Source organism: Vibrio japonicus (genome assembly GCF_024582835.1).
GTDB classification, from domain to species: Bacteria; Pseudomonadota; Gammaproteobacteria; order Enterobacterales; family Vibrionaceae; genus Vibrio; species Vibrio japonicus.
Genome location: NZ_CP102097.1, coordinates 115,343 through 230,685 on the forward strand (window position 1 = coordinate 115,343; position 115,343 = coordinate 230,685).

The following is a 115,343-nucleotide window of genomic DNA, read 5'->3' on the forward strand; positions in this document are numbered from 1 at the left end:
CGTAGTAGTTCCAGTACAAGCTGTTTTCACGTAGCAAGCTGAAGGTAACGCTCAACGAACGGCCGTCCATGTAACCTTTGGCATCGTTTTGCAGCGTAATTGCATCAATAATAGTGTCATTAATGTATGCACCCACTTCGCCTGGCTGAGAAAAGTCCAGTAACGTTGTAAAGAAGGTTGCGCTCTTAATACGCTTTTTCATTCGCTTAGCAGCATAGTAAGCGATCGTACTCGCGAGAACAGTACCACCAATGCAGTAACCTGCAGCGTTTATCTGGTCTTTCCCTGTGATCGACTCAATCGCCGCGACAGCTTTTACGACACCTTCTGTCACGTAGTCGCCAAACTCTACATTTCGCTGCTCTACGCCTGGGTTGCGCCACGAGATCATAAATACAGAATGACCTTGTTCAAGCAACCAACGAACCATAGAGTTCTTTTCTCGTAGATCGAGAATGTAGTACTTATTGATAAATGGCGGAACAATCAGTAATGGAACTGCATTGACTTTTTCAGTCATCGGACGATATTGAATCAGTTCGAACAGTTCGTTCTGATACACCACATCACCCGCTGTATTTGCAATATCTTCACCAACACGGAAAGCGTTGTTGTTTGTCATACGGATCTTAAGGATATCGGCGCTTGACTCAATATCTTCGCGTAGCTGATCCATACCCGCTAACAGGTTTTGCCCATTCTGCTCTATCGTTAGCTTAAGCAGCTCTGGGTTAGTTGCGATAAAGTTACTTGGAGAAAGCGCGTTGATTGCCTGACGTGAGAAGAAACTGAGGCGTTCTTTGCTCTTTTCATCCAAGCCTTCAATACTATCAATCGTTTGTAGATACGTTTGGCTAAACAATAAATAGGATTGCTTAATGAAATTGTAAAAGACGTCTTGCTGCCACTCTTGATTTGAGAAACGCTTATCACCACGCTCAGGCTCAACAACCCCTTCCGGGTTACTCGCGAGCGTTACGTTTTGCCAAATCTCAAGTTGCTTCTGCCACCACTCCATTTGGATCTGCAGCATCATTGTTGGTTGATTTGCTGCACTTTCAATAAGTTTTGCAGTATCTTCCAAATTGATTTCTTGCATCGCCTTGTTGAGAGGTGAGTTTACGGCTGCCCTGTTTATTTCGAAATTTTCCCACCACTTTTGATTGGATTCTTGGAGCTTCACAAGGTAGTCCGAAAAGAAGTGTTGATACATAGCATTACTCCTAAAATCGGAAAAAAGCCGCCTTGCGGCGGCATTAAGAACAGTGTTAAGCCGGATTCACTGTTTTAAGGTTTTCCGAAGTCAGTTGCTCGATGTCATCTTTAAACTCTTTAGCGATAGACTGAAGCTTGTTGCTGTCGTCAACCATTTGCTGAGATAGCTTTGAAAGAACGTTCAGTTGCTGGCCGTTGAATGCAGTTAGTGACGTCACATCTTTGATTTCACTTGCTGCTTTCATTTGTGCTAGACCCAATTCGCTGTATGTGCGAACTGCATTTAGCTGAAGCTCAGTGATAACTTCTAAATTCTTAGTAACAAGTTTGTTGAACTTCACGTACGGTGCCATAGTTTTTTCAGTTTGATCTGAGAACGTTTTGAAAAAGTCTGTATACATTGGTAGTACTCCTAGGTTAATTCCATTTAAAATGGCCAATTCGTTTAACTTGCCTAAATTTATTAAGCAATAGATTTAATAACAACTGCAGTTCCCATGCCGCCGCCCACACAAAGTGATGCCACGCCATATTTACCGTTAGAACGATTAAGTTCGTGGATAAGTGAAACCAGAATTCGGTTGCCTGATGCACCCAGTGGGTGACCTAATGCAATTGCACCGCCGTTCACGTTGGCTTTGTCTTGAATAGACTCTACCGAGACATTGTGCTCGTCAGCCAAAGAATGGATAACACCCAGCGCCTGCGCTGCAAATGCTTCATTCAATTCGTATACGTCGATATCACCAGTGGTTAGCTCTGCTTTATCTAGTGCGCGCGTCACTGCTTCAACAGGACCAAGGCCCATGATTTCAGGCGCAAGACCAGACTGAGCGTAGCTAACGATTTCCGCTAGTGGTTCTAAACCGTACTGCTCTACTGCTGACTCGCTCGCGACGATGATAGCACTTGCGCCATCGTTGATACCTGACGCATTACCTGCTGTCACTGTGCCTTCGCGATCAAATGCTGGGCGCAGTTTTTGAAGTCCGCTTAGTGATGCATTCGCTTTTGGATATTCATCCGTGTCGAATACGATCGTTTCTCTACGCTGTTGCACTTCAACCGGAACAATCTCGTCTTTAAACTTGCCTGCTTCGATTGCAGCAACCGCTTTCATTTGGCTAGACAGTGCGTACTCGTCTTGCTGCTCACGTGAAATACCTACCTGACGTGCTACATTCTCAGCAGTCACACCCATGTGGTATTGATTAAACACGTCTGTCAAACCATCATTGATTAACAGATCTGTCAAATTCATGTTGCCCATCTTGTGGCCATCACGAACTGAACTAGGTACAGTGAATGGAATTTGAGACATCACTTCAACACCCGCAGCAACAACAACCGAAGCGTCGCCTGAACGAATGTGGCTCACTGCATCCATCACAGTTTTCATGCCGCTACCACACACCATATTCAGTGTGTAAGCCGGTACTGTGTCAGGAATGCCAGCATAGATTGATGCTTGACGGCCAATGCTCATACCCTGTGCTGCGCCAACTACGTTACCAACGATAACTTCATCCACTAGCTCTGGGTTTACTTTGCTCTGCTCCAATGCCGCTTTAATCGCAACCGCACCAAGATTACCTGCAGAGATACCTTTCAGTGTTCCACCGAATGCGCCGATAGGTGTACGCTTCGCTGCTACAATAAATACTTTTTCCATGATCCCAACCCTTATTGCATGTATAAGCCGCCGTTGATATTCAGAGTTTCGCCAGTGATGTAAGCACCCGCGTCACTCGCTAAGAAAGAAACTGACTGAGCAATTTCTTCAGGCGTAGCCAAACGTTTTAGAGGGATCTGAGCCTTGATAGAGTCAAGCACTTCTGGCTTCATTTGCTCTACCATTGGAGTACCAGTGTAGCCTGGTGCAACGACATTCACTGTCACACCGCTACGAGCACCTTCTGCTGCTAATGCTTTAGAGAAACCAATCATGCCTGCTTTTGCTGCTGAGTAATTCGCTTGACCAAACTGGCCTTTCACGCCGTTCACTGAAGAGATGTTGATCACTCGGCCGTTACCTTTTTCGCACATTGCCGCGAATAGAGGCTGTGTAACGTTAAACACGCTGTTAAGGTTCGTGTCGATAACGTCTTTCCATGCTTGAGCATTCATTTTCTTGAACAAGCCATCGCGAGTAATACCAGCGTTATTTACTACTACATCAATCGTTCCTTCTTCTTCAAGAAGCTTTTCTAGGCGCTCGGCACATTGCTCGCTATCCGTAACATCAAGTTCGAACAGACGTACTTGGTCTTCGGTAAAACCTTTTTCGTTAAACCATTCCAATGCACATTCGTATTTACCAGTGAAATACGTTGCGATTACACGATACCCATCGTTAACTAATTGAGAAGAAATTGCAGAACCAATTCCGCCTTTTGATCCAGTGATCAAAGCGAGCTTTTTCATCAAGAGACTCCATTCTTTACAGCAAGTAAAATTATTTTTGGAAAGGTAAATAACCCAACCAAGACTAACAAGTTTTTTATTCGGCTTAATGCCTCTTTCTAATTACCTAAGCTAAACTCAATTTGTTACAGTTCAATTATTATTTAATATTTCGCACATAAAGTTGAACTAAGTCTCACAAAGCATGAAATGTTATGCGTATGTTAACAACTCCTAAGTCATTGATTTAAAATTACATTCCATTGATAATAACTTCAAAGTAATTGCATAAGCTGTTGTTTTTTATTCGGTATTTTGTCCTGATTGGCAATTTCATAGTATTTGGACACTATACTCTACAAGGGATTACTAGCTAAAACGGCCGTTGAAAGACGTATCAAAAACTATTCCCATTCATATTTTTATCTATATTTATTTTTATAAATTTGACGGCAAAGGCTTTATCAAAAAATTAATTACACAAAACAACATCTTTTATTGTTGTTTTATGTAGTTAATATAATTCTAATAAAAATCAAGTAGACAGCATGTTAATTCTAGCAACAAAGATTTCATTTTAGTGTTGACTGAATCGCTCCTGTTTCTCTGGAATAATCAACTATGGCTGTTAACGTCTTTATTGCTTTGACGCTAATTACTTTGAGGCTAATTGCTTTCACGTAAATTGCTTTAGAGCTATTCAGATACATACCGATTTCGCAAACTGATTTTCCGCGCCTAATTGACCCACTGCCAAAACGCACGCAACCATCTTGTTAGCTGGTAAAAATTCCGGACTTCATTACTGTCCAACTACACAATAAAACGGACAGAAAACACATAATGCACTATGTTAGAGGTGAAACTATCTATCATTTCTGGTAGAAATACCGGGTCGTGAGTAATTGATAAGTAAAATGTCAGAAAGAAAACAAGGCCGCCGAAGCGCACAAAGTGCCGAACAAACAAAATGTGAGATTATGAGGGTCGCAACTGAGCTTTTTTGTGAGCTGGGTTATGAGCGTGTCTCACTGCGTAATATTAGTGAAAAAGTGGGCGTTTCCCACAGCTTAATACGCCACCATTTTGGCAGTAAGGAAAAAATTTGGTACGCAATCAGCGATGATCTGCATAACTATATGGAGACTTATCTCCGTACCGTTATTGACAATATCCCTGCAAACGCGACCCCAAGCATCAAGCTGTACTCCTTTTCTGTTCGCTTGTTGGCGCATATGTTGATCTTTAAACAGCCGATACAGCTCATTGCTGATGCTGTCCGCCAAGAAGAAGCGCTCATTGACTACTTTATTGGCACAGCGGGTGAAATTGAGGCCATCGTAAACGGTATTGCCGATGAATATAATAACGACCATCCCGATACTCCGATAAAGATCTGGGAAATAAAATGGCAAATGCTTATGTTTGCTCACGGCGCGGCAAGCCTTGGCCCTTTTATGATGGAAACTTGGTCAGAAGAAACAGACGACTATCAACGCTGCCTGCTTAATCACTGGCAGATGTTTAATAGCATTATGGCTGCTCGCTTTAACGTGCCTCACTCAGATATATTATCGCCTGAGAAGGTAAAAGATTTGGTTTATCCCATGCCTTGCCATGAAGAGTGTCAGTCTTAATCCAACCTACTACTGAACGAACAAAAAAAGCGGACTTCCTGGTTGAAGTCCGCTTTTCGTTTAGGTTAAGTCTAGCTTACGTTCTAAATTGGCCCATTTCCCGATTAAGTTCACTGACTTGCTGGTGAACTTGCTCAGAGACAGACGCCGAGACGGCCGATATTTCAGCTACACCTTCAATGGATTGGTTAACTTGCGACATTAACGCGTGAATTTCTTGCGTTGCATTCGATTGCACCTGCGCAGAACTCAGCAGCTCTTGCATTTGCACATCCAAAAGCTCGATTTGTTCCGCCGTTGCTTTCACCGTATCGGATGCCTGTGTGGTATGAGTAGCGCCTTCCTGTGCCAGGTTTTTGCTTTTTTCTATCTCATTCACGACCGCTGCGGTCGAAGACTGGATCGCGCTGATGATAGAATTGATCTCTGATGTCGATTCCGTAGTTCGTGTTGCCAACATTCTCACTTCATCTGCAACCACAGCAAAGCCACGACCATATTCGCCAGCTCTTGCCGCCTCTATCGCGGCATTGAGTGCGAGTAAGTTCGTCTGTTCTGCCAAACCTTCGATAACTTCAGTCACTCGACCAATTGAATCACTCTCTTTACGCAGCGCATAAACTTCTTGTGCTGCGTTTTCTATGGTTTGGTGGATGTTAGCGACGGTTTGCTGGTTCTGCTCCAAAGCGTGCGTACCAACCGTAAGTTGATCTTTCGATTCTGACAAATTCGCGACTGATTTTTTTGCCTGATTCGCCGTCTCTTCTGCCGACAAGCTCACTTCCGATACTTGCTCACTCACGCGAGAAATCGTGGATTTTTGCGCTTCGACTTGCTTTGCGGCGTCGGCATTCGACTGTTGTAACGCCGTCATACTGTCTGTCACAGTTTGTGCTTTGCTCGTCACGTCACTGACGATACTCGACAAGGCATCATTCATTTTATTTATTGAGTCAGTAAGGCTGGTTAGCTCATCGTTTCCTTCAACCAACAAATGCGGCTGAGAAACATCGCCCGACGCAATCAACTCTGCGCGCTTAGAGACGGTTTTTACTCTACGTCCTAAGTTTCGTCCCATATAGGTCGCGACCGAGATGGAAACAACAAGAATGATTAAAGCCGAAGCCATTAATAACGTTATCACTGAGGTTACAGAACTAAAAATGCCTGCGCCACTCTGATCTGCTTGTGTTTGCTGTACCGTAATCAGAGCTTCAAGACGTTCATCTAACGCATCAAGAGCCGGTATAAGGTCGTTCGCCATTTTTTGATTGGACACATTCCAGCCAGAAGTTTTGCGTAGTTCAATAATCTGCTGAGCCAAAGGGAAATAGAGTTGCTGCATCTCTTTAAACAGCGCCCATAGCCCTGAACTACTTTCTGACATCAGTGACGTCTTCGAGTCGATTTCAGCGACAAATCTTGCATGAGCCTTTAAGAAGCCGTGGTATTTATCGAGATACTCTTGTTTGCCATACTGCAAAAAGTCGCGCATTGATGACAACGCATTCGCAAGCGATGTATAGCTATCTGCATACAGTCGGAAAAGACGTTTTCGTTCATCCCCGTCTTTATTCCCCGCCTCGTCATCAATCAAACCCTGTAGCTGGTCCAGCGCCACTTCAGCAATCGGTGCGGCTTCGTTTAAGAATAACGAATGTGCTGGCATGTTTTCATCAGTATGACTGAGCTCAGAAATCTCTATAATCGAGCTTTTGACGACTTGCCACTCAGAACTGACCTGTTGATAAGTAGACGGCTCTAACAAGGTCTCTAGCTTCGGTAACGACTCGTCCGTATTCGAAATAATGGTCTTTAGCTTGTCTAACTGAGCACTTCCCACTTTTTCATCGCGACCAAGTAGCATGTAAGCGCGCAGTGTCGACACTGAAGCTTGAAGCGATTGCTGAATCGAGCGTCCTGTATCAACCGTAGGCAGATCGGATTCCAATAAAGACGTGGTATGCTGTTCAACAACATTCACGCTGCGGTAAATAAATAGTGCTGCTACGATAAAAAGTACTGCAAGCGACAGAAAACTCAGCTGTAACTTCCCTGATATCGTGAGTTTCATCCTAATAACTCCCCCCAATTCACGTCCAACCAATATAACTTCTTTGTTACATCTTTGAAACAATTACTATTGATAAATTGATCTTTAGGTTGTTCATTTGATTGGGGAAAGTAGATTTAGGTCATAAACCCTAAATCATGAAACGGGTTCTGAACGCATTGTGAAATCATTGAACGGTGAGATCATTGAATAAGGGGCTTAAAGACAAGCATTCTGGCGTCATACATTGCAAAATGCTTCGATAGGGTGAGTTTTCTAGGAATTCTCGTATGTTTTGCCCAGCGTGACTGACAAACGCTGAATTATGACGAAACGCCACATAGTCCAATGCAACATGCAGGTACAATACCGCGATAGTCGTCTGACTTGAACTCTCATTAAGTGCTGATGTAAGTTCATTTTCCAAGCGAGTTAAACAGCGGATAACGCCTTCGTCCCCCCTTCCAATCAACGCATTATCATTGGCTGTAAACCGAGATAACGCGACGGTTCTAAACGATAGCTCCATAAGGGTTTTTGCTAAGCCCATCAAATAGATATCACGTGGTCGCTTGGCACTAGCAAGTGATACTCCTTTAGGTTGATAGGTTTCTATCAAGTACTGGCAAATACACAAACTTTCTACCAATGCAGTACCATCATCCAATTCCAACACAGGAATCGTGCAAAAAGGATTCACTTGCTTAAGTTTTTCGGGTGATTGCCATGGATCGACCCACTCTAGTTTCAACTGTTCGGGTTTTGCTAACGCTGCGGTTGCCAAGACAACTCTCGAGAAAGGTGATGTATCATTTAAAAACAACTTCATTCGTTTATTCCTTTGCCTGAAGTAATGCGTTTTCGTACGTTGATTTAAGCTTCGATTTTGGCGAAAGCGCAATAAGACTCGCCGCAATCAATAATGCCCCGGCACTGACTGCAAATAAGTAGTAGTAAGAGTCCAGCACTGGCGCATAATGTGCCATCCCATATCCCACTACCCCTTGAGAAACAGCAAACGCCAACGTCGCCGCTCCCCACGACTTTGTATGCAGCTCGTACCCCACAGATTCGAGTACGTATATCGACACAAGTGACACTGTGCCTGGCGTAAAAATGCCCACAAGCAACGAAGAAACCACCAATGCAATAGGATGATGAGTCACCATGGGCAGTGCTACTCCAACGCCTTTAAACAAAAATGAAGCAATGAGAGCGCGACGCACCCCAAAACGATCGCCCATGAATCCGGCTAAAACAGGACCGAGTATCGCCCCCACACCAAAACTTGCCCAAAGAAGACCACCAGCAACGAACGGCATTTCCAGCTCTCTAACAATGAAATCTACCCAAAACATGGTGTGTGGAAGATAGCCAATCGCATCCAGACTGTAAGCGACTAAGATTAAGGCTAATGTTGTTCGTTGGGGGTTAGATAAATTATGAAAAGAGCCAGCAACAACACCTGCGCTCTCATTCACTAGCTCAGTGCGCCATGCATTCCAAGTTAAACACGTCGCCGCAAGTGCAATAGCACCAATACCAAGCCATGCAGATAGAACACTGTGAAAAATGAGCAGCGGCACTAACGTTCCCGAAAGAAGCACGCCCAGACCAATACCTGAAAAGATGACACCGCTGATTTTGTTTTTTATAGCCGGGCTATGCATCCTAACTATCATCGGCGGTGCGAGTATGACTAACATTGCACCCGATGTGCCGGCTAATGTCCGCAAAAGGTAAAACCATTCAATAGGCACACTTTCGATTGCACATCCCAAGTAGCTAAAACTGCAAATCAGCATTGCCACTCTGATCATCTGCCCTGGGGAATAATAGCGGATGAGCAGGCTAATTACTGGAACACCGAAGATGTAACCAATTAAGGTTGCAGCGCCTAAGTAAGATGCTTCACTTTCAGAAAACCAACCCGCTTGAATGAGCGCAGGCATCAAAGCGATATAGGCAAAACGACCAATTCCATTTCCTATTAGCGTTGCCCCAAGCCCGGCAAGGCTGTAGCGGTTAAATATGTCGTTTTGGCTCATATCGCTTTCTAATTACAACGGACTATCGGTACAATAGACTGACATATTACTCAACCTATTGCATTTGAACTTTAGTCTCGTTACGTATTGTAGGGGCAGAGATATGAAAGCAACTTATGCACAATGCAACTCGCCATTAATCAATGAATTTTGCTCAGTAAAGTGCTTCCAAAGTTTTGACATTGTGGGCGTCATTTCTTCAGTCGAAAAACGATACAATTTAATTTTAGCGGGTAAGGCTGGTATGGATTCCGAGAACCGCGTCAAGCGCTGCTCTTCTAGCTCTTCTTGGACAAAGCCGGCAGGAAGCCAAACAACGCCATGACCTGATAGCGCCATTGACTTCAATGAATGCGTCACCGCATTTTCATAGACAATTTTAAAGTTACACTTACTCTGTCCCAATGAACCATGTTTTTCCAATACCTGGGCAAAGAACGTGCTGGATGGGTAATTCAACAACGGGACACTGGCATTTTTAACATCTTTATAAAGTGGTGAACCATCTTCTTTTGTTGCCACAACAGGAATCAAGCAATCCGTGCCGATCGTGACTGATTCAACCTCTGGGTTCGGTATGTAAAGGCGAGTACCTTTGAATGACAAACCGATTAAGAAATCAGAACGGTTATCGATAAAAGACTGTACAGAATCATGCAAGTTCTTTGGACAAACACACACGGTTGCCGTTTTAAACGCATCGGCATTATTGTTAATCATTCGATTTACCACATATTCAGAAAGAGAGTGCTGGGTGTGGAACGTGATCGTTGTTTCATTATTGTTAACTTGCTTCACAGTTTCCAAACGCGCAAATTCGATCTGCTGTTTTAAATCATTAGCATGCTTTAGGAAACGAAAGCCCGCTTTTGTGAATGTCGCTGGGTAAGTATTTCGGTTGACCAAATCCACGCCCACCCACTCTTCTAATAACTTGATTCTTCTACCAAAAGCAGGCTGAGTTACATTTCTTGCTTTCGCCGCCTTGGCAAAGCTACCGTACTGAGAGAGGTACAAAAAATCCTCTATCCATTTTAAATCCATTTTATCTTCCCGGGCATCCCGCTACGTTTTAATTACAACTATTTAAAAAAATACTAACAAGGGTGTTAAAAAAAAGCATTATCTTTCGACCCATGTCAAACGCTAATGTGACTGCAGTGTTAAACATATCACTTACATTACATTAACAGGAGACTTGAAATGCATTTAGCACGTTATCCACGATTGAATTTTGCGCATTTAGATACGCCGTTAGAACTGATGGAAAACCTTTCCAAAGCACTGGGTGGTCCGAACATCTGGATTAAACGAGATGATTGCACCGGTCTAGCTGGCGGCGGTAACAAAACGCGTAAACTAGAATTTTTGATGGCCGACGCAGTAGAAAAAGGCGCAGACACCATCATTACTCAAGGTGCCACTCAGTCTAACCACGCTCGCCAAACGGCTGCTATCGCGACCAAACTAAACATGGATTGCTACATTCTGCTAGAAGATCGTACTGGCAGTGACGATCCTGATTACAAGTTCAACGGCAACGTCATGCTAGACCAGCTATTTAACGCAAAGTTATCTAAGTACCCTGGTGGAACCGATATGAACGCTGCGATGGAAGATGTCGCCGCGACACTTCGAGCCGAAGGCAAAAATCCATACATCATCCCTGGTGGCGGTTCTAACCATATCGGCGCACTTGGTTACGTAAATTGCGCGTTAGAGATCCTCAAACAAAGCAATGATCAAAACCTAAAAATCGACCATGTCGTTCACGCAACAGGAAGTGCTGGCACTCAAGCAGGTCTAGTTACAGGCTTTGCGATGACAAATAGCCAGATTCCAGTATTAGGAGTGGGCGTTCGAGTCGATAAACCAACTCAAGAAGGCAACGTATTCAAACTGGCTCAACGTACGGCAGAGCACTTAGGTGCGAAAGATGCGGTATCACGTGAAGATGTGGTCGCCAACTGTGACTACGTCGGTGAAGGCTATGGTATTCCAGCCCCTTCTACTATCGAAGCTATCAATCTGTTTTCTACTTACGAAGGCATCCTGCTTGACCCGGTTTATTCAGGTAAAGGAGCAGCAGGCCTAATTGATCTAATTCGTAAAGGGCATTTCAAGAAAGGCGAAAACATTGTGTTTGTTCACACAGGTGGTGCACAAGCTCTGTTTGGCTACCGCGACAGCTTCGATTTTGCCAATTACGAATAAGCACTGAGGTAGAAGAAAGTCATGGCCAATATCCTAAGTAACAATTCACATATTGAGCAACTAGCAAGCATCAAAAATACCTATACACCGGGAATTTTAATCTCAGTTCTTGTTGGTTTAGCTGCGCTTTATCTATCCAACAATTATGGTGCTCCTGCAATGTTAATGGCTCTGTTATTGGGTATGGCCTTTAACTTTCTTAGTGTTGAGGCTGCGTATGCTAAAGGACTGGAGTTTACCGCCAAAACGGTACTGAGAATCGGCGTTGCCCTGCTCGGCGTGCGGATCACACTGGGTGACATTACGTCACTTGGTGTCACCCCCATCATCACAGTGTGCGCGGCGGTGGGATCCACCATTGCATTTGGTATTTTTCTTGCGAAAAGAATGGGATTTAATACTCACTTTGGCTTGCTCACAGGTGGCTCTGTGGCTATCTGTGGCGCTTCTGCGGCTATGGCCATCAGTGCCATCTTGCCACAAAGCGAAGAAACAAAGCGCAATACCTTATTCACTGTCATCGCGGTGACTACTCTCAGCACACTTGCCATGGTAGTTTACCCACTGATCGCTTTGGCACTTGATCTTAATACAGCCGAGACTGGGTTCTTCTTAGGGGGTACCATCCATGACGTTGCTCAGGTTGTCGGCGCAGGTTACAGCGTATCGGAAGAAGCTGGTAACTTAAGTACTTTCGTTAAATTGTTACGTGTAGCGACCCTTGTACCAGTAGTATTGATCGCATCCTTTTTCTTAATGAAGCAGAGTGCATCACGTCAAGGAAACAAAGTGCAACTGCCCTTTTTCCTCATTGGGTTTGTATTGATTTTTATTGTGAACAGCACTGGGGTTATCCCTGCCGTTCAACTTGAACTGCTCACTGCCTTATCGTCGAAATTGCTTTTATTCGCTGTCGCGGCATTAGGGGTGCGCACTTCGCTCAAAGACGTATTAACGGTCGGTATTAAACCTATCTTACTCGTTGTTATGGAAACGCTATTTATCGCCGCAGTTATTTTGCTGTGTATCTTCTTCACTCGATAAAATATCAAGGAAATAAAATGGAATTTATTAAAAAAGCCAACAAAAAAGACGACGTTGCTGATAACGATTTAGAAACACGTGCCATTGTTGAAGGCATGCTTAAAAGAATTGAGCAAGAAGGTGAACAAGCCGTCGCTGAGTACGCTGAAAAATTCGACAATTGGACTTCGGAGTTTGTTTTATCGAATGAGAAGCTGCAGCAACTGATCGACTCTGTGCCTCAAAGTGTCAAAGATGACATCGACTTTGCTCATAAACAGATTAAGCGTTTTGCGAATGCGCAACGTAACAGCTTAACTGAGTTCTCTATCGAAACAGAAGAAGGCGTGACACTGGGGCAAAAAGTGCTACCTGTGCAAGCGGCTGGTTGCTACGTCCCTGGTGGTCGATACGCCCACGCAGCTTCAGCTCTAATGAGTGTCGCGACTGCCAAAGCGGCCGGTGTTCCCAACATTATCGCTTGTTCACCTCCGCGTGGTGATAGCATTAATCCAGCTGTTGCTTATGCAATGCACGTCGCAGGCGCGGATATCATTCTAGAAATGGGCGGTGTCCATGCGATTGCAACAATGGCGAATGGCCTGTTTGGCACACCCAAAGTCGACATCATTGTGGGCCCAGGTAACGCCTATGTCGCAGAAGCCAAACGCGCCCTATTCGGCCCAGTTGGGATTGATGTTTTTGCTGGCCCGACGGAATCGGCCATCATCGCAGATAAATACGCAGACCCAATGACGATTGCCGTTGATTTAGTTTCTCAAGCTGAGCACGGAATCAACTCACCCGTTTGGCTATTTACCACGTCACGTGAAATCGGTGAAGAAGTGCTGGCGATCATGCCGTCGGTCATTGCCGACATGCCAAACGCAGATGTCTGTGAAGCATCATGGCGTGACTACGGAGAAATCATTTTCTGCGAAGACAAAGTAGAGCTTGCAAAAGTCAGCGATGAATACGCGTGTGAACACCTACAAGTCATGACGGAAGATTTAGAATGGTGGAAAAACACCCTCAATAACTACGGCTCACTTTTCCTCGGCGAAGGCAGTACAGTGACTCATGGCGATAAATGCTCTGGCACAAACCATATTCTGCCGACCAAATGCGCAGCTCGCTACAGCGGTGGTCTTAACGTTCAAAAATTCATGAAAGTGTTGACTTACCAACAAATCAGCAACGACGCAAACCTGATTTTCAGTGCTGCAGGTTCTCGTATTTCACGCACCGAAGGCATGGAAGGTCACGCTCGCGCTTGTGATTGGCGACTACGTAAATACTTCCCAGAGATGGATTGGGATTTTGAAGTTTACAACCAGAAGTCGTACACATCTGAGGAAGTTTAGATGGAAAAGTTCACCAAATCCTTCACTCAACAAGCCCCTATCCCCGAGGAAGGGATCGCGCTTGCCGTAGAGGTGATGCGTACTGGTCGCTTGCATCGATATAACGTTGAGTCGGGTGAGAAAAGTACAACTGATCAACTTGAACTCGCCTTTGCTGACTACATGGGTGTAGAGAATTGCTTGGCTTGCGCATCATGCGGATATGCCTTACATATCGCGATGCGCAGCGTCGGGGTGAGTCACGGTGACAAAGTGTTGTGTAACGCTTTCACATTAGCCCCTGTACCGGGCGCAATTCACAACACAGGTGCTACTCCAGTACTGGTTGAGATTGATGAAAACCTGTGTATCGACCTAGACGATCTTGAAGACAAAGCGAGCCAAAGTGGCGCTAAGTTCTTACTGCTCTCGCATATGCGTGGCCATATAGCAGATATGGATAAAGTGATCGATATTTGTCACCGCTACGACCTAACGCTGATTGAAGACTGCGCTCATACCATGGGGGCAAAGTGGAATGGCAAACTTAGCGGCAGCTTCGGCGATGTCGCGTGCTTTAGTACCCAAACCTATAAGCATATGAACTCTGGTGAGGGTGGCTTACTGGTGACACCGCATAAGAAGATCATGGCGAAAGCAATCATCTACTCAGGTTCATATATGCTCTATGACCGTCATCATGCGGCTCCAGAGAAGAGCGAGTTTGATGATGTTCGCCTGCAAACGCCTAACTACAGTGGTCGTATGGATAATCTGCGCGCTGCGACGTTACTACCACAACTGGCTAAGTTAGACGACGACTGCAAAGCGTGGAATCTACGCCATGACATTGTTGCTGAAGTACTCACAACCAGTGACAAGATCAGGTTAACTGAACGCCCAGAAAAAGAGCAATTTGTTGCCAGCTCCATTCAATTTAGCGTACCTACTTTGAGCTCGGAGCAATGTCTTTCACTGGTAGAGCGATGCGCGATGCGCGGTGTGGTAATCAAGTGGTTTGGCAGCAGCAACCCTGAAAGTTACACCAGCAAATATGACAGCTGGGCCTATTTGGATGATGAAGCACAGCTTGTAAACACGGATCGCGTCCTCTCTACCCTACTGGATATGCGTCTTCCGCTGACGTTTAGCGAAGACGATTGCAGCTTAATTGCCAAAATCATCGTACAAGAAGTAGAGGCGACTTATGAGTAACCATCTGACTCCGGGCGTTATCGGTGGTATGGGGCCAGAAGCCACGATTGATTTGATGTACCGCGTGTTTGAACAAACACCGGCTACAGACGACAGTGGACACATTCGATTGCTAGTAGACAACAACCCTAAAGTGCCATCGCGCATCAAGGCCATCATCGAAGGCACTGGCGAAAGCCCTGCTCCGTGCATGGTCAAAATGGCACAGGGTCTTGTGAACCAAGGGGCTGACTTTTTGGTCATCCCTTGTAATACCGCCCATTACTACTATCAAGAGGTCGCGAGCTCTGTCAATGTCCCTGTGATCAATTTGCTCGATATTACCGCCGAGACAATGCGTGCACTTGGCTACGAAAAAGTCGGCTTACTGGGTTCCACTGCCCTTCAGATAACCGACATTTATGGACCAGTGTTTAACAAACATGGTCTGATCCCAGTATATCCGGATCAACATCATCAGGATGATTTGATGGCGCTCATCAAAGCGATCAAAGCCAAATCATTCACTACTGCTGATCTGAAAACTCTGAATGAGTTACAACATCACATGATGAGTAAAGGCGTGGATTGCCTTGCACTCGTCTGTACAGAGCTTTCCGTGATTAAAGACAAAATAGAATGTGACGTAGCTGTATTTGATGCAGTAGACATTCTATCCAAGGAAATCATTGAACGCGCACAACACACTAAACCCAATCTTTGAAGGAACGAAACCATGAAGAAGACGATTATCTTAAGTACTGCAATGCTTTTATCGTTGTCAGCCCATGCCGCAAAATGGAATATTGCGATTGGTGATGGTGCGGGCTCAACACAAGAGATCATTGCTCAGAAGTTTTCTGACATTCTTGCCGAAGAGACCAAAGGCAAAATCGAAACCGCCCTGTTTGTGAATGGCCAATTAGGCTCCGAACAAGCCACCGTCAACGATGTCTCTATGGGGCTACTTGATATGTCTGTTGTGGGTAGCTCTAACCTTGCCGCCCTATCCCCTGCTATTGGACTTTTCACCTATCCGTACATGTTTCACAACATTGAAGATGCAAAAAAGGCATTAGAGAGTGATGTCACAAAAAAAATTGAAGAAGATGTACTGAAACAAGCCAATGTACGCATAGTTTCTTGGACTTACTCTGGCTTTCGTCGCTTAACTAATTCAGAACGTCCAGTCACAAAACTCGAAGATCTTCAAGGCCTGTCTGTGCGCGTACCTAAAAGTAGAGTGATTTTAGACACCTATAAATCACTTGGCATTGGCGCAACACCAATCGCATGGAGCGAGACATTTGCCGCGCTGCAACAAGGTGTAGTTGATGGGCAAGAAACGCCTTATGCCGCGATTCAATCGATGAAATTTGGTGAAATTCAGAAATACCTAACGGAAACGCACTACCTATTCCAAATCGAGCCAGTACTGATGTCTGAGAGCCTATATCAAGCTCAGTCAGATGACGTAAAACGTGCTATTGATAAAGCTGGTGATGAAGCAGAGCTATATAGCTACGAGTACTTAATCAAGGCCGAAGACAAAATCAAACAAGATTTGGTTACCAATTACGGTATGAAGATCAGCAAACTTGAAGATGAACAAAAGTGGATCGACAAGCTGCAAAAGGAAGTATGGCCAAAATACTTTGATGAAGTCGGTGGCAAAGCACGCGTCAATGAGCTTTTGGAAGCGATGGGCCGTGACACTCTATAAACAAAACTAGCCAATGTGGGGAGTGATCCCCACATTGTTTCTACAGGGAAGTAGTATGTTTAAAAATATCATTGATAATTTCGAAAACTACATTTGCCGAATCTTACTCGTGGCATTTACCTCCATCCTATTTATGCAAATCATTGCAAGGGAGATATTTGACCATTCCATCAGCTGGAGTGAAGAGTCGGCAGTTTACTTATTCGTTTGGTTTGTCTTTTTTGGTGCCAGCAGAGCCATTCGCATCGAAGCGCACAATAGAATTGACTTCCAATATAAATACTTACCTAAAAAAGTAGTGGCTATTTTCAAAATATTAGCCGAGCTATCCTGGCTGCTATTTAACCTTTATTTCTTCTATTTATGCTACGACTTTGTGTTCAATAAAATGAATTTATATTGGAAGTCACAGACTCTGGGGATCCCAATGAAAATGATCTACATGATTATGCCCATTGCCTTCCTGTTAATGACGCTCAGACACATTCAGATCAACCTAAAAAAGATTATCCAACGCTGCACCACTAGTAGCTGTATCAAAAACAACCAAGCCAAGGAGATGATATGATCCCTTTAAGCATCACATTCGTTCTTTTTGCGACGTTTTTCTTACTGTTGATTATCGGCTCACCTATCGCTGTGGCATTAGGTGGGGCATCGATTCTCTCTTATCTTCAGCTTGATCAAAACCCAATTAAATTGGTTCAGCTTGGCTTTAATGCGATTGGCTCCTTTCCACTTATGGCGATCCCTGCGTTCATTTTTGCGGGTGCTATTATGGAAGCGGCTGGCATTTCAAAACGCCTTGTGCACATTGCAGAAACTTTATCGGGCTCGTTCACTGGTGGTATTGGTGCATCGACGGTTGTGGCTTGTATCTTCTTTGGCGCGATATCGGGCTCTGGTCCAGCAACGACAGCAGCGGTAGGTATGCTGATGATCCCGGCAATGATTAAGCATGGGTACGGCAAAGATTACTCAGCTGCAGTAACCGCAGCTTCGGGTGGTTTAGGCATTATCATTCCACCGTCTATCCCTATGGTCATCTTTGGTATTTCCGCCATGGGTATTGCTCCACCGTTTGAAGCTGTTGCGGAATTTGGTCAGTTCCAATCCATATCCATCAGTAAAATGTTTGTCGCTGGTGTAATCCCAGGCCTAATCATGTCACTCAGTATTCTTATTTACAATTACGTCTATTGTAAGCGTTCGAATATAGCTCGCTCTAACCATGACTGGTCTTTTAAAGAATCGATTCAAGCTTGTCGCGATGGAATATGGTCTCTTAGTGCACCCGTTGTTATTTTGGGCGGTATTTATACGGGATTATTTACACCGACTGAATCAGCTATTGTGACAATTTTTTATGTGCTGTTTGTCGGGGTATTTATTCATAAAGAGCTTACGTGGAAAGAATTTACCAAATGCATTGATTCCACCGCTTGGTTATCCGGCCGCATCATGCTGATATTGCTAACCGCCACCGCATTTGGTCGCTTATTAGTAGAAAACCAAATTCCAGTGGTCATTGTCGATGCGTTAACCGCACTCACAACCAACCCTTACCTGATTTGGTTGCTGATTATTGGCATTCTGTTGTTTGTTGGCATGTTTATGGAAACCCTAGCCGCAATTATGATTTTGACGCCAGTGTTGCTGCCCGTCACTTACACACTTGGTATTGACCCGGTGCACTTCGGCGTCGTGATGATTTGCGCGCTTTCCATCGGCTTTTCAACACCGCCGCTTGGTGAAAACTTATTTGTCGCGTCGGCCATTGCGGAAACCCCGTTCGAGAAAATTACAGCAAAAGTCACTCCAATCGTTTTCATTGCTGTGTTAGCTGTTATCATCATCGCGTTTATACCGCAAATTTCACTCTGGTTACCTAGCTTGTTCTACTAACCAGCATAAAAATTGAGGTGCTGTACTTTAAAAGTGCAGTGCCTTTTTGTTTCCTACTGCTCGTTTTGAAGGTAATAAGAGCAATGCATAATTTCTCTGCTTCAGTGAAGAAATACACTGATGCCATGTCAGGGCAAACCAAAGGCGTCATCGCGTCTATTCTTTGTTCGTTATTGTTTGCGCTTATTCCAGCGTACGTACAGCTACAGCCTTCGCTTGCGCCAGGCAACGTTTCTGGTGCTGGAAGCCACTGGCTAGCGGTACAGCGAATACTCTGGAGCACAGTGCTGTTCGTGATATTGCTGGTAGTTTCGAAGAGACTTCACCTACTAAGGCTGGCACTAAGTCATTGGAAAAAGTGGCCAAGGTATGCCCTGTCTGCGCTTTTAGTTGCGCCGCAATATTGGTTGTTTGTCTGGGCACCAGCCAACGGAGAGACGCTATCGCTTGCTTTAGGTTATTTTACAATGCCGATCATCATGGTGTTGGTTGGCCGATTCGTTTACCGAGAAACCTTGTCGTTTTTCCAGAAGTGGGCGTGTTATTTCGCGGTTGCAGGAACGCTGTATGCCTGCGTGCTTGCAGATGGGATATCTTGGGTCGTACTCGTGGTCGCGTTAGGCTACCCAGTGTATTTTATGCACCGAAAAACAATACCATTGGCGACCGATGTGGGTTTAACGGTTGACCACCTATTTATATTCCCATTCGCCTTGTTAGCGATGTTCTTTTTGTACCCGACTGATTACTTTTTCTCTCTGCCTGCTGGTGATTATGCTTACTACATTGGCTTTGGTCTCCTCGCCGTCACCCCTACGCTTCTTTATCTATACGCCTATTCCAAACTCACAGTGTCGATGTTTGGTTTACTTGGCTATGTAGAACCCACACTTATCTTCCTAGTCGGATTACTCATTGGGGATACTATCTCATCGCAAGAGATACCCACTTACCTCTTTATCATTTGTGCGCTGCTCGCCTTAGTGTTAGATGGCATCAAACGGTTTCGGTAGATCAAACAGCGATTCTCACCAAGCACACAGCTCAATATCAGCTAAATTTGTTTTAGTAACGTAACAAGGTAACGGCTGTGAACAACATTCATCTGATTAACGGCGACATCACAAAAGCTAACGTCGATGCCATCGTCAACGCGGCGAACCCCACATTGTTGGGCGGTGGCGGTGTAGATGGCGCTATTCATCGCGCCGCTGGGCCAGAACTTCTTAAAGAGTGTTATGGATTGGAAGAAACGGATGGAGTGCGGTGCCCTTTTGGTAAGGCTCGTATCACTACGGCGGGCCAACTGCATGCCAGATTCGTCATCCACACCGTAGGGCCGATATATAATCAATTTTCAGATCCAAAATCCATATTGGAATCTGCGTACACTCACTCTCTCGACTTAGCACTTGAAAATGGGTGTGAAACGGTCGCATTGCCCGCTATATCTTGTGGGGTCTATGGCTATCCACCAGAGGAAGCGGCAGAGATTGCCCTTTCAGTTTGCGCGCGCGAAAAGTACCAGTCACTAACCATGACATTTTATCTTTTTGGAGATGAGATGCTGCGTATTTGGCAGTTGGCGACAAAATCATAGCGACCGATCATTTTAAGCTCGCGTAGTAAGCTGCCACATTTGCAATATCTTCATCGCTTAACATAGAAGCTTGAGCTTGCATAACCGCTGCCAAGCCCCCAGTGCGTTCTTTGTTCTTATAGGCTTTGATAGACGATACTAAGTACTGCTCGTTTTGCCCCTTTAGGTGTGGGTATCCGGGAATGAGAGCGATGCCATCAATACTATGACAAGCGGCACAAATTGACGCTTTTGCCTTACCTGCTTCAATATCAGCGGCCATCGCCGACGTACTCATTAGGCCTACAGCTAACACTGCACCCATTAGTTTATTTTGCATTCCATTACCTCTCGTGTGTTCCCATACAAGCCAGACAACCACTAATACGCTCAATAGCGATGTCATGTCTGGCGATTTATATTGGATAGGATTTTGACTTTAAATTTAAAGATAGTCCCTAGCCTACACAAAACTCACAACTTGAAACAATTATGTGAACATATGCAACATTCAGATCATTAATATAACCCATTCTGTTTAACATTGATTTAAATCAAAAGCAGAGCGTTAACAAAGCTCTAGGCTAGTTGCATCTCTACCATGACTTGTTTCACAAAATATCGTGTTGTAGTTGCAGATAAACACTAGAACGAGGGAACACTTATGCAAAGGATTTTTACGCGAGTTCTAGTGTGTCAGGTGCTGGCACTCCTTTTTGTTAGTTTCAATAGCTACGCATTATTTGTCAGCCCGCCCAAAGACCCCATCCCCCTCATACAGCAGGTATTTCCTGACCTAACTTCGATCTCAGACAAACAAGGTGAACCGTTAGTCAGAACCATTAAAAAAGATGACAATATCATTGCTTACGCCTTTGAAACCAATGACATTGCTAGCATTCCCGCCTATTCCGGCGAGCCAGTTAACACGCTCGTTATTATCGATCCTAAAGGTCAGTACTTGGCGTCAAAGGTACTAGAACATCACGAGCCCATTATTTTGGCAGGCATACCTGAAAGCAAACTTTGGGAGTTCAGTGACCAGTATGTAGGTTTATCTGTTAAAGACCGAATTAAAGTGGGCGGTAAACAGAATGCGAGCTATGTGCCCATCGATGGTTTATCGGGCGCGACGGTAACCGTGATGGTGATGAATGTTGCCATTACCAAGGCCGCGACGAAAGTTGCCGAATCACTCGGCATCTTGAAACCAAGCAGCAATGTCATTCAACCCAAATCCACGATTAAACATGACGTTTTTGCTCAGAAAAACTGGCTTGAGCTAACTGGAGATGGCTCTATTCGTAAACTCTTGGTTCGCAAAGGAGCGGTGCAAGAAGCGTTCAACGATACTGAAGCGGAGAATGTAGATCGCGTTAAAGATAACGAAGTTGACCAAACATTTGCAGAAATCTATTACGCTTTGGCAGATATCCCGACTATCGGCAAGAACTTGTTTGGCGAGCAAGAGTATCAATGGCTAACCAAAGACTTAAAACCCGATGAGCATTTAATCGCGATTTTTGGTAATGGCTACTCCTATAAAGGCTCTGGTTATGTTCGTGGCGGTATTTTCGATCGCCTGCAAGTACATCAAAACGAAAACGAGATTTCTTTTAGAGACTTAGACCACAGCCGTATCCTCGATCTTCGTATTGCTGGCGCACCTAAGTTTCATGAAATGTCTGTCTTTAAAGTGCAAGCCCACCACGAGTTTGACCCCGGTGCTAGTTGGCAAGTGGAGTTACTTGTGCGACGCCAGCTAGGGGCAATTGATAGTGTCTTTACGAGCTTTAAGGGGGAGTATGACCCACTACCTGAATACGTTGACACACCTGAACCAATTATTATCGAGCCAGAACTGTCGTTAACCCAACAAGTCTGGGATGAGAGCAAAGTCAAAGTTATCATTCTGCTCGCACTTATCACAACTCTCATACTCATGCTGTTTTTCCAAGATATATTGGTCAAGCATCCAACCTTTATGCATCGTTTTCGCCATGGTTTCTTGGTGATTACGGTTGTGTTCATCGGCTGGTTATGGGGTGGACAGCTCTCCGTCGTGAACGTCTTTACTTTCCTAAACGCACTCATGACCCAGTTCTCTTGGGACTTGTTCTTACTAGACCCGATGATATTTATTCTATGGTGCGCAGCCGCTGTCACCATTGTTATGTGGGGACGCGCAGTTTACTGCGGTTGGCTATGTCCATTTGGAGCACTTCAAGAACTTATCAACCAAAGTGCCAGATACTTTAAAATACCTCAGTTTGAGCTTCCGTGGGCAGTACATGAGCGACTATGGGCTATCAAGTATCTAATATTGCTTGGCTTGTTTGCACTGTCTTTAGACTCACTTGCCCTCGCGGAACAATTTGCAGAAATTGAACCATTTAAGACGACATTCTTGCTGAAATTCGATCGTGAATGGCCATTTATCTTATGGGCGGTGTTCTTACTTGCGCTCAACCTTTTCAATCGCAAAACTTTCTGCCGCTATTTATGTCCGTTGGGTGCTGCACTTTCTGTGTCTAATAATATCCGTCTATTCAACTGGCTTAAACGTCGCCCTGAATGCGGTTCACCTTGCAAAATCTGCGCGAAAGAATGTGAAATCCAAGCGATTCACCCCAACGGTGAAATCAACATGCGCGAATGTCACTACTGCCTAGATTGCCAAATCACCTATTCCAACGAAAGCAAATGCCCACCCTTGAAAAAGCAGGCTTATAAAAAACAGAAACAGAGACATGCTGATATCCCAGTAACCGAAATCCCTTAAGTTGCGAGGTACCGTAGCACTCGCTGCGGGCATCTACATGTATCAGCCCTACACATAATAAATTGGAGACTTAACATGAGCGATGACGACAAATACCTCAATGAAGACAATTTGCCGGTCAATGCCGACCGACGAAAGTTTTTTGGAACCAGCGCAGCAATTGGATTGGGTGTCGTCACCGCCCCAATGTCTGCCGCAATGTTTGCTTCGATGGCGAAAGCTCAAGCAGCAGAAGCCGGAAACAGTCCATATGTTGAGCCCGGTGAAATGGACGAATACTATGGGTTTTGGAGTGGTGGTCACTCCGGTGAGGTGCGTATTCTCGGTATCCCTTCTATGCGCGAACTTATGCGTATTCCTGTTTTCAACACCGACAGTGCAACTGGTTGGGGTTTTACCGACGAAAGTAAACGTATAAAAGGAGATAGCGCACATATCATGTCTGGTGACTCACACCACCCTCATATGAGTATGACCGATGGTCGCTACAACGGTAAATATGTCTTTATCAACGATAAAGCTAACTCGCGCGTTGCTCGTATTCGTTGTGATGTTATGAGAGTGGACAAAATGATCACGATTCCTAACGTTCAAGCGATTCATGGTCTTCGCGTACAAAAAGTCCCTGAAACTAAGTACGTTATTTGTAACAGTGAATTTGAGATCCCAATGAATAACGATGGTAAAGCGACATTGGAAGATGCCAGCACTTACCGTTCTCTATTCAATGTGATTGACGCCGAAAAAATGGAAGTGGCATTCCAAGTCATGGTTGATGGTAACCTCGATAATACGGATGCCGACTACGACGGAAAATACTTTGCGTCAACCTGTTATAACTCCGAAATGGGCATGAACTTAGGCGAAATGATCACAGCAGAACGCGATCACGTGGTTGTTTTCAGTCTTGCTCGTTGTGAAGAAGCGTTAAAAGCAGGTAAGTTCAAAACATACAACGGTAATGAGGTACCTGTACTTGATGGCCGTAAAGGCTCTGACCTCACTCGCTACATTCCCGTGCCTAAATCACCACATGGCATGAACACCTCACCAGATGGTAAGTACTTTGTTGCCAACGGCAAACTGTCGCCAACGGTATCTGTTATTGCTACCGCTAAACTGGATGACTTGTTCAACGACAAAATTCAACCAAGAGACACCATCGTTGCCGAACCTGAGCTAGGGCTTGGTCCACTGCACACCGCTTTTGATAATCGCGGTTTTGCTTACACGACCTTGTTCCTTGATAGCCAAATTGCTAAGTGGAGCTTAGAAGAAGCAGTAAAAGCGTACAATGGTGAGAAAGTTAACTACATCAAACAGAAAATTGATGTGCACTATCAACCAGGGCACAACAGTACGTCGAGTGGCGAAACACGTGATGCGGATGGTAAGTGGCTTGTTTCACTCTGTAAGTTTTCCAAAGACCGCTTCTTACCTGTAGGTCCACTAAGAGCTGAAAACGACCAACTTATCGATATTTCTGGTGATGAAATGAAACTGGTCCACGATGGACCGACATTTGCTGAACCTCATGACGGAACGATTATCCACCGCAGCAAAGTAAAACCAAGCAAGATCTGGTCTCGCGATGATCCTATCTTCGCGGAAACGGTAGAAATGGCGAAACGCGATGGTGTTAACGTTATGACGGATAATAAAGTGATTCGAGACGGTAATAAGGTTCGTGTCTATATGACGTCAGTCGCGCCGACTTTTGGTATGAACGAGTTCAAAGTCAAACTGGGCGATACAGTGACGGTGGTCGTGACGAACCTTGATACCATCGAAGATGTAACCCATGGGTTCTGTATGACGAATCATGGTGTGCAAATGGAAATCAGTCCTCAGCAAACCGCGTCAATTACCTTCGTTGCTGATAAACCTGGCGTTCAGTGGTACTACTGTAACTGGTTCTGCCATGCGCTTCATATGGAAATGCGAGGCCGAATGCTAGTGGAGGCGTAATTCGCGTTTCATCCAGCTCCCTCTTTTACGGAGGGAGCTACCTTGTATTTTTGACTACGTGAGGATGAATTCATTGAAACATACTTCTTGGCTGCTCATCGTTACTCTCATCTATCACGGTTATGCGTTTTCCGCAGTAACAGCAGTACATCCAAATGATGATTTACAGAAAATACTCAATCTTGCCGAGCAAGGTGACACCATTGTTCTAGATCAAGGGCGTTATAACGGAAACTTTACGGTTTCTACCGCGTTAACTCTGACCAGTACGAGTGGCGCGACGATTGATGCAGGCGGAAAAGGCAACGCGATCACACTGACGCACTCAGGTATCGAGATTTCAAACCTAAACATCGTGAACTGGGGACGAAACCTCACTGACCAAAATGCTGGGATCTATTCGGACAAGGCGGTACAGGACCTGACCATTACCCGTAATCACCTTGAAGGTGATGGCTTTGGTTTGTGGATTCAAAGAGCTCAAAACATCACGATCAGTGACAACGTGGTGGTGGGTAACCCTTCACTTCGTTCCGCCGACAGAGGCAATGGCATACAGCTGTCTACCGTCAAAAATGCCCACGTAAGCAATAACACCATTTCACAAACTCGTGATGGACTTTACGTCATCTCTAGCCAGCAATCCGAGTTACGTAATAACACGATGCACGACCTCAGATACGGCATCCATTATATGTATTCTCATAGTAATCGTGTCATTGGTAATCTTGCTTACAATACTCGCGCTGGGTACGCCTTAATGAGCTCTAAGCAGCTTTCCGTTTTGGGCAACATCAGCCGAAACAATGAAGATTATGGCATGCTGATGAACTTCATTACGAACTCAACCATCAGTTACAACCAAATCAAAAACATATGGACCAAACCTGAAAACAAAGTCGTAGGACGTGAAGGAAAAGGGTTATTCGTCTACAACTCTGGCTATAACGAAATCAGCTACAACACCATTGATACCGCGGAGATAGGTATCCACCTTACTGCGGGATCGGAAAACGTAAAAGTAAGCGGTAACAGCTTCATAAACAATCCGGTACAAGTTAAATATGTCTCTACTCAAGCACAAGAATGGAGCATAGAAGGTAGAGGAAACTATTGGAATAACTACCTTGGCTGGGATTTAAACAATGACGCGTTAGGCGATACGCCTTTCGAACCGAATGATGGCATTGATAAAGTGGTCTGGAAATACCCCGAAGCTAAAGTCCTGCTCGACAGCCCCGCCATACTTTTGCTGCGCTGGATACAAAAGCAATTTCCAGTCCTAAAACCGTCTGGTGTTAAAGATTCTTTTCCTCTGATGTCTCCTTTAGACATTTCGGCAGAACTAGAGCAGCTCTCCGCTCCTGCCCCATTACAAACACAAGAGAGTCATTTATGAGTACAGCCATCGTTCAGCTCACTAACGTTAGCAAACATTATAAGTCTCTCCATGCGGTTGATGACCTGAGCTTCTCGATTCAACCAGGAGAAGTACTAGGGCTATTTGGTCATAATGGCGCCGGTAAAACCACGACTATGAAGCTGATTCTTGGCGTCATTGAAGCTTCAGAAGGAACCGTGAGCGTTTTTGGTTCCAACCCATCCACAAAACAAGCGTGGCAAAGCCGGAAGCAGATTGGCTACCTTCCAGAAAATGTGAGTTTCTATGAACAGCTCACCGGATTAGAGGTTCTCACCTACTTTGCTCGCTTAAAATCGGCACCGAAAGCTCAGGTGAAGCAATTACTGACACAAGTGGGATTGGCCGACGCGTTGAATCGGCAAGTCAAAACCTATTCCAAAGGGATGAGGCAACGTTTAGGTCTTGCTCAAGCCTTTTTGGGCGACCCAAAATTGCTACTGCTCGATGAACCAACCGTCGGCCTTGACCCGATTGCCACTCAAGAGTTTTACCAAAGCGTTGACTCGCTCAAGCAAGGCGGTGCTAGTGTTCTTCTCTGTTCTCACGTGCTTCCCGGGGTTGAGCAACACATCGACCGAGCAATGATTCTGTCCAAAGGCAAAGCCATCACCATTGGAACGCTCGAAGAACTAAGAAAGCAAGCAAAGCTGCCAACCAAAATCAAAGCGACTGGTCTCAACGGTGCAATTCAGGCCAACACAATCTTATCGTCTTTTGCCACTTCGACTAATCAGCTCTCCGTACCAAACGAAGACAAAATGAAGGTGCTAAGAGAGCTACTTGCTTATGAGTCACTGAACGATTTGCAAATGGAGCCTGCAAATCTAGAACAGATTTATCAACACTTTCTCCATTTACCCAGCGAAGATCCGAAGTCAAAGGAGCTCAAATCATGAACCCAATTTTTGCTGTTGCGCTTAAAGAGTTTCAAGATGGCCTGAGAAACCGCTGGTTTGTCTCTATTACTTTGATCTTTGCGCTGTTATCTATCGGCATTAGCTACTATGGCAGTGTCGCGTCAGGCCAATTGACCACTCCATCCCTGTCGACCACGATTGCGAGTCTATCCAGCTTGTCCGTGTTCATCATTCCGCTCATCGCACTTTTACTGTGCTACGACAGTTTTGTTGGGGAACAGGAATCAGGAACACTACTGCTTCTTATGACCTACCCAATTAGCCACGCCCAACTGCTACTGGGTAAGTTTATTGGTCAAGGGAGCATTATCACGTTATCGACCATGCTGGGCTTTGGTGCGGCAGGCGTACTACTCAGTGTCACTACAACACACCAATCCATAGCCAGTGCCTTTATCCTCTTTATTGTCACCTCAAGTCTCTTGGGGCTTTGCTTTATTGCATTGGCCTATCTAATCAGTTTGCTGGTGTCGGAGAAATCCAAAGCAGCGGGAGCCGCATTATTAACTTGGCTGTTCTTCGTGTTGATATTCGATCTCGTATTGCTTGGCGTTTTAGTGGGAGGGTATGAAATCCTCGATCAAAAAATATTGGTTCAGATCATGATGCTGAATCCCGCTGATCTTTTCCGACTCATTAACCTTGCTGCGCTCAACCACAGTGATGTCAATGGGGTATTGGCTGTTGCTATAAACAGCAGTCTGTCTACGTCAAGTTTAATCATTGTTATGCTTGTATGGATTACGCTGCCTCTCGGCATTTCTCTATTGGTTTTCCGACAAAAACACCTCTAAGTCACCACATAAGGATTACGTAATATGAACACCGCTAAAAGTATCTTTGTCGCCTTGCTCTCGCTATTTGTATTTGGGTGTGGAGAAGTAGAACAGCAGCAGATGGTCAAACAGGCGCAAGCCATAGAAAGTGCAGATGAATGTCATCTTTGCGGAATGGTCATTAAAAACTACCCTGGTCCCAAAGGGCAGGCATTTCAAAAAGGCGAAGATAATACGGTCCGTTTTTGCTCGACGAGAGATTTGCTTAGCTACATTTTACAACCTGAGAATCAAAGGCAAATAGAGCAGATATTTGTTCACGATATGAGTAAAACGCCATGGCAAAAGCCAGAAGACGAGTACTTTATCGATGGTAAAGAAGCTTGGTATGTGATTGGTTCAAGTCAAAAAGGCGCGATGGGGAAAACACTCGCCACTTTTAGTAAAGAAAGTGACGCACACGCGTTTAGTCAGGAGTTTGGAGGCAAGGTGTATCAATTTGGTGATATTACTATTGATATTCTATAGCTGACGAATTCAGATAATTAGACAAATCGATCAGACTACTGGCACTCGAAAACGTTGCGTTTTTCCTAAACGAAAACTAACGTTGATGACCCTGATTTAACCATGTAACTCAAAATCTTCTACCGCGAAGTCAATCAAAGCTCTAACCTTCCGAGGCACGACATTTCCTGTCAGGTACACGGCACTAATGGGTTGTGTTGGAGCTTTGTAATTGGCAAGTAGTTTAATCAATCGCCCCTTTTCAATGTCTTCCTGTAGAACAAAGTCCGGACAAAGAGCGATACCACGTCCATCAATCGCCCAATCCTTAGCAATTCTTGCGCTGTTTACCATAAGGTTACGCGAAGGCGTAAATGTTGTTTGCCCTTGCTCATCCATAAAGACCCACTTCCCGTAACCTCTTCGGTTGGTATCAATCACACAGATATGATGGTGGAGATCTTCCAGTGTTTTTGGTGTGCCTTTCTCTGCCAAATATTCAGGGGAAGCAACTAGAAAGCTGGTGATTTCCCCGAGCTTACGGGCTTTGAGAGTGGCAACATCAGGGAGGCCAATTCTAAATGCGAGGTCGAATCCATCGGTAGCAAGGTCGACAAAGGAGTCCGTAAGGCGAAGATCGATGGAAAGTCCGGGATGGCGCTCGGAAAAGCGGCTTAGAAAACCGGTAATGTATATTTCACCGAAAGTGACTGGTGCGGAGATGCGTAGCAAGCCGGTTAATCCTTTCGATTCTTCAGATACAGAACCCAACATATCATCAAACTCGTCCAGAAGTACCGAGGCACGCATTAGCAATTCTTGCCCAGTTGGCGTTAATCCAACCTGTCGAGTCGTTCTTTGTAACAGCCGCGCGCCTATGCGCTCTTCCAACTGAGCAACGTATTTTGAAGTTAAGCGGTTTGAAACGCCAAGTCGTTCAGCGGCCTCTGTAAAAGAGCCTGTCTGCGCCGTAGCCACAAAGGCCTTTAATCCATCTATTAAATCCATTGCCTGCCTCGACGATTTGGAACATTAAGAGGACTGTTATTCTACATCATCGCCATTGTATTGAAAGTAGCGAAAAACTGAGTTTGCTGATACCAAACGCGGTAAATTGTGAGCATCGGGTAAAGAAATGATAAATAGCCATTTATCAACACAGTGCTGATAAATGGCCTAGCTCTTAAATTTCGCTTACTGACTTAACGAGCTTACTAATGTGAGCGGGAACCAGAGGACGAATACCTGCTGGGTTGAGATCTTTAATTGAGTAGTATCCCGCTATGATGTGGTCGATACTGACTGTGTCTGACACGCCAGGAAGCCTATATATCCTCTCCATGTAAGCCGACAGGTTCGGATAGTTAGCAATCTGTTTGTAACTAGTCTTGAACAAACCGTAATACGCGGCATCAAAGCGAATCAAGGTCACAAAGGTTCGTACATCAGTTTCTGTTAAGCGATCACCCAGTAGGTAATCCTGCCCATCCAGTCTTTCCTCAAGCTCGTCGAGCATCGCGAAAACGCCGTTTGCCGCTTCTTCATAGGCTTCTTGAGATTTTGTAAACCCGGCCTTATAAACACCATTATTTAAGTCTTCATAAATACGAGCATTTAGGCTTTCAATGTTTGATGCCAACTCCTTTGGATACAGTCTGACACCGGATGGCACAAGGTGCTCAAATGCGGTATCCAACATTCGCAAAATATCTGCGCTTTCATTGTTAACCATGACATTCTGCTTGGTATCCCACAAGACTGGAACGGTTGCGCGGCCAGTGTAATCCGCTTTCGCACGGGTATAAATCTCATGCAAATAACCGGAATTAAATAGTGGGTCGTTGTCAGCGCCCGGATAGCCGCCAAAACGCCATCCCTGAGTGGTGAGTACCGGGTTCACTACTGTGACCGATATCATCTCTTCCAACCCCTTAAGCTTTCTAGCCATCAGAGTTCGAGAAGCCCACGGACAAATCAACGCCACATAAAGGCGGTAACGTCCGGGCTCAGCTTTAAAACCACCAACTCCTGTAGGACCAGCACTGCCGTCCGGAGTAATCCAGTTACGTATTTCGGATATCTGGCGGACAAAGCGCCCTTTCTCATCACTGCTTTGCAGAGCTTTCCAGTCCTCTGTCCATTTTCCATCAACTAACATAATTGTACCTTCAAAGTTCAGAAGCCATGAAATACGAATGAGCGCATTAGTCCTGCTCCAAGGTCTATCCCTTCAATCGTAGTCACAAGTTCATTTTTACCATCTGAAGCCCCTGCTATAAACAGTGCAGGAGCAAGATGCCGCCAAGCAGCATCTATATATTTCAAGCAATCTCAGCGGGGGGTTATGCGTACTGGCCTAATAGCTTATTGATTACCGGTATTTTTAGCGCATAAACGCCACTCCCCAACAAACCAATAGCGATTTGTACTAAAGTCCAGAATAGTGGGTATTCCCAGCCACCACCGGCATTTGAAAATCCCCAACCATTTCCAGAATGGGCCCAGAAAGCGCCAAGTAAGACTGGGATTAAAGCAGCGGAAACAACACGTGTCGCAACCCCAAGTACTAATGCCAGACCGCCAAGTAGCTCAGCAACAATGGTCAAGTAGGCAATAATCGGAGGTAGTCCGAGACTTTCGAAAAAGCCCACTGTGCCAGGGATGGTAAACACAAATACTTTTGTCAGCCCATGAGCCAAAAATAGCAATCCGGATGTCACTCTTAGTAAGAATGCAGCGTAAGGGGCGGTGTTTGAATCAGTCATGATAGTGTCCTCATATTTGTTCTGTCAGCTTCGGGTAACTAGGCTGAATCGCCACACCCGTTTGGTATGAGGAAAGTATGCGCGTACAGCTCTATCAACACAATGACGAATATATGGAATGATAATCAACAAAACGTTCCAAATGACGGCATATGGTAGAACTAGGCATGACTAAAACGTGGGCGTATAGATAAAACCCGCACTCAATAATGGTCATTGAGTTCACAAATAAGATCGATATTAGCTTTTTCGAATGGGATGAGAGTTACTTGTCTTGGCGAGAGTTTAAAGTGTTGGGGACGGTATTAAATGAATGAGGGCGACATACACCCTCATTCAAATAGAAACAGTTTTATTACAATACCTTAGATAAGAATTTCTTTAGCCTCGGGTTGGTTGGATTATCAAAAAATCGCTCCGGGGTGTCCGACACTAATAGCTCACCATCTTCCATAAACAACACTCTATCTGCCACTTCTTTTGCGAAGCCCATTTCATGTGTCACGACAACCATCGTCATACCATCCTTTGCTAGGTCTTTCATAACATCCAGTACCTCGCCGACCATCTCGGGATCGAGCGCGGAGGTAGGCTCATCAAACAACATGATATTTGGCTTCATCGCAAGTGCACGCGCGATTGCTACACGTTGCTGCTGACCGCCAGACAAATGATTGGGGTAATTATCCATCCTCTCCGAAAGGCCAACCTTGTAAAGTAAATCTTTAGCCTCTGCCTCTACTGATTTAGCGTCTCGTTTAGAGACTTTAAGTGGCGCAAGCATCACATTCCCTAAGGCCGTTTTATGCGGAAACAGATTAAAACCTTGGAAGACCATACCAACATCTGCACGCAGCTTATTGATATCCGTCGCTTTGTCATACATGTTAATGCCATCCACGATAATAGAACCGCTATTTATCGTCTCTAGCTGATTAATCGTTCTAAGGAAAGTTGATTTACCAGAACCCGATGGGCCGACAATAACAATTACCTCTCCTTTTTCAACGTCTACTGATACATCCTTCAGAGCGTGACAGCCATTAGGGTAAATTTTGTTGACTTTTTTTGCTGAAATAATGTGTTCCATTAATGACTCCAATTAATCACTTGCTGCCAGTTTCTTTTCTAACATTTGTATTGCCCAAGACAATGCGCTGGTTAAAAGTAAATAAAGAGCCGCTACCGTAAACCACACTTCAAAAGGAGCGAAGCTGCCACTGACCACTTCTCTTCCCGCTTTGGTGAGGTCGGTAATAGAGATAACAGAAACTAAAGATGAATCTTTGATCAGGTTGATAAACTGCCCAGCTAAAGGAGGTAATGTTTGCTTAAACGCTTGTGGCAAAATTACATAAATCATCGCTTTGGGGTAGTTCATACCTAATGAACGTGCTGCTTCCATTTGTCCTTTAGGGATAGATTGAATACCGGAGCGCACGATTTCAGCGACATATGCGGCAGTAAACACCGAAAGAGCAATAACACCAGCAGTAAAACGCTCTAGATCAAGCACAGTACCAATAAAGAAGTAAACAATAAAAATTTGTACTAAGAGAGGGGTTCCGCGAATGACCTCTATGTAGACGATAGATAGCTTTTTTAGCGCTGGGTTACTCGATATTCGCATTAAACCTATCACTAAGCCCAACACTAAAGCGATTATCAGAGACCAAATAGAAATTTCGATCGTGGTAAAAACGCCCTCTAGAATAGGTCCAGTACGCCACTCTTTTACTGTCGCCAACGTGTCACCTTCAAAAATAAGGTCACCCTCGTAGACATCAACCGATTTATAGCTCCCTAGCTGAAGGACAACATCACCGTTGATATTTTCGAGCGCAAGTTGGTTATTCTCATCGAGTATTATATTGCCATCTACAGGAGCCTTAATTGATGAGGCGGCGTTAGTAGCGATGTAAGGAATGACACGTTCCCAATTCCAGTTGTAATCAATTCGCTTTCCTGAGAGATATACGAGGCCGCAAATTGATAGCAAAACAAGAACAAAAACAGCATTCCATAAAAAGGATTTAAGATTATTTTGCATGTTATTCCGAAAATTACTTTTGAACAAACTTGGTAGGATGTATGGGGTAAGGTACAAGTTAGCTTCAGAAGCCTAGTTATATTGCTTAGCAATAATTCAACTCTGAAGCTAACCCACGCACCTAAAAATGAAAGTGAGGTTATTTAACCTGCTTTAACCATTTATCGTCGTTAAACCACTTTTCATAAATGCGATCATAAGTGCCATCGCCTTTAATTTGACGTAAGTAGTTATTTAGGAAGTTGATGGTGTCGAGGTTACCTTGAGGTACGGCCCAACCAAGAGGTTCGTAAGTAAACGGTTCAGACAAGTGTAGTAACTGGCCTTTATTTTCTGCAGTGTAGATTGAGTTGTACGGGAAATCATAGACAAAGGCATCCACCTTCCCATTCGCCACCTCAAGTACTGCTTCTGATTGTGTTTCGTATAAATTTGTTTTTGCTTTTGGTAGATAGCGCTTAACCGCTTGCTCGCCAGTTGTCCCAAGCTTGGTTGCAACAACATAATCAGGACTATTAAGGTCACGGTAACTAGACACTTTTCCTTCGTGTTTAGGATCGACAAGAATTGATTGACCGATGACCACATATGGATCTGCGAAGTTGACCTGAGTATTTCGCATTGCTGTGATGGTCATCCCCCCCATAATCATGTGACATTTGCCCGTTAGAAGTGTAGGAATAATGCCATCCCAAGCGGTATTTACGGGTACAAATTTAACACCCATAGCGCGCGCCATTTGCTTCCCTAAGTCGATATCAAACCCGATATACTGACCGTCTTTTGCTGTCATCTCAAACGGCATATAACCGGAATCAAAACAGACTTTCAACTCTCCGGTGTTTTTGATGTCGTCCAAAATTGGGTCAGCCATCGCTGTAGTTGACACAGTTAACCCTAGTGCAGCAAGACAAAATAACTTTTTCATGGATATTCCTTTATCGTTTGTTGAAGCTTTTTTATACACGACCAGAAAATAAAAAACCATAGAATGTAATAATTTAATCAGTATAAGCTTAAAAATCTGCGTTAAGCCAAAATAAATACATAAAAACAACAAGGGGATTATTATAAACACGCAGTGGCTGGAAAACGTTTAACGTTATCTAAATCAATAAACAAAACGCGAATCTACGTAAAGGCTTACGCAATCAATGATGACGTTGATATAACACAAAATACCTAAACAGTTTTATTAAACGGATTATGGTAGGTTCAGATTGCCGTTTTGTGATTTAAATATTCGGAGAGGTCTTTAATAGCGAAAACTACCGCCAAACGTTTGGTATGCTGCTGTATTACCCACTGATAACTTGGTAGATTGAGAACCAAAAACAGATAAACAGATACGAAAAAACACGCAGTTAAGCGCTTTATTTTAAACAATTAGGAAGTTCAGATTATGATAAGAAGAATTGGAGCGTACTGCGGGAATCGAACCCGCATCATCAGCTTGGAAGGCTGAGGTAATAGCCATTATACGAAGTACGCTATGTCGTGTGGACCTGAGCTAATATGCCAGATCTGACTGAAAAGAAAAGTCTTTTTTTCAAAAAAACACTCAATCGGTCACTCTTCCATCAAATCGAACATATTAAGCTCAATGTGAGGTTGCTTCTGTGTGAATCGGTAGGTTGGATTTGACTAAAAACTCCATTTTATATTTGCAAACAACAAGGTAGCGGGCGTGGTTCCAAACAGGCTACGGCTTGTACCATCAAAACGCTGAATGATGGTCAGTAACTGCCAGTCATTCGCGAGTGAATAGTGGTTCGACAACCCCAAAAAATACGAATTATCGTCGTAGTAAACCGTTGAAACGCTCATACGGCTGAGCGGCGTGAGATCAAACCCCAATTCCAAATAACCGGTATGATGCGTAAAGCTCAGCGTTTTCGCGTTCAACGGTAAACTCAGATAGCGTCGCGCGCTTTGCGTTTCTTCAGGTTTTTCGATATATAGCCACGCTGCTCGTAGTAGCCAGTTGTTTTCGCCTGAAAAACTGTAATCACTTTCAAGGCTTAATACCGTGTTGTCGTTGAGCGTTATGCCTTGATAGCTGTCACGACGTGGCTTAAACCAGGTCACTTCACCTCTAATCCCCGCTCCATGCCAATCCGTCGCAAACCCCGCGCCAAGCACATTGTCCAGCGCGTTTTTTCCACCAATAACTTGGTAATCCCAGCCACTGTCATTTCCGTAATATCGAACGGTGTAGTCGTTTAGCACTTGGCTAGTATCCGGGCTAAAAATCACCTCCACCCCATCGGCAAAACCGAGTGAGTGACCAAGCATAATTGCATCACTGCCCGCACGCTCTTCATAGTCAACGTCGTAAATGGAATAAGCGTTAAACAAATCATTCGGATTCCAAACGGTATTCATGGACCAGTTAATACGAAACCGCCCAACTCTGGCATTCCAGTCATCTTTGTGCCAATCCATAAACAAGCGGTCAAACTGACTATTGACGATCACAGAATCTTGTTCAATCACGTTTTTGCTTAGATCCCAATACCCTGTATCTAGGCTGACAAGTTGTTCATACATGGGAATATCTAAGCTATCCCCTGCGAGAGCACGATTTCGCAGACCGGCATTAAACGCAAAGTGATTAGCAAAGCGGTACTCAAAGTTAAATCGCTGGTGAATCAGGTGGTCGATAGCATTGCTCGAGTTATCAGGATTCGAATAAGTCAGCATGTATTTAACGTAACCATCGAGATCCCAGTTTTTCTCGGGTTCTAGCCCAGGTATTTGCGCCGCACTAGGGTGAGACAAGCACATCACACCAACAGCGAGCCAAAGCGTTCTGGAACGTTTAGTCATTCCCCACAACCTCAAGTGGAACTTTATCTTGAGCGCTGCACCAGTCTTGCTTGAGCTTGCCATCTTCAAACACAATCACGCGCCTTGCTCTTTTGATCACTCTTGGATCGTGGGTGGAGAAGATAAACGTCGTGCCTTCCTGTTCATTAAGCCTTTGCATAATGTCGAGAAGCTCTGCGGTACTTTTTGCATCTAGGTTGGCGGTCGGTTCGTCGGCCATTACAAAACGCGGATTTGGTGCAAGAGCCCGTGCCACTGCCACTCTTTGCTGCTGCCCACCCGACATTTTGCTCGGAACTTTGTCTTTCTGTTCCATCAGGCCGACCTGCTTTAACAGATCCAGCGCTCTACGTTTGCATTCTTGCTCACTATGCCCTTGTAACTGCATCACAAATTCAACGTTTTCCAACGCGGTGAGTACTGGCAGCAAACTGTAGTCTTGAAAGATAAAACCAATGTGATCACGCCTAAACGCGATAAGCTCTTTTTCTGATAAGGCACAAATATCACAGCCATCAATAAACACAGATCCCGAACTTGGTTGGTCAATTCCTCCAATCAAGTTCAGTAAGGTGGTCTTACCCGAACCTGACGGCCCCATCACCGCGACAAATTCACCCTGCTCGATAACAAGATCAACATTCTGCACAGCATGAACGGGGAACTCCGTCTCTGGATTGTAGGTTTTGCACAAGCGGCTTAGTCTGATCGTCATTATTTTTTCTCCGCCATCGCGTCCACAGGACGTTGCTTTAAAATCTGCCGCGCGGGATAGATGGCAGCGAGTACACTCGCGACAAATACGGTCAAAAACGTGATCTGATATTCGCGGTACGACACTCTGGGATACAACACCGTATCTATCCCATACGCCCCTAGCCCATCAGACATGCTCGCTAAGGACATTCCGTAATGATGTAATACGGCAATGAGCGTGGCACTGGCCGCCAATCCTAACAGTGCCCCCGTCGCGCCTAACATGGTGGTTTCTAACATAATCAAGGTGAACACTTTATGTTTTTGCATTCCGACCGCCATCAGTACGCCGAACTCTTGAGTGCGCTCGAACACCGACATCAACATGATATTGATGATCCCAAACATCATCGCGACCACAAAAATCACTAAGATGATCCTGTTACTCACGTGCATAGTATTCATCATGGTCGCAAGCATGGGCTGGATCTGCTTCCAGTCTCTTACGAGCACGGGGGCACTGTTCGCCACCTTATCTGTGACTTGGTGAATGTCTTGTTTCGCTTGGATAAGATCGGAGCCGTCGTTGAACAAAATGGCTATCTCATGCACGCCCTGCATCGAAGCGGTTTTTTGCAAATCCGATTTGCGAACAAAAACGTTACCTTCATCAAACTGTGTCGATGGCGTTGAAAATATCCCCTTAACCCGATACGCCGCCCCAACGACCTGCCCAGCAGCATCCGTAAACGTGAGTACGACTTTCGAGCCCACTTTCAACCGAAGACGCTCTGCGAGTTTCTGGGAAACCAATATCGGGTTGCGCCCTTCTCTGTCGAGAAACTCCCCGTCACTGATCTTCGTACTTAGCGGTGTTAAGCGCGCTTCATCGTCAATGTTAATGCCATTAATCCGTACGCCACGATTGCTGCGAGCAGAGGCAACCATACCCACGGCAATAAATCGAGCAGAGACCGTTTGCACGTTTGGCAGAGTTCGTAACAGTTCAGCTAAATGCTCTCCGTTGGGTATTTCCTCCACGATATCGGGGTTACTCACATATTTGGGGTTATGCAGTTGAATATGGCTGGTTTGCCAACGGATCGCATTGCTCAACATGCTATCGACAAAGCCCGTCATAAATCCCATCATCGCGGTCACACCGAGCAGACCAAACACCACCGCGCCTAAAATGATGGACGTGCGTAGCTTGTTTCGCCACAGATTGCGCCACGCTAACTTAACGAGCATAGCCGCCTCCTTTCAGCGCACGTGCCACATTCAACTTTGAAATGCGCCAAATGGGGTAAATCAAGCAAAGCAACATGATGATTAATACGGTGATGATTTGATTGACGACCAATTGGCCATCAATCAACACGGGTAAAATCGGCTCAAAGCCAGAATCACGCATGAGTTGCGCGGCATCTCCGGTAAATTCGATTGGATTGAAATAGAAATAAGCCAAAACGGGAGTGGATAAAATTAATCCTAGAATCACCCCTGCGCAGGCAATAAAGAGTGACTCCAATAACACTAGATTGGCCAGTTTTATCCGCAGCATGCCTGTCGCGAGCATCACGGCAAACTCGCGCTGGCGTTCAAGCGTCATCATCAAAATCGTCGCGAACAACCCAAAGCCTACAATGCCGTAAAGCACATAAACCAAAAAGATACCGCTGGTTTTATCCATTAAGATCTGCTGCGCCAGTTCTGGCGAGAGCGCTTGCCAGTCTTTCACTACCACATCCGGCTCGTAAAACATTTTTAGATGTGCGACCTCTTCATCCAGTTGCTTGAGATCCGCAATATCGAGCACCCAATTGGTCACTAAACCTTGGGTAGAATACAACTGCTGGGCAGCCATCAAGGGCATATATACCAACTGATTGTCCAATTGCTGAAGTGGAAAATGCAGAATGCCCATCACTTGAAACAGACCAGCAGCAGTTTGGCCGCGATATCCCTGACCATACAATACCAACTCGTCCCCGACACTTAGCTGCAAATATTGGGCTAGGCTTTCACCGACTAATACCGCTTTGTCAGAGCCGCGAAGGAATTCCCCAGCGCTCAATTTTGCGCTGATGTTCGAGTAAGCGTCTTCTCTTTCTGGCTCCACGCCAAGCACCATCACCCCTTTTGAGCGATCTCCCGAGGCGGCGAGTGCCACAGATTCTATACGAGGTAACGCTCGCGTCACTCTAGCAATCTCGAACGCGGGTTGTATAAATCCTTGGGATTGAGGCAGCACATCATCAATGCTGTTGGAGGTGTAAAAATCTGGATGCTGAAGCTGTATAAGACCGGTGTAAAACCGAGCGGCATTTTCAATATTGGCGTTGTAACTTCCCTCTTGGAAACTTCGGGTTAATAAAGAGAGAAATAAAGCCAGCGCCAATGCCGATGACGTCAGCACCGTGCGCCGCTTTTGTCGCCACAGATTTCGCCACGCCAACCTAATTAGCATCTCGCTATTCTCGCAAAGATTTCATTTGGCTAAGAGAAAAAAACTCGCTATCAATGTTGAAATTGAACTGCGCACGGTGCGTGGTGAACACGGTTTTTTGTCCGGGTTTATCGACTGGGGCCATTTCCATTCGCGTCGGAAGCATTCGTCCTCCTAATTTTTGAATATCGAACGTCTGCAACACGTTAATCAAATCTTCGAACTCGTCGTAGAACTCCACTTTTCGTTGGAGGTAGGTACTTTGAGAGATCCATAACGTCACTCGGCTCCACACCACAGGCGCTTCCGGTTTGGCAATCGCATCAATCACCCAGACGGGTTCGCCATCAAAAACATCATCACGGATCAAACGGTGTTGGTAATCGACCACGATTGAAGATTGGTTAATCAGATCATCATTCGTAAAGTCAGACCCCATCCAAGATTGGCTCAACATCGAAGGGGCAATTTTAATTACGCGTTCAATACTTGGCACCCAATTCCACATTTCTCGGCCACGTTTTAAAGACGCACTGCCTTTGTCTTTCGCGGGGGCAGTGACCAAAACCAGAGAGAGTTCTGTCCCTTTCGTCCAACTTTTCATACTCATAGAGCGTGTCCAGGTGGGCCGGACTATCTCCATAGTGGCTTCGCTGTAACTTGAATCCCCGCGCATTGCTTTGTCCGATGCCGCAACAACATCACTTGCATTAATAGAGGTGGCAGCAGTTGTCGAAACAGACAAGCCAGCCAGTAAAAAAAGAAAGGAAAATCGTGTGGCGAATGAACGCATCTCGCCTCCGCTTTGGAGTGGAACACTTCATTTAATATAGCAAGCTAAGTGAATGTATAGATGAGAGTTTGTTCAAATAATAATATTTGGAGGCAGTACCCGCCTGCTGGAATGAAAAAAGCCTCCGTAAAAACGAAGGCTTGAATAAGGCATTGAGATTAGATGTGTGTCGCTGACACGCAAGCGATTTCCTAGAGCGATCAATCCATTCATAAAATGCAATATGCCACTCGTTTCAACCACTATAAAGTTCTGTCTTTTTTCACTATTTCATCATGGAAAACTGTGCATTTTACATACAAACAGTTTCATTAGCCGTTTAAATCAGCAAAACATCCAATAACACTAAAAATAATTTCATGGAACTTAAAACCAAACAATAAAAATTAAACAGTATTTTATTTTGTTTTATTGGCAAAATTACAGTCAAACAAAGAACTGTTTTCTGGATCAAATTTTCCGACAAAAATATTGCGCGTTTAAAAATAAAATGAAAAATAGAAAATTGTTACCAAGATGTAACAAAACACAACATTTGATAAACAACATTCATAAAAACTTTTTTTTCACAGGCAGGAAAAGCATGAAAAAGTGTATTTCGCTTGCTCTTTTGGCAAGCACTTTTGCAAGCAGCGCTTCAGCTTCAAATTTGGATGAAGCAATCAACGAAACCATTGCACCTATCGTCAACCCTTTTGTAGGAATGATCTTCTCGACTATTCCGTTCCCTTTTACTGACGTTCAGGTGCCATGGATTGTTCTCTGGCTAGTTGTAGCCGCATCATTTTTCACATTCTATCTAGGCTTTATCAACATTCGTGGATTTAAACACGCAATCCAACTGGTATCGGGTAAGTTCTCAGATCCGAAAGCCAAAGAAGAAGGCGAAGTATCTCACTTCCAAGCATTAACCACTGCCCTTTCAGGCACGGTCGGTTTGGGTAACATCGCGGGTGTCGCAGTCGCGGTATCAATCGGTGGTGCAGGTGCAACATTCTGGATGATTTTGGCTGGCCTTTTAGGCATGTCGAGTAAATTTGTAGAGTGTGCACTAGGTGTTAAATACCGTAACACTAACCCAGATGGATCCGTTTCAGGTGGTCCTATGTACTACCTGAGCAAAGGTCTTGCTAAGCGTGGAAACGCGGCATTTGGACGCACTTTAGCTGTACTGTTTGCAGTATTTGCGATTGGTGGCTCTCTGGGTGGCGGCAACATGTTCCAGGCAAACCAAGCGTTCAAACAAGTGGTTAGTGTGACTGGTGGCGATGCGTCTTTCTTTGCGGATAAAGGCTGGCTATTCGGTATTATTCTTGCCGTTGTTGTGGGTATCGTCATCATCGGTGGCATTAAATCCATCGCGAAAGTGACAGAGAAAGTGGTTCCTTTCATGGCAGCCATTTACGTCGGTGCCGCGTTAGTTGTTCTACTGATTAACTTTGACCGTATTGATGATGCGTTTGGCGCCATCTTCAATGGTGCATTTACTGGTGAAGGTATTGCCGGTGGTGTCATTGGTGTTCTTATTCAAGGCTTTAAACGTGCCGCTTTCTCGAATGAAGCAGGTGTTGGTTCTGCCGCAATTGCGCACGCAGCAGTAAAAACCAAAGAGCCAATGTCCGAAGGTTTTGTCTCTCTACTAGAACCGTTCATTGATACTGTTGTTATCTGTACTATGACGGCGCTTGTTATCATCATCACTGGATATTTGGACACAGACACAGGTCTTGCTGGTGTTGAGCTGACTTCTGCGGCTTTTGGTAGCGCAATCGGCTGGTTCCCATACGTGCTTTCTGTCGCTGTTGTATTGTTTGCCTTCTCAACCATGATCTCTTGGTCGTACTACGGTCTAAAAGCTTGGACATACCTATTTGGCGAAAGCAAAACGGCTGAATTTATCTACAAAGTGAAGTTCTGTGTCTTCGTAGTGATTGGTGCGGCAATGAACCTAGGCCCAGTGATCGATTTCTCAGACGCGATGATCTTCGCAATGGCACTGGTCAATATTGTTGGTCTATACATTCTTGTCCCTGAAGTTAAACGTGACCTAGCGGATTACCTAGAACGCTTTAACGCAGGCAAAGTGTACAAAGTTCAGCAAGAACCACGCTTAGTTGAACAGCCAGAATAAAGGCATACTCTCCCAAACAGCAGGCGTCGGTCTGCTGTTTTTGTATCTTCAATCCCCCCACTTTGCCTTGGTTATGCCCCTAACGACGAGATAAAAAAACCGCGCTATTAAAGCGCGGTATCTTGGGCTTGCTAGGGTCTGCTTATCTTTCGTGGTTAATTTTTGTTCGAAAGGCCAACAGACCCTAATAACAGGGATAGTTCTTTTATAATTTATCGTTAAGTTTTGCTTTTAGCTTCAGGCGCATGGCGTGAAGAACAGGCTCAGTGTAACCATTAGGTTGAGCGCAGCCTTCAAACACCAACTGGCAAGCCGCAGAGAACGCAATACTTTGCTCAAAGTTAGGTGCCATATTGATGTAATTTGGGTCACCTGCGTTTTGCTCATCAACCACTGCTGCCATACGTTGCATGGTATTCATCACCTGACGCTCATCACAGATCCCATGACGAATCCAGTTGGCAATGTGCTGGCTAGAAATACGCAATGTTGCTCGGTCTTCCATCAAGCCAACATCATTGATATCGGGTACTTTAGAACACCCTACCCCTTGGTCAATCCATCGCACCACATAGCCAAGAATCCCTTGAGTGTTGTTATCCAGTTCACTTTGAATCTCTTCAGGTGATAACTTCTGATTACCTAATAATGGAATCGTCAAAATATCATCGACGTTAGCGCGCATGCGTTCACGAAGTTCTTTTTGGCGGCTTTGGACATTCACTTGATGATAATGCAATGCATGCAGCGTCGCGGCAGTTGGTGAAGGCACCCACGCCGTGTTTGCTCCCGCCTGTGGATGGCTAATTTTTGCAGCCATCATTTTTGCCATATTATCCGGCTCTGGCCACATGCCTTTACCAATTTGCGCCTTACCTTGCAGACCGCAAGCCAAGCCAAGATCAACGTTTTGGTCTTCGTATGCGCCAATCCATGTCATGGTTTTAAGCTGTGCTTTAGGTGCAAACGGGCCAGCTTCCATACTTGTATGAATTTCATCTCCCGTTCGGTCTAAGAATCCGGTATTGATAAACACAACTCGGTCTTTTACCGCACGGATACACTCTTTCAAGTTAACAGAGGTACGACGCTCCTCATCCATAATGCCGACTTTGATCGTGTATCTCTCTAAACCCAGCGCATCTTCTATGCGGCCAAACAGTTCATTGGTAAACGCAACTTCTTCAGGCCCATGCATCTTAGGTTTTACGATATTGATGCTTTTCGCCGTCGAGTTCTGAAACGGGCTATTGCCTTTTAAATCATGCAGGGCAATTAACGAAGTGATCATGCCATCCATAATTCCTTCTGGCACTTCATTCCCATCAGCGTCGATAATCGCCGGGTTAGTCATTAAGTGACCGACATTACGAATAAACAGCATACTGCGGCCTTTTAACGCAATTTCTCCACCCGATACGCTGGTGTAATGGCGATCCGGATTAAGGCGACGTACTAGAGTTTTACCGTTCTTTTCGAGAGACTCTTCCAGATCACCCTGCATCAACCCCAACCAGTTTCGATAAGCCAGTGTCTTGTCTTCACCGTCCACCGCAGCGACAGAGTCTTCGCAGTCCATGATCGTGGTTAACGCGGCTTCCACCAGCACATCTTTGATACCAGCGCTATCTACTTTGCCAATAGGCGCAGTAGGATCAATTTGAATCTCAATATGTAAGTTATTGTTCTTTAATAGAATGCATGATGGGGCATTGGCATCACCCTGAAATCCAATGAACTGATCACTGGCGACAAGTGTCACTTCCTCACCATTGGCGAGCGTTGCAATTAAGGTATTACCAACGCTGACATTGCTGATGCTGTATTGCGTCACTTCTTTGTGAGAGGCACCATGCAACGGGGCAGCTTCATCAAGAAACGCTCGCGCATACGCCACGACTTTTTCGCCACGTATTGGGTTAAAGCTTCCCCCTTTCTCTGCGCCATCGCTTTCACTAATGACATCGGTTCCGTACAGAGCGTCGTACAAGCTTCCCCAACGTGCATTCGCTGCATTCAAAGCAAAACGAGCATTCATGATAGGCACAACCAGTTGCGGCCCCGCTTGAGTCGCAATTTCTGGTTCAACGCTAGCCGTGGTCACTTCGAAGTCTTCGCCTTCAGGTACTAGGTAACCGATTTCTTGCAAAAACTGCTTATATTCTGCCGCATCAATTGCTTGACCCGCTCTTTCTTGGTGCCAAACATCGATTTGATGTTGAAGGTCATCACGCTTGGTTAATAACGCGCGATTTTTAGGAGCAAGATCCTTAAGGATAGATTCAAAAGAGCGCCAAAAGTCTTCAGCTCGAATGTCCGTTCCAGGGATCGCCTGCTCATTAACAAATTGGTAGAGGGTGCTATCAATGTTCAAGCTGCCCTGTTGAATACGATCGCTCATAAACTCTCTCTAAAATTAAACAATGACTACTAAATAAACTTACGTAACAGACAAAAATTTAGCTAATTTATGCCGTTTATACTCGACATAAACAAAATAAATACCCTATTTTACTCTGTCACGCCACTCTCAATCTCGTTGGCAACGCTCTTAATCAGACGCCGTATCCACTGATGATCAGGGTTACTTTGGACTATTGGACTCCATGCCATCTTCACTTCAAACGGCTCAATCGCAAATGGCGCTGGCTTAATGAGCAACCTAGGATTATTGCGTTGCAACTGAGCGGCTTTGGTCGGAATGGTAAGAATCAAGTTCTTCTGCTGAGCAAATAAAATGGCCGATAAGTAGTGACGGGTGAACACCGTAATGTTGCGGGTTTTGCCAATCTTCATTAATGCGTCATCGATCCAGCCGAGTTTTCGCGACTGATTAGGGTTAATCCCCACGCCCGTCCCCATCCCTGTTTTACTGACCCAAATATGCTGCGCCTGAAGATAGGAAGACAGATCGAACTTATCTGCGATGGGGTTATCACAGCGGAAAAGACACGAGAAGCCGTCGTGCCATAAGCTCATCTGGTGAAATGACTGCGGAATGTCATCGAATCGGTTGATGATAATATCAACGTTCCCTTGCTCTACATCTTGATAACTAACGTCACTGGGCGTCAAGATGTCCAAGCGGATCTTGGGCGCTATCTCATTTAAGCGTTTTAGTAGTGGCTGAATCAATGTCGATTCCGCATAGTCACTCGCCATAATTCTAAACAATCGCTCACTGTCTTCCGCGTTGAACTCAGTGCTTGGTTGAAGTGCCTTTTCTACGTTAGCTAATATATTTCGAATCGTGGGCTGAAGCTTGATCGCCCGCTCTGTCGGCACCATTCCTTCACTCGTTCTGACCAGCAACGGGTCTTCAAACAGATCACGCAATCGACGCAATCCATTACTCATCGCAGGTTGAGTAATGCCCAGTTGATTGGCCGCTTTAGTGACATTGCGTTCTCGCAACAACATATCTAAATACACTAGTAAATTAAGGTCTACTCGAGCAATATTCATAAAAAAAATACCGAATATAATAACTATAAATTAACAAAATCATCACACATATGGCTATTATTTGTCCACAACAAAAAGAAAACGGTTCATCCAATTTGGAGCATGAAGTACCTGATAGATGACCCGCAATTTAACCAATACGATCCAACGTGAAACTAAGGAACAGTTATGTCGCAAATTACTCAAGATATTGAGAAGATCGAAATTGCAAAACGCGCTGCTGGTGCTCCATGGGATGCCATTGATGCTGAATCTGCGGCTCGCATGCGTGCTCAAAACAAATTCAAAACAGGTCTAGATATCGCGCAATACACTGCAGATATCATGCGTGCTGATATGGCTGCCTATGACAAAGACAGCGCTAACTACACGCAATCTTTAGGTTGCTGGCATGGTTTCATCGGCCAACAAAAAATGATTTCGATTAAGAAGCATTTTGGTGGCAACACAGATCGCCGTTACCTATACCTTTCAGGTTGGATGGTTGCTGCACTTCGCTCTGACTTCGGCCCTCTGCCTGATCAGTCAATGCATGAGAAAACCTCAGTACCTGCGCTAATTGAAGAACTTTACACCTTCCTTCGCCAAGCAGATGCACGTGAACTAGGTGGACTGTTCCGCCAACTCGATGCAGCACGCGAAGCGGGTGACGTAGCGCTTCAAGAGCAAATTCAAGATCAAATCGATAACCATCAAACGCACGTTGTGCCAATTGTTGCCGATATTGATGCAGGTTTTGGTAACGCAGAAGCCACTTACCTGCTGGCGAAGAAAATGATTGAAGCGGGCGCTTGTTGTCTACAGATCGAAAACCAAGTAGCCGATGAAAAACAGTGTGGCCACCAAGACGGTAAAGTAACCGTACCGCACGCTGATTTCCACGCCAAGCTACGCGCACTGCGTTATGCATTCCTAGAGCTAGGTATCGACAACGGTATCATCGTTGCGCGTACTGACTCACAAGGCGCAGGTCTAACCAAAGAAATCGCCGTAGTGAAAGAGCCAGGTGACCAAGGTGATATCTACAACTCTTACTTAGACGTTGAAGAGATCGATGTGGCTGACATGAAGCAAGGCGACGTGTGTTTCAACCGCGACGGCAAACTGGTACGTCCTAAGCGTCTACCTTCAGGTCTGTATCAATTCCGTGAAGGTACTGGTGAAGAACGCTGTGTATTTGACTGTATTGAAGCCATTAATGCAGGTGCTGACCTACTATGGATTGAGACCGAGAAGCCACACATTGGTCAAATTAAAGAGATGATGGATGGCGTACGCAAAGTTCACCCGAACGCGAAACTGGTTTACAACAACTCACCATCTTTCAACTGGACACTCAACTTCCGTCAGCAAGCTTATGACGCAATGGTTGAAGCAGGTGAAGATGTATCGGCATACGACCGCGCGAACCTAATGAGTGCTGAGTATGATGAGACTGAACTAGCGAAGCGCGCTGATGACAAAATCCGCACCTTCCAAGCAGACGCAGCACGTGAAGCGGGTATCTTCCACCACCTAATCACGCTACCAACGTACCATACTGCTGCACTGTCTACCGACAACTTAGCGAAAGAGTACTTCGGTGAACAAGGCATGCTGGGCTACGTTAAGAACGTTCAACGCCAAGAAATCCGCCAAGGTATCGCGTGTGTTAAACACCAGAACATGTCAGGTTCAGACATCGGTGATGACCACAAAGAGTACTTCGCAGGTGAAAACGCTCTTAAAGCGGCTGGTGAGCTAAACACTTCTCATCAGTTCGACTAAGAGACCCTAGCCTCTAGAGAGTGAGATTGCGACCCAAGACGCAGTCTCGCTCTCTACTTCTTTTAGACTGACCATATTGATGTTTGTTGAGGATGCCTATGACTTCTGTTCCTACCTATCTACAAGATGCGACCGAATTACTTTCTAAAGATGGCTTTGCAATCGGTGATGTTTGGTATCACGGCACTTCCTCTGCACTGCTCTCTTCTATTCAAGGCCAAGGGCTCAAACGCTCTGGCGACAAAGCCCTCAATCAAGTAGCCCAAAGTACCATGGCGACCATCGGCAATCACTATAGCGAATCTATCGAGCCGGTATTTTTAACCCAAAGTAAACAGCTCGCCTACTACTGGGCACAGCAGACCGTTCGAGAGCGCAGTGTTCGTTTTGACGGGAACGAAGAGCCGATTGTTTTGGCGGTGAACTTATCTGAGCAGCAGCGTGACAAAGTGAAACCCGATGTCGGTGCAATGAGCTTATTGATGATGAGTGTTGGTGAACAGTTTATGGCACATTTGGCTAAGATTTATCAAGATTGCAACCTCGATGGCCCCGATATTGACCTTCGCAGTGCCGATAGAATGGACTACCTTAACAAATTGGGCATGGCTTATATCGACCAAGACATTAGCCGCGCCTGCGTCGATGTTGTCTCTGAAGACTAATACCGAATTCCTAACCAGCACAGCGCCCCTCCCCCTTCGATAGTCGCACTCAAATAAGAATAGTCACCGGCTTAATAGACTTTAGCGAGCTAGATTTTGACCAAACCCAGCTTATCCGAACTGCATGGCTTAGCACACCAACCCTAAGCCATTTCTGTCCAACGATGTTTCGACTCAAGTGCTATGGGATAAAAGTTTTTTGGCATGGCATTTCAATTACTGTAAATTAAATTACTGTAATTTTTTTTACAGTAATTTAATTTACACTAAAGACCTCATGCTCTATTCTATTGCTAATACGTGAAAGCAAAAGTAGAAAGCAATGAAAAAATTTTATAACCGTCAGAAGGAATTAAAAGCTCTACAAATGGTTTCTGGGCAGATAGTAGAAACAAAGGGGCAACTTAGCGTAATGGTTGGGAGAAGACGTGTAGGTAAAACCCGTCTTTTAAACGAAGCTTTTCACCAAGAAAAGACCAAATTCCTTTACCTTTTCATAAGTCGAAAGAGTGAAAGCTCCTTAGTGGCTGAATTCTCAGAAATCATCAATAGTGAGCTCGGTATTAAGTTTTTCCAGCCCCAATCACTGCGAGATATCATTGAGTTCTTGTTGGATTATACAAAGCAAAAACCTCTGACAATCATCATTGACGAATTTCAAGATATCGATATCGTCAACCCTGCTCTATTCTCCGATATTCAAAATTTATGGGATGCAAACAAGAGAGACTCGATGATGCACCTAGTGTGCAGTGGCTCCCTCTACAGCATGATGACGAAGATTTTCAAAGGCAAAGACGAACCTCTATTCAATCGCGATGATAGATTCTTTAAAATTCAACCTTTGCAGCCCTCTTATCTTGCAGAGGTAATGAAAGATCACGATCAATTTGATGCTGAAAACATGCTTCGATGGTGGTGCCTATCTGGCGGGATACCAAAATACCTTGAGTGGTTAACCCGATTTTCTGCTGAGAACGATGACCTGTTTGAGGCGGTAATCTCCGAATTTTCACCACTAATAAAAGAAGGAACTCATCGACTCGTTGAAGATTTTGGCTCAGAACATCGAATTTACTTCGATATTCTTGGTGCTATATCAAAAGGCAATACAAGCCGTGCTCGAATTGAAAACTTCTTAGATATGAGTGTCGGTGTTCATCTGGAAAAGCTTGATGAAGTTTTTGATGTTATTACCAAGAAGCGCCCGATTAGTTCTAAAGAGAACTCACGAGATATTCGTTACTCCATTTCCGATCCGTTTCTAAACTTCTGGTTTCGATTCATCCATGCCAACAAAAGTGCTGTTGAGATGGAGAACTACGAATACATCCGAAGATATATTGAGCGAGACTTTACCGTTTACTCTGGTCTGGAATTAGAGAGCCTGTTCGTCGCGATATTGGTTGAATCAAAGCAATTTGGCAAGATTGGTGGATACTGGGATGCAAAAGGTCACAATGAGATCGATATAGTGGCTATTAATGACTTAGATAAGAAAATACTCATTGCCGAAGTAAAGAGACAGCAAAAACGTTACAGTGAGGCAAAATTAATAGAGAAATCCCACTGCCTTTTGAAAAAGTTAAATCTAAGAGGTTATGACATTGAATATCGTGGATTTTCATTGGATAACTTAGTTGAAACAATGAAAGAGTATCAAGCGTAATCAACACCTATGTGCTTGCGAACTCTTTCGCTGTACTCTCGCGATGAACATAAGATCACAAAGGCATTACGATTGACGATTTCACCGACATTGTGATGCGCACCACTAGTATTTGACACTGAGTTAAGTGATTTCCCATACAAAAGCCCCGCTAAGGCTAGCAGGGCTAAAAACTTTCATTGATAAACATTGATTTATTATAAAGCGAAGCTAAAACCTAGGTTATAGTCATCGCCATTTTTTGCAGTGAACTCTTTCTCTTCACTGCATGCGATAGAGTTCCCTTGTCTGTCACTGCGAATTAGGCTCAACCAGTGACGAACGCCTGAAGCGTAGCACTTCTCTGTTTGGCTGAATGTCGTGCAGGTTTCTAATTGGATATCTTTAATATCAACAAGCTCTAGGTTTCCGGTTCCTTTGCGCTTGCCTATTGTTACTTCTACATGGGTGCCGCTCTCATCACGAAATAGAATCGCTTGTGGTGCACATTTTTCACCCGCGTAAGCGACAAAATGCTTGGCTCTTTTTAGCCCAACATGCTCACCATTTTTGAAGTAAGCTTGTACGTGGCGATAATCAATTTCGTAGCTTACAACATCTTCATGCGAGCCGCGTTCTAGCGGGAACAGCGTATCAAGCAGCTGTTTTGCCATCTTCTGTTTTTCTAACTGCTCATCCGCTTTTACCATTTCCACGGCAAAGACAGCTTCAGCGATAAAGGTAGATTGGTTTTTATGTATTTCAGTTTTATCGATTGTCAGCATGTTCATAGTCTTTCCCTCTGCGGCATTGGCGTCTTGTTAGAGTCACTTTCCTAAACGATTATTTAAATTTGTTGACGAGTTGTTCTGTGTATGACAGTTAGATTAATCAATTATTCACAACAATTTCACAAAAGAAATTTCACAATGTGAATTTTACAAAACCACCCTGTCAAAAAACGCTGATCGTTTCCCTCTCTGTTAGACAAAAAATGACACAATCTCAGCCAATTTATCTCGCAAATCAATGTTCTGATATCATTTCTACCGATAGTATGAATCACTAATCCTTAACAATCTCATCGCCTAAACCTGGTGCTTTTCTCCATCTTCTTGCCAAGTGTAAGATTTACTTTACTTGGCTTCATACCGTGAATTAAGCGAATTTTAACATTTTGGTTACACTTACCTTTAAGGGTGATGGCTGAAATGGTTCTCTGATTAAAGGGGAATTTGTAGTGTAAAACTGCAATACCGAAGTAAACCACAGCAGGTTGTTTTAGCTTTCAATAACAAGATGTATGGAATTTAAATATCTATCTTGGCTTATAGAGATCGAAACATGGTCAATAAGTCATGTTTTGTCTCTCAATGGTGCGATCCACTAAAGAGGGGCAATAGAGGAGATTTTTATGAATGCGCAATCATTGCCTATGATCCGTTTTATCAATCATTTAGGGGAAACGGTACAGCAACTACCTTCATGGGCAGATAATGAAACCCTGGTAACATTTTATAGGGACATGGTACTCAGCCGCACTTATGACAATAAAGCGGTTGCACTTCAACGTACAGGTAAGCTTGGTACATACCCATCTCATTTAGGTGCGGAAGCTTTTGGTATTGGGATTGGCCATGCATTGCATGCAAGCGATGTGTTGATTCCCTACTATCGTGACATGCCTGCAATGTGGGTGCGTGGTATTCCGATGGAGAAGAATTTGCAATATTGGGGCGGCGATGAACGAGGCAGTGATTTTTCGCCTGCTGAAGGCATTGAGTGTCACGATTTACCGTTCTGTGTTCCTATTGCGACACAATGTACCCACGCAGTTGGCGTGGCCGCCGCTTTAAAAATGGAAGGACGTCATAAAGCGGCGTTAGTCACATGTGGTGATGGTGCCACATCGAAAGGCGATTTTCTCGAAGCGATAAACTGCGCCGGAGCGTGGAATGTGCCTTTAGTTTTCGTTATCAACAACAACCAATGGGCGATCTCTGTTCCTCGTGCTTTGCAATGCGCTGCGGATTTTCTATCAGAAAAAGCGAAAGGTGCGGGTATTAGAGGCATGACGGTGGATGGCAACGATGCGGTTGCTGTGCATGATTGTGTCTTAGCGGCATTGGATAAGGCGCGCAAAGGCAAAGGCCCAACCCTTATAGAAGCGGTCAGCTATCGTTTGAGTGACCACACCACCGCTGATGACGCAAGCCGTTATCGTAGTGAAGAAGAGTTAAATCGCGCTTGGCAATATGAGCCTATACAGCGGCTAAAAACGTACCTTATCAATATCAACGCTTGGTCTGAAGAACAGGAACAAGCGTGGTTACAAGAGTGCAAACACATGGTCGAATCGGCCGTCGAGAATTACACCAACCTTGTCCCACAAGCGCCCGAGAGCGCATTTGATTATTTGTATGAATCCGCGCCGACAGAGCTCAATGCGCAACGCGATGAATTCATTCACAAAGTGATGCGAATGCAAGGAGGTCATCATGGCTGAAATGACTCTCGTTGAGGCGGTCAATCTTGCGCTTCACCACGAAATGGCCCATGACCAGAGCGTCATTGTTCTGGGCGAGGATGTCGGCGATAACGGCGGCGTTTTCCGTGCAACGGTCGGCCTAAAAGAAAAGTTTGGCCTGCGCAGAGTAATCGACACTCCCCTCGCAGAAGCGTTGATTGGGGGTATTACCGTGGGCATGGCAACACAAGGACTAAGACCTGTCGCCGAATTTCAATTCCAAGGGTTTGTATTCCCTGCTTTAGAACATGTGATGTGTCACGCGGCACGAATGAGAAACCGAACCCGAGGTCGTCTGACTTGCCCTGCCGTCTTTCGAGCCCCCTTTGGCGGCGGTATTCACGCGCCAGAGCATCATTCAGAAAGTGTCGAAGCCCTATTTGCTCACATACCCGGTTTGAAAGTGGTGATCCCATCGTCACCTCAACGGGCATATGGTCTACTGCTCGCCTCTATTCGTAGCAATGATCCCATCATGTTCTTCGAGCCAAAACGTATATACCGCACGGTCAAATCTAATGTTATTGATAATGGTGAAGCACTGCCACTTGATACCTGCTTTACTCTACGTAAAGGACGAGATATTACCCTTGTTACATGGGGTGCGTGTGTCGTTGAGTCACTACAAGCAGCTAACGAACTATCAAGCCAAGGGATTTCGGTAGAAGTCATCGATCTAGCATCAATTAAACCCATTGATATGAACACCATTATTAAGTCTTTGGAGAAAACCGGAAGGCTACTCGTGGTGCATGAAGCCAGCCGCACTTGTGGGGTCGGCGCAGAAATTTTGGCGAGAGTGTCAGAAAGCGCAATGTGTATACTTAAAGCACCACCAAAGCGTGTCACAGGGATGGATACCATAATGCCTTATTACCGTAATGAAGATTACTTCATGATTCAGGAACAAGACATCATACAAGCTGCGCGAGAGCTGGTGGAGGGATGGAAATGAAACGTTTTTTATTGCCTGACCTTGGAGAAGGGTTAGCAGAATCAGAGATTGTCGAGTGGCACGTTCAAGTCGGCGATCAAGTCGAGTTAGACCAAGTTGTACTCACCGTCGAAACCGCTAAAGCCGTTGTCGAAGTCCCCTCGCCTTGCAGCGGTAAAGTCATCAGTCGCCACGGTGAAGAAGGCGATGTCGTCAACATCGGCGCATTGCTGCTCGAAATTGAAGAGGTGAACGAAAACGCCTCTGCCAGTTCAAACCAAGCGGAACCGATGAAACAAAACGCCGATGCTGCGACTGTAGTCGGGAATGTATCGCACCAGACTCACCAAGTGAATGTGGATGACTTTTGGATTGGTGGCGCGAATAACCACATGGAGCAATCTCCAGTTACCGCCATGCCATCGGCTCGCCTTCTGGCTAAGAAACTTGGGGTGAATTTGGACAAAGTAGACGGGACTGGCCCGAATGGATTGATTATCGACAACGATATTTACCATGAAGCTGGCCGACAGCAACCGGGCACAGAGTTACTCAAAGGTGCACGAAGAACCATGGCAGCGACCATGACGGAATCTCACCACGCTGTGGCCGCCGTTACCATTACTGAAGAAGCGAGTTTAGCCAACTGGAGTAGTGATGAAGACATTTCTGCCCGACTAATCAAAGCCGTCGTTTATGCCTGTAAACAAGAGCCCGCCCTGAACGCATGGTTCGATGCCGACACCATGACTCGCTGTGTACACAGAAACGTCAATATTGGTATCGCCGTCGATAGTGAACATGGCTTATATGTTCCTGTTTTAAAAAATGCGGATGACTTTTCAACCGAGGGTGTGCGTCGCTGGTTAGATGAAACCGTTGAAGGCATCCGAACCCGTAAAATAGGGCGAGAGCAACTCCAGAATGCCACGATCACACTGTCGAATTTTGGTGCCATTGCCGGCATCTATGCGACGCCCGTAGTGTCACCGCCTCAGGTCGCGATTGTGGGCGCAGGACGAATCATTGAAAAAGTGGTGATGAAAGACGGTCAACCTATCACAATCAAAGCAATGCCACTCTCTATTACCTTTGACCACAGAGCCTGCACTGGGGGCGAAGCGGCAAGATTCACCAAAAAACTCGTATGGCACTTAGAAAGCCGTTATCAGGTGTAAATATCCATTGCATCAATCAATAAGCAAGTGGGAATACGCAAGTGGGTCATGAACAATGGCCCACTTAATTTTTTGAAATGATCACTTTTGCCATTACACGTTATCGATGAGTTCCGGTAATAGAGCAAACAGATCCCCTACTAGCCCATAATCGGCAACATCAAAAATCGGCGCATCGGGATCGTTGTTGATTGCCACAATGACTTTTGACTCCTTCATCCCAGCGATATGTTGAATCGCGCCCGAAATGCCCACTGCAATATAAAGATCCGGTGCCACCACTTTGCCTGTCTGCCCTACCTGAAGATCATTGGAAACAAACCCGGCATCCACTGCCGCTCGCGATGCACCAATCGCTCCACCCAATTTATCTGCCAACTTTTCCACTAATGCAAAATTGTCTTTACTCCCCAGCCCTCTGCCTCCAGATACAACGACCTTAGCGGAGGTGAGCTCTGGCCGCTCCGTTTTTGTCATTTCCTGACTGACAAATTCTGTCGCAGAAGGAGCAGCATCAAATTGGAGCATTGTCACTGAAGCGGTGGGCTCATCTGACGGCTGCATTTTATCAAACGCCGTTTCACGTATCGTCATAATGATCACCTTGTCACTTGACGTCACCCGTGCGAGTGCATTGCCTGCGTATATTGGGCGAACAACCGTATCAGGCGCTTCAATTTTGGTGATATCAGACAGCTGACCCACATCGAGTAACGCAGATACTCTCGGCATCAAATCCTTACCGAAAGTGGTAGCCGCAGACAGAATATGCGAGTAGCCATGGCTTGCCTTTACCACAACAGGCGCCAAACACTCGCTTAAAGGGTGAGCGAAACATACATCGTCAGCGACCATAATTTGGTTCACGATAGGAAATCGACGTAACTGTTCCACAACGTTTTGGCATTGATTCCCCACTACCAATACATCAACAGGACAATTTTCGCACAGTGTCGATATCTGCTCGGCTGCCGTTAACACTGACAAAGTGCCCCCACTACATTGAACACCATCATGCTGGGAGATTACCAAAACTTTTGCTGTCGTAAGATGACTCATACATCCACTCCATTAACCGAGCGCCCTCAGCGCCAACTTCACTCACTAGTGTTGGGCTTAAGCACGTTAATTCCCGCTTAGTAAAGTTTAGGTTAACTGAACTATTATTTATTGAGACAAGGTGGACAACAGGTGAGATAAGGCATGGAAAGAGAAACAATGGAGTTTGACATTGTCGTTGTCGGCGCTGGCCCTGCTGGATTATCCGCTGCTTGTCGACTTGGTCAACTTAGTCGGTCGAATGGACTGGATCTCAATATTTGCGTGATTGAGAAAGGCGCACAAGTCGGCGCGCATATTTTATCCGGAGCCGTATTCGAGCCAAAAGCACTAGACGAGCTTTTCCCAGACTGGCAAGACGCCCCACCACCCATGACTCCTGTGAGTGACGAATCGCTCATTTACCTAACAACCAAACACAATCACTGTCGCGTTCCTAAACATCTTGCTCCTAAAACCCTGTTTGGCAAAAATCCCAATTACGTCATTAGCTTGGGGCAACTCTGCATTTGGTTAGCGGATCAAGCCGAGCAACTTGGCGTTGAGATCTTTCCCGGCTTTGCCGCAAAAAGCATCCATTACGACAATGAAGGCAACGTCTGTGGCATTGTGACGTCCGATTTAGGCCTTGATAAAGAAGGCAAACCAAAAAGCAGCTTTGAGCCAGGCATTATTCTCAAAGCCCGATATACCGTATTTGCAGAAGGGGCAAGAGGCCATTTAGGTTGCGAACTGATCAGTAAATTCAAACTGAACAAAGGTAAACAACCCCAACACTATGCGTTGGGCATTAAAGAGTTGTGGCAACTACCGGAAAACGATCCAAGACATAAACCCGGTACGGTTATCCACGGCTTGGGCTGGCCACTCAGTGAGAGCAACACCAATGGCGGGAGCTTTCTTTATCACCTCGACAACCACCAAATTGCGGTCGGTATTATTGTCGATCTCAATTACAGCAACCCCTACCTTGATCCCTTTGAAGAGTTTCAACGCCTAAAACACCACCCTGCTATGTCCAAATATTTAGAGGGCGGTGAGCGACTTTGTTTTGGTGCAAGAGCGTTAGCCAAAGGTGGATTGTTTTCACTCCCCAAACAGCAGTTTCCCGGCGGCTTATTAATCGGATGTGATGCAGGCACGCTAGACAACGCCAAAATTAAAGGGTGTCACACCGCTATGAAATCAGGTCTGATAGCGGCTGAAGCGATTGCCCTAGAATTCGCAAAAGACAATCCTGAGCTTGAAGTAAACTACCAAACGCATTTTGAGCAGTCCTGGCTGTATGACGAACTGAGTCGAGCCCGAAATTTCAACGGCGCCATTCACAAACACGGCCCTATTCTTGGTGGTGCACTTGCCATCATTGAACAGAACATTTGGCCATGTATCACACGTAAGCCTGTACCTTGGAACATCAAAGATCCACAAGCTGACTACGTGGCTTTGAAAGATAAGTACACTTGCACAAAAATTCACTACCCTAAGCCCGATAAAAAGCTGAGTTTTGATAGACCTTCATCGGTGTATTTATCCGGTACAAAACACGAAGAAAATCAGCCTAATCACTTACATATCTCCAGCTACAGGATTGCTATTGCTAACCATTTACCCATGTTTGATGAACCGAGCCAGCGGTATTGTCCGGCTGGTGTGTATGAAATTGTTGAGAAAGATGGCAACAAACAACTGCACATTAACCCCACTAACTGCCTTCACTGTAAAACGTGCGACATAAAAGACCCATCAAATAACATCACTTGGGTTCCCCCCGAAGGTGGTGGTGGGCCAGATTACAGAAACATGTAAGAACCTGATTTTCGTGGTTAAACGCTACGGTAAAAGTGCAATACACCATTTTGTTAATCTATCCGTCTTATAGCTTCGTTACCGGACGTCAAACCCTTATTAGCAAAGGGGTTGTACACAGTCTGTTAACAATTGGAAATATTTTTGTGTTCTGATTGAAAAAGAGATTCCAATCACACTTATATTGGTTATAATTCGCGCCCATTGCGTTTTCTGTTGATAAACGCAAACTTAATTTTAATGTATTGACTATTAACCACGCCTCTTCTTAGAGGAAAACTGGGAAAAAAAATGAGCAAGATTGATAAAGCTATGCGTATCCTGCTAGCGGGATTCTGTATCAACCTTTGTCTTGGCATCCTGTATGCTTGGAGTGTATTTAACAAGGCACTAGTCACTGAATCTGGCTGGAGTGCTGCTGAAGCATCTGCGCCTTACGCAACTGCAACTATCACCTTCTCTATCTGTCTTCTAGTTGCGGGTATCCTACAAGACCGTATGGGTCCTCGTATGATCCTTATCTTAGGTACGGTTCTTACTGGCCTTGGTATGATTGCCTCTGGTTTTGTCGATTCACCGCTTATGCTAAACATTACATTCGGTGTGATTACTGGTGCTGGTATCGGCTTTGGTTACGCGTGTCTGTCACCGTCTGCGATGAAATGGTTCCACTCGTCTAAAAAAGGCATGGTAAACGGTCTTATCGCCGCTGGCTTCGGTCTTGCCGCTATCTACCTTGCGCCACTGACTGCTGCTCTTATCGACAGCATGGGCATCCAAACTAGCTTCTTAGTACTTGGTGTAGGTATTTTGGCTATCGCAGTACCACTTGCAGCGACGATCAACAACCCACCAGCGGGCTACACGCCAGCAGAACCAAAAGTAAAAGCTGGCCAAGCACCAAAAGCGGTAAAGATTTCTGAAGATCTAAGCTGGAAAGCGATGCTGAAAACGCCTCAGTTCTACTCATTGTGGATCATGTACGCGTTTGCCGCTTCTGTTGGTCTTATGATCATCGGTAACATCACCACGATCGCAAGCGTTCAGGCTAGCCTGCCAAACGCGGTATACCTAGCATCTATCCTTGCAGTATTTAACTCAGGCGGTCGTGTTGCTGCGGGTATGCTTGCAGACAAGATTGGTGGCGTGCGCACTCTACTGTTAGCGTTCATACTACAAGGCGCAAACATGGCTCTGTTCGCAACGTTCGATACAGAATTCACGCTTATCATCGGTACAGCTATCGCAGCGGTTGGTTACGGTACGCTACTAGCGGTATTCCCAACACTAACAGCAGAATTCTACGGCCTGAAAAACTACGGTACTAACTACGGCGTTCTATACACGGCCTGGGGTATTGGTGGTGCTATCGGTGCCGCGGTTGTTGGCTTCTCTATGACAAACGGCGACGGCTACAACCTAGCGTACACGGTTTCAGCAGTTATGATGGCAGTGTGTATTACACTTGCAATCATCACTAAGCCAATTTCTGAAGCAAAAGTTGCGCAGCTTAAAAACGCTTAATCGATTGAATTAAGTACTGAAAGGCTTACTCTTATGGGTAAGCCTTTTTTGTATGTGTACAACATGGATAATCCCGTCACTCTCGCGCCCGATTACTATTTAGATAATTTTGTTAAACTGATTTCTCACGCTCAGCATTGGTACTCTGATCTACTCGAATGCAGCGAACATGAATGGATCACTCATTTTAATCAGTTAGATAGACCTTCTCAGTGCTTGTTGGTACGACTATACAGTCGCCGTGGGTGCTGGTTTCGTTCAGACAAAATAAACTACGCTGAAATCCCCGACATACCCTCTCGTCTAGATACATTGGTCAAATACGATTTTATCGCCATTAACCCGATACTTGATACCCATGGGCTTGCGTCTAGCTTGCTGACAAAACCAGAGCTATGTGCGCTATTTCCTCAGGTCAATAAGTCGCTTCGAAAAGAGCAATTCATCGCCTCGATACCAAATACGCCGTTTTCAGACTTCAACAAAATCGGCTTTGAGGTTATTCATCTCAAATCCGATTACATGATTGATTTGTTACTGACTCTGTTTTTTGCCAATACACATCAAGACTTAAGCCAGTTTGTATTGGATGAACTGGGGTTAAACCAGTTTGAGAAATATGAACTAAGCAAAGAACGTCGCTTCTTCAGTTCGCGTATTGAGATTGAGCAACTACTGAGTTTAAGTTCTCTCGCCGAAGAATATTCTTTGGCAGACAGACAATGCCTCTCGACATTAACTAGCCTCTCCGAACGTATTCCAGACCCAGTGCCACACGCCTATATTGAACGTAAGCGTCAGCACATGATTAATGACATTGCACGAGACTTTGAGCGATTAAGCGCGTACGACAAAGCTTTGGGTTTATTCAGGCAAACACAATTACCGCCGAGTCGAGAGCGTCAAGCACGAATTCTTGCTAAGCTTGACGAAGACAAACTCTTTAGTGACGTTGTCACGGGCATGCTAACCCAACCTGAAAATGCAGCAGAGTTAGAAGTCGCGACCAAACTGGAACAGAGAGTAAAGCGTAAACGTGGCTTGAAAGTTCCGCGCGCCTCAAAACCTAAATGTCATGAATGCCGGCTGGAACTCGATCTTTCACAACAACGCGTAGAATTGGCAGTAAAAGCGCATTTTGAAAAGAATGGCTGGAATGTGTTTTACGTTGAAAACCACTTCCTCAATGGTTTACTCGGCCTCGCGTTTTGGGAACTGTTTTTTGCTCCAGTCGAAGGCGCGTTTATCAATGCGTATCAATATAAGCCTTTAGATCTATACCACGCTGATTTCCTCAGTAAGCGTCAGAAGACGTATGACAAGGCCGTTGAAACGATATCGGCTCAGGGACTGCTCCATCTTAAGCAACGTTATGAAGAAAAATTGAACATCAGTAATCCTTTTATTCACTGGCCAAGCTTTGCGCCTGAACTGATTGATCATGCCGAAACCGCAATCCCTACCGACACCTTACTCTCTCTTTTTGAAGTGCAGTTCAGCGATCTCAAGCTCTACCGGAATGGAATGCCTGATTTAATCGCATTTAAAGATAATGAATACCGCTGGATAGAGGTCAAAGGCCCTGGCGATAAACTCCAAGACAATCAATGGCGCTGGATAAAAGAGTTCGATCGCCTTGGTGTCCCATTTTCTGTCTGTTATGTAAACCAATAGACTGGTCAATGAGGGTTTTCAGCGATTTTGAATGGTGTTTTATTTGCTAAACTCGTATTCTTCTGCTGCAATTTTCTGAACATAATCAATCAAATCAATATCCAGATGAAACTACAAAAACTTTTGTTACTGGTGATCGTAACACTGTTCGCTGGCTGTGCCACATACGCTGGGCTTAACTACAATCAACTCTTTGGAGAGGCGCAGGTTAGAGAGCGCCGCGTCCACATAGACTCATCACATGGCGATTTCTTCTTAAAGGAGGTAAAACCCATCATCGACAAGCGATGTGTGGTCTGTCACGCCTGTTATGATGCGCCATGTCAACTGAAACTCTCTTCGGTAGAAGGGATTGATCGAGGCGCAAGTACTCAGCTTGTCTACGAAGGAACTCGCCTGACGGCAGCGAAACCCACTCGCCTGTTTGAGGATGCAGAGACAACACAGCAGTGGCGTGACTTGGGCTTTCATCCTGTCCTTAACGAACGCTCCCAAAACGCGACAGCGAACATCGAAGCGGGCTTAATCGCCAGAATGTTGATGCAAAAAGAGTCGCACCCTCTTCCGCAACAAGATCAGCTAGAAGGATTTGATTTCGCGATTGATCGCAGTCAGGTTTGCCCGACTATTGAAGAATACAGTCAATACGAGAAAAAATACCCTACTTGGGGGATGCCTTACGGAATGCCAAACCTAGATGGCAAAGAGTACTCCACCTTAATCAATTGGCTGAATGACGGCGCTCTCATGAACGATCCCGTGCCACTTACCCAGAAGCAGCAAGATTTGGTCGAGACGTATGAAAAGTTACTCAACAAAGACTCGTTGAAAGTCCAATTAGCCGCACGTTATATCTACGAACATCTGTTCTTATCACACCTATATTTTTCAGATCTGAATGAACGCCAGCCACGCTTTTTTAGTCTGGTACGCTCTGCAACACCGCCAGGACTGCCTGTTAAACGTATTGCCACCCGTCGCCCTTACGATGATCCGGGAGTTGATCGCGTGTACTACCGCTTGATTCCTGAACAAGGCACCATCGTCGATAAAACTCATATGCCTTTTGCACTCAACAAGCAGCGTATTACTAACTGGAAGCAGTGGTTTATTGACGCGCCATACACCGTATCTCAACTGCCGGGTTATGCGCCTGAAATCGCAGCTAACCCAATGACCGCCTTTATCGACATGCCAGTAAAAGCGCGCTTTAAGTTTATGCTCGACAACTCACAGAACACGATTAACGCCTTTATCAAAGGGCCAGTTTGCCGTGGTCAGCTCGCACTTAATGTCATCAATGACCGTTTTTGGGTGTTCTTCATTGACCCTGAAAAATCGGATATCCCTGAGATCAACGAGTTTTATCGCTCTCAAGCGAACAACCTGAAACTGCCAAGCGAACTGGAAAGCAACACCCTACCGATGACCAACTGGGTCGCGTATTCCAGACAGCAGGCCAAATATTTAGAAGAGAAGTCTGAGTTTGTTAACCGCTGGTTTAAAGACGGTCGTTACCTAACCACCGATGTGATTTGGACAGGTGACGGTCACAACCCCAATGCTGCGCTAACTGTATTTAGACACTTTGACAGCGCCACTGTTGTCCAAGGTTTGGTCGGCGAGCCACCAAAAACAGCATGGATTATGGATTATGCGTTGATTGAGCGTATCCATTACCTTCTTGTGGCTGGCTTCGATGTCTACGGCAATTTTGGCCACCAGCTGATCACTCGCATGTTTATGGACTTTCTAAGACTTGAAGGGGAAAGTAACTTTGTTGCCCTGCTCCCACTCAACATTCGACATCAAGAACAATCTAGTTGGTATCGTGAACAAAGCCCGCAGCTGAGTGACTTTTTACAGCGTAACGTTAATCCGTTTAACCAACCGACGAACGTTCCGTATTACACGGACGATCCAAAATCAGAGCTCTATGCGAAGTTAAAAACACTGCTGGCTCCCGTGCTGAGTAACCGATATGACATTGAGCAAACTGGTTTTTCTTCAAAAAACGAAAATCTTCTTCGCTCAATAAACACGATCAAAGGCAAAGGGTTAGCGTACTTACCTCAAATTACGATGCTTATGATTGAGTCTAATTCTGGTCAAAAACAGCTTTTTACCTTGTTGCAGAATAGCGCACATACCAACATCTCGAGCTTATTTGACGAAGAAAGCAATCGAGATCCAGAAAATGACGATTTAACACTGGTTCGCGGAGTGCTTGGTAGTTACCCAGCGGCTTACCTTTCTTTGAAGGAGTCTCAGATCCCGCAACTGGTTGAGATGATTAAAAATGTGTATACGGAAGAAGATTACGTCAAATTGCTTGATGCGTTTGCGATTCGTCGCAGCTCGAGTGAGTTTTGGCCGTTTAGCGATCAGGTTCATCAGTGGTACAAACAGTCATATCCTATCGAATTTGGATTGCTGGACTATAATCGTTTTGAGAATAGGTAGAACTGTTTAACCGCGCTTGCTCATATTAAGGAGGTTTACGATGGGAATTCAAGACAGCATTCGTTTACTGGAGCAGCAAATCTATGTTGCATGTTCAGAAGGCGATTATGACACCGTTCAAATGCTAGAGCATCAGCTAGAGAGGTTAAGAACCAAAGCCGAACATCCATTTGATGAAGACCCATATGCTCCTGAAGGAAAATTCTTCCCTGAAGACGAGTGGTACTAAAGAAAACGCCCCACAATATCCTGCGGGGCGTTTTTCTATCAACCTTTTATCGGCGCTTGAATGAATCTTTATCGATAGCGTGTTTTCGCATTCGTAAATAGAGCTTTTTACGCGGAACCTGTAGATAATCCGCTGCATCCGTAACCCGCCCTGAATGAAGAAACAACGCATCTTCGATAACGCCCTTTTCGTAATCATCAACGAGTTCATCCAAAGGCAACTGTAATTCAGCCTGAGTGTAGAGTTTCTCTTTCCCTGTCAGTTTCACAATCCCAACGGCGTACAATTCTGCGACGTTACGTAACTCGCGCACGTTGCCAGGCCACTGATGCGAACGCAATACCGATAAGTAGCTCGATTCCACTTTAGGCACGACTTTACCCAGTTTCTTGCAGCTCAACTTCAAGAAATAATGGAACAACACCGCGACATCATCCGGCCTTTGACGCAGAGGCGGCACTTCAATGACACCTTGATTTAAAACGTAATAAAGCTCAGGGGTTAGGTTTTCTTGAGCAATAAGCTGTTCTGGTTCTTGGCTGAAAACCGCGATGACACGCACAGGTCGATTATTGCGTTCTTGTTCAATGAGCCATTGTGCAAACAAGCGTTGGCATGGCTCACTCAAGCGTTCTACATTGTCGAGAATCAACGTATTTGCTACCAGATTATCGAGTTCCGTAGCCAATTGCTCTGGCGTTAAGCTGAGTTCAGAGTTGAGTATTTGGCACTGCGTGGCTTCCCCACCCTCAGACATAGCATGGATAAGATTCGCGACAAGATGGCGACCACACCCCGACTCACCCCATACTACAACATGATTTTTCAGCAATGCGAATTGAGAGACGCAATGGCGAATTTGGTCTAACTGGGCAGACTTACCAACCAACGCGTTATCAATGCTGGATACCATCGCACGTTTTTGCTCCACAAATGCCGCGCGAATATCGAGATGCGATTTGACCATTTCGAGCAATTGAGCCGGATTAATTGGCTTTTCCACAAATTCACACGCGCCTTTCTTTACTGCCTCGACCGCCATCGGAATATCTCCGTGTCCGGTAATCACAATCACAGGAATCCGCTCATCAATCTGTTTGATCTTTTCCAGCAGTTGCAAACCGTGAATCTGCGGCATGTACATGTCGAGCAAGACCACACCCGGCCAATCGGTCGATAGGTGTTGACACGCTTGCGTCGGATCGGAAATGGCTTTCGCGGTTAGGCCCGCAATGTCCATTAAATGCTTATACGAGTCCAACACGTCTTGGTCATCATCCACCAAGAGCACGGAAAATTTATGATTTTGCATACGGCAGTTCCAAAATAACTAATGCACCTTTCTTCGTACTGGACGCAAGATAAATATGCCCAGCGTACTTCTCCATTAATGATTGGCTGATGGTTAAACCCAGCCCTAAACCGACTTCTTTCGTTGTTGTAAATGGAGTAAACAACTTCTCAACAATATGAGCATCGAACCCTTTCCCGGTATCTTCAATCGCTACGACATGGTGTGTTTGTGTTGAGTAAAGCGGGAAAATCGTGATTTTTCGTTCACCGCCGTTAAATTCCGTAATCGCATCGCAGCTATTTACCATCAAATTAATCAATACTTGTTCAATCGCGACTCCGTTACCGAATACCGCAATGCTCTCATCAATTTGATTGTCAATTTCAATCATTTGGCGCTTTGCTTTCGTGCTCACTATGGTCATCGCCTGCTCGACCAGGTTTTTCAGCAATAGCTCGGTTGATGAGTGCTCTGAATCTGACTTTTTAGCGAAGCTTCTTAAGCTGCTGATGATTTTGCTCATACGTAGCGATAAGCTTTCAACTTGGTCAATAGACTTGGTCACTGCGGCCACATTGCCTGTTTCACAGGAAAGTTTAGCGCTGTAAAGATACGTCGACATCGCGTTCAAGGGTTGATTCAGTTCATGCGCTAGACTGGTCATGGTTTGTCCCACTACCGCCATTTTCGCCGCTTGGATCAACTCACCTTGCGTTTTCTTTAGGTGCAATTCGGCTCGCTCTCGCACGTTGATCTCTTCACACAGCATCTCGTTCTTTTCAACCAAATCTCTTGTTTTCTCCGCAACTCGTCGCTCCAGTTCTCTGGCTGTTAACGCTTGTTCGGTAACATCGGTGATGGTCACAATGATCTTATTGAGCTGACCATGTGAAAAGAGATGGAAATCAAAATGCAGGTAGCATTGAGGTTGACCAACAACGCAAAGCGTAATTTCATCGCAACCCTCTTTGAACAGGGCGCCGCTACGATTGAATACTCGAGCCAATATTGGCTGGCTTTCACGTTCAAACGATTGCCAAATCAGTTTTTGTTCCACTTCACCTTGCATCGCAAGCAGTCTTCGCGCACTGATGTTTGCCGATTCCACATAGCCCGCTAAATCGCACGTCAATAAGCTTGCAGAGGTATTATTGATCAAACTGACCGCATTCGTTCTTTGTATCTCTTTAACGCTTTCACCGTATTCAATCAGCTTTTCGCTCAAACGACTGATTTCATCATCACCGTCGACTAAGATCGGATGGCTGAGATCGCCTTTGGTGATCGCATCAATACTGTTACTGATGGCGGTTAAGCGAGCAACGATTCGTCGGTTGATAAAGTAGTACGTCAAAAATAACGACATCAGAATAGAGACACTAAAACAAACGATCAAAATATGGTTCCCGTACGAAACCAAACCCGCCGTCTCTTTTTTCACATCGACAAATGTGTTGTCTGCACGCTTGACCACTTGGGCAATCTGGTTGTGGATCTCACTAAGCTGATTATCAATTTGCTCTTGTAATTCCAGTATCCTTTGGTTTAGCGCCACTTTATCTAAGGCTTGGAGATAAAACACCCCTTGCGGCAATAACAGCACTTCTAACTCTTCAATGAGCTGCTGATAGGCAATTGCCGATCGCAACGAAAAGACTGGCTGACTGCTTTTAATCAGTTCATCCAATTTGTATTGGACAACCTTTGTCGCGTTATGTACCTGCGCGAGTTGATCCGCTTCCATCACATCGCCTGTCATCTCAAAGACATCAGACTCCACATCAAGAACGTGCTGAACGATTCGCAGATGTTCAAGCGCCTGCGTACGCTCTTCACCGTCTTCATCGCGACTAATCAACCAATGTAACTCCTGACGAATTGGCGTTAATTCAGCGCGAATATCCTGATGCAACCAGTTAATTTGCTCTTTAAGTTTGTTGATCTTACGCGTTTGCTCGACGCGTTGCTGTACAAGATGGCTGTAGTTGGATAGCGTCTGTTCTAGTTTGAAATAAAGATCAGACAAGGCCGCCGCCTCTTCGTCATCTAAGGGATTTGTCTGAACTTCCGTTAGTGCACGTTTGACCGCGGCCAGTTGCTCCGAAAGCTCAACCACAAGATTGTCGATTTCTACGCGGTTGGTTAATGTGGGCAACAATTGAACCCGGTGACGTATTTCACTGCTTCGGCTTTCGAGCAAATAGCTGGTGTTGTACTTAGGAACGCTATTTTCTAACAGCTCGCTAACCTGACCGTCCAAACGACTCCACGTCAACCATGCTACCGCACTCACTACGGTTAAAAGAATCGTCGTACCAGTAAACGCAAGGATCAGCTTCGCACCGATTGTGCTCCACTTCTTCATTTATCTAACTCTCGTTGCAGTTGGCGAAACTCAAGTTCAACTTCTTGTAGATTCTTCTCAAACGCGACACCAAATCGATAACTAAACTCAGCGAGCATGGCAACTTCTAATCCTTCTGAGTCTGGGCTTCCTTCGGTGGCTTTCGCGACACTACTACCGAGTTGTTCAATTTGCGCCTCACTAAACGGCATCGAGAATAGCTTGTTGATCAACGCATCAATCTTTTTTATTTGTTCCGGGTTATTCCGATGTTTCGTTTTGCTGCGAGACAAGCTCACCCATACATCTTGCAGTTCTGGCAAACGTTTTGTAATCGCCTCATCAAAAATCAGATTGACCATTTTCTCTCGCTTCATCAGCTGATCTAGGTCTAACGAGGGTACTTGAGCGCTAAGCAAGGAATCGTCGCTAATCGAATGTTTGGCGAAGTTCGATGCCAACATTTCATTTTGAATTTTGTCTGACAGCAACAGCTTGATAAATTGCTGAGCCATTTCGTTCACGCCCGGTTTATTCAAAATAGCCACGTAGGTTGGCATTAACGTGAAATCTTGATCGTAACCAAAACCAACGTGTTGGTATCTTTGGGGTAAAACAAGCGCGTAGCTATCAATCGTTGGGCCAATACCAAACTGCCCTTTCGCCACATAATCGCTGACGCCAAAACTTCGCGAAGAAATGGTGCCAAGGTTTGCACCGACATTGAAGATGATGGACCAGCCTTTATCCCACCCATAACGAGCCAGAATACTTTCAACCATCATTTGAGTCGTCCCTGAGCGACTTGGTGTGCTCATGGTAATGTGGCCATAATAAGCCGGAGACGTTAAATCAATAAACTTGGTTGGCGTTTCAAGGCCGTTGGCTTTTAAGTAATCACGGTTCCAAACCAAACCCGCACCAGAGTAACCGACACTCACGACTTTATTTTGGTTCGGCAGGACAAACGGACTGAGCCAATCTGGCATCTCTGCGCCGAACGAATTGCTGGAAAGCAACTGGTGCTGCTCTAGATATTTCATCACATACGGAGAAGAGCTCAATACAACATCGATATCTTCGATATAGCTTTTGTTAAGCAGTTGGCTGACAGACTGAGTGCGGCGGTAAACTAACGAGGTATCGACAGTTGGATACTGCGTTTTGTATTCCGATATCAGCTCGGCCAAAGGCTCTCCAGAAAAAGTGGTCAGGATAACTAACCCGTCTTTTTCTGCTTTTACTGGCGTAGAAAAACACGTTAAGCAGACAGCTGCTACCGTTAACTTTTTACCGATGCTATTCAAGTCCAAACTACCAAATCCCTTAAAAATGTGCGTCAATTCAAAATCTCATCATTAGACACTAAATTCGTGTTTGTCAGTTTTGTGTCAGAGCTGACGCAATTCCTCAAATTGATAAGCATAATTTTATCAATTTTATCCCCCCTGACACTGTGAAATGTGGCAATTTTAACTCACTGGTTTGACTTGTTTGAGTCAGTTTTGCCTCAAAACCCCATTTTTGAAGTTCTTTCGCTCTGTTTGCATGATGCTCCCGACAACTCATTTACCTTCACAATCTTCGGAGTGAAACAATTATGTTTAATTTCTTCAAAACACGTCCGGACTTACCTCTGTCCGATGGATCAAAAGAGGCTATGCAGTCCAGATTTAAACGCTACCAATGGCAAGTGTTCTTAGGTCTGGTTTTTGGTTACGCAGTATTCTACGTAGTACGTATGAGTTTGGGTGTCGTTAAGAAACCTATGCTTGATGCTGGCATCGTAACTATCGAAGAACTGGGGATCATGGGCTCTGCGTTCTTCTTCACCTACGCGATAGGTAAATTCTCGAACGGCTTCCTTTCTGACTATGCCAACATCGGCCGCTTTATGTCGTTTTCACTGTTACTTTCTGGTGCAACGGCAATCCTAATGGGCCTTAACACTGCTGGTTTATTCTTCGTTCTACTTTGGGGTTTGAACGGTTGGTTCCAGTCTGTGGGTTCAGCGCCATCATGTGTGTCTCTGTTCCAGTGGTTCTCACCAAAACAACGTGGTAGTCGTTACTCTGTTTGGGGTGGTTCACGTAACATCGGTGAAGGTATCACTTGGATCCTAACTGCGACTCTAGTGAGCTACCTAGGCTGGCGTGCAGGTTTCATCGGTGCAGGTATTGCGGCTATCGCAGCAGCACTATGCATGTTCTTTGCTCTTAAAGACCGTCCACAAACTTACGGTCTACCAGATGCAGCAACTGCGTTTGACGAAGAGCCAGAAATCAAGAAGCAAAACGATCCAAAAGAAACGCGTCGTGCACAGCTATTCATCCTTAAGCAACCTGCGGTATGGCTAATCGCTGCGGCGTGTGCTGCGATGTACGTATCTCGCTATGCGATGTCTTCTTGGGCAGTTCTATACTTACAAGAGTCAAAAGGTTACTCGCTAATTGACGCTGGTTTCGCAATGTCAACTTACCCTATCGCGGGTCTAGCAGGTGCGATTCTATCAGGTATCGTTTCTGACAAGATCTTTAACGCTAACCGTCACATCCCTACGCTACTTTACGGTATCGCAAACATCGCTGGTATGTGTCTAATGTTCTTCGGTCCAGACAACCGCGTAGTTGACGCTGTGGCTCTAGGTCTGATTGGTTTCGCTATCGGTGGTCTAGTGGTATTCCTAGCAGGTCTAACCGCTTGTGACCTAATGCCTAAGAACGCGGTAGGTGCGGTGAAAGGCTTCATCGGTCTGTTCTCTTACCTAGCAGCATCGGCACAGGAAGTGATCTCTGCATCTCTAATCACTATCACTGAGGTTGACGGCGTATCACACTACGACTTCTCTCAAGCACAGTACTTCTGGCTAGCGGCTAGTGTGGTATCTCTACTACTTGCGCTAACAGTATGGAACGCGAAGAAAGTGGTTGATATCGACGAACCAAAAGCTGAGCTAAAAGAAAGCACTGCTAACTAATAACACTGGGGGCTTCGGCGGCTCCCTTTGTTGACAATTTCTCCTAGCGTTAGCTATCTCCCCCCTTGCTCCACAAGGTAATTTTAGGGATTTTGACCTACCTTCGGGTAGGTCCTTTTTTTGCCAACACTCAGCTAGATCGTTTAATCCTCTCCCAATTTCAGTTAAAGTTGACACCCATCTTGGCGTGGCGCTTTACAAAGCATTTTTAAACGCTATCATTCCATCGCAATCGATTGCCCCACTAATTGTGTGCCATTTTTGAGGATTATATGCTGTCTGATATTGAGATTTGCCGCGCTTCTACACTACTCCCTATTTCTGAGGTCGCTCTACGAGCTGGATTACAAAACTCTGAATTTCACAGTCAGGGTGAACATAAAGCAAAAGTGTCTTTAAAAAGCCTCAATCGGTTACAGTCAAACCCAACCGGAAAATTAATCCTTGTCACGGCAATGACTCCGACGCCGCTAGGGGAAGGCAAAACCGTCACAACTATTGGCCTTGCCCAAGGATTAGCTAAGCTCCAGCGTTCTGTCATGGCGTGTATCAGACAACCGTCCATGGGGCCCGTGTTTGGCGTAAAAGGCGGTGCTGCGGGTGGTGGTTATTCTCAAGTTGCACCCATGGAAGAGCTAAACCTTCATCTGACCGGCGACATTCATGCAGTTACAGCAGCACACAACTTGGCTGCCGCCGCAATCGATGCCCGTATCTACCACGAACAACGCCATGGCTATGATGATTTTGAACAGCGTAGTGGATTAACCGCTCTGCGTATCGATCCCATGCGCGTAGTTTGGAAGCGCGTAATGGATCACAATGATCGCGCACTTCGCATGGTAACGGTTGGTCGCAACGAAGCAGATAAAACCATCAACGGCTATGAGCGCGAAGATGGCTTCGATATCTCTGCGGCGTCTGAGTTAATGGCCATCCTCGCCCTTGCGACAGACTTAAAAGATCTCAGAGCAAGACTCGGGCGTATCGTGGTCGCCTATAACCTTGATGGTAATCCGGTAACGACGGAAGATTTACAAGTCGCTGGCGCAATGGCCGTCACTATGAAAGACACCATTGAGCCAACACTGATGCAAACCTTGGAAGGTGTGCCGACACTTATCCACGCTGGCCCATTCGCAAACATTGCCCACGGTAACTCATCCATCATCGCTGATAACATCGCAACAAAACTGAGTGAGTACACCGTGACCGAAGGTGGCTTTGGCTCTGATATGGGATTTGAAAAAGCCTGTAATATCAAAGCTCAAGTATCCGGAAAAGCGCCTGACTGCGCTGTTATTGTCGCGACCTTACGTGGCTTAAAAGCAAACTCGGGCTTGTATGACCTAAAACCCGGCCAGCCTATCCCTAAGTCGTTGTTTGAAAACGATTCAGAAGCATTAGTAGCTGGATTCGAAAACCTAAAATGGCATATTAACAACGTCAATAAATATGGCATTCCGGCTGTTGTAGCGATCAATCGCTTCCCGCAAGACAGCGGAGAGGAACTTCTCCAACTCAAGGCCATGATTGAAGCCTTGCCGAACAATGTAGACGTCGCGATTAGTGAAGGATTCGCCAAAGGTGGAAACGGAACGGTTGAGCTTGCAGAGAAAGTGATCAAACAGACTCAGTCAAACGCCACATTCAAACCTCTTTATTCCTTTGAGCAAACAACGGAAGAAAAACTCATGGCGGTGGCAGAAGCGGGCTATGGGGCTTCGAACGTTGTGCTGAGTGATAAAGCGAAACAACAACTTGAAGCGCTTAAAAAGCATGGATTCGATAATCTAGCCGTTTGCTTAGCCAAAACACCACTGTCCATTTCAACCGATGGTTCAGTCAAAGGCGCACCAAGCCACTTCGATGTCCCGATTCGCGAGCTTAAACTGTGTGCAGGTGCTGGGTTTATCTATGCACTATGCGGCAATGTAATGACCATGCCAGGGTTACCAGATAAGCCAGCCTTCATGAATTTAGACTTGGATGAAAATGGAAATATTGTTGGCCTAAGCTGATTTCCGACTCTTATCACCTTCAAAAAGGCTTAGATTCTGCTCTAAGCCTTTATTTTTTAAGTGCGATTAGGCTCAATCCACGAAATCTCATCGAAGATCATGTACCATTGAAGAACAACTCAGCTAACACTGGAATTCTTCATGGAAGCAGAACTATTGGAAATTAAAAACTTCCTAGCCCAACATCCACCCTTTGACGAACTCGAAGAGGACGTCCTCAACTTCGTCACTCGCCACGTTGAAATCTCCTACTTTCGTCAAGATACCCCCATCATTCACTTTGGTGACGAAATTCATGACCTGTATATGGTGCGAAGCGGTGTAGTCGAAGTGTACCGACGTAAAGGTGAGCTTTATAACCGCTTGGATGAAGGCGCTGTCTTTGGCCAAATGGGTCTGCTGACGAACAACAAAGTGCGTTTTCCGGTTAAAGCGATAAGAGACACCCTAGTTTACTGCATTCCAGAAGCCGTGTTTCAAGAGCTCTATGAAAAGCACGAATCCTTCGCTGACTTTGTGGAAGTTCAAGACAATGCGAGGCTTCGTCAGGCGGTATCGAACACGCACGATCAAAACGACCTCACTTCATCCAAAGTGAGTACCTTGCTCACGCGTGATGCACCATTTATCAACCAAACTGAAACCATCCAAAATGCAGCCATCAAAATGGCAGACGAAGCCGTCTCGGCTCTACTAGTTCTTGATCCCGACATTCTCGAAGATAACGAGGAAGATCTATCTCCACTCGTCGGAATCATCACCGACCGGGATCTATGTACTCGTGTACTTGCTCAAGGTTTGGACTCTAGCGAAGAAGTCTCGAGCGTAATGTCTACAGACTTAATTTCTCTCGATCACAATGCCTATGTCCACGAAGTCATGTTGACCATGCTACGATACAACGTGCATCACCTACCCGTTCTAAAAGATAAGAAGCCAATCGGCATAATTGAAGCGACGGACATTGTGCGCTATGAATCTCAGAACTCCTTATTATTGGTCAGCAGCATATTCCAGCAGCAATCGATTGAAGATCTTGCCGCCGTCTCAGAGCAAGTGAAAACCAGTTTTGTGCGACTGGTCAACGAAGATGCCAACTCACACATGGTGGGCAGTGCCATGTCAGTCATCGGCCGAAGCTTTAAACAACGAATTATCGAATTGGCTGAAGAAGAGCTCGGTGAGCCGCCAATCCCGTATTGTTTCCTTGCACTTGGCTCTATGGGACGCGATGAGCAATTGCTCGTGACGGATCAGGATAACGCTATCATCCTCGATAATACCTTTGTTAAGGAAGAACACGATGCCTACTTTGCCGAGCTGGCGAAACGCGTGTGTGATGGACTGGACAAATGCGGTTATCGCTATTGTACAGGCGACATCATGGCGACCAATGAAATGTGGCGTATGACTCGAAGTGAATGGGAAGAGTGTTTTGCAGATTGGATTGATGATCCAAACCCGAAAGCCTTACTCAACGCGTCAATTTTTTTCGATTTGGACGGGGTTTATGGCCGCTTAAAATGGGCAGAGCACCTTAACGGCTTTATTGTCAGACGTGCGCGTAAAAACAATCGCTTCCTCGCTTGCCTCGCACGCAATGCGCTAAATAGAACGCCACCGCTAGGGTTCTTTAAAAGTTTCGTAATGGAGAAAGATGGTCAGCATAAAAATTCGATCAATCTAAAACGACGCGGCACCGCGCCTTTAGCCGATTTGATCCGCGTTCATGCTCTCGCGGTTGGCTCACGCTCAAAGAACTCTTTCGAGCGATTGGATGATATTCAGGAAGCGGGTATTTTGCCAAAGGGTAAAGCCGAAGACTTGCGCGATGCGCTTGAATTTATCTCGATGGTTCGTATTCGCCACCAAGCGTCTGACGTAGAAAATGAAATGGAACCAGACAACAACATTGAGCCAGAAAACTTATCAGACTTTGAGCGACGAAACCTGAAAGATGCGTTCCAGATCCTCAGCAATGGACAAAACTTTCTAAAATTCCGTTATCAGGCCAGCCAAAAATTTAAGTGAGGCAATCATGTTCAATAAATTGATGAGCGCACCAAGTATAGACTGGCCAGCCAAGTTTAAACGTAAGTCGGAAAATGCTCGGGACGAACGCTTAAAAACGTACTTCAGCCAAGACTTACCAGTGGCGACAACCCCTTTGGAAGACATAACGTTTTTGGCTATGGACTTTGAGACGACTGGATTAGATTCTGACGACGATGACATAATCACGATTGGAACCGTGCCATTTACATTAGATCGCATTTTCCTCAACCAAGCAAAGCACTGGACCGTCAGACCTCAAAAGCAATTAGCGGAAGACTCTGTTGTGATACATGGTATTACTCATTCAGACGTGCTCGATGCCCCAGACCTGTCTGAAGTTTTTGATCAAGTGCTCGAAGAGATGGCAGGAAAAATTATGGTTGTGCATTATGAGCGAATTGAACGAGAGTTTTTTAATCGCGCATTAATCGCACGCATACATGAAGGTATCGAGTTTCCCGTGGTCGACACAATGCATATCGAAACACAAATTCAGCAAAGAGATACAGGCGGATTCATAAACAAAATCCGTGGTAAAAAACCTCAGTCTGTTCGACTGAATGCAAGCCGAATGCGTTACGGACTACCACAATATACACCTCACCATGCACTGACAGACGCGGTCGCCACGGCAGAGTTGCTTCAGGCGCAAATCGCGTACCATTACGATAGAAAGCAGCCGATCAGCCAACACTGGATTTGATGCCAATTGTTCATGTTTGCTGGTTAAAATCGAAAGCATTAAAAAGGGGCGAATCATCGCCCCTTTCCATTTCGCTAAGTTGTTCTTAACGCTTGTAATCTTCCGTGCGCATACCCATCACAAGGCTGACACACATCAGCAGCAGAACAATAGTAAACGGTAGTGCTGTTGAAATCGCACCCGCTTGCAGTGCTTGAATCGCTTCTGTACCACCAATCCAAAGCAACGCGATCGCTATCGCACCTTCCATCAGTGCCCAGAAGATACGCTGCAGAACAGGCGCATCGACTTTACCACCAGCAGTAATGCTGTCGATAACCAATGAACCTGAGTCCGAAGAGGTAATAAAGAACACCAAGACTAGAATCACAGCAATAAATGACAGCACAGTTCCCATAGGCAGCACATCAAACATTTCAAACATTGCTAGTGATACGTCTGTTAGGCCTTTCGCACCCAATTGGCCAACGTTATTCGCTACTTGATCAATAGCCATACCACCGAATACAGACATCCAGATGATAGTCACAAATGTTGGCACTAGAAGTACAGCTGTAATGAACTCACGTACTGTACGACCTTTCGAAACACGCGCGATGAACATGCCTACAAATGGTGACCAAGAGATCCACCACGCCCAGTAGAATACCGTCCAGCCTTGGAACCAAGCAACGTCATCACGACCGTGAGGATTACTAAGTGGAATAATATTTTCAACGTACGCCATTAGCGTTGTGCCAATGTTACCAAGCGTAATTGCGTAACCGATTAATGCCACCAAGATAAGAAGCAAAAACGCCACTATCATGTTGATGTTACTAATGACTTTTACACCACCATCAATACCACGAACCACCGATACAACTGCTAGAAGCGTCACGCCGACAATAACCACCATTTGTAGACCAAGACCCGCCTCTATACCGAAGACATGGTGGATACCACTCGCCGCTTGCTGAGCACCTAGGCCAAGCGAAGTCGCCAAACCGAATAGTGTCGCCAGTACCGCTAATATATCAACAATATGACCAGCCCAACCCCAAGCGCGGTCGCCTAATAAAGGATAGAAAATCGAGCGAATCGAAAGTGGTAGGCCCTTGTTATATGCAAAGAACGCAAGAGAGAGCGCCACAACACCGTAGATTGCCCAAGGGTGTAAACCCCAGTGGAACATCGTCGCACCCAGAGCAAGCTTCGCAGCTTCGGGGGTATTGGCTTCAACACCCAGCGGTGTTTCATACCAACCCGTAAAATAAGCAACAGGTTCAGCAACACTCCAGAACATCAGGCCGATACCCATACCTGCGGCAAATAGCATAGAAAGCCATGAAATAAATGAGTAATCCGCCGTCGCGTCATGACCACCCAAACGGATTTTACCTAACGGTGAAACAATCAGCGCTAAACAGAAAATAACAAAGATGTTGCCCGACCAGATGAACAGCCAATCAAAGCTACCAATAATCTGCCATTTAATGCCGTCTAACGTTGACTTCGCGGTTTCTGCATCGACCAATAGAGTTGCAATTAAGAACAGAGCGATTAAACCCGCACTCCATCCAAATACGGGGTTATGTACATCAAACCCCCACTTCTGCACATTATCTTGACCGATTGTATAATCGGTACTGTCGATACTGTACTTATCAATACCTTTCGTCATCTTTCCTCTCTTGATGAAATTTTGTCCCTAATCAAATCTTAAGATAGAAAAATCATTAGTGATGAAAATAATTTCGTCTATATGAAGACTTGATCGTCTACCCCACATTGTACGCATTCCGTTATTTCATGCCAGTAAACCATGATTAAACGATTGAAATTCAATCAATCCGTCATTATCGAGCATGATTTTTGAACAATAAAAACCTTACCAGACGTTTATTATGATTTGAATACTAAACATTTAACCCCTACAGATTGCGCAGCTCGAAGAGATAAATTTACCACTATACTTATTAGACTAGCCTCTTATCGATTTTCACACTTCAATTTAGAGGAATTTTCATGTATTTTCTCGCCTCCAAACCTGCTGTTGACTAAGGATGAACATTGGAAAAGCACGAAGAAGTCTTAGTTTCGATCCGCCAGATCATTCGCGCTATCGATCTACACTCAAAACGACTGAGCAAAGAGTCTGGTTTAACAGGCCCTCAGCTGATTCTTATGCGCTCTATCAAAGAGCTAGGTGAAGTGACAATCCGAGAATTGTCTAACCATACCAATATGAGCCAGGCTACCGCGACGACCATTTTAGATCGCCTTGAAAACAATGGTTTAGTACAGCGGATTCGCAGCGTAAAAGACAAACGAAAAGTACACGCACATTTGACTGATAAAGGTCGGGAGACGTTGAGTCAAGCGCCCATGCCACTACAGCAGAACTTTATAAATAAGTTCCAGCAACTTGAAGAGTGGGAGCAATCACTCTTGCTTTCTTCTGTTCAAAGAATCTCGGCGATGATGAATGCGGAAGATATCGATGTAGCGCCGGTTCTGGAAATTGGCAGCATCACCAAGCCTGAATAATTATCGACGCTTGCGGCGTTTAGCTTTCTCCCGATTAGGCTAAACGCCCGTGTTATCGCTACGTGCACAATCAACTAAGTAAAAACCGGTAACTCACTAAACTCTTTCACCTGACGAATAGCCAAATGGGTGTGTATGTCTTTCACATTATCGTGCCTTTGAAGCTTGCGCGTGAATGACTCATAGCCAGTCAGATCATGGCTCACCACCTCCAAAAGATAGTCATACGCACCCGACACAACGTGACAGCTTGTGACTTCTTCCATATCTTGAATTGCTTTCTCAAACGCATCAATAGAACTCGCTTGATGGTTGTTAAGGCTTACCTCGACAAACACCGTCATCCCCACACCGACTTTCTTCTTATTGAGTTTTGCTTGGTAGCCAGCAATGACCCCATCGTCTTCTAATTTTTTTATTCTACGAGCACAAGGGGATGCAGATAAGCCGACTTTGTCTGCAATATCAGCTGTCGATTGACGAGCATCTTTTTGTAGCAACGAAAGAATGTGGCGATCAATTCTATCCATGAAGCTTTTTAACCTTTTCTATCAATATACTTATCTATTTTGGTGAAAATCATCAAAATCAATCTATTTATTAGCCAACTTTGCCATATTTCGTTCCTTTATACGAATCATAATTAATGAACCAATAACAAATCGATAACACGTCTATGATTTCTGGCTACTTGGCAATGTTTGCCACCTTACTTCTTTGGTCTGGCTTTTTTCTTTCCCTACGCAGCGGGGCGCATTCTGAACTGACATCGGCCGATATTGCGTTCACGCGCTTCCTCATTCCTTGCTTAGTTCTGCTGCCATTTGTGATTAAATCATTTAAACAGCTTGTGGCGGTCCCTAAACGTTACTTACTGGGTATGTTTATAGGCTGTGGCTTGCCCTACTTGCTGGTTGCTGGAACGGGCATGCAGTTTGCTCCCGTGTCAGACGGTAGCGCTCTTATTCCTGGCACCTTACCGCTATTTGTGTCAGCCATTGCTATTCTGTTGTATAAGCAGCCTCTAAGTCATCATCGGATAGCCGGATTGTCGCTGGTCGTGATTGGCATATTCGCCTTTCTCTATCAAAGCGTGACGCAGCTTGATAGCGGGTTGTTACAAGGTCACATGCTATTTTTGATTGGTAGTTTCATGTGGGCGACGTTTACCATTTGTGCGCGGGTTTCCAACTTACATCCAATGGTCACGGCAGGGTTTATTTCCTTGCTTTCGAGCTTATTGCTCGTGGCATTAGTTGCGAAAGGTACCCTACCCAGCTACTTAGTCTCTACGCCTATTTCAGAGTGGCCATGGAAAGAGCTTTCTGGGCATATTGTTTTACAAGGCATTGGAGCTGGGTTGATCGCGTCTTTTACCTATCTAAAAGCCATTTCCGTGCTTGGGGCAGAAAGAACAGCAGCATTTGGCGCGGCGACGCCAGCAATCGCGACACTGCTTGCCATTCCAGTATTTGGTGAAGAACCGACATTAATAGGATGGCTCGCACTGAGCTTAGTGTGTGTAGGCAGTTTAATCGCGAGTAACATTTTCATGAAACAGGACGCGTCTCTTCTTTATCAACCGCCCAAATTCAAATAAGCACAAACCAAATTGGGGTGCATACAGCTAAACGAAACAGCGGCCGAGCATAAGAGGAGTGCCGTAATCTCACGGCAAATGGAGCAATGATAAAAAGTGCAATGAGCAAATGCATTGCACTTTTTTCAATAAGCAGCTCCAGACACACAAGATAGAATAACCAACACACTACTTCTACGTTGGTTAGGTGTAGTTTCTTCCCTAAAGCAGTTAGAAACAGAGCAGCAGTAAGCAAAGGTATCATCAAATTCGACGTTGTTTTGGATTAATATTTTATCCTTACACATTAATGATAATAATTATCACTTGCAACAACTTTGTTTACCCATGCGCATTATTAGTGATCTCGCGACATTCGTATTATAGTTTCGCTATTGAAACAACTCGGATATTTATATTTTGAAATCACCTTGCGTCGCAGCGTGCAAAAACAATGGTGGCATATGCAGTGGCTGCCATCGAACTATGGATGAAATCTCTCAGTGGCGACATCTTAGCGACGAGCAACGAGACTCCGCCATGAATACTCTCGCTGGTAAAGAAGCGACTCACCAATGCCCCTCTTGCGATAACAATGCGGTATGCGACATTAGCTTGGGGAAAGAGACCTGTTGGTGTTTTGAACTCGAAGAACGCGATACTTCCACTTTACAAAAGTCTAATACCTGCTTATGTCGTAAGTGCCTAAGCAAGCTACCTATCGCATAAGAATGTGCGCTTATCTCATAAATAGGACATTTGACCCAAATTTGTCATGCCACTAACCTTTATTGACTAAACTCTCATAATCTTCTGTTTTTACTCACATAAAATTCCAGCTAAACGATAAATGGGAATGTTAAATGGATACTCTTAAAGTTAGTTTACTTGGTACAGCAGTGGCGTTAACTCTCGCGGGTTGCGGTTCGGATAGTGATTCTTCTACTGGCTCCACTACGCCTGTTACTGTCTCCGTGTCTGATGCGCCTATAGATGACGTGACTAAAGCGGTAGTCACCTACAGCAAAGTGGCGTTTCTTCCTATCGGCGGAGGCACACCACAAATTTTCGACGTCTACAAGACAGATGAAGATGGCAACGCGGTGGACGAAAATGGTGACCTTTTACCTGACGGTGAAGCCCCAATACCACTGAGCGTCAACTTGCTTGACTACCAAGGTGGGAACTCGATTGAACTGATTAAAAACAAAGTCATTCCTACTGGTGAATACAAACTTTGTGTCTTTGCCAATGACGGCGATCACCCTACATACCCATCCTACGTGGTTGATAAAGTGACCAACAATGAGCTACCACTCACGGTAAAAGGTGACGGTGCTTGCCCTCAAGGTGTCGGCAAAGAAGCGAATGCAGGTGTACTGTTCTTCAACAACGCCTTTACAGTAAACTCTAACAACAACGATTACGTAGTAGAGTTTGACCTGCGCCGTGGACTAAAAGCCGTCACTGGCGAGAACAGCTATTCGCTGCAACGTACCTCGGTGTCATTAATTAACACGGTGGCGACGGGTGAAATTACAGGCAATGTAGAGTCTGCTTTCTTCAACGCCTGTGTCAATGACACTGCTGCCTCTACCTCGTTCACTAACACCAATGGACATGCTCACGCGGTCTACTTGTATGAAGGCAATATTGAGCAAGAATTCATGGGCCCATTTGCAGGCTTAGCTGGCATGCAAGCGCCAGTCGCTACAGCAAATGTGGTGACTAAAGACAATGGTAACACCTACGAATATGAGTTCGGGTTCGTGGCACCAGGTACTTATTCTATTAGTTATACCTGCACAGCCAACGATGATACCGAAGAAGGTATTGTTTCAGGAGAAACGTTCAGCATGTTCGGTTCTCAAAGTGGGTTGAACGTTTCGGCAGGTTCAGAAACCCAAGCCGACTTTGATGCACTCTAAGTCTTACATCACAAACAAAAATAGGAGCTCATTGAGCTCCTATTCATTGTTTCGTTAACTATGTTCCAACTACCATTTCTTCATAATGCGTCCGACTAAGTTTGGATGATAAGACCAACAGTGATCGAACATCGTCATCAGCTCAGGGTTACCATATTTAGACAAGCTGATGGCATGAAAACGATTTTTGCGCGCTTTCAACATCTCAACACGCGCTGCCATTTCTTCTGACTGCTTAGGTGCAATAAAGTCGGAGATAACGACCATATCCGCGTTTTTGTATTTGTCTCCTGACATAAGATCGATAGACTTCATTAACACCGGCTCTAAGTCTGTACCACCGTGGAAGCTGTAAGTGAGGAAATCGCTCGCTTCACGCAATCCATCCTGCTTCGTCAGTTCATAGGTAATTTGTTCGGTCGAAAACAAAATCACGTAGCAATCCCGGTCTTCAGCGAGTGCAATTTGCATCAGCGCATACGCCATCGCTTTCGCGCATTGCTCTGGGAAGCCACTCATTGAACCCGAGGCATCAACACAAACGATGAATGGCCCTTTCTCCACATCGACCGATTTGTTGTCCGGACGCTGCGCCCTTACCTTACGCAGTGTGCGAGACTTCCCTTGCATTTTATAGTTCATGAGTCGTTTATCGACTAAGTGCTTATAAAACACCACTTCAAGTTCAGGATACGCAAGAAACATCGTCTCGTTTGGCAACAACTTATTTAAATCATCACTTTCATGGATACCGACGATGTCATCCGTTGCTTCATCGGACTTTTCTTCAACCATTTGAAGATCTTCCGCAGGCGCTCGATTGAGTTCAGGATCGTCCACCTGCCCCGCCATTCGCCCTAGCTTTTCGGCAATCTCTTGTAGCCCTTTGTTCTTTTTAAGAAACTCAGCGTGACGCTTCATTACTGTCAGGTCAGACTTACTCAGTTTGGCAGACGCCATATCCCACAAACGACCGACACTGCTTTCGTCCCCCTCTTCCGTCACTTTGTCCATGTTTTTCATGGTTTCCATGCGTTGGTAAAGATCTTTGAGGACTTTCTCTTTGTTCGCTTCCAGTTCTGTCAGTTGCGCCTGTTTTATCGCATCTGACAAACTTTGATACCACTGGTCGCAAAAGTAGTGCGGAAACATAGGATTGTACAAACCCTTGTTCTTTTCGATCAGACGCCTTGCCTGTAGATAAAACGCTGAGTGCCACTCTAGCTTTTTAAGAATGGTTGGGATCTCGTCAAAAAACTGTTGTTCATCCCAATGTATGACTTCTTGGTAGAGCGCAAGCTCCTGCTGAAATCGCTCTGTTTCACATACTTTAGTAATGCGCTTTTTAACGCTACCGCGCCACTTGAGTATGTGGTTTTTTACCGAAGATTTTACACCTCGGTTTTCCGCCATCGCCATCACCTGAGAACGCGCCATCAAATCATTCACAGCCGAATCAATAATCCCGGAATCGGCGATCATCAAGGCAAGATTTAGTCCATCTGCTCCTAACATTCACCACTCCTTACGAGAAGAATTGATTCAGGTTCTTGAAACGAAAAACCGTACGTTCACATTCGTTTTTAGTCGACTCTATGACCTGCTGAAGATTCTGAAGGCTCGACTCCATTGCGCGTGGCAATTCTGGGTCAACGAAATTATGCGGCAAAGCGCCATGAAAGTTTGAACGTACTTTGCGTAGGTGATGTTCTGCTTGGTTCAGCTGCTCCAAAGCCGTTTCTGACTTACTTAACCACTCTTGATATGTTGAATCATCTAGGCCTTTGTTAGTGACCACCGCCACCATTACAGCGCGATTAGCGATATCTTTAATCACTAAGTGGTTAGCTGCATCAACGTCAAAACGTAGTCGACACATATTGGTGTTTTGGTTTACATAACCGTATACGTCACCGTGCCCTTCCTTAATCACGCGCTCTAGATCGTTCTTAGGAACATAAACCCAGCGACTATCCCCTTTTTCAGACTCAGAAACAGACATGTTGCTTTGCAGAAGAACCAATTTAACGAGATCATAAGCACTGCCTACCTTGTAGCTTTTTGCGCCTGAAATGTCATAACTGTTCACCTGCTTTTTGAGAAGTCCTGTTGAGGATTCCGTAGAAAGCATGATGCCAAATTGCGATTCGAGCTCTTCTTGAATGTCAGATAACTCCTCGCGACACAGTGTAATTTGTTGTTCCACATCCTGCTGATCAAATGCATGTTTCAGAGCAAATTCTCTGATGACTTTTTGTACTACTTCGCGGGACTCAGGGCTGTTCCATAGGCAGTCTTGTAGCAACAGCAAATCGAGAGGATTAATCGCATCTCGGCCATTAAAATAGGCGCTGGCTTTAAGCAACTTGACGGCTTTTTTCCAGCGACGATCCGAGACATACATATCGGTATTGGCGATATCGACACCAGTGCTCTCGGTCGCGGCTTTCTCCAGCATGCTCTTTAAGTCAAACAGCTTTTCAAACACGGCATCAGACAGCTCCAATCGCTCCAACTCAGCCTGCCACTGATGGTATTCCGCATCGGTAATGGCTAAACCCTCTGGCACTTTCGCTTCTTGAGGTGTACCCACTGTCAGCATCGACTTAAAGTTCTGCTTGTTCTGAATTCGGTTAACAAACACACGAACCAACATACGGTCGTACAGTGCTTCCAGTCCGCTGTCTTCATCGGGCAGTTCGTTAGACGCAGACACCAACAAACGCATCGGCACTCGTTCTATATCGCTACCATTTTTGAAGGTTTTTTCATTCACGACTGTGAGCAGTGTATTCAAAATCGCGGGGCCTGCTTTCCAGATCTCATCCAAAAATACAACTTGCGCCGTCGGTAAGTAGCCTTCCGTTAGGCGAAGGTAGCGCCCGTTGTCTTTTAGCTCCTGAATGCTTAACGGGCCAAACACCTCTTCTGGCGTTGAAAAGCGCGTCATCAAATACTCAAAATAGGACGAATTATCAAACGCTTGGATTAAGCGTTTTGCGATTAAACTTTTTGCAATACCAGGAGGGCCGAGTAGAAAAACGCTCTCGCCAGCTAACGCGGCAAGTAAACACAGTTTGATGGTGTCTTCTCGCTCGTAAACGCCATCAGAGAGCGCATGCGCTAACTTATTGATTCGTTCAGAGAGCAACGCTTTTTGTGAGTGAGACACCTGAGTAGGATTTATCATTGTTGCAGCCCTCTGAAATCACCGAAATGTACTGTATATATGATTTTATACATTTGTTATCACTTTGTTACAAGTGCAATTTTTATAATGAACAAATGTTTATATCAGAGGCATTAATCTGGAAATGTAATGAAATCAATGTTTCCATTATTGAGAGCGTAATCACTTTTCGTTCCGGTATTCGTATTCAATCACGGTCATTTCTTCTTTTCTTCATATAAATATGCGGATAAGGTAGCAGCTGTGTTAGCAGATAAGTAATAACAACATGCCATCGCCTTCTTCTCGAAAAACCATTCATACGTGGAAACATATCTCTTTAGTCGAAGAGCAAATAACACTGCCAAACGGAAAAGATATCGTTCACACCACTATCGCTCACCCTGGCGCTGCAGTGATTCTCCCAATAAGCGAAGACGGCAAAATCGTCATGGTGAATCAGTTTCGCCCTTCTCTACATAAATGGTTGCTAGAATTACCAGCTGGCACACTGGAAAGCCCAGAAAACGTGGAGGAATGCGCGAAACGTGAGCTGGAAGAAGAGACGGGATTCAGTGCCAAAGAATTCATCGCGCTTGGCCAAGTAACACCGCTAGCGGGATTCTGTGATGAAATTCAGTATTTGTTTGTCGCAAAAGGGCTGAGTGAAACCTGTCGTTATGAATGTGACGACGACGAAGTGATCGAAGTGGTACATCTATCCATCGAAGAGTTAGAACAAAAAATCGTGAATGATGAGATTACTGATGCCAAGACAATTGCATGTGTGAGTAAAGCGAAACTGTGCGGCTATATATAAGATAATAAAATGGATATAGGAGATAAAAATGGATTTTCGTTCAGATACTGTCACTAAACCAACTGACAACATGCGTAAGGCAATGGCGGATGCGATAGTTGGAGATGACGTTTACGGTGACGACCCTACAGTCAACGACTTAGAGAATTGGGCGGCTGAGCGTCATGGGTTCGAGGCAGCCCTCTTTACTACGTCTGGAACGCAAGCCAACCTGCTAGCATTAATGTCACACTGTGAACGTGGTGACGAGTATCTGTGTGGGCAACAAGCTCACAACTATAAATTTGAAGCAGGTGGTGCAGCGGTACTGGGATCGATACAACCTCAACCGATTGAAAACAACCCTGACGGCACACTCGATTTTGCAAAACTCAAAGCAGCGATTAAGCCTGACGACTCTCATTTTGCGCGCACAAAACTCCTCAGCCTAGAAAACACCATCAACGGGAAAGTCCTGCCGATGTCTTATCTGGAAGAAGCGCGTCAGTTCGTCAATGAACACAATCTGGCGCTGCATCTTGATGGCGCTCGTGTTTACAATGCAGCTGTGGCATTAAATGTCGATGTCGCGGAGATTGCCAAGCATTTTGATTCTATGACGATCTGTTTATCGAAAGGACTAGCAGCGCCTATTGGGTCGCTGTTATTGGGTAATAAAGCGTTCATCGCCAAAGCTCACAGACTTCGTAAAATGGTCGGCGGCGGTATGCGTCAGGCGGGAATTTTAGCCGCAGCAGGTAAACTGGCACTGACAGAACAAGTCGAGCAGATAAAGACGGACCATGTGAATGCGAAGCTACTGGCGAGAAAGCTATCTGAATTACCCGGCTTTAACGTAAATCCTGATTTCGTACAGACCAATATTGTGTTTGCTAAGTTAGATCCTCAAGTCAACATCGACAGTATTGCGGAAAAACTCAAAGCGGACGGGATCACCATCTCACCCGGCAATCCGGTTCGATTCGTGACCCATAAAGATGTCTCTGATAGCGATGTTATCGCTCTGGCAAACAATATCAAAAAATATCTTTAAGTTAGCCACTTATTGATCTCACTACATTGAGCTTCCCCTTAGGGGAGGCTTTATTGTTATCTGCAGTACAACAGTTCGAGATCACCATGAAAGCAAGAATCCCTACCTTAATTGCAGCGCTGACTTTTACTGCCATTACTGCCCAAGCAAGCGAGCTCGGCAATGCAGAACTTGGGCAAGTAAAATCACCAAGCTGTGTGTTTTGTCATGGCCCGAAAGGTCAAGCAGTCAATCCAAGCTATCCAAACTTGCAAGGCCAAAACGCACAGTATCTATTTGAGTCAATGCAAGCGTATCAACGAGGCGACAGGACGGGCGCACTGGCAGAAATGATGCGAGCGCAACTGTCTAAACTCAACAAACAAGATTTAAAAGACATTGCGGCTTACTACGCCGAACAAAACCAATAAGCTTAGATGACGTAGAATGTTACTGACCAAACACTAACAAAACTATTTACTTACTCTGATGTCCGGCGATGAACAATCCGTTATGTTAGCAAGGTCAAATTGCTAATAGGAATAAAGACATGAAAATGCGTAGTTTCGTTTTGGCGGCTGTAGCGGTTACCGCTTTATCAGCATGTAAAGATGATACGCCGACGGTCGCGAATATCACCATGGTAGAGAGCGTCACTAAAACAGTAAAACAACCTTTTCAGGAATGTGTTGATGTCGTCGTGACACATAAGGCTAAGCCTACTGATGAAAATCGAATTTTAGGTACTGTTGGTGGTGCCGCAGCTGGTGCAGCACTAGGCAATCAGTTCGGTGGTGGTTCGGGTAAAATCATTGCAACAGCAGCGGGCACAATTGCAGGCGCGATGACAGGCCGAGAAATCCAAGGCAATATGCAGAACAATAATGTCGTCAGCACAACGGAAAAGCAGTGTCACACTAAGTACACAACAACGACGCAAGTAGTCGGTTACGATGTCACGTATGAGATTGCTGGTTTACCTACTACGGTACGTTTAAAGAACAAACCTGCAGGCAAAACCTTCCCTATTCAAAATGACCGTGTCATTTTGCCAGAATAAGCACACAACAACTTCTCTCGGCTTTTATTGCTGAGTGATGTTAGCTGTACAATAAAGTCCCTCCACACTAGGAGGGGCTTTGAGCTTTAACAATCATTTAAATCGAGTTATCACACTCCATTTTTCTATTTTTGGCGCGCTGGTAGCGTAAAAAGCCGACTCCGAGTAATCCCAACCATAACGATGCCAATGTCTCAGGTTCTGGAACTGCGACTGCGAATGGAGTCGCCGCCTCTCCAACGGTAAGTGATACAACAAAGTCATCAAAATCGGCATCCGAACGCGCACCGCCATCGTCATAAAACAAGTAAGCTGTTGAAAAGTCTAAGTGGTATTCGTCCTCCCCGTAAAAACCAAAGAAGAAACTTGGCTCATCATAATTATTCACCCCATTTAACACGGTAGATGAACAGCCAAAAATAGTGCATCGACTAAACCCAAACGGCAAAGCTTCGTTATCTTGGTGAGTGAACGTTTCCGTTTCCGTTCTATTAAAAGAGTCAGCTTCCGTGAGAATCGTACTCGCCCTTCTACCATTAGATTCAAATAATACGTTCCTACTCCAAATAGAGGACTCTGATCCTAAGTATGTAAAATTGAGATCGTAGGAGCCTTCATTGTTACCATCAAAAAATAAATTTGCCCCCATCCAACCAAAGATTTTAGTTGGGTCAACGTAATCATTGTCGAATGTTGTCTGAACCACGCTACTCAGTGAATACAACGCATCTCCACTTTGTATTTTATCGACGAGTAGCCCTGCGTGGGTATTAGTAGCGAGCAAGACACAGGATGCAACCATGGGTAGAAACAATTTGCCTTTTAACATCGGGACTCCTTCTGTCATCTTTTAGTTTATCTAATTTCCTACTGAACATTTGCACTAGCAAGCAATAAGATTCGTATCTAGCACAAATCGAACCAATTATTTTTATATTTAAATTCAAATAATTAAGATGATAGTTTTATTTTGTTGTAAAAAGATCTGACACTAAAGTTTATAAATCTCACTAAAGATTAGGTAAATACTCATTGGAATACTAAATGAGAAAGATAATATTTAAGTAAAGTCCTCGATTAGGAAATTAAGCCAAAGCGGTGATTAATGCATTCAACATTAAGACGTTCAAAATTGGCGGAATAAGCCTCATTAGCGCTTTATTGCCATGCCTGGCCCCACAATTCATTTAAACGACACCATGTCGCCAAATTGGGCTGTTTGATCTCACTTATCGCGGGACATTTCTGAGTTACGGAAGGTAGTAAGCAGGTAACTGAGATAATCATCAACTTTTAGGTATCCACACTCATTTAAAACTATGTTTTTTTCGGTTTTGTTTTAAGTTATGTGTTTATGCGTTTGGTTTTATAAATGTTGAGATTTCATATCTAATCAATGCGTTACAAAAACGCCAACTCTATCTTTTATAACTCTGCGCTTAGCCTAGGGAGGCTCTGTCAATGAATCACACTTTCACACCCAGCGAAATGAAAACCGTATTGCACTCAAAAAGGGCGAACCTTTACTACCTGCAGCATTGCCGCGTGCTGGTTAATGGTGGTCGCGTTGAATACGTAACCGAGCAAGGTAAAGAAAGCTTGTACTGGAACATTCCTATTGCAAACACAACCTCAATCTTGCTAGGGACAGGTACCTCAGTCACACAATCTGCGATGCGTGAACTTGCCAAAGCGGGCGTCTTGGTGGGCTTTTGCGGTGGGGGTGGTACACCGTTGTTTTCAGGGAACGAAGTGGAAGTCGATATATCTTGGCTGACCCCTCTATCCGAATACCGTCCGACAGAGTATCTACAAAAATGGGTTAGCTTCTGGTTTGACGACAGTAAACGTTTAGCAGCCGCAAAACAGTTTCAACTTGCGCGACTCGCCATGATCAAAAAACACTGGTTATCGGCCAGTGTGCAAAAGCAGTTTCCTGTCCAGGACACTCAACTTATGCCCGTTTTAGAGCGATTCGAGCGCCTACTTGCCGATTGCGAAACCACCCAAGATGTACTGCTACTTGAGGCAACCACCACCAAAACGCTTTACAAACTAGCCTGCCAAGCAGTGAACTATGGTGATTTCAAACGTTCAGAACGCGGCAATAGCAACGATATCGCCAACCAATTTTTAGATCACGGTAACTATCTCGCCTACGGACTCGGTGCAACCGCATGTTGGGTAATTGGACTGCCACACGGCTTAGCCATTTTGCACGGTAAAACAAGGCGTGGCGGTTTGGTCTTCGATGTTGCCGATATCGTGAAGGATGCCTTGGTGTTGCCACAAGCATTCATCTCCGCGATGGCTGGCGACGACGAGCAAGAGTTTCGTCAACGCTGTCTCAATCAGCTGCGTTCAGGAAATGCGCTTGATGTGATGATTGATACGCTACAAGCCACAGCTGAACACTGCGCGGAGATGGTGGTATGAACATCTTGCTGATTTCGGAATGCAGTAAACAAGCATTGATAGAAACGCGGCGTGTGCTAGATCAGTTTGGTGAGCGTAAAGGACAGCGCTGCTGGCAAACACCCATCACTTATGAAGGGATGAAAACCCTGCGCATGTTGCTGAAAAAGAGCGCGCGCAAAAACACCGCCGTCGCCTGCTATCGCATTTATGGAAAGAACCACACCGAGTTAATGTGGGTTGTGGGAAAGCGTAGCAAGTTTAATCTAGAAGGTACTGTACCAACTAACCGCACCCAGCGTGATATCCTGCGTGCCAGCGATGAAAGCAGCATGCACAGTAATCAAGCTATTGCTTTGATGGCAGGCATTGCCGGACTATTTCACGACTTTGGAAAAGCGAACACCTTATTTCAAAATAAGCTACGTGGCAAAGGGAATGGATATGAACCCTACCGTCATGAATGGGTCTCAATGCAACTCTTCTTAGCTTTTGTTGCGGGTCGTGATGATAGAACCTGGCTAAGCGCACTGTGCGACTTAAAAGCAAACCACGAGGAATCTCGGCTTAATACATTTGAGTTAAGTGAAAGTGTCGTATTTAGGGATATTGCTGCATACAGCCCACTCGCAGCGGCCATTGCATGGTTGATTGTCTCACATCATCGCCTGCCCCAACAGCAAGGTAAAACGTCACCGAACCAAGAGATCAATGCTGCTGACCGCTGGTTCCATCAAGGGATCGGCGTTGAATGGAACGCTGCAAATCATCTCAATACCAACTTTTCTGACACAGAGAAAAAACTGTGCGCTGAATTTCCTTATGGTTTACCTTTGCAAAGTGGCACATGGCGGGCCAAAGCGGCATCCCTAGCAACTCGAGCACTGCAATTACCAAACTTACGTGACTATGCGCGTATAGACCTCGCTTACCCAATGCATGTGGCGCGCATGGTGCTTATGCTGGCAGACCATGCATACTCATCAGACATCGCCCATACACACTGGCAAGACAGCAATTATCAGGCCTACGCCAATACCGACCGTAAAACCAAAACGCTCAAGCAAAAGCTCGACGAACATTGCGTCGGTGTCGGTCATAACGCTTATCTCCTAGCCAAAGTATTGCCGAGTTTACGCAGTGCACTACCCACCTTGATCCGCCACCCTATGCTGAAAAAGCGCGTCAGTCACCCCAAATTTCGCTGGCAAAATAGCGCCTATGAAGTGTTATCTGGTGCAAAACCAAAGGCAGATCAGCAAGGGTTATTCGCTGTTTTGGCAAGCTCGACGGGAACTGGTAAAACGATCGCGGGCGCGAAGATGGCGTATGCACTGGGTGATCAGCAACAAGGGTGCCGTTTTAGTGTGGCATTGGGTTTGCGCACATTAACATTACAAACAGGCGATGCGCTCAAAGAAACATTAAGCCTTGACGATGATGACATCGCCGTGACCATTGGCTCACAGGCTGTTAAAGATCTCTACATCCACAACAAGAAAGATCTAGAGGCAGCGAGAGAATCGGCCACGCAATTCACTGGCAGTGAGTCACAGCAGATGTTTGCCGATGACTATGTGAAATACGATGGTGAGCTAGAGAACACCTATTTAAACCGCTGGCTCAAAGATGACTGTCGCGCCAGTCTTCACAAACTGATCAGCGCCCCTATTTCGGTCAGTACCATTGATCACCTGATCCCCGCGACCGAAGGTGTGCGAGGCGGACGTCAAATAGGCCCGATGCTGCGTTTGATGACCAGTGATTTGATCCTTGATGAGCCAGACGATTTTGATGTGGCCGATTTACCCGCATTATGTCGGTTGGTGTATTGGGCCGGCTTATTGGGTTCACGGGTTATCCTTTCTTCAGCGACACTACCGCCCGCCTTGGTCAGCGACCTATTCGATGCCTACGTGCATGGGCGAAAACAATACAATGTGGCGAACGGTCATGCGCAAAGCGATGCGGTTGTGGCTGCTTGGGTCGATGAATTTAGCGCTAACAGTGAGACAGTTGCAAACAAGACCGATTTTAAACAGCTGCATGACCAGTTCGTTGATGAGCGAGTGAAACAACTTTCCAAAACCAGCGACCCAATACACAGAGGGGCGCTGATAACGCTAGAGAATGAAAGCGATAATCCAGTGGATGTCTTCGCCCAAACCATTCTCAACCATGCACAAGATCTCTCGCGTCATCATCATACCGAACAAGCGGATAAGACCTTTTCAGCGGGTTTAGTCCGAATGGCAAATATTGAGCCCATGCTGGCAGTCGCGAGTCGATTATTTTCGCTATCCCCACAACCAGATACCCGCATTCATTATTGCGTCTACCACAGCCAACAACCGTTGTTGGTACGCTCTACGCTTGAAAATGAACTCGATAGCCTACTCAAACGTGATCCCAACACACCGATTACAGCGCACCCAAAAGTACAGCAGATGATGGCGAACGCCCCTGAAAAGCACCACGTATTTGTAGTATTAGCAACACCCGTTGCTGAGGTAGGTCGTGATCATGATTACGATTGGGCCATTGCTGAACCCAGCTCAATACGTTCCATTATCCAACTATCCGGTCGGGTCCAGCGTCACCGCCGCCTTGCACAGCAAGTGCCAAATATATTAATTTTCAATAAGAACTTTAACGCGTGTCAAAATCGTTTTCCTGCCTATTGCAAACCCGGGTTCGAATCGAACCAATCCTATCGTCTCAATAGCGCCAAGCCAGATACAGACAGCCAGTGGCTTAGCCTGACAACCCATGATCTCGCTGATCCCGCACTACTCCCAGAAAACGCCTTCGATGTAATCAGTGCTGCGCCTCGTGTCCAACAACCCAAAGAATTATATTGCCGTGAAACCAGACGTGCCAATGGCTTCATCGCACTGGAACATTTGGCCTTGAACTTCAACTTACGAGACAAAGGCAGGGTGTGGTGGGCATCCGACTATGCCCACCTATTTGGCGAAATTCAACGCCAGACTCCGTTTAGACAAAGTGTGCCGAGCATTGAATACATCGTTGAAGTCGATGAGGGTTGCTCAATGGTCACACTATTGGAGTGGGACGATTTGGGTGAAGAATTTATTGACTCCGATAAGGTGAAACTTGCACCACAGTTGGCACTCGCAGAAGGCATTAGTGCATTTGGGGAAAGCAATCTTGCACAACAAATACAAGAACTGGCAGAAACGCGCGAGATAGAATTTGAGACCGCACAACGCCGTTATAGCACCATTCAGCTTAGAGAACTGACCAAAGGTAAACAGTGGCTCTATTCACCGTTATTAGGGCTCTTTGAGGGAGAATATTTCACACCATGACACAACAATGTGAATTATCACAACAGGAGGTGGCATGCCATCAACATTAACTGAGCGAATTGTTGCCTACATTGCAGAGCGAAAGGCAACAAAACAAGAAGCGCTCGATAAAGAGATCAGCAAAGCAGGTGACGATAACGCCACACTCGCCTTGCTATCTGAAACGCAACGCAAGCTCAATACCGATTTTACTACCAACACATGGCTTGATGGCGCGGCCAAAAAGGCTGGGCAGATCAGCATGGCAACCCATGCGGTTAAGTTCACTCATAGTGCCGCAAAGGGCAGTAATCTCCTTGCTGAACAACTGGGTCACGACAATCGCTATATTGATACCTTCTGTCTCGCACAACCAGCCGTTGATGCGGTCGGAAATGCAGCAGCACTGGATGTCGCGAAGTTGCTGCAACTGACAGACGATACTGGTAAAAGTCTGCTGCAATATCTCAAGCAAGGGCAATCTGCCCCGTTGGATCCATTGACTGACGACCATGCACAACTGACAAGCTGGGTCGACGGTTTATCAGCGGCATTACAAAACCGTGCGCCAAGTAGCCATACACTCAGTAAACAGGTCTATTTCCCCGTTGCAGAAGACCCTTCTGGGTACCACCTTCTTGCGCCCATGTATTCTTCATCCCTGTCTCAGGCTGTATACAACGAAATTCAACATTCGCGCTTTAGCCAAGAAATGAAAGCCGTTCGTGATGCACGTAAAGCCAATAAAGCCGATAACAAGATGTTGGTGGCCTATCCTGATATCGCCATCACTGTCGCAGGTGGATCGAAGCCGCAAAACATATCTCAACTTAACTCGGGTCGAGGAGGTTTAACTTATTTGCTCAACGCACGTGCTCCTGAGTGGCAAAGCCAGCTGCCAAGGCTGAGTCAAACACCAGTGATATTTGAACAGTATGCGGTCCGTGCCGCCACTCGCCCACTGATTCATCGCTTGGCTACCTTTATCAAAGCAAATAAAGACGAAATCAGTACCCAATCTCACCGCGAAGCCCTTGAGCAAAAGGTAGATGAGATCGCCGAAGCCGCTTTGAATGCCGTGGCCGCTTGGCAAACACTACCAGCGGGATGGAGTAACGCGTATTCGCAACTTTCTGCATTTACCGCACGATGGCTCGACCCTGCCAACCCCAAATGGCAGGAAGAAAACGACGACTGGCGTGAACCGCTGAGCACGGAGTTTGGTTTGTGGCTTAAAGACAGTGTTGTCGCAGCGGGACGGCGTGAATTCATACTCGGTGCAGGCGAAGCCGATGAATGGCGGCAACAATTTAAGCAGCTGCTTTGGGAGGTGAATTAATGCAATACCTAGTTTTAAAACACATCCGTATCGCCAATGCGAATGCCATTTCTGGCCTGACGTGGGGCTTTCCAGCTGTAAGCCACTTTCTCGGTTTTACTCATGCACTATCGCGAAAAGCACAAAACAGTCAGCATCAGCTCACCCTCACTGGCTGCGGAATTGTCTGCCATCAACATCAGGTCCATTGCTACCGAGATACCCTATACGAGCCTTATGGTTTTGCGCTGACTCGCAACCCGCTAACAAAAGAGGGCAAAACCGCACCCATTGTCGAAGAAGGCCGTATGCACCTCACGGTATCGTTGATCATTGAATGTGAAGGGTTGAACACATCCTGCGAGCAAACCAAAACTGAACAGTTGAATTTCATCAAGCAGTTAGCGCAGAGCCACAAACTGGCTGGCGGCACAATCACCGCCATCCACGATTGTTATCAACTTGATCCTACTCACCATAAACGTGAACTGCGTAAATTGTTACCGGGATTTGTGCTGGCCGATGCGAGCTCGTGCTTGGCTGCTCTCAATGAATCAGAGCCAAATGATGCACTGCAGCATTGGCTCGACTTTTCTGCGCTGAAATATGCCAGCGAAGTAAGAGAAAGCGAAGATGGCGAAGAGCAAGTGAGCTGGGAGCGTGTCGCCAAGCCATTTTCAGGCTATCTCGTTCCGGTGCAAATCGGCTACAAAAAAATTGCGCCAACGTTCGCGGCAGGTGAAGTAGCGAATGTCCGCGATAGCCAATCACCCGTCAGTTTTGTCGAATCGGTCTACAGCGTAGCTGAGTGGATCGGTAGCCCGAGCCGTATTAACAGCCTCCGCGACATGATTTGGCAATACCGTTACCACGATCCGTTTTATGTCTGTCACACCGCATCAGTAGCGGCAACACAGTTTATGTCGAACGAAGACCTCAATGACGATTTTTAAGAATAAGGGATAGAAAATGACAAAATTAACAACACCTTCCGTACTCGCTTTCGAATCTAAACTAGCGTGCTCAGATGCCTTAATGTACGCAGGGAACTGGCAACAACGTGACAAGGTTGATGCATGGCAGCCAATATCCGTCATTGAAAAAGCAGTACGCGGTACCATCTCTAACAGAGTCAAAGGCGCGAAGGCGAGCAAAATTGACGCAGAAGTAGAAAAAGCCAACCTACAAACCGTCGACAATGCCGCACTGCCTTTCGATGCTGATACCCTAAAGCTAGAATTTACCCTGCGTGTACTGGGTGATTTATCAACGCCGTCAACATGTAACAACCCAGATTATCAAACAGCTTTAGCCGCCATGATCCGCCAGTACGTTGAGAATAATGGCTTCAAAGTGGTCGCTCATCGCTACGCTTCCAACCTCGCGAATGGCCGTTTCCTGTGGCGTAATCGCGTCGGTGCGGAAGCCGTAGAAGTACGTATCTCTCACCATGACAAACAGTGGGTGTTTGATGCCCACGCACTCACTTTAAAAGCGTTTGACGAGCAAAACCAAGACTTAGCTGACATTGCTTCCATCATCGAACAAGGGCTAATGGGTGAAAAAGCGACACTGCTAAAAATAGAAGCGTTTAGTCAGTTAGGTGACGGGCAAACTGTCTTCCCTTCTCAAGAGCTAGTGATGAACTCAGGTAGCGGAAACAAGAGTAAATTCCTATATCAACTGAACGGCCAAGCAGCGATGCACTCGCAAAAGGTTGGCAATGCACTGCGCACCATCGACACTTGGTACCCGCAGGCGGATGAGTTCGGACCTATTGCGATTGAGCCCTATGGTAGCGTGACCAATCGCGGCGTCGCTTATCGCAAGCCGAAAGAGAAGACCGACTTTTACAACCTGCTGGACAATTGGCTACTCAAAGATCAAGCGCCAGAACTAGAGCAGCAGCATTATGTCATGGCGATGCTGATCCGTGGCGGCGTATTCGGGGAGTAAGTATGGACTACTATTTGGATATTCAGGTACTCCCCGATTTGGACATTTCAGCTCCAGCGCTAATGAACAATTTATTCGCCAAATTCCACCGAAGCATGACTCAAACACTTCCCGGTGAAATTGCAGTGAGCTTCCCCAAATACCACCGCTCATTAGGTGATGTACTTCGGTTGCATGGCACTGAACAAAATTTAAGTCAACTAATGGCATTACAATGGCTAAAAGGACTGAGGGACTACACCGACGTGAGCGACATTCGCAGCGTGCCAACTGATGTTAAAGGGTATCGCAATGTGTATCGCGTGCAAAAAAAGTCCGTGCATAATCGTCGTAAACGTTCAATTGCCAAAGGTTGGTTGTCAGAAGAGGAAGCAATTCATCGCATCCCCGATGAAGCGCAAAAAATGTTGAAACTCCCCTTCTTACAGTTAAAAAGCTTATCTAGTCAGCAAAACATGCGTGTGTATGTCGCCCTAGGTGAGCTGCTGTCAGAGCCAACGACTGGGCCTATCAACAGCTACGGTTTAAGTAAGACAGCAACCGTACCTTGGTTCTAGTCTCCCTGACCCTTTTTTTCTCACCGCTGTAAGTGATTGATTTTATATCAGCATTCGCTACGGCGAAAAAAAGGGTTTTCTTGGTTAGTTTCCCACAAGCTCTTTAAGAATCAGGTGTTATACCGTATTATCTTCACTTCACTGCCGCACAGGCAGCTAAGAAATGCAGGATTTCATCACTCTGATTTAACTCAATCTTCACTGCCGCACAGGCAGCTAAGAAAGTTGAAATGGCAGGGGTGAACGACACCGACGTCTTCACTGCCGCACAGGCAGCTAAGAAAGTCACGTGGCGCAGTGCGTCGGTGCTCTTTGCCTTCACTGCCGCACAGGCAGCTAAGAAATTGCATCCATCTCAGTGCGGCGATCACACCATCTTCACTGCCGCACAGGCAGCTAAGAAACCAAACGTGAAATAACCATACGGGTTAAACAACTTCACTGCCGCACAGGCAGCTAAGAAAAGGAAGGCGGCTTCTATTTCTGGGGCAACCGCCTTCACTGCCGCACAGGCAGCTAAGAAAAATATGTGGCTTCGTACTGTTGTGAAGGCAGACTTCACTGCCGCACAGGCAGCTAAGAAAGAAAATGCCCTTTGAATGGTTGTAACGGCGTTCTTCACTGCCGCACAGGCAGCTAAGAAAACAGCGCGATGGCTGCCCATTCGTGAATTGACCTTCACTGCCGCACAGGCAGCTAAGAAATGATGGGGTTTCGGTGGTGTCGATAAGCGCCACTTCACTGCCGCACAGGCAGCTAAGAAAATGAACGCAATATAAAGCGCCACATACATGGTCTTCACTGCCGCACAGGCAGCTAAGAAAATGATGCATTCTAAACCCTTCCCATTCGTCTACTTCACTGCCGCACAGGCAGCTAAGAAAATGATTGAGCACTACGTTCTTTGATTCTTTAACTTCACTGCCGCACAGGCAGCTAAGAAAAACAGCATGGATGAGTTTACCCCACCAAAATACTTCACTGCCGCACAGGCAGCTAAGAAAAAGAAAACGGCGGGGGATGTCAGACAGTATGACTTCACTGCCGCACAGGCAGCTAAGAAAATATTACACCGCCGTCATGTTATGCCAGAAACCTTCACTGCCGCACAGGCAGCTAAGAAAAACAACGTGGTAAAAATTAGGTAACGAAAAGTCTTCACTGCCGCACAGGCAGCTAAGAAATATGGCTATCTGACCTTTCACGTTTAGCTGCCCTTCACTGCCGCACAGGCAGCTAAGAAAAATGAGTCAGCCGCTTTGCTGTTAGATTCAATCTTCACTGCCGCACAGGCAGCTAAGAAATTGCTCGCGCCGTTGGCGTCTGCGCCCATTTGCTTCACTGCCGCACAGGCAGCTAAGAAAGTTAGGCCCGTGTTGGGGTCAATGCCTTGCTGCTTCACTGCCGCACAGGCAGCTAAGAAATCTTGTATAATTGACTGTATTCCATTGTTTAACTTCACTGCCGCACAGGCAGCTAAGAAAAAGTTCACTTTAAAGCAGGCTCGCCCGTTCCACTTCACTGCCGCACAGGCAGCTAAGAAAATTATCGATAAATGTCGCGCGATATGGATAACCTTCACTGCCGCACAGGCAGCTAAGAAACGGCACTAAACCCCGTGCCAAACTATGCGCTTCTTCACTGCCGCACAGGCAGCTAAGAAAAGAACATTTGAAACCATTTTACTTTCGCTTGTCTTCACTGCCGCACAGGCAGCTAAGAAAGGCAGCCCTTGCAGCGCCAGTAGCAATACGGGCTTCACTGCCGCACAGGCAGCTAAGAAATTATTGTGATAACCATCATCTTCCAGCGTAAACTTCACTGCCGCACAGGCAGCTAAGAAAAGCAACGTCGATGATTTAATTACGCAAGCGATCTTCACTGCCGCACAGGCAGCTAAGAAAAGAGGCCGCTTCATCTCTACGTGATATAGCTTCTTCACTGCCGCACAGGCAGCTAAGAAAAAACGCTGAATATGAATTGTCATTTGGTGCAACTTCACTGCCGCACAGGCAGCTAAGAAAACTCACACAGCAAGCTAGTGGAACTATGTCGACTTCACTGCCGCACAGGCAGCCAATTGAGCCAAACAAATGCTCTGTACCATTGTCTGTATACGGCAACAGTATTCCATCTAAGCTACTGTATTCCATTACTCAAGAGTCGACCTAGTTCTCACTGTCTAGTTTTTCCACGTTGAATGACGATATTTTGAACTTTATTGTCGATTAAATCAGTTTAAGATGACCCTTAATGGTTGCTGTAGTCAGGTCATTTCTTGGTCGGGCTACTTGGCAAGATAAAAACACTTAGACAAGGTATCAAGCATGAAAAAATTACTTCAGATTAATTTCTCTTTTAATGGTCCATTTGGAGAGGATATGTCTAATGGATTAAAAGCGTTAGCTGAGTCGATAAATCAGGAGCCAGGATTTATCTGGAAGATTTGGACAGAGAATGAAAAAGGGAAAGAAGCTGGCGGTATCTACCTTTTTGAAGACGAGGCTTCTGCACAATCTTACCTTGAAATGCACACCGCTCGCCTGAAACAATTTGGGGTTGAAGAAGTACATACCAAAATTTTTGATGTCAACGTACCGCTTACAGAAATAAATAAAGGTTCTCTTGGCTAATTCCTACATCGGTATCAACACGTAAATCCGCATAGATATGAGTTTAAAATGGCAGGTCAACTTGAGGTTAACTCAAATCGTGCCTGCCATTGTGCTAGATAATGTATGAATTAGTACATGAGTGGTTCCGACTACCGCTATGCAGAAAGCTCTCTTCGGACAATCTCCGCACCCGCACTTAATGCATTAAGCTTGGCTGTTGATACTTCGCGAGACAAAGGGGCCATGCCGCAGTTGGTGCAAGGATAAAGTTTATCGGCATCGACATACTTGAGTGCTTCTCGCAGTGTATTTGCTACTTCCTCTGGTGTTTCAATCTCGTTGGTCGCAACATCAATCGCACCGACCATTACTTTCTTACCGCGAATAAGCTCAAGCAACTCGATAGGCACACGAGAGTTGTGACACTCTAGCGAGATAATATCAATATTCGACTTCTGCAGTTTCGGGAACACTTCTTCGTATTGTCGCCACTCAGAACCGAGCGTCTTCTTCCAATCCGTATTCGCTTTAATGCCGTAACCATAACAGATGTGCACCGCCGTTTCGCACTTCAGCCCTTCGATTGCGCGCTCTAAACACGCAATGCCCCACTCATTAACGTCATCAAAGAATACGTTAAATGCTGGCTCATCGAATTGGATGATGTCAACGCCTGCAGCCTCTAGCTCTTTAGCCTCTTGGTTTAGGATTTTCGCAAATTCCCACGCCAGCTTTTCACGGCTGCCATAGTGGTCATCATAGAGCGTATCGATCATCGTCATAGGACCAGGCAACGCCCACTTAATAGGTTGTTTGGTTTGCTGACGAAGGAACTTGGCATCTTCCACAAAAACTGGTTTTGTACGGCTCACTGGGCCAACCACCGTCGGGACACTCGCCTCATAACGGTCACGGATTTTCACCGTTTTACGGTTCTCAAAATCTACACCGTTTAAGTGTTCAATAAAGGTCGTCACAAAGTGCTGGCGAGTTTGCTCGCCGTCGCTAACGATATCGACACCGGCCAGTTCTTGCTCTTGCAAAGAGACGCGTAGCGCATCGCGTTTGCCATCAATAAGTTCCTCACCTTGCAGTTTCCAAGGTGACCAAAGTGTCTCAGGCTCAGCCAGCCAAGAAGGTTTAGGTAAGCTGCCAGCCGTTGAAGTCGGTAATAGTGTTTTCATTGTCATTTCCTTCCAGATTCTCGTTATCGATTACGCGTAGTTTGCAGACCATTGTTCAAGCAGTGATTGATAGGGTTTAATAAAATGCTCCTCGGCAAATTTACCCTGTTCAATCGCAAGCTGGCTGCGTTCTGCTCGGTCGTAAACGATTTGAGTTAACGAGTGGTCTAGGTTCTTTAGGTTTGGCTGGTAACAGTTACCAGCAACCGCATTGGCATTATAGATTTCTGGTCGGTAAATCTTTTGGAATGTCTCCATGGTGCTAATGGTGCTGATAAGCTCAAGGTTCGAATAGTCATTCAGCAGATCACCGAAGAAATAGAATGCCAAAGGTGCAACGCTATTCGGCGGCATAAAGTAGCGAACCTGTAAGCCCATCTTCTTGAAGTATTGTTCGGTCAGCGAAGACTCGTTTGGCTGATATTCAAAACCCAAAACAGGATGTTGGTTCTCAGTACGACGATAGACCTTGTTGTCCGACACGCTTAGGCAGATCACTGGCGGCTTTTGGAAGTGCTGTTTGTAAGATTCTGAGTTAACAAAAGACTTAAACAACTTGCCATGCAGATCGCCAAAGTTATCTGGAATGCTAAATTTCGGTTGGTTCTTGTTATGATCCAGCAATAGAACGCTGAAGTCGTAGTCACGGACGTAAGAAGAAAAGTTGTTGCCCACAATGCCTTCGATGCGCTCGTTAGTCTTGTGGTCCACGATGTTGGTTTTCAGCACTTCAATCGACGGGAAGGCTTCTCCACTGCTCTGGATGTCCATATCAACAGAAATGATTTCAAGCTCGACAGAGTAACGGTCACCTTGCGGGTTGTCCCAGTGTGCCAACGCATTAAAACGATTGTCGATCATTCTAAGTGCATTGCGCAGGTTATCTTGGCGGCTGTTTCCACGAGCCAAATTAGCGAAGTTCGTTGTGATGCGCGTGTTGTCTGCTGGTTGGTAATTCTCATCAAACCTGAGACTTTTAATAGCAAATGTGAAATCGTTATTCATCGTGAGTTGGTATCCTATTTCCTTAGATAAAGCTGACTTTTTCTCACTCTGTACATGGGGGTAGTTTTGTTTTTTGGTTTTCCCAATCGTTAGGTTGCGCAGCGTTTTACGACGAAGAATTTGACTAAAAACAGCTATCACAGTGACTAACACCAGAGCAGTCCGTTTGTTATACCCGCGTCACGAGTTGAATAATATTGGTATTGTTTCACATTGAACATGAAGAATATTCATGTAGAGGCAAAATTGGTTGGGATCATGTATTCGCTCCGCTGAAACTATCCCCAGATATTGTTGATAACACTGAAGAGCACAGGCGTTTCAGGTCGGTATAACTTTCAAACTCGACGCTCAATGTGGATAACCGTTATTGTTTTGATAAGCTATTTTTAACCAAGGGTAAGGATGGTAGCTTATGATTTATCGAATGCTGGCCGATCTTGTTGTGATACTTCACCTCGTATTTATCGTCTTCGCGTTGCTCGGGGGCTTGCTGGTGCTATGGCGCGGCTATATGTTGTTTGTCCATGTCCCCGCAGCACTATGGGTTGCCGTGATCAGTTTCAAAGGCTGGATCTGCCCTTTAACGCCATTGGAAAACCAATTGAGACATGCGGCAGGTGGCGAAGGTTATCCGGGAGGGTTTGTCGAGCACTATATCATTCCTATTATTTATCCGGCAGGGTTGAGCTTTGATGTCCAAGTGTTATTGGGTATCACCGCTTTGGGAGTCAATATAGCTATTTATGCGTTCGTCTATTACTGGTATAAGTTCAAACAAGAAAGGTGGCGGGAATGAAAAGCATACTGGTTACTTTGGTGGTGTGCTACGCACTTACTGCGCTTACTTTTTACTCCCTTCAACGTCGGTTTCTGTACTTCCCCCAGCCTACCAGTGATGTTTATGGCAAGATGAATACCAGCTTCGTGGTTGATGGCAAACAAAGGTTTGGGTGGGCACTCAATAAAGGTCAACCTAAAGCGTTAATCTATTACGGTGGGAACGCGGAAAGTATCGAAGCCAATATTCCATTCTTCAAGTCAGTTATCCCAAATTATACCATCTATCTGATCCCATACCGGGGTTATGGCAATGATGTAGGTGCGCCTACTGAGAAGGCTTTATATCGCGATGCTATGCAGATATTTCAGCTGATTGAGAGTAAACATGATTCAATATCCTTGATGGGCCGGAGCTTGGGCTCAGGTATTGCCACCTATGTAGCAGCGAACCGACAAGTAGACAAACTAATATTGGTGACGCCCTTTGATAGCATAGAAAATGTCGCAAAAGATATTTATTGGATGTTCCCTATTTCATTATTGATCAAAGACAGATACCGTTCTGCGGATAGGGTGAAGAATATTACGGCTCAAACCTATATCTTCATTGCAGAAGACGATCAGGTAATCCCACGAGCTAGAACCAATCAACTCGTCGCTAAGTTTGACGATCAGTTGATAGAGGCCGTTGTCATTACTGGTGCAGGTCACAATACTATTTCGCAGTTTCCTTCCTATGTGTCAGGACTGAAACGGGCATTGGATTAACTCATCGTATAGTCTGGCAGTTCTGTTAGAAACCATTTTAATAGCCTTTGACACTGTTTGGCGCAAATTTGGTTCAAGTAAACAGGGCCAACATAGTGACCATCAACTCATTAAAGGAACACCGATTAAATAGCCGTGCAAAAACACAACAAATAGTGCAAAAACAGCCGTTCCAACTACCACTACTAGCACGTCATTAATCCAAGAATCCTTTAAAGGCGACACTACTCTTTGCTGGCGTTTTTTCATCGAGATAAGATCAACGACCGCCCATAGTAAGAAAGATCCAAACAACAGCACTTCGGCTACGTTGCCATTCACTAGCAAATGGGAACATGCCCAAAGTATCACGGACAATAACTGCGGATTTTTTGTGACTGATTTTATTTTTCCGGGGAAGTACGGAGCCAAAAATAAGATGAATCCGACCAGCATCAAAATAGAGACTAATGGCCTTAACGATTGAACACCAAGATATATAACGCTCGGCTCTACCCTGAGCGCTCCATATCCAGCAACAACAAGGTAGAGACCTAACAACGACAGCAAGGCATAAGCGGCTTTATACGCCTTTTCATTTTTCGTCACTAACGTTTCCCGATACGCTGGCGCGATAATCGAAATCGAGTGGACTCCAAGAAACAAGACTAAACCAAGTATTAAGCTGACCATTCCGTTGCCCCATGACTTAAAAATTTAGGTTGTCTCAATTATATAGCGCATGACAGGCATCAGAAAAAGTAAGCCAAATGAGATTTTGATGGGCTGGCGGACTATTCAGACAAGATATCGGCTGGGTTACGACCTTTTATGTTCTTACTTCTAGCCTCGCACGGCGTGTATCAAATCGTGCCTACCATGATGTTGGCTTATGTATGAATCAGTAAGGACAGAGGATGTTTAGGGAGAAGATAAGTCCGCAGGTAATGTCTATGCGGACTTAATTGACTATCATGTTCTATAAAGAACTTTCACTACATGCCAGCCGAACTTGGTTTTGACTAGGTGAGGAACCAGTGTTTCACCTGAAAAGCAGACTTTATCGAACTGAGGGACCATTTGGCCGCGTTTGAACTCGCCCAGTTCACCACCACGTTTGCCAGATGGGCAGGTCGAGTACTTTTTCGCTAACGTTTGAAACTTTGCGCCTTTCTTCAGTTGCTTGATGATATCTTCTGCTTGTTCTTTGTGCTTCACCAAAATATGAAGTGCAGCTGCGGTATTTGCCATTGTCTTGCCTGTGAGTACTACTTAATTGCGCGCGATTGTATCTAATTATCGCGCACTCTTCACCTTCGTATTGAGTATGTGTTGAAACAAACATCGATCCATTGCTCAGTCATTGACGAATTTGAGTTCGCTTGATTGCACAAGCTGTTATTTTCGTTCATATTGAAGGTCAATCTCTCCTTTATGAGTATACGAGAACTTCCATGGCTAAGATCGAAAGCAAAGCAAATCAGTCGCAAGGTATGTTGATGTTTACATTGACAAACAATAAGCAGCTATTTGCTATCGGCACGCTAAAAGTACGTGAGATTGTTCCATTCCAGCCAACAACGCAAATCCCCTACTCCCATCATCACGTGGTTGGAACCGTCACTATTCGTGACAAAACAATCCCCGTGATTAATATGCCGGCAGCCATTGGGTTTAGGCCAATTCAGCCAGAGGAATACGACTCTTGCTATCTTATCGTGACAGATTGCTTACGCACGGTCGTCGCATTCATGGTGCGTTCCATCGAGAAGATTATCGAGTGTGACTGGAAGACGATAGAATCAGCGCCAACGTCCGCAGGGAAAAACATCTTCGTTACAGGCATCACGCGCTATAACGATCAAATCATCCAAATGCTCGATGTCGAATTACTGCTGTCTAAGATTTATCCACAGTATGAATCTACAAACATCCCCATGCTGACAGATGTAGAGCGCGAGAGATTAAAAGCGCTGAATATTTTACTGGTTGATGACTCATCCATCGCCAGAAAACAGTTATCAGACGCTTTAGATAGCATCAACATTCCCTACCAGATTTGTAATAATGGCCTTGAGGCCTTGACATTAATGCGTAATGAATCCGCTCAAAATAGAGCGATTAACTTACTGGTTAGCGATATCGAAATGCCAGGACTAGACGGATATGAGCTCGCGTTCGAAACCCAAAATGACAGCGATTTAGACAATGCTTACATCATTCTGCATACATCGTTATCCAGTGAGATCTGTGTCCAACGAGCACAGCAAGTGGGCGCACACGAAGCACTGGAGAAGTTCAATGCTGGGGATTTAATTAAGGCGATGTTACGTGGAGCTGATGAACTTGCAAAAGGCGATGTCACTAAGCGCATATCTGTAGATGTCTAGCATTCACCAATTTATAAACTTTGTAGCACATTTATTCAGTACAATTGCCTTTAAATATAAAAATATCATTGATTGCACACATTTTATTGATGTTTAACCAAGCACTCTTATGCTAAATCCGTTACTCTTAAACCAACTGGCAGTTTATTAAGAATTATCTCAACAATGACCGACGATACTTTCAAGAGATCCACTGAAAATCTAAAAAAAGCCGTCCCGCTGATGATGAAAAATCACGTGGCAGCAACACCTGCAAACTATGCCCTGTGGTACACGTATGTCGATCGCTCCATTCCCCAGTTGAATATTGCGCTTGATGATGTCTTAAAAAACTACGGTATATGCCCACCCGCGACCAACACGAAGCTATACAACAGTTACGTAGCACGCAAAGAAGAAACGGATGTTAATAACTTGCGAGCAAATATTGAAGTATTGGTTGGCGAAGTGGCATCGTCCATGACGGACACTCTGGCTGATACTTCTGTGTTTTCTGCGGCGATAGATAAAAGCTTTAATAATCTCGCAAAAGTTCAAGATGAAAGTATGTCATTGGCCGAAGTGATGGACGTGGTAAACCAGTTCGTTGAAGATTCAAAAGACATCAGACTGTCAACCAAATTCCTAAACCGTCAATTGGAAAACGCCAGTAAAGAGATTCAGCGCCTTAAATCAGAGCTCGCTGACGTTCAAAAAAATGTGTTATTTGACAGTTTAACCGACCTTTATAACCGCCGTTCCTTTGATCGCGATTTAAAAGTTTTGTGTGATTCTGGCCAAGAAATGTGTTTAATTCTGGTCGATATTGATCATTTCAAAAACCATAACGATTCCTATGGACATTTGTTTGGTGATACGGTGATCAAAACCATCGCTAAACGGCTTTTGGCAAGCGTCCGTGATGGCATTTGTGCATATCGTTTTGGCGGTGAAGAGTTCGCGCTTATCGTACCAAACAAATCACTGCGAATTACTCGACAATACGCAGATGGATTACGTCGCGCGATTGAAAAATTGTCTATTAAAGATAAAAGGACTGGCAAGCAGGTCGCCAATATCAGTGCTTCATTTGGGGTGGCAGAGCTTACAAGTGGCGAAAGCCCAGAATCCATTATCGAACGAACAGATGCACTACTTTACGAAGCTAAACACTTAGGTCGAAATCGAGTAATGCCAGAATAACGACATCCCAGAGGGAGAATATTATGAAAATCGCACCTTGTTTCTTCACACTCGCAGGCACAATGCTATTAGCTGGCTGTGCTACAACATTAGAAGACTACAAAGAAAAAGAGTACACCTCAGTCACCAGCCCAGCTTCCATCTACTGTGTACAACAAAATGGGGAATTGAACACTGTTACTGAACAAGGCCATCGTGTGACCTATTGCGTTCGACCTAATAGCAAACCTGTTGAGCAATGGGAGTTCTATCGTTCAAACCATACCCAATCAGATACAAAGTGATAGTTTGAGTCAGGAGCTTTCTCTCTCAGGGTCTAGAAGACGGTTGAGTTCGGTTAGCTCCTTGTTAAAGCGCTCTAAGTCACTGAGCAGCTCTTCATTGGAAAGCGCTGTTTTCGCCGTTATTCTTTCTACCACATTTATTCGTTCCAGATAGTTTGGCTCAGTAACCAAGACTTTCAGTTTCGAAATCGCTGATGTCGCGATTTGATAGGGTTGTTGACGCCTTTCCCCATCAATATCTTCAAATGCATTTCTCCTCAAACCCTCTAGGTACACTCGGTAAACCGTTAGTTCATCCAACGCTAAAAACGTTTCACCTGCTCGGTTTGAATGCGGGTACGGAACACTACAATGATCGTTTAGATTTTCAGAGATACTCAAGGTGATCCCTGAGTTCTGACACTGCTCGATAAACGAACTCAATAAACCTTGCTCTTCCAGCAAACTCTGGATTTGTAATATTCTTTCCAAGTGATAGTCATTACTCACTATGTGAACATTAAATGCTTTCAATTGCTGTCTATCTGCGATTTCAATGATTTTTTGTGCTGCATTTTTTACATTTTCGACGGTTGTTTGAGATTGATCCTCAAGAATGATCATAGCGGACTGAGGGCCTCTCTCTCCTTGTAGCTGCTGGTAGTAGTTCAGCATTTCACGTGCTTCTGAACGAGTTTGCCCTTCTGTCACCCCTCCACAAAACACAATCGCTGTCCGGGCAGGTTCAAACCGTTCTAAATACTTGGGTAACGCTTCAACTCTTGAGCGCCCTTCTGCTGTCAAATGATTGCTTTGTAATCTTTTACCTAGAATGAGGATCACATCGCTAATGTTCTCTGCCTGGCAGCTTCTCACTTACAAACTCCTAACTGCGTTAATACTGTACAAAATCAAATTTTGTCGTTAGCTTGGTTATAAATATGTTGACTATCATTAACAATAAGCCTGAATAACAAGGCATATCAACAACGATGTACAGGAAGAAGTTTATGCTGTCGATTTTTGATATTTTCAAAGTGGGTGTTGGCCCTTCAAGCTCACACACTAATGGTCCTATGATTGCTGGATATCTCTTCGCACAATCTCTTGCTTCATCGGCAGACAAAGTTGAGCGTGTACAAGTGGATCTCTTTGGTTCGCTGTCTCTCACGGGGAAAGGCCACCACACAGACAGGGCCGTCATTCTTGGGCTACTTGGCAATAAGCCTGACACCATCAAGATGGGCAGTGCGAAAGAAGCACTACAAAAGGTGCTTGATGACCAACAACTCGCTTTTGCATCTAAGCACACCATTCACTTTAATTACGACACGGATTTGCTCTTCCATAGCGAAAATTTACCACTACACGAAAATGGTATGCAAATTAGTGCTTATGATAGGAATGGGCAGCAAATTTTTATCGAGACCTATTACTCTATTGGCGGAGGTTTTATTGCGACGGCAGATGAACTGGAACATGGCAGCAAAGCTCAAGTCGTTGAAGTCCCTTTCCCTTTCGCTAATGCCGAGGAGATGCTGGCAAAAGCAGAGAAAAATGGCTTCAGCCTTGGCGGTATGATACTCCAAAACGAGTTAAGCTTTTTTGATCAAGAAGAGATCGACAGAAAAGCAGAGCAAATCTGGAAAGTGATGACTCTGTGTATGCAACGCGGGTTTGAGACCGAAGGTATCTTAGAAGGCGGGCTCAATGTGACAAGACGCGCACCGAACCTACTCAAGAAACTCGAAGCCAATGCGGCCATTGAAAACGATCCGATGGAGATTATGGATTGGATTAACTTGTTTGCTTTCTCGGTTAGTGAAGAAAACGCAGCAGGCGGTCAAGTCGTTACATCCCCTACCAATGGTGCCGCTGGGGTTATTCCGGCCGTGCTCATGTACTACCATCGTTTTATCAAAGAACTGGATTTAAAACAGATTAAAGACTTCTTAGCGGTTTCGGGCGCAATTGGTATCCTCTACAAAACGAATGCATCTATTTCTGGTGCGGAAGTCGGTTGCCAAGGCGAGATTGGCGTCTCTTCTTCTATGGCCGCAGCGGGTTTAACCGCCCTAAGAGGAGGCAGCAATGAACAAATCTGCATTGCCGCTGAAATCGCAATGGAACATTCATTAGGGATGACTTGCGACCCAATTGGTGGATTGGTTCAAGTACCTTGTATTGAGCGAAATGCGATGGGTGCAATGAAAGCGATCAACGCGTCTCGCATGGCCTTAAAACGCACGAGCAAATGCCTAATTTCATTGGATAAAGTGATCGAGACCATGTATCAAACAGGTAAAGATATGAACCGAAAATATCGCGAAACATCACTGGGTGGATTAGCCGTTATTCATATGGCTCCACCGTGTGAATAACATTTTCTTCAGTCGCTAGTTGCTTCTTAAGCCACTTGATGAACTGATGCGCGCTGGCTTTTTGTGGCGTATTACAAATAACGTAGTGCCCGCCTAAACAGGGCACTTTCTCCTGCCATACTTGTAGAAGGCGCCCTTGCTTTAGCTCTGCTTGAACCAAAATATCTTTAACCAGTAGCACTCCCAGACCTTGCATGGCAGATTGTATGGCAAGCGACGAATGATCAAATTGTAAGCTAGGCTTATTGAACTTTGCTGTGTAACCATTCTTCTCAAACCAATAAGCCCACCCTTCCGTATAACCCGTTGTCGCAATTTTTTCCGCGTTAGCTATTTCGTCAATCGATAAAGAGCGTTTTTGTAAATAGTCGGGAGATGCCACCACGATCCAATGCTCTTTTCCTAAATAATACCAATCTGGAAAATTAACTGGTCAGGTCTGCCCATTCTCTCGAACACATCTTGGTGACTCTGTTGGAGCATGCCAAAAAACGATTCCAAGCCCTACACACTTTGGAGACAATGTCTTCGTAATCCGCAAAAGACTGATTGGCGAGATAGTGTTGTCTCATCCAGCTCCATACTTGTTCTATAGGGTTTAGCTCTGGAGAATAGGGGGGAAGTTTGATGACACTGATGTTCTGAAAGCCATTAGCGATATCTTCTGTATGCCATCCTGCGCCATCCATAATGATGACGGCATGACGTCCTTTTTCAGTGACCGCCGATATTTGCTTTAAATGCTCAATCATGAGGTCTTTATTGACCCATGGGACAACGATAGCCTCACCAATACCTTTTTGAGGACAGACAGAACCAAATAGATACGCATATTCGAACTGTTGTTGCTTCACTGCTCTGGGACGTGTGCCTCTTTCAGCCCATAACCGTGTTGTTGTATTTTGTTGCCCAAATCGAGCTTCATCCTGAAACCAGATATCGACATGCTTTAAAGCGACATGACCTGGGATCTTAAGGATCGTTTCGTCTTGGAGTTTTTTTAAAATCTTCCTGTATCGCTTGGGATTGTTGTGGGTGTTTTGAACGGGAAGTGACCCATGAGAAACCCATATGCTCGAGTAGGTAATAGATAGAATCAGGATGATAATGCTGGCCAAATTCTTTCACAATATAGGCATGGATATCGGCGCCGGTCAGTCGCCCACCTTGAGTATCATGAGCTTTATCTTTGATGTATTGGCTCAATTGCTCCCTTTGTTCAGAAGTTAATAATGGTGGTCTTCCCGTTCTTGGCTTTTCCTTCAGCCCTTCTAATCCTTCTTCAAGAAAGATTTGAACCCATCGATTAACACTGGTTCGGCTCACCTTAAGAAACTTGGCGATTTGGGTACGAGAGTGTCCATCTTTGAAATGAGCAAGTGCGAGCAATCTCATTTTCATCTGGATGGATTTCTGCTGGCTTGCGAGCTTTTTAAAATCAATATTCTTGAGGCTATCCATAGCGAATACATTCTATTGTTGAATGGCCTTAAATTAGATCATATTTTTTCTTAGATTGGTATAAAAGGGCACGACTAAACGATTTAGCATGCCCACTCAATATGACAGCGATATGATCGGTATTATATTTTATCGGCTTTACCTGCCGCTCCCGCTAGCTTAGCTAACCATTTATCCCAGGCCTTAGGTTTCCTTTCTTCATCTTCTGCCGTTTCTTTGCGTCTAACCGCATTACGAACCATCATAGCCCCTAACCACCTAATTGGCTCAGGAGGAAAAGACCCAAGTGGCCCTTTCGCTAAACCACAGCGTGACCATTCGTTGTCTAATTCTAAAGTCAATGACGAGAGAATTTTTCCGCCCATTCGGGTTTGTGCGACACCGTTGCCAGAGTATCCAAAACCATAAACAATATTGCTTTGCCCACTCAGACACCCAAAGAAAGGTAATCCAGTCGCCGACCTATCGGATGCCCCAGTCCAGTTGTAAGCGAACTCCTTCACGTTAAGAGCAGGAAAAAGCTTCACGAAGGACTCTTCAAGCAATCTTAAATAGCGAGTTGGTCGATTGAACATGGGGTCGACTCTGTTTGCGAAAGAGAAATGATTGCCTCCCTTACCCAACATTAGTCGTCCGTCTTTTGTATCTCGGTAATAATGAACAAAGATCCTTGAGTCAACGACCGTTGCCCCCTTTTCTGGTCCATGTTCAGCAAGCAGCTGAGGGATTGGTTTCGTCACCACCATATCAGAGGACACCACCACAATACTGCGCTTGAATTGTTTGAAGTGCTCTACCATCCATGCATTGAGGGCAAGCACAACTTTCTGGGCGACGATCTTGCCTTGTGGTGTGTGTACCGTTGCAGGCACACCAAAATCCAGCTTCGTCATTGGCGTATGTTCGTAAATTTCCACACCCAAATCTATGGCTACTTTTCTTAATCCTCTGACAAGCAATGCAGGTTGTACACTTGCTGAAGCAGGCGAAAAGTGTCCTTCAATGTGCTTGTGAGACCCTGCTAGGTCTGCGATAGCAGCACTATCACACTTTAACCAACTGTTGATGTTGAGCTTTTCCAGCTCCTTAACAACGGGATCCAGAGTGCCTTTTTGCGCCGAATTGGTTGCTGTGTAATATGTGCCTTGGCGAAACAGCTCAGCGTCAATATGATGCTCCTGACAAAAGGTTTCAATTTCATAGATCGCTTTTTCTGACTCTTCCACCAGCCAACTTGCATGCGTCTCTCCAAACAATCGCTTAAGCGTTGGATATTTGGTTGACCAAGTTAGCATGCATCCTCCGTTTGCACCGGACGCTCCGCTACCGCACAACCCTTTTTCTATCACTGTTACTTTTTTATTTGGCGATTGCTGCTTGATCAAAATCGCCGTCCACAACCCCGTATACCCCCCGCCAACAATGGCGATGTCCGTTTCGATATCATTGTCTAATGGGGTGGGTGCTATAGGTTGTTCTCTCTCTAGGGCTTGCTTAAACCAATAGGATGGGTGTGAACTCATGGACGTAACCTCTGTCGTTTCTATGAGTCCACTTTAGCTAAACTCACCAATTCACCACAGCGAATATGTCTAACGGTTTGCGTAAGAAATACTAACCACGGATAACACAGAGCAAAAACCAGCGCTGGCTGCCGCGAGCTAAAAATTAACTCCCACTTCAAATGTAATAAGCCCCAGAAATCTGGGGCTTTGTTTTATGCTAGCAAAAAAACGTACTCATAGTGACTAATCACGATCTCTATAACGATATGTATACTTGATATTCATAACAGGTTGATAAGCAACTTCACCATTGCTATTCATCACCTCTTTTACTGTAATCTGAGAATCAAGTAATTCGAATGAGCGTTTATCTACAAGATCATTACTGCTAAATGAGATGTTGCGACTAAGCTCGTAAGAGGACTGGTTATTCACATCCATAAGCATTTGTCGACCAGCAGCATAGGCAGCTTCTTTACTAGCGACAGGTTGGCCCATCATACTACTAGCTGTTACTCTTGTTTCATATGGACCCGAAAGCCCAGCAAATGAAACAGTACTAACTAGGGCCAAACTAGCTAAGCTTAATACCTTAATCATAACTGACTCCTTGGTTACCAGAAGTCGAGTTTAATCCGACTCGACTCAATAAATGTTACGTAACAAATGACCGTTATAATTTCGAATAAATTGCTCTTGTTATTCAATTTTTTAGAACGTAAAAACTTCATCTGATCATAAAAAATTTTTACATATTTTGGTGTGTATTATGCAGTCGGCAATAATCAACCGTATTTCATTCGGTTGTTGCTTTGATTCTTGAATTAAGAAAGATAACCGTTCGTATTTAATAGAGTGATTTGTTATAAACACATCACAAAATATCATAATAAAAATGGACTTTTCGCTTCCCCTAACCTAGCCGTCGGGGGTTTACTGGCTAGTTTACAATCAAAATCAGTCCCAAAAGTATCAATCCGGAGCCTAAAACTCGCGTCGGCATTAGCTTCTCAGACAAGAAAAACACCCCAAATACCATCCCTATGACAATGCTCACCTGACGCAATGCAACCACATAACTGACATTCTCAGTCATTGTCATGGCATAAAGCACTAGCCCGTAAGTGGTAGACATCATAATACCGGCCAACGCAGCAGGCTTACGAATCTGCCAAGCTTGGACAAAATCACGCATGTTATTTGTCGCAAGTAAGTACACGACAAAACCGATCGAGATAGACCAGAACTGAAGCCCAAGGTAAAAAACCGCAGAACTGGTATCCCCAACGATATCCATGAAGTCGCGGTGTAATAGAGAAAGCGCTTCCTTATCAACGATCGAGTAGCCAGCGGTTCCCAGCGCTGCAAAAAGCGCCCATACCACCCCTAGGTTCGCGTAATTTTTTACATTGAATTGCTTAAATGATTCGAGCGGTATAAACAAACATCCAACCGTTATCAAGAAAAAGCTAAACCACGCTTGCCCCGTAATTGAATAGCCTAATAATGCGGTGCCTACCCCTACCATAAGCACAGGTAACGCCCTGGCTATGGGGTAAATCACCCCTATGTCTGCTTGCTTGTATGCAAAGCCAAGCCCAAGCAAGTAGATCATTTGCGCGACGCCACTTATTGCGAGTAGTACCCAAAAACGGAATGACAATTCATCCAACCCAACGATGGTCAGATACCAAATAATAAATGGAGAGAGCAGCAAAGCCGCAGCCGTCGCGCTAGAGAGGAAGAATGCCGCACCAGATGCTTGATTGCTTTTACTAAGAAGATTCCACCCAGCATGAAGAAATGCGGATACAACAACGAGAATGATCGCCCAAAGCGACATAGGATTTCCTTATAAAAAAGGCTTCCAACTGGAAGCCTTTGTCCATAAATTTTTGAGCTTACCGCTGAAGTTCTGCAGTTGATTCAATGCTGATGGCATCATGGCGCCAATACTCTATATCGCAATCAATCAGTTCACCATGCTGGTTATAGTTAACCCGTTCTACCACCATAGCTGGTGTGCCAGAGGTTGCACGCAGTGCCTGTGCGGTGTCTCCTAACAAAGTGCTGGTTGAAATTCGGTAGCGTGTCTTCTGATAACACACACTAAAGTGATCGCGGTAAATGTCCGTCAACGAGTTAGACAAATCAAAATCAAGCAGATTTGGAAACAGTTCCGGGCGAATGTAGTTAGTCACATACACCACTGGGCGATCTTCTAAATAGCGAACTCGGTCCACTCGAAAGACATCTGAGAACGGTTGCAACTCAAGTAACTGCGCGGCTTGCTTGTTTGCCAATGTCCCTTTTGCTGAAATGACCTCCGTTTTAGGCACTCGATTTTGTGACAGCGCCATATTCGGGAAGTTAATCGTCTGCGTTGGGTCGTACTTCAGCGGTTCAGGAGAGATAAACCAACCTCTCCTATCTTCACGGTAAATTCGACCTTCCGCTTCTAGCAGAGAGAGCGCTTCACGCAAGGTCACACGCGTGGTATCGAATGACTCAGCTAACTTCCTTTCGGCTGGAAGTTTCTGCCTTGGAGATAACATCCCAGCCTCAATTTGCTCAACAATAGAATCTTTTATTTTAACGTACTGCACTTATAATCCTTACCTATTACGCCACGCTTGCGTTCTATTTTCTAACCACTTACCCAACGTCATATGAATGAGCTTCGCTATCGCAGCCGAGAGCATAATCATCACTGCCATCGCTGCCGCAGACCCGGTTTGTCCGGCATCATCCATATTTAACACCGAGACAGAGGCCGGTATGGTGTCGGTCGAATAGATAAATACTACCGCAGAAGTGGTGGTTAATGCATTAATAAACAAGTAGCTACCGATATCCAAAACGGCTGGCATACAGACAGGTAGAGTCACTTTAAAAAACAGCTTGTATTGCGGAAGTTTAACCGACGCCGCAGTTGCCTCAATTTCAGCCGGAATTTGCTTCAAAGCCGTCAGCGCTGTCATATGTCCTACCGTGTAGTAGTGAACAATCGTATTCGCCACTAAAAATGCCATGGTGCCATAAAGTACGTTGAGCGGGTTATTCGCGTCATTAAAGTAAAAGATATAACCCAAGCCTAGAACCATACCTGGAACTGCCATCGGCATCACGCTAAGCATCTGCATTACCTGACGTATCGGTGAGAACGCCCTTCCTTTTTCAATGCAGTACGCACCAATAAAAATGATCGCCGTACCAATGATTGCCGTCCAAGTCGCCAGCGAAAGCGAGTTAAAATAAGGACTCCAGCCGTAGGTGCTCATTTCCGCGAAGTTATAGTTGTTCAACGTCAGCGCGGTATTCCAAGGCCAGAACGTGACCAGAGAACCGTATACAGCCATGCCCAATACGGCAACAACCGCACACGAGATCAAAACACAATACGCCAAGCACAGT

At 45.2% G+C, this 115,343-nt stretch carries 98 protein-coding genes, 1 tRNA gene and 1 CRISPR repeat array (2 of these 100 running past the window's edge); of the genes, 54 read left to right on the forward strand and 45 right to left on the reverse strand.

What is annotated here, in order from left to right; translation table 11 throughout:
* The 4 genes from phaC to NP165_RS13830 form a co-directional block, all read right to left on the reverse strand.
* On the reverse strand, window positions 1-1,213 hold the 5' portion of the coding sequence (gene phaC, locus NP165_RS13815) for a class I poly(R)-hydroxyalkanoic acid synthase (protein WP_257086310.1). 587 nt of this gene lie to the left of the window's left edge; 1,213 of the gene's 1,800 nt are visible here — the first part of the coding sequence; the start codon lies at window positions 1,211-1,213; the stop codon falls past the left edge of the window.
* A 55-nt stretch (window positions 1,214-1,268) separates the two neighbouring features.
* A complete protein-coding gene (locus tag NP165_RS13820) occupies window positions 1,269-1,616 on the reverse strand; it encodes a phasin family protein (protein ID WP_257086311.1) in 348 nt (115 codons plus the stop codon).
* Between the two features lie 62 nt (window positions 1,617-1,678).
* Window positions 1,679-2,887: an acetyl-CoA C-acetyltransferase gene (locus NP165_RS13825; RefSeq protein WP_257086312.1), complete on the reverse strand. Its 1,209-nt coding sequence runs from the start codon at window positions 2,885-2,887 to the stop codon at window positions 1,679-1,681.
* 11 nt (window positions 2,888-2,898) lie between these two features.
* Window positions 2,899-3,639 carry an SDR family oxidoreductase gene (locus tag NP165_RS13830; RefSeq protein WP_257086313.1) on the reverse strand — a complete coding sequence of 247 codons (741 nt, stop codon included), beginning with the start codon at window positions 3,637-3,639 and terminating at the stop codon, window positions 2,899-2,901.
* Between the two features lie 896 nt (window positions 3,640-4,535).
* Here NP165_RS13830 and NP165_RS13835 point away from each other — a divergent pair.
* Complete coding sequence (locus NP165_RS13835) at window positions 4,536-5,255, forward strand: TetR/AcrR family transcriptional regulator (RefSeq protein WP_257086314.1); 720 nt, start codon at window positions 4,536-4,538, stop codon at window positions 5,253-5,255.
* A gap of 76 nt (window positions 5,256-5,331) precedes the next feature.
* On the opposite strand, the gene NP165_RS13840 is transcribed toward NP165_RS13835, so the two are convergent.
* From NP165_RS13840 to NP165_RS13855, 4 genes are all read right to left on the reverse strand, one after another.
* On the reverse strand, window positions 5,332-7,329 hold the full coding sequence (locus tag NP165_RS13840) for a HAMP domain-containing methyl-accepting chemotaxis protein (protein WP_257086315.1): 1,998 nt from the start codon (window positions 7,327-7,329) through the stop codon (window positions 5,332-5,334).
* Between the two features lie 166 nt (window positions 7,330-7,495).
* Window positions 7,496-8,137, reverse strand: a complete 642-nt coding sequence (locus tag NP165_RS13845; RefSeq protein WP_257086316.1) for a glutathione S-transferase N-terminal domain-containing protein — start codon at window positions 8,135-8,137, stop codon at window positions 7,496-7,498.
* 4 nt (window positions 8,138-8,141) lie between these two features.
* Window positions 8,142-9,356, reverse strand: coding sequence for a YbfB/YjiJ family MFS transporter (locus NP165_RS13850; protein ID WP_257086317.1), 1,215 nt, complete (start codon window positions 9,354-9,356; stop codon window positions 8,142-8,144).
* A 114-nt stretch (window positions 9,357-9,470) separates the two neighbouring features.
* The gene (locus NP165_RS13855; RefSeq protein WP_257086318.1) at window positions 9,471-10,400 is read right to left on the reverse strand and encodes a LysR family transcriptional regulator; all 930 of its coding nucleotides are present in this window, start codon (window positions 10,398-10,400) and stop codon (window positions 9,471-9,473) included.
* Window positions 10,401-10,559: 159 nt separating this feature from the next.
* Between NP165_RS13855 and cuyA the strand changes: the two genes are divergently transcribed.
* The 10 genes from cuyA (at window position 10,560) to NP165_RS13905 (ending at window position 20,358) form a co-directional block, all read left to right on the forward strand.
* Window positions 10,560-11,570: a D-cysteate sulfo-lyase gene (gene cuyA, locus NP165_RS13860; RefSeq protein ID WP_257086319.1), complete on the forward strand. Its 1,011-nt coding sequence runs from the start codon at window positions 10,560-10,562 to the stop codon at window positions 11,568-11,570.
* Between the two features lie 21 nt (window positions 11,571-11,591).
* Entirely contained in the window at window positions 11,592-12,614 is a 1,023-nt protein-coding gene (locus NP165_RS13865; RefSeq protein ID WP_257086320.1) for a YeiH family protein, read from the forward strand.
* Window positions 12,615-12,631: 17 nt separating this feature from the next.
* Entirely contained in the window at window positions 12,632-13,957 is a 1,326-nt protein-coding gene (hisD, locus tag NP165_RS13870) for a histidinol dehydrogenase (protein WP_257086321.1), read from the forward strand.
* The gene (locus tag NP165_RS13875; RefSeq protein WP_257086322.1) at window positions 13,958-15,151 is read left to right on the forward strand and encodes a DegT/DnrJ/EryC1/StrS family aminotransferase; all 1,194 of its coding nucleotides are present in this window, start codon (window positions 13,958-13,960) and stop codon (window positions 15,149-15,151) included. It abuts the gene before it with no gap.
* The gene (gene cuyB / locus NP165_RS13880; RefSeq protein WP_257086323.1) at window positions 15,144-15,854 is read left to right on the forward strand and encodes a cysteate racemase; all 711 of its coding nucleotides are present in this window, start codon (window positions 15,144-15,146) and stop codon (window positions 15,852-15,854) included. The genes NP165_RS13875 and cuyB overlap by 8 nt, the downstream gene beginning before the upstream one ends.
* A 12-nt stretch (window positions 15,855-15,866) precedes the next feature.
* The gene (locus NP165_RS13885; protein ID WP_257086324.1) at window positions 15,867-16,853 is read left to right on the forward strand and encodes a TRAP transporter substrate-binding protein; all 987 of its coding nucleotides are present in this window, start codon (window positions 15,867-15,869) and stop codon (window positions 16,851-16,853) included.
* 55 nt (window positions 16,854-16,908) lie between these two features.
* On the forward strand, window positions 16,909-17,421 hold the full coding sequence (locus NP165_RS13890) for a TRAP transporter small permease (protein ID WP_257086325.1): 513 nt from the start codon (window positions 16,909-16,911) through the stop codon (window positions 17,419-17,421).
* Window positions 17,418-18,758: a TRAP transporter large permease gene (locus NP165_RS13895; RefSeq protein ID WP_371133749.1), complete on the forward strand. Its 1,341-nt coding sequence runs from the start codon at window positions 17,418-17,420 to the stop codon at window positions 18,756-18,758. The genes NP165_RS13890 and NP165_RS13895 overlap by 4 nt, the downstream gene beginning before the upstream one ends.
* 83 nt (window positions 18,759-18,841) lie before the next feature.
* On the forward strand, window positions 18,842-19,771 hold the full coding sequence (rarD, locus tag NP165_RS13900; RefSeq protein WP_257086326.1) for an EamA family transporter RarD: 930 nt from the start codon (window positions 18,842-18,844) through the stop codon (window positions 19,769-19,771).
* A 77-nt stretch (window positions 19,772-19,848) separates the two neighbouring features.
* Window positions 19,849-20,358, forward strand: coding sequence for an O-acetyl-ADP-ribose deacetylase (locus tag NP165_RS13905; protein ID WP_257086327.1), 510 nt, complete (start codon window positions 19,849-19,851; stop codon window positions 20,356-20,358).
* A 7-nt stretch (window positions 20,359-20,365) separates the two neighbouring features.
* Here the strand turns inward: NP165_RS13905 and NP165_RS13910 are convergent, their stop codons facing one another.
* On the reverse strand, window positions 20,366-20,677 hold the full coding sequence (locus NP165_RS13910) for a c-type cytochrome (RefSeq protein WP_257086328.1): 312 nt from the start codon (window positions 20,675-20,677) through the stop codon (window positions 20,366-20,368).
* A gap of 324 nt (window positions 20,678-21,001) precedes the next feature.
* On the opposite strand from NP165_RS13910, the gene nosR reads away from it, so the two are divergent.
* The 6 genes from nosR (at window position 21,002) to NP165_RS13940 (ending at window position 28,731) form a co-directional block, all read left to right on the forward strand.
* A complete protein-coding gene (gene nosR, locus NP165_RS13915) occupies window positions 21,002-23,119 on the forward strand; it encodes a transcriptional regulator NosR (protein WP_257086329.1) in 2,118 nt (705 codons plus the stop codon).
* Between the two features lie 75 nt (window positions 23,120-23,194).
* Complete coding sequence (gene nosZ / locus NP165_RS13920; protein WP_257086330.1) at window positions 23,195-25,087, forward strand: TAT-dependent nitrous-oxide reductase; 1,893 nt, start codon at window positions 23,195-23,197, stop codon at window positions 25,085-25,087.
* Window positions 25,088-25,160: 73 nt separating this feature from the next.
* Window positions 25,161-26,486 (forward strand): nitrous oxide reductase family maturation protein NosD, encoded by a 1,326-nt coding sequence (locus NP165_RS13925; protein ID WP_257086331.1) that lies wholly within the window; start codon window positions 25,161-25,163, stop codon window positions 26,484-26,486.
* Window positions 26,483-27,406 (forward strand): ABC transporter ATP-binding protein, encoded by a 924-nt coding sequence (locus tag NP165_RS13930; RefSeq protein ID WP_257086332.1) that lies wholly within the window; start codon window positions 26,483-26,485, stop codon window positions 27,404-27,406. Before NP165_RS13925 ends, NP165_RS13930 begins: the two co-directional genes overlap by 4 nt.
* Window positions 27,403-28,221 carry an ABC transporter permease gene (locus tag NP165_RS13935; protein WP_257086333.1) on the forward strand — a complete coding sequence of 273 codons (819 nt, stop codon included), beginning with the start codon at window positions 27,403-27,405 and terminating at the stop codon, window positions 28,219-28,221. The genes NP165_RS13930 and NP165_RS13935 overlap by 4 nt, the downstream gene beginning before the upstream one ends.
* A gap of 24 nt (window positions 28,222-28,245) precedes the next feature.
* Window positions 28,246-28,731 carry a nitrous oxide reductase accessory protein NosL gene (locus NP165_RS13940; RefSeq protein ID WP_257086334.1) on the forward strand — a complete coding sequence of 162 codons (486 nt, stop codon included), beginning with the start codon at window positions 28,246-28,248 and terminating at the stop codon, window positions 28,729-28,731.
* Window positions 28,732-28,827: 96 nt separating this feature from the next.
* Here the strand turns inward: NP165_RS13940 and NP165_RS13945 are convergent, their stop codons facing one another.
* The 12 genes from NP165_RS13945 to NP165_RS14000 all read right to left on the reverse strand — a co-directional run bounded on the left by NP165_RS13945 (window position 28,828) and on the right by NP165_RS14000 (window position 40,292).
* Window positions 28,828-29,718 (reverse strand): LysR family transcriptional regulator, encoded by an 891-nt coding sequence (locus NP165_RS13945; RefSeq protein ID WP_257086335.1) that lies wholly within the window; start codon window positions 29,716-29,718, stop codon window positions 28,828-28,830.
* Window positions 29,719-29,893: 175 nt separating this feature from the next.
* On the reverse strand, window positions 29,894-30,868 hold the full coding sequence (locus tag NP165_RS13950) for a glutathione S-transferase family protein (protein ID WP_257086336.1): 975 nt from the start codon (window positions 30,866-30,868) through the stop codon (window positions 29,894-29,896).
* 184 nt (window positions 30,869-31,052) lie between these two features.
* Window positions 31,053-31,475, reverse strand: coding sequence for a DoxX family protein (locus tag NP165_RS13955; RefSeq protein WP_257086337.1), 423 nt, complete (start codon window positions 31,473-31,475; stop codon window positions 31,053-31,055).
* Window positions 31,476-31,830: 355 nt separating this feature from the next.
* Entirely contained in the window at window positions 31,831-32,565 is a 735-nt protein-coding gene (locus NP165_RS13960) for an amino acid ABC transporter ATP-binding protein (protein WP_257086338.1), read from the reverse strand.
* Window positions 32,566-32,577: 12 nt separating this feature from the next.
* On the reverse strand, window positions 32,578-33,525 hold the full coding sequence (locus tag NP165_RS13965; RefSeq protein ID WP_257086339.1) for an amino acid ABC transporter permease: 948 nt from the start codon (window positions 33,523-33,525) through the stop codon (window positions 32,578-32,580).
* A 139-nt stretch (window positions 33,526-33,664) separates the two neighbouring features.
* Window positions 33,665-34,453, reverse strand: coding sequence for a transporter substrate-binding domain-containing protein (locus tag NP165_RS13970; protein WP_257086340.1), 789 nt, complete (start codon window positions 34,451-34,453; stop codon window positions 33,665-33,667).
* A 488-nt stretch (window positions 34,454-34,941) separates the two neighbouring features.
* A tRNA-Gly gene (locus NP165_RS13975) sits at window positions 34,942-35,016 on the reverse strand.
* Between the two features lie 153 nt (window positions 35,017-35,169).
* A complete protein-coding gene (locus NP165_RS13980) occupies window positions 35,170-36,354 on the reverse strand; it encodes a hypothetical protein (protein WP_257086341.1) in 1,185 nt (394 codons plus the stop codon).
* Window positions 36,347-37,069 (reverse strand): ABC transporter ATP-binding protein, encoded by a 723-nt coding sequence (locus tag NP165_RS13985; RefSeq protein WP_257086342.1) that lies wholly within the window; start codon window positions 37,067-37,069, stop codon window positions 36,347-36,349. The genes NP165_RS13980 and NP165_RS13985 overlap by 8 nt, the downstream gene beginning before the upstream one ends.
* Window positions 37,069-38,301, reverse strand: coding sequence for an ABC transporter permease (locus NP165_RS13990; protein WP_257086343.1), 1,233 nt, complete (start codon window positions 38,299-38,301; stop codon window positions 37,069-37,071). The genes NP165_RS13985 and NP165_RS13990 overlap by 1 nt, the downstream gene beginning before the upstream one ends.
* Entirely contained in the window at window positions 38,291-39,520 is a 1,230-nt protein-coding gene (locus tag NP165_RS13995; RefSeq protein ID WP_257086344.1) for an ABC transporter permease, read from the reverse strand. Before NP165_RS13995 ends, NP165_RS13990 begins: the two co-directional genes overlap by 11 nt.
* A gap of 4 nt (window positions 39,521-39,524) precedes the next feature.
* Window positions 39,525-40,292: an outer membrane lipoprotein-sorting protein gene (locus NP165_RS14000; protein WP_257086345.1), complete on the reverse strand. Its 768-nt coding sequence runs from the start codon at window positions 40,290-40,292 to the stop codon at window positions 39,525-39,527.
* Between the two features lie 583 nt (window positions 40,293-40,875).
* On the opposite strand from NP165_RS14000, the gene NP165_RS14005 reads away from it, so the two are divergent.
* Entirely contained in the window at window positions 40,876-42,423 is a 1,548-nt protein-coding gene (locus tag NP165_RS14005; RefSeq protein ID WP_257086346.1) for an alanine/glycine:cation symporter family protein, read from the forward strand.
* Window positions 42,424-42,628: 205 nt separating this feature from the next.
* Here the strand turns inward: NP165_RS14005 and NP165_RS14010 are convergent, their stop codons facing one another.
* Window positions 42,629-44,824 carry a malate synthase G gene (locus NP165_RS14010; RefSeq protein WP_257086347.1) on the reverse strand — a complete coding sequence of 732 codons (2,196 nt, stop codon included), beginning with the start codon at window positions 44,822-44,824 and terminating at the stop codon, window positions 42,629-42,631.
* A gap of 110 nt (window positions 44,825-44,934) precedes the next feature.
* Window positions 44,935-45,888: a LysR family transcriptional regulator gene (locus NP165_RS14015; protein WP_257086348.1), complete on the reverse strand. Its 954-nt coding sequence runs from the start codon at window positions 45,886-45,888 to the stop codon at window positions 44,935-44,937.
* 168 nt (window positions 45,889-46,056) lie between these two features.
* Here NP165_RS14015 and NP165_RS14020 point away from each other — a divergent pair, with 168 nt between their 5' ends.
* The 3 genes from NP165_RS14020 (at window position 46,057) to NP165_RS14030 (ending at window position 49,989) form a co-directional block, all read left to right on the forward strand.
* A complete protein-coding gene (locus NP165_RS14020; RefSeq protein ID WP_257086349.1) occupies window positions 46,057-47,655 on the forward strand; it encodes an isocitrate lyase in 1,599 nt (532 codons plus the stop codon).
* A 98-nt stretch (window positions 47,656-47,753) separates the two neighbouring features.
* Window positions 47,754-48,320 (forward strand): hypothetical protein, encoded by a 567-nt coding sequence (locus NP165_RS14025; RefSeq protein ID WP_257086351.1) that lies wholly within the window; start codon window positions 47,754-47,756, stop codon window positions 48,318-48,320.
* 322 nt (window positions 48,321-48,642) lie between these two features.
* On the forward strand, window positions 48,643-49,989 hold the full coding sequence (locus NP165_RS14030; RefSeq protein WP_257086352.1) for an ATP-binding protein: 1,347 nt from the start codon (window positions 48,643-48,645) through the stop codon (window positions 49,987-49,989).
* Between the two features lie 197 nt (window positions 49,990-50,186).
* On the opposite strand, the gene NP165_RS14035 is transcribed toward NP165_RS14030, so the two are convergent.
* The gene (locus NP165_RS14035) at window positions 50,187-50,759 is read right to left on the reverse strand and encodes an aldolase/citrate lyase/malate synthase family protein (RefSeq protein WP_257086353.1); all 573 of its coding nucleotides are present in this window, start codon (window positions 50,757-50,759) and stop codon (window positions 50,187-50,189) included.
* Between the two features lie 623 nt (window positions 50,760-51,382).
* Between NP165_RS14035 and pdhA the strand changes: the two genes are divergently transcribed.
* From pdhA to NP165_RS14050, 3 genes are read left to right on the forward strand one after another with little or no spacing between them, the layout of a single operon-like run.
* A complete protein-coding gene (gene pdhA / locus NP165_RS14040) occupies window positions 51,383-52,474 on the forward strand; it encodes a pyruvate dehydrogenase (acetyl-transferring) E1 component subunit alpha (protein ID WP_257086354.1) in 1,092 nt (363 codons plus the stop codon).
* On the forward strand, window positions 52,467-53,450 hold the full coding sequence (locus NP165_RS14045; RefSeq protein ID WP_257086355.1) for an alpha-ketoacid dehydrogenase subunit beta: 984 nt from the start codon (window positions 52,467-52,469) through the stop codon (window positions 53,448-53,450). The genes pdhA and NP165_RS14045 overlap by 8 nt, the downstream gene beginning before the upstream one ends.
* Entirely contained in the window at window positions 53,447-54,607 is a 1,161-nt protein-coding gene (locus NP165_RS14050; RefSeq protein WP_257086356.1) for a dihydrolipoamide acetyltransferase family protein, read from the forward strand. Before NP165_RS14045 ends, NP165_RS14050 begins: the two co-directional genes overlap by 4 nt.
* Before the next feature lie 93 nt (window positions 54,608-54,700).
* On the opposite strand, the gene NP165_RS14055 is transcribed toward NP165_RS14050, so the two are convergent.
* Entirely contained in the window at window positions 54,701-55,666 is a 966-nt protein-coding gene (locus tag NP165_RS14055; RefSeq protein ID WP_257086357.1) for an electron transfer flavoprotein subunit alpha/FixB family protein, read from the reverse strand.
* A 144-nt stretch (window positions 55,667-55,810) separates the two neighbouring features.
* Here NP165_RS14055 and NP165_RS14060 point away from each other — a divergent pair, with 144 nt between their 5' ends.
* The 5 genes from NP165_RS14060 (at window position 55,811) to NP165_RS14080 (ending at window position 63,365) form a co-directional block, all read left to right on the forward strand.
* Window positions 55,811-57,475, forward strand: a complete 1,665-nt coding sequence (locus NP165_RS14060; RefSeq protein ID WP_257086358.1) for an electron transfer flavoprotein-ubiquinone oxidoreductase — start codon at window positions 55,811-55,813, stop codon at window positions 57,473-57,475.
* A 291-nt stretch (window positions 57,476-57,766) separates the two neighbouring features.
* The gene (locus NP165_RS14065) at window positions 57,767-58,999 is read left to right on the forward strand and encodes an L-lactate MFS transporter (protein WP_257086359.1); all 1,233 of its coding nucleotides are present in this window, start codon (window positions 57,767-57,769) and stop codon (window positions 58,997-58,999) included.
* Between the two features lie 63 nt (window positions 59,000-59,062).
* Entirely contained in the window at window positions 59,063-60,673 is a 1,611-nt protein-coding gene (locus tag NP165_RS14070) for a VRR-NUC domain-containing protein (protein ID WP_257086879.1), read from the forward strand.
* A gap of 105 nt (window positions 60,674-60,778) precedes the next feature.
* Entirely contained in the window at window positions 60,779-63,136 is a 2,358-nt protein-coding gene (locus NP165_RS14075) for a fatty acid cis/trans isomerase (RefSeq protein WP_257086360.1), read from the forward strand.
* A 40-nt stretch (window positions 63,137-63,176) separates the two neighbouring features.
* Window positions 63,177-63,365, forward strand: a complete 189-nt coding sequence (locus tag NP165_RS14080) for a hypothetical protein (RefSeq protein ID WP_257086361.1) — start codon at window positions 63,177-63,179, stop codon at window positions 63,363-63,365.
* A 46-nt stretch (window positions 63,366-63,411) separates the two neighbouring features.
* Here NP165_RS14080 and NP165_RS14085 read toward each other — a convergent pair whose 3' ends face one another.
* Genes NP165_RS14085 through NP165_RS14095 form a run of 3 tightly spaced genes read right to left on the reverse strand, consistent with a single transcriptional unit; the run spans window position 63,412 to window position 68,316 of the window.
* On the reverse strand, window positions 63,412-64,677 hold the full coding sequence (locus tag NP165_RS14085; RefSeq protein WP_257086362.1) for a sigma-54-dependent transcriptional regulator: 1,266 nt from the start codon (window positions 64,675-64,677) through the stop codon (window positions 63,412-63,414).
* The gene (locus NP165_RS14090) at window positions 64,664-67,024 is read right to left on the reverse strand and encodes an ATP-binding protein (RefSeq protein ID WP_257086363.1); all 2,361 of its coding nucleotides are present in this window, start codon (window positions 67,022-67,024) and stop codon (window positions 64,664-64,666) included. Before NP165_RS14090 ends, NP165_RS14085 begins: the two co-directional genes overlap by 14 nt.
* Entirely contained in the window at window positions 67,021-68,316 is a 1,296-nt protein-coding gene (locus NP165_RS14095; RefSeq protein ID WP_257086364.1) for an ABC transporter substrate-binding protein, read from the reverse strand. The genes NP165_RS14090 and NP165_RS14095 overlap by 4 nt, the downstream gene beginning before the upstream one ends.
* A gap of 287 nt (window positions 68,317-68,603) precedes the next feature.
* Between NP165_RS14095 and NP165_RS14100 the strand changes: the two genes are divergently transcribed.
* The 4 genes from NP165_RS14100 to NP165_RS14115 all read left to right on the forward strand — a co-directional run bounded on the left by NP165_RS14100 (window position 68,604) and on the right by NP165_RS14115 (window position 74,759).
* Window positions 68,604-69,980: an MFS transporter gene (locus NP165_RS14100; RefSeq protein WP_257086365.1), complete on the forward strand. Its 1,377-nt coding sequence runs from the start codon at window positions 68,604-68,606 to the stop codon at window positions 69,978-69,980.
* Window positions 69,981-70,252: 272 nt separating this feature from the next.
* Entirely contained in the window at window positions 70,253-72,001 is a 1,749-nt protein-coding gene (locus tag NP165_RS14105; RefSeq protein WP_257086366.1) for a formate--tetrahydrofolate ligase, read from the forward strand.
* Window positions 72,002-72,142: 141 nt separating this feature from the next.
* Complete coding sequence (locus NP165_RS14110) at window positions 72,143-74,032, forward strand: DUF294 nucleotidyltransferase-like domain-containing protein (protein ID WP_257086367.1); 1,890 nt, start codon at window positions 72,143-72,145, stop codon at window positions 74,030-74,032.
* Between the two features lie 7 nt (window positions 74,033-74,039).
* On the forward strand, window positions 74,040-74,759 hold the full coding sequence (locus tag NP165_RS14115; protein WP_257086368.1) for a 3'-5' exonuclease: 720 nt from the start codon (window positions 74,040-74,042) through the stop codon (window positions 74,757-74,759).
* 85 nt (window positions 74,760-74,844) lie between these two features.
* On the opposite strand, the gene NP165_RS14120 is transcribed toward NP165_RS14115, so the two are convergent.
* On the reverse strand, window positions 74,845-76,422 hold the full coding sequence (locus NP165_RS14120) for a BCCT family transporter (RefSeq protein WP_257086369.1): 1,578 nt from the start codon (window positions 76,420-76,422) through the stop codon (window positions 74,845-74,847).
* Between the two features lie 389 nt (window positions 76,423-76,811).
* Here NP165_RS14120 and NP165_RS14125 point away from each other — a divergent pair, with 389 nt between their 5' ends.
* Window positions 76,812-77,288, forward strand: a complete 477-nt coding sequence (locus tag NP165_RS14125) for a MarR family winged helix-turn-helix transcriptional regulator (protein WP_257086370.1) — start codon at window positions 76,812-76,814, stop codon at window positions 77,286-77,288.
* A 74-nt stretch (window positions 77,289-77,362) separates the two neighbouring features.
* Here NP165_RS14125 and NP165_RS14130 read toward each other — a convergent pair whose 3' ends face one another.
* On the reverse strand, window positions 77,363-77,818 hold the full coding sequence (locus NP165_RS14130) for an Lrp/AsnC family transcriptional regulator (protein ID WP_257086371.1): 456 nt from the start codon (window positions 77,816-77,818) through the stop codon (window positions 77,363-77,365).
* 146 nt (window positions 77,819-77,964) lie between these two features.
* On the opposite strand from NP165_RS14130, the gene NP165_RS14135 reads away from it, so the two are divergent.
* From NP165_RS14135 to NP165_RS14145, 3 genes are all read left to right on the forward strand, one after another.
* A complete protein-coding gene (locus NP165_RS14135; RefSeq protein WP_257086372.1) occupies window positions 77,965-78,888 on the forward strand; it encodes a DMT family transporter in 924 nt (307 codons plus the stop codon).
* A gap of 399 nt (window positions 78,889-79,287) precedes the next feature.
* Window positions 79,288-79,596 (forward strand): DUF1289 domain-containing protein, encoded by a 309-nt coding sequence (locus tag NP165_RS14140; protein WP_257086373.1) that lies wholly within the window; start codon window positions 79,288-79,290, stop codon window positions 79,594-79,596.
* 134 nt (window positions 79,597-79,730) lie between these two features.
* Window positions 79,731-80,795, forward strand: coding sequence for a DUF4382 domain-containing protein (locus tag NP165_RS14145; protein ID WP_257086374.1), 1,065 nt, complete (start codon window positions 79,731-79,733; stop codon window positions 80,793-80,795).
* Window positions 80,796-80,864: 69 nt separating this feature from the next.
* Here NP165_RS14145 and viaA read toward each other — a convergent pair whose 3' ends face one another.
* Window positions 80,865-82,310 carry an ATPase RavA stimulator ViaA gene (viaA, locus tag NP165_RS14150; RefSeq protein WP_257086375.1) on the reverse strand — a complete coding sequence of 482 codons (1,446 nt, stop codon included), beginning with the start codon at window positions 82,308-82,310 and terminating at the stop codon, window positions 80,865-80,867.
* Window positions 82,311-82,320: 10 nt separating this feature from the next.
* On the reverse strand, window positions 82,321-83,985 hold the full coding sequence (locus NP165_RS14155) for an ATPase RavA domain-containing protein (protein ID WP_257086376.1): 1,665 nt from the start codon (window positions 83,983-83,985) through the stop codon (window positions 82,321-82,323).
* Window positions 83,986-84,253: 268 nt separating this feature from the next.
* On the opposite strand from NP165_RS14155, the gene NP165_RS14160 reads away from it, so the two are divergent.
* The 4 genes from NP165_RS14160 (at window position 84,254) to NP165_RS14175 (ending at window position 86,856) form a co-directional block, all read left to right on the forward strand.
* Entirely contained in the window at window positions 84,254-84,784 is a 531-nt protein-coding gene (locus tag NP165_RS14160; protein WP_257086377.1) for an NUDIX hydrolase, read from the forward strand.
* A gap of 28 nt (window positions 84,785-84,812) precedes the next feature.
* A complete protein-coding gene (ltaE, locus tag NP165_RS14165; protein WP_257086378.1) occupies window positions 84,813-85,817 on the forward strand; it encodes a low-specificity L-threonine aldolase in 1,005 nt (334 codons plus the stop codon).
* Between the two features lie 86 nt (window positions 85,818-85,903).
* Window positions 85,904-86,227, forward strand: coding sequence for a c-type cytochrome (locus tag NP165_RS14170; protein ID WP_257086880.1), 324 nt, complete (start codon window positions 85,904-85,906; stop codon window positions 86,225-86,227).
* 119 nt (window positions 86,228-86,346) lie between these two features.
* Window positions 86,347-86,856: a glycine zipper 2TM domain-containing protein gene (locus tag NP165_RS14175; protein WP_257086379.1), complete on the forward strand. Its 510-nt coding sequence runs from the start codon at window positions 86,347-86,349 to the stop codon at window positions 86,854-86,856.
* Window positions 86,857-86,953: 97 nt separating this feature from the next.
* Here NP165_RS14175 and NP165_RS14180 read toward each other — a convergent pair whose 3' ends face one another.
* On the reverse strand, window positions 86,954-87,685 hold the full coding sequence (locus NP165_RS14180; protein WP_257086380.1) for a PEP-CTERM sorting domain-containing protein: 732 nt from the start codon (window positions 87,683-87,685) through the stop codon (window positions 86,954-86,956).
* Window positions 87,686-88,317: 632 nt separating this feature from the next.
* Here NP165_RS14180 and cas1f point away from each other — a divergent pair.
* From cas1f to NP165_RS14215, 7 genes are all read left to right on the forward strand, one after another.
* The gene (cas1f, locus tag NP165_RS14185) at window positions 88,318-89,292 is read left to right on the forward strand and encodes a type I-F CRISPR-associated endonuclease Cas1f (protein ID WP_257086381.1); all 975 of its coding nucleotides are present in this window, start codon (window positions 88,318-88,320) and stop codon (window positions 89,290-89,292) included.
* A complete protein-coding gene (cas3f, locus tag NP165_RS14190; RefSeq protein WP_257086382.1) occupies window positions 89,289-92,603 on the forward strand; it encodes a type I-F CRISPR-associated helicase Cas3f in 3,315 nt (1,104 codons plus the stop codon). Before cas1f ends, cas3f begins: the two co-directional genes overlap by 4 nt.
* Before the next feature lie 34 nt (window positions 92,604-92,637).
* Window positions 92,638-93,921, forward strand: a complete 1,284-nt coding sequence (csy1, locus tag NP165_RS14195; RefSeq protein ID WP_257086383.1) for a type I-F CRISPR-associated protein Csy1 — start codon at window positions 92,638-92,640, stop codon at window positions 93,919-93,921.
* Complete coding sequence (csy2, locus tag NP165_RS14200; RefSeq protein WP_257086384.1) at window positions 93,921-94,853, forward strand: type I-F CRISPR-associated protein Csy2; 933 nt, start codon at window positions 93,921-93,923, stop codon at window positions 94,851-94,853. The genes csy1 and csy2 overlap by 1 nt, the downstream gene beginning before the upstream one ends.
* A 16-nt stretch (window positions 94,854-94,869) precedes the next feature.
* A complete protein-coding gene (csy3, locus tag NP165_RS14205; protein WP_257086385.1) occupies window positions 94,870-95,856 on the forward strand; it encodes a type I-F CRISPR-associated protein Csy3 in 987 nt (328 codons plus the stop codon).
* Window positions 95,857-95,858: 2 nt separating this feature from the next.
* Window positions 95,859-96,413: a type I-F CRISPR-associated endoribonuclease Cas6/Csy4 gene (gene cas6f / locus NP165_RS14210; RefSeq protein ID WP_257086386.1), complete on the forward strand. Its 555-nt coding sequence runs from the start codon at window positions 95,859-95,861 to the stop codon at window positions 96,411-96,413.
* 136 nt (window positions 96,414-96,549) lie between these two features.
* Window positions 96,550-98,497: direct repeats of the CRISPR family, unit length 28 nt; unit sequence CTTCACTGCCGCACAGGCAGCTAAGAAA.
* Between the two features lie 243 nt (window positions 98,498-98,740).
* Window positions 98,741-99,046, forward strand: coding sequence for a monooxygenase (locus tag NP165_RS14215; RefSeq protein WP_257086387.1), 306 nt, complete (start codon window positions 98,741-98,743; stop codon window positions 99,044-99,046).
* Between the two features lie 137 nt (window positions 99,047-99,183).
* Here NP165_RS14215 and NP165_RS14220 read toward each other — a convergent pair whose 3' ends face one another.
* Both NP165_RS14220 and NP165_RS14225 read right to left on the reverse strand, forming a co-directional pair.
* Window positions 99,184-100,212 carry a methionine synthase gene (locus NP165_RS14220; RefSeq protein WP_257086388.1) on the reverse strand — a complete coding sequence of 343 codons (1,029 nt, stop codon included), beginning with the start codon at window positions 100,210-100,212 and terminating at the stop codon, window positions 99,184-99,186.
* Window positions 100,213-100,242: 30 nt separating this feature from the next.
* Entirely contained in the window at window positions 100,243-101,217 is a 975-nt protein-coding gene (locus tag NP165_RS14225; RefSeq protein WP_257086389.1) for a DUF1852 domain-containing protein, read from the reverse strand.
* A gap of 415 nt (window positions 101,218-101,632) precedes the next feature.
* Between NP165_RS14225 and NP165_RS14230 the strand changes: the two genes are divergently transcribed.
* On the forward strand, window positions 101,633-102,016 hold the full coding sequence (locus NP165_RS14230) for a DUF2784 domain-containing protein (protein WP_257086390.1): 384 nt from the start codon (window positions 101,633-101,635) through the stop codon (window positions 102,014-102,016).
* A complete protein-coding gene (locus tag NP165_RS14235) occupies window positions 102,013-102,768 on the forward strand; it encodes an alpha/beta hydrolase (RefSeq protein ID WP_257086391.1) in 756 nt (251 codons plus the stop codon). Before NP165_RS14230 ends, NP165_RS14235 begins: the two co-directional genes overlap by 4 nt.
* A gap of 102 nt (window positions 102,769-102,870) precedes the next feature.
* On the opposite strand, the gene NP165_RS14240 is transcribed toward NP165_RS14235, so the two are convergent.
* Window positions 102,871-103,440 (reverse strand): NnrU family protein, encoded by a 570-nt coding sequence (locus NP165_RS14240; RefSeq protein ID WP_257086392.1) that lies wholly within the window; start codon window positions 103,438-103,440, stop codon window positions 102,871-102,873.
* A 279-nt stretch (window positions 103,441-103,719) separates the two neighbouring features.
* Window positions 103,720-103,998, reverse strand: a complete 279-nt coding sequence (gene ppiC / locus NP165_RS14245; RefSeq protein ID WP_257086393.1) for a peptidylprolyl isomerase PpiC — start codon at window positions 103,996-103,998, stop codon at window positions 103,720-103,722.
* 203 nt (window positions 103,999-104,201) lie between these two features.
* On the opposite strand from ppiC, the gene NP165_RS14250 reads away from it, so the two are divergent.
* The 3 genes from NP165_RS14250 (at window position 104,202) to NP165_RS14260 (ending at window position 106,603) form a co-directional block, all read left to right on the forward strand.
* Entirely contained in the window at window positions 104,202-105,137 is a 936-nt protein-coding gene (locus NP165_RS14250; RefSeq protein ID WP_257086394.1) for a chemotaxis protein, read from the forward strand.
* 165 nt (window positions 105,138-105,302) lie between these two features.
* On the forward strand, window positions 105,303-106,319 hold the full coding sequence (locus NP165_RS14255; RefSeq protein WP_257086395.1) for a GGDEF domain-containing protein: 1,017 nt from the start codon (window positions 105,303-105,305) through the stop codon (window positions 106,317-106,319).
* Window positions 106,320-106,342: 23 nt separating this feature from the next.
* Window positions 106,343-106,603, forward strand: a complete 261-nt coding sequence (locus NP165_RS14260) for a putative hemolysin (RefSeq protein WP_257086396.1) — start codon at window positions 106,343-106,345, stop codon at window positions 106,601-106,603.
* Window positions 106,604-106,612: 9 nt separating this feature from the next.
* Here NP165_RS14260 and NP165_RS14265 read toward each other — a convergent pair whose 3' ends face one another.
* The gene (locus NP165_RS14265; RefSeq protein WP_257086397.1) at window positions 106,613-107,458 is read right to left on the reverse strand and encodes a YdcF family protein; all 846 of its coding nucleotides are present in this window, start codon (window positions 107,456-107,458) and stop codon (window positions 106,613-106,615) included.
* 134 nt (window positions 107,459-107,592) lie between these two features.
* Between NP165_RS14265 and NP165_RS14270 the strand changes: the two genes are divergently transcribed.
* Window positions 107,593-108,963 (forward strand): L-serine ammonia-lyase, encoded by a 1,371-nt coding sequence (locus NP165_RS14270; protein ID WP_257086398.1) that lies wholly within the window; start codon window positions 107,593-107,595, stop codon window positions 108,961-108,963.
* Here NP165_RS14270 and NP165_RS14275 read toward each other — a convergent pair.
* From NP165_RS14275 to NP165_RS14310, 7 genes are all read right to left on the reverse strand, one after another.
* On the reverse strand, window positions 108,935-109,348 hold the full coding sequence (locus NP165_RS14275) for a LysR substrate-binding domain-containing protein (protein ID WP_257086399.1): 414 nt from the start codon (window positions 109,346-109,348) through the stop codon (window positions 108,935-108,937). The two genes, NP165_RS14270 and NP165_RS14275, sit on opposite strands and share 29 nt — an antisense overlap.
* Window positions 109,349-109,388: 40 nt before the next feature.
* Window positions 109,389-110,424, reverse strand: a protein-coding gene (locus tag NP165_RS20100; RefSeq protein WP_371133672.1) for an IS630 family transposase whose coding sequence is annotated in 2 segments (ribosomal slippage) — window positions 109,389-109,964 and window positions 109,966-110,424 — 1,035 coding nt in all. Because the reading frame shifts where the segments join, the coding sequence is not laid out codon by codon here.
* 122 nt (window positions 110,425-110,546) lie between these two features.
* Window positions 110,547-111,947 (reverse strand): FAD-dependent oxidoreductase, encoded by a 1,401-nt coding sequence (locus NP165_RS14290; RefSeq protein ID WP_257086400.1) that lies wholly within the window; start codon window positions 111,945-111,947, stop codon window positions 110,547-110,549.
* A gap of 225 nt (window positions 111,948-112,172) precedes the next feature.
* Window positions 112,173-112,529: a DUF3316 domain-containing protein gene (locus NP165_RS14295; protein ID WP_257086401.1), complete on the reverse strand. Its 357-nt coding sequence runs from the start codon at window positions 112,527-112,529 to the stop codon at window positions 112,173-112,175.
* 340 nt (window positions 112,530-112,869) lie between these two features.
* Window positions 112,870-113,772: an EamA family transporter gene (locus NP165_RS14300; protein ID WP_257086402.1), complete on the reverse strand. Its 903-nt coding sequence runs from the start codon at window positions 113,770-113,772 to the stop codon at window positions 112,870-112,872.
* Between the two features lie 58 nt (window positions 113,773-113,830).
* Window positions 113,831-114,535, reverse strand: coding sequence for a phosphonate utilization transcriptional regulator PhnR (gene phnR, locus NP165_RS14305; protein ID WP_257086403.1), 705 nt, complete (start codon window positions 114,533-114,535; stop codon window positions 113,831-113,833).
* Between the two features lie 9 nt (window positions 114,536-114,544).
* Window positions 114,545-115,343 carry the final stretch of a putative 2-aminoethylphosphonate ABC transporter permease subunit gene (locus NP165_RS14310; protein ID WP_257086830.1) on the reverse strand. It continues 914 nt past the right edge of the window, so only the last 799 of its 1,713 coding nucleotides appear in the window; its start codon lies off the right edge, out of view; the stop codon is at window positions 114,545-114,547.

Bases quoted from the DNA above. Each gene is read 5' to 3' on its own strand.
- NP165_RS13995 (WP_257086344.1), bottom strand. From the start codon at position 39,520: ATGCTAATTAGGTTGGCGTGGCGAAATCTGTGGCGACAAAAGCGGCGC.
- NP165_RS14065 (WP_257086359.1), top strand. From the start codon at position 57,767: ATGAGCAAGATTGATAAAGCTATGCGTATCCTGCTAGCGGGATTCTGT.
- NP165_RS13830 (WP_257086313.1), bottom strand. From the start codon at position 3,639: ATGAAAAAGCTCGCTTTGATCACTGGATCAAAAGGCGGAATTGGTTCT.
- hisD (WP_257086321.1), top strand. From the start codon at position 12,632: ATGGAATTTATTAAAAAAGCCAACAAAAAAGACGACGTTGCTGATAAC.
- NP165_RS13955 (WP_257086337.1), bottom strand. From the start codon at position 31,475: ATGACTGATTCAAACACCGCCCCTTACGCTGCATTCTTACTAAGAGTG.
- NP165_RS14240 (WP_257086392.1), bottom strand. From the start codon at position 103,440: ATGGTCAGCTTAATACTTGGTTTAGTCTTGTTTCTTGGAGTCCACTCG.
- NP165_RS13850 (WP_257086317.1), bottom strand. From the start codon at position 9,356: ATGAGCCAAAACGACATATTTAACCGCTACAGCCTTGCCGGGCTTGGG.
- NP165_RS13820 (WP_257086311.1), bottom strand. From the start codon at position 1,616: ATGTATACAGACTTTTTCAAAACGTTCTCAGATCAAACTGAAAAAACT.
- NP165_RS14250 (WP_257086394.1), top strand. From the start codon at position 104,202: ATGGCTAAGATCGAAAGCAAAGCAAATCAGTCGCAAGGTATGTTGATG.
- NP165_RS14010 (WP_257086347.1), bottom strand. From the start codon at position 44,824: ATGAGCGATCGTATTCAACAGGGCAGCTTGAACATTGATAGCACCCTC.
- NP165_RS13840 (WP_257086315.1), bottom strand. From the start codon at position 7,329: ATGAAACTCACGATATCAGGGAAGTTACAGCTGAGTTTTCTGTCGCTT.
- NP165_RS14115 (WP_257086368.1), top strand. From the start codon at position 74,040: ATGTTCAATAAATTGATGAGCGCACCAAGTATAGACTGGCCAGCCAAG.
- csy1 (WP_257086383.1), top strand. From the start codon at position 92,638: ATGCCATCAACATTAACTGAGCGAATTGTTGCCTACATTGCAGAGCGA.
- NP165_RS14020 (WP_257086349.1), top strand. From the start codon at position 46,057: ATGTCGCAAATTACTCAAGATATTGAGAAGATCGAAATTGCAAAACGC.
- NP165_RS14130 (WP_257086371.1), bottom strand. From the start codon at position 77,818: ATGGATAGAATTGATCGCCACATTCTTTCGTTGCTACAAAAAGATGCT.
- NP165_RS13855 (WP_257086318.1), bottom strand. From the start codon at position 10,400: ATGGATTTAAAATGGATAGAGGATTTTTTGTACCTCTCTCAGTACGGT.
- rarD (WP_257086326.1), top strand. From the start codon at position 18,842: ATGCATAATTTCTCTGCTTCAGTGAAGAAATACACTGATGCCATGTCA.
- NP165_RS14070 (WP_257086879.1), top strand. From the start codon at position 59,063: ATGGATAATCCCGTCACTCTCGCGCCCGATTACTATTTAGATAATTTT.
- NP165_RS14030 (WP_257086352.1), top strand. From the start codon at position 48,643: ATGAAAAAATTTTATAACCGTCAGAAGGAATTAAAAGCTCTACAAATG.
- NP165_RS14295 (WP_257086401.1), bottom strand. From the start codon at position 112,529: ATGATTAAGGTATTAAGCTTAGCTAGTTTGGCCCTAGTTAGTACTGTT.
- NP165_RS13945 (WP_257086335.1), bottom strand. From the start codon at position 29,718: ATGGATTTAATAGATGGATTAAAGGCCTTTGTGGCTACGGCGCAGACA.
- cas1f (WP_257086381.1), top strand. From the start codon at position 88,318: ATGAATCACACTTTCACACCCAGCGAAATGAAAACCGTATTGCACTCA.
- NP165_RS14260 (WP_257086396.1), top strand. From the start codon at position 106,343: ATGAAAATCGCACCTTGTTTCTTCACACTCGCAGGCACAATGCTATTA.
- NP165_RS14080 (WP_257086361.1), top strand. From the start codon at position 63,177: ATGGGAATTCAAGACAGCATTCGTTTACTGGAGCAGCAAATCTATGTT.
- NP165_RS13965 (WP_257086339.1), bottom strand. From the start codon at position 33,525: ATGCAAAATAATCTTAAATCCTTTTTATGGAATGCTGTTTTTGTTCTT.
- NP165_RS13875 (WP_257086322.1), top strand. From the start codon at position 13,958: ATGGAAAAGTTCACCAAATCCTTCACTCAACAAGCCCCTATCCCCGAG.
- NP165_RS14175 (WP_257086379.1), top strand. From the start codon at position 86,347: ATGAAAATGCGTAGTTTCGTTTTGGCGGCTGTAGCGGTTACCGCTTTA.
- NP165_RS13910 (WP_257086328.1), bottom strand. From the start codon at position 20,677: ATGCAAAATAAACTAATGGGTGCAGTGTTAGCTGTAGGCCTAATGAGT.
- NP165_RS14215 (WP_257086387.1), top strand. From the start codon at position 98,741: ATGAAAAAATTACTTCAGATTAATTTCTCTTTTAATGGTCCATTTGGA.
- NP165_RS14300 (WP_257086402.1), bottom strand. From the start codon at position 113,772: ATGTCGCTTTGGGCGATCATTCTCGTTGTTGTATCCGCATTTCTTCAT.
- NP165_RS14230 (WP_257086390.1), top strand. From the start codon at position 101,633: ATGATTTATCGAATGCTGGCCGATCTTGTTGTGATACTTCACCTCGTA.
- NP165_RS14270 (WP_257086398.1), top strand. From the start codon at position 107,593: ATGCTGTCGATTTTTGATATTTTCAAAGTGGGTGTTGGCCCTTCAAGC.
- NP165_RS13980 (WP_257086341.1), bottom strand. From the start codon at position 36,354: ATGACTAAACGTTCCAGAACGCTTTGGCTCGCTGTTGGTGTGATGTGC.
- NP165_RS13960 (WP_257086338.1), bottom strand. From the start codon at position 32,565: ATGGAACACATTATTTCAGCAAAAAAAGTCAACAAAATTTACCCTAAT.
- NP165_RS13930 (WP_257086332.1), top strand. From the start codon at position 26,483: ATGAGTACAGCCATCGTTCAGCTCACTAACGTTAGCAAACATTATAAG.
- viaA (WP_257086375.1), bottom strand. From the start codon at position 82,310: ATGTTAGGAGCAGATGGACTAAATCTTGCCTTGATGATCGCCGATTCC.
- NP165_RS13985 (WP_257086342.1), bottom strand. From the start codon at position 37,069: ATGACGATCAGACTAAGCCGCTTGTGCAAAACCTACAATCCAGAGACG.
- NP165_RS14035 (WP_257086353.1), bottom strand. From the start codon at position 50,759: ATGAACATGCTGACAATCGATAAAACTGAAATACATAAAAACCAATCT.
- NP165_RS14155 (WP_257086376.1), bottom strand. From the start codon at position 83,985: ATGATAAATCCTACTCAGGTGTCTCACTCACAAAAAGCGTTGCTCTCT.
- ppiC (WP_257086393.1), bottom strand. From the start codon at position 103,998: ATGGCAAATACCGCAGCTGCACTTCATATTTTGGTGAAGCACAAAGAA.
- NP165_RS14135 (WP_257086372.1), top strand. From the start codon at position 77,965: ATGATTTCTGGCTACTTGGCAATGTTTGCCACCTTACTTCTTTGGTCT.
- NP165_RS14170 (WP_257086880.1), top strand. From the start codon at position 85,904: ATGAAAGCAAGAATCCCTACCTTAATTGCAGCGCTGACTTTTACTGCC.
- ltaE (WP_257086378.1), top strand. From the start codon at position 84,813: ATGGATTTTCGTTCAGATACTGTCACTAAACCAACTGACAACATGCGT.
- NP165_RS13835 (WP_257086314.1), top strand. From the start codon at position 4,536: ATGTCAGAAAGAAAACAAGGCCGCCGAAGCGCACAAAGTGCCGAACAA.
- NP165_RS13895 (WP_371133749.1), top strand. From the start codon at position 17,418: ATGATCCCTTTAAGCATCACATTCGTTCTTTTTGCGACGTTTTTCTTA.
- NP165_RS13865 (WP_257086320.1), top strand. From the start codon at position 11,592: ATGGCCAATATCCTAAGTAACAATTCACATATTGAGCAACTAGCAAGC.
- NP165_RS14045 (WP_257086355.1), top strand. From the start codon at position 52,467: ATGGCTGAAATGACTCTCGTTGAGGCGGTCAATCTTGCGCTTCACCAC.
- cuyA (WP_257086319.1), top strand. From the start codon at position 10,560: ATGCATTTAGCACGTTATCCACGATTGAATTTTGCGCATTTAGATACG.
- cuyB (WP_257086323.1), top strand. From the start codon at position 15,144: ATGAGTAACCATCTGACTCCGGGCGTTATCGGTGGTATGGGGCCAGAA.
- NP165_RS14090 (WP_257086363.1), bottom strand. From the start codon at position 67,024: ATGAAGAAGTGGAGCACAATCGGTGCGAAGCTGATCCTTGCGTTTACT.
- NP165_RS13950 (WP_257086336.1), bottom strand. From the start codon at position 30,868: ATGTTAGTTGATGGAAAATGGACAGAGGACTGGAAAGCTCTGCAAAGC.
- NP165_RS13940 (WP_257086334.1), top strand. From the start codon at position 28,246: ATGAACACCGCTAAAAGTATCTTTGTCGCCTTGCTCTCGCTATTTGTA.
- csy3 (WP_257086385.1), top strand. From the start codon at position 94,870: ATGACAAAATTAACAACACCTTCCGTACTCGCTTTCGAATCTAAACTA.
- cas6f (WP_257086386.1), top strand. From the start codon at position 95,859: ATGGACTACTATTTGGATATTCAGGTACTCCCCGATTTGGACATTTCA.
- NP165_RS14050 (WP_257086356.1), top strand. From the start codon at position 53,447: ATGAAACGTTTTTTATTGCCTGACCTTGGAGAAGGGTTAGCAGAATCA.
- NP165_RS13890 (WP_257086325.1), top strand. From the start codon at position 16,909: ATGTTTAAAAATATCATTGATAATTTCGAAAACTACATTTGCCGAATC.
- NP165_RS14100 (WP_257086365.1), top strand. From the start codon at position 68,604: ATGTTTAATTTCTTCAAAACACGTCCGGACTTACCTCTGTCCGATGGA.
- NP165_RS14000 (WP_257086345.1), bottom strand. From the start codon at position 40,292: ATGCGTTCATTCGCCACACGATTTTCCTTTCTTTTTTTACTGGCTGGC.
- NP165_RS14220 (WP_257086388.1), bottom strand. From the start codon at position 100,212: ATGAAAACACTATTACCGACTTCAACGGCTGGCAGCTTACCTAAACCT.
- NP165_RS14235 (WP_257086391.1), top strand. From the start codon at position 102,013: ATGAAAAGCATACTGGTTACTTTGGTGGTGTGCTACGCACTTACTGCG.
- nosR (WP_257086329.1), top strand. From the start codon at position 21,002: ATGCAAAGGATTTTTACGCGAGTTCTAGTGTGTCAGGTGCTGGCACTC.
- NP165_RS14105 (WP_257086366.1), top strand. From the start codon at position 70,253: ATGCTGTCTGATATTGAGATTTGCCGCGCTTCTACACTACTCCCTATT.
- NP165_RS14225 (WP_257086389.1), bottom strand. From the start codon at position 101,217: ATGAATAACGATTTCACATTTGCTATTAAAAGTCTCAGGTTTGATGAG.
- NP165_RS14005 (WP_257086346.1), top strand. From the start codon at position 40,876: ATGAAAAAGTGTATTTCGCTTGCTCTTTTGGCAAGCACTTTTGCAAGC.
- nosZ (WP_257086330.1), top strand. From the start codon at position 23,195: ATGAGCGATGACGACAAATACCTCAATGAAGACAATTTGCCGGTCAAT.
- NP165_RS13885 (WP_257086324.1), top strand. From the start codon at position 15,867: ATGAAGAAGACGATTATCTTAAGTACTGCAATGCTTTTATCGTTGTCA.
- NP165_RS13845 (WP_257086316.1), bottom strand. From the start codon at position 8,137: ATGAAGTTGTTTTTAAATGATACATCACCTTTCTCGAGAGTTGTCTTG.
- cas3f (WP_257086382.1), top strand. From the start codon at position 89,289: ATGAACATCTTGCTGATTTCGGAATGCAGTAAACAAGCATTGATAGAA.
- NP165_RS13935 (WP_257086333.1), top strand. From the start codon at position 27,403: ATGAACCCAATTTTTGCTGTTGCGCTTAAAGAGTTTCAAGATGGCCTG.
- NP165_RS14015 (WP_257086348.1), bottom strand. From the start codon at position 45,888: ATGAATATTGCTCGAGTAGACCTTAATTTACTAGTGTATTTAGATATG.
- NP165_RS14145 (WP_257086374.1), top strand. From the start codon at position 79,731: ATGGATACTCTTAAAGTTAGTTTACTTGGTACAGCAGTGGCGTTAACT.
- NP165_RS14110 (WP_257086367.1), top strand. From the start codon at position 72,143: ATGGAAGCAGAACTATTGGAAATTAAAAACTTCCTAGCCCAACATCCA.
- pdhA (WP_257086354.1), top strand. From the start codon at position 51,383: ATGAATGCGCAATCATTGCCTATGATCCGTTTTATCAATCATTTAGGG.
- NP165_RS14160 (WP_257086377.1), top strand. From the start codon at position 84,254: ATGCCATCGCCTTCTTCTCGAAAAACCATTCATACGTGGAAACATATC.
- NP165_RS14290 (WP_257086400.1), bottom strand. From the start codon at position 111,947: ATGAGTTCACACCCATCCTATTGGTTTAAGCAAGCCCTAGAGAGAGAA.
- NP165_RS14255 (WP_257086395.1), top strand. From the start codon at position 105,303: ATGACCGACGATACTTTCAAGAGATCCACTGAAAATCTAAAAAAAGCC.
- NP165_RS14060 (WP_257086358.1), top strand. From the start codon at position 55,811: ATGGAAAGAGAAACAATGGAGTTTGACATTGTCGTTGTCGGCGCTGGC.
- NP165_RS14055 (WP_257086357.1), bottom strand. From the start codon at position 55,666: ATGAGTCATCTTACGACAGCAAAAGTTTTGGTAATCTCCCAGCATGAT.
- NP165_RS13990 (WP_257086343.1), bottom strand. From the start codon at position 38,301: ATGCTCGTTAAGTTAGCGTGGCGCAATCTGTGGCGAAACAAGCTACGC.
- NP165_RS13970 (WP_257086340.1), bottom strand. From the start codon at position 34,453: ATGAAAAAGTTATTTTGTCTTGCTGCACTAGGGTTAACTGTGTCAACT.
- NP165_RS14025 (WP_257086351.1), top strand. From the start codon at position 47,754: ATGACTTCTGTTCCTACCTATCTACAAGATGCGACCGAATTACTTTCT.
- NP165_RS14085 (WP_257086362.1), bottom strand. From the start codon at position 64,677: ATGCAAAATCATAAATTTTCCGTGCTCTTGGTGGATGATGACCAAGAC.
- NP165_RS13825 (WP_257086312.1), bottom strand. From the start codon at position 2,887: ATGGAAAAAGTATTTATTGTAGCAGCGAAGCGTACACCTATCGGCGCA.
- csy2 (WP_257086384.1), top strand. From the start codon at position 93,921: ATGCAATACCTAGTTTTAAAACACATCCGTATCGCCAATGCGAATGCC.
- NP165_RS14075 (WP_257086360.1), top strand. From the start codon at position 60,779: ATGAAACTACAAAAACTTTTGTTACTGGTGATCGTAACACTGTTCGCT.
- NP165_RS14180 (WP_257086380.1), bottom strand. From the start codon at position 87,685: ATGTTAAAAGGCAAATTGTTTCTACCCATGGTTGCATCCTGTGTCTTG.
- NP165_RS14120 (WP_257086369.1), bottom strand. From the start codon at position 76,422: ATGACGAAAGGTATTGATAAGTACAGTATCGACAGTACCGATTATACA.